This is a genomic window from Bradyrhizobium sp., from assembly GCF_016219575.1.
Classification (GTDB): domain Bacteria; phylum Pseudomonadota; class Alphaproteobacteria; order Rhizobiales; family Xanthobacteraceae; genus Bradyrhizobium.
The window spans coordinates 1-114278 of the sequence record NZ_JACRMG010000034.1 but is presented as its reverse complement, the minus strand read 5'-3'; the positions used below and the strand labels follow the sequence as shown (position 1 = coordinate 114278).

General features: G+C 64.7%; 101 protein-coding genes and 3 pseudogenes (1 of these 104 running past the window's edge). 41 read left to right on the top strand and 63 right to left on the bottom strand.

All coding sequences use genetic code 11. The features are described from left to right. The 4 genes from hpaE to HZB49_RS25965 form a co-directional block, all read left to right on the top strand. A protein-coding gene (gene hpaE / locus HZB49_RS25980) for a 5-carboxymethyl-2-hydroxymuconate semialdehyde dehydrogenase (protein ID WP_291616606.1) crosses the window boundary here: on the top strand, window positions 1-306 show its final stretch. 1236 nt of this gene lie to the left of the window's left edge; the window shows 306 of its 1542 coding nt (coding positions 1237-1542); its start codon lies off the left edge, out of view; its stop codon occupies window positions 304-306. A gap of 124 nt (window positions 307-430) precedes the next feature. Next, window positions 431-1414 (top strand): 3,4-dihydroxyphenylacetate 2,3-dioxygenase, encoded by a 984-nt coding sequence (gene hpaD, locus HZB49_RS25975; RefSeq protein ID WP_291616604.1) that lies wholly within the window; start codon window positions 431-433, stop codon window positions 1412-1414. Between the two features lie 3 nt (window positions 1415-1417). Further along, window positions 1418-2284, top strand: a complete 867-nt coding sequence (locus tag HZB49_RS25970) for a fumarylacetoacetate hydrolase family protein (protein ID WP_291616601.1) — start codon at window positions 1418-1420, stop codon at window positions 2282-2284. Window positions 2285-2300: 16 nt separating this feature from the next. Continuing rightward, on the top strand, window positions 2301-3929 hold the full coding sequence (locus HZB49_RS25965; protein WP_291616599.1) for a thiamine pyrophosphate-dependent enzyme: 1629 nt from the start codon (window positions 2301-2303) through the stop codon (window positions 3927-3929). Here HZB49_RS25965 and HZB49_RS25960 read toward each other — a convergent pair. The 5 genes from HZB49_RS25960 to HZB49_RS25940 are packed head-to-tail and all read right to left on the bottom strand — an operon-like array spanning window position 3926 to window position 8673. Continuing rightward, entirely contained in the window at window positions 3926-5152 is a 1227-nt protein-coding gene (locus tag HZB49_RS25960; protein ID WP_291616598.1) for an MFS transporter, read from the bottom strand. The genes HZB49_RS25965 and HZB49_RS25960 overlap by 4 nt on opposite strands. Window positions 5153-5192: 40 nt before the next feature. After that, window positions 5193-5846 (bottom strand): DNA oxidative demethylase AlkB, encoded by a 654-nt coding sequence (gene alkB, locus HZB49_RS25955; protein WP_291616596.1) that lies wholly within the window; start codon window positions 5844-5846, stop codon window positions 5193-5195. Window positions 5847-5859: 13 nt separating this feature from the next. Further along, entirely contained in the window at window positions 5860-6600 is a 741-nt protein-coding gene (locus HZB49_RS25950; protein WP_291616594.1) for a 2OG-Fe(II) oxygenase, read from the bottom strand. A gap of 47 nt (window positions 6601-6647) precedes the next feature. Next, window positions 6648-7310, bottom strand: a complete 663-nt coding sequence (locus HZB49_RS25945; RefSeq protein ID WP_291616629.1) for a DUF2848 domain-containing protein — start codon at window positions 7308-7310, stop codon at window positions 6648-6650. A 16-nt stretch (window positions 7311-7326) separates the two neighbouring features. Next, complete coding sequence (locus HZB49_RS25940; RefSeq protein ID WP_291616592.1) at window positions 7327-8673, bottom strand: amidase; 1347 nt, start codon at window positions 8671-8673, stop codon at window positions 7327-7329. A 207-nt stretch (window positions 8674-8880) separates the two neighbouring features. On the opposite strand from HZB49_RS25940, the gene HZB49_RS25935 reads away from it, so the two are divergent. From HZB49_RS25935 to HZB49_RS25925, 3 genes are all read left to right on the top strand, one after another. Beyond that, on the top strand, window positions 8881-9294 hold the full coding sequence (locus tag HZB49_RS25935) for a Zn-ribbon domain-containing OB-fold protein (RefSeq protein ID WP_291616590.1): 414 nt from the start codon (window positions 8881-8883) through the stop codon (window positions 9292-9294). A 6-nt stretch (window positions 9295-9300) separates the two neighbouring features. Further along, complete coding sequence (locus tag HZB49_RS25930) at window positions 9301-10440, top strand: thiolase (protein ID WP_291616588.1); 1140 nt, start codon at window positions 9301-9303, stop codon at window positions 10438-10440. 180 nt (window positions 10441-10620) lie between these two features. Then, on the top strand, window positions 10621-11535 hold the full coding sequence (locus HZB49_RS25925) for an SDR family oxidoreductase (RefSeq protein WP_291616586.1): 915 nt from the start codon (window positions 10621-10623) through the stop codon (window positions 11533-11535). 66 nt (window positions 11536-11601) lie between these two features. Here HZB49_RS25925 and ppc read toward each other — a convergent pair whose 3' ends face one another. The 3 genes from ppc to HZB49_RS25910 all read right to left on the bottom strand — a co-directional run bounded on the left by ppc (window position 11602) and on the right by HZB49_RS25910 (window position 17735). After that, a complete protein-coding gene (ppc, locus tag HZB49_RS25920) occupies window positions 11602-14415 on the bottom strand; it encodes a phosphoenolpyruvate carboxylase (protein ID WP_291616584.1) in 2814 nt (937 codons plus the stop codon). 827 nt (window positions 14416-15242) lie between these two features. Continuing rightward, entirely contained in the window at window positions 15243-16781 is a 1539-nt protein-coding gene (locus tag HZB49_RS25915) for an acyl-CoA synthetase (protein WP_291616582.1), read from the bottom strand. A gap of 138 nt (window positions 16782-16919) precedes the next feature. Beyond that, window positions 16920-17735 carry a crotonase/enoyl-CoA hydratase family protein gene (locus HZB49_RS25910; protein ID WP_291616580.1) on the bottom strand — a complete coding sequence of 272 codons (816 nt, stop codon included), beginning with the start codon at window positions 17733-17735 and terminating at the stop codon, window positions 16920-16922. A gap of 118 nt (window positions 17736-17853) precedes the next feature. Between HZB49_RS25910 and HZB49_RS25905 the strand changes: the two genes are divergently transcribed. After that, a complete protein-coding gene (locus HZB49_RS25905) occupies window positions 17854-18726 on the top strand; it encodes an SDR family oxidoreductase (RefSeq protein ID WP_291616578.1) in 873 nt (290 codons plus the stop codon). A gap of 144 nt (window positions 18727-18870) precedes the next feature. Then, window positions 18871-20448 (top strand): fatty acid--CoA ligase, encoded by a 1578-nt coding sequence (locus tag HZB49_RS25900; RefSeq protein ID WP_291616576.1) that lies wholly within the window; start codon window positions 18871-18873, stop codon window positions 20446-20448. Window positions 20449-20596: 148 nt separating this feature from the next. Here HZB49_RS25900 and HZB49_RS25895 read toward each other — a convergent pair whose 3' ends face one another. From HZB49_RS25895 to HZB49_RS25885, 3 genes are read right to left on the bottom strand one after another with little or no spacing between them, the layout of a single operon-like run. Beyond that, a complete protein-coding gene (locus HZB49_RS25895; RefSeq protein WP_291616574.1) occupies window positions 20597-21604 on the bottom strand; it encodes an alpha/beta fold hydrolase in 1008 nt (335 codons plus the stop codon). After that, window positions 21604-22080: a GFA family protein gene (locus HZB49_RS25890; protein WP_291616572.1), complete on the bottom strand. Its 477-nt coding sequence runs from the start codon at window positions 22078-22080 to the stop codon at window positions 21604-21606. Before HZB49_RS25890 ends, HZB49_RS25895 begins: the two co-directional genes overlap by 1 nt. Window positions 22081-22090: 10 nt before the next feature. Further along, window positions 22091-23365: an acyl-CoA dehydrogenase family protein gene (locus tag HZB49_RS25885; protein ID WP_291616570.1), complete on the bottom strand. Its 1275-nt coding sequence runs from the start codon at window positions 23363-23365 to the stop codon at window positions 22091-22093. Between the two features lie 222 nt (window positions 23366-23587). Between HZB49_RS25885 and HZB49_RS25880 the strand changes: the two genes are divergently transcribed. Further along, window positions 23588-24367: an enoyl-CoA hydratase-related protein gene (locus tag HZB49_RS25880; protein ID WP_291616568.1), complete on the top strand. Its 780-nt coding sequence runs from the start codon at window positions 23588-23590 to the stop codon at window positions 24365-24367. 103 nt (window positions 24368-24470) lie between these two features. Here the strand turns inward: HZB49_RS25880 and HZB49_RS25875 are convergent, their stop codons facing one another. The 3 genes from HZB49_RS25875 to HZB49_RS25865 are packed head-to-tail and all read right to left on the bottom strand — an operon-like array spanning window position 24471 to window position 26623. Then, complete coding sequence (locus HZB49_RS25875; RefSeq protein WP_291616566.1) at window positions 24471-24842, bottom strand: DUF6285 domain-containing protein; 372 nt, start codon at window positions 24840-24842, stop codon at window positions 24471-24473. After that, window positions 24843-25835, bottom strand: a complete 993-nt coding sequence (locus tag HZB49_RS25870) for a phosphotransferase family protein (RefSeq protein ID WP_291616564.1) — start codon at window positions 25833-25835, stop codon at window positions 24843-24845. It abuts the gene before it with no gap. Further along, complete coding sequence (locus tag HZB49_RS25865) at window positions 25832-26623, bottom strand: enoyl-CoA hydratase/isomerase (RefSeq protein WP_291616562.1); 792 nt, start codon at window positions 26621-26623, stop codon at window positions 25832-25834. Before HZB49_RS25865 ends, HZB49_RS25870 begins: the two co-directional genes overlap by 4 nt. 167 nt (window positions 26624-26790) lie before the next feature. Here HZB49_RS25865 and HZB49_RS25860 point away from each other — a divergent pair, with 167 nt between their 5' ends. From HZB49_RS25860 to HZB49_RS25850, 3 genes are read left to right on the top strand one after another with little or no spacing between them, the layout of a single operon-like run. Next, window positions 26791-27570: an SDR family oxidoreductase gene (locus HZB49_RS25860; RefSeq protein WP_291616560.1), complete on the top strand. Its 780-nt coding sequence runs from the start codon at window positions 26791-26793 to the stop codon at window positions 27568-27570. 9 nt (window positions 27571-27579) lie between these two features. Further along, window positions 27580-28773 carry an aminotransferase class V-fold PLP-dependent enzyme gene (locus HZB49_RS25855; RefSeq protein ID WP_291616558.1) on the top strand — a complete coding sequence of 398 codons (1194 nt, stop codon included), beginning with the start codon at window positions 27580-27582 and terminating at the stop codon, window positions 28771-28773. 34 nt (window positions 28774-28807) lie between these two features. Continuing rightward, on the top strand, window positions 28808-29419 hold the full coding sequence (locus tag HZB49_RS25850) for a flavin reductase family protein (protein WP_291616556.1): 612 nt from the start codon (window positions 28808-28810) through the stop codon (window positions 29417-29419). Window positions 29420-29500: 81 nt separating this feature from the next. Here HZB49_RS25850 and HZB49_RS25845 read toward each other — a convergent pair whose 3' ends face one another. The 3 genes from HZB49_RS25845 to HZB49_RS25835 form a co-directional block, all read right to left on the bottom strand. Then, window positions 29501-30256, bottom strand: coding sequence for an alpha/beta hydrolase (locus tag HZB49_RS25845; RefSeq protein ID WP_291616554.1), 756 nt, complete (start codon window positions 30254-30256; stop codon window positions 29501-29503). A gap of 179 nt (window positions 30257-30435) precedes the next feature. Beyond that, window positions 30436-31320: a glutathione-dependent disulfide-bond oxidoreductase gene (gene yghU, locus HZB49_RS25840; protein WP_291616552.1), complete on the bottom strand. Its 885-nt coding sequence runs from the start codon at window positions 31318-31320 to the stop codon at window positions 30436-30438. A 113-nt stretch (window positions 31321-31433) separates the two neighbouring features. Continuing rightward, on the bottom strand, window positions 31434-33086 hold the full coding sequence (locus HZB49_RS25835; protein ID WP_291616550.1) for an NAD(P)/FAD-dependent oxidoreductase: 1653 nt from the start codon (window positions 33084-33086) through the stop codon (window positions 31434-31436). A gap of 219 nt (window positions 33087-33305) precedes the next feature. On the opposite strand from HZB49_RS25835, the gene HZB49_RS25830 reads away from it, so the two are divergent. Genes HZB49_RS25830 through HZB49_RS25800 form a run of 7 tightly spaced genes read left to right on the top strand, consistent with a single transcriptional unit; the run spans window position 33306 to window position 42715 of the window. Beyond that, window positions 33306-34397, top strand: coding sequence for a hypothetical protein (locus tag HZB49_RS25830; RefSeq protein WP_291616548.1), 1092 nt, complete (start codon window positions 33306-33308; stop codon window positions 34395-34397). Window positions 34398-34430: 33 nt separating this feature from the next. Beyond that, on the top strand, window positions 34431-36065 hold the full coding sequence (locus HZB49_RS25825; RefSeq protein WP_291616546.1) for a carboxyl transferase domain-containing protein: 1635 nt from the start codon (window positions 34431-34433) through the stop codon (window positions 36063-36065). Beyond that, window positions 36053-38029 carry a biotin carboxylase N-terminal domain-containing protein gene (locus tag HZB49_RS25820; protein WP_291616544.1) on the top strand — a complete coding sequence of 659 codons (1977 nt, stop codon included), beginning with the start codon at window positions 36053-36055 and terminating at the stop codon, window positions 38027-38029. The genes HZB49_RS25825 and HZB49_RS25820 overlap by 13 nt, the downstream gene beginning before the upstream one ends. Before the next feature lie 6 nt (window positions 38030-38035). Further along, window positions 38036-38803 (top strand): enoyl-CoA hydratase-related protein, encoded by a 768-nt coding sequence (locus HZB49_RS25815; protein WP_291616542.1) that lies wholly within the window; start codon window positions 38036-38038, stop codon window positions 38801-38803. 17 nt (window positions 38804-38820) lie between these two features. Beyond that, window positions 38821-40011 (top strand): acyl-CoA dehydrogenase family protein, encoded by a 1191-nt coding sequence (locus HZB49_RS25810; protein ID WP_291616540.1) that lies wholly within the window; start codon window positions 38821-38823, stop codon window positions 40009-40011. 4 nt (window positions 40012-40015) lie between these two features. Next, complete coding sequence (locus HZB49_RS25805) at window positions 40016-41149, top strand: acyl-CoA dehydrogenase family protein (RefSeq protein ID WP_291616538.1); 1134 nt, start codon at window positions 40016-40018, stop codon at window positions 41147-41149. A gap of 45 nt (window positions 41150-41194) precedes the next feature. Further along, a complete protein-coding gene (locus tag HZB49_RS25800) occupies window positions 41195-42715 on the top strand; it encodes an acetyl-CoA acetyltransferase (protein ID WP_291616537.1) in 1521 nt (506 codons plus the stop codon). Between the two features lie 194 nt (window positions 42716-42909). Here HZB49_RS25800 and HZB49_RS25795 read toward each other — a convergent pair whose 3' ends face one another. The 7 genes from HZB49_RS25795 to ltnD all read right to left on the bottom strand — a co-directional run bounded on the left by HZB49_RS25795 (window position 42910) and on the right by ltnD (window position 52606). Further along, window positions 42910-44940 (bottom strand): methyl-accepting chemotaxis protein, encoded by a 2031-nt coding sequence (locus HZB49_RS25795; protein ID WP_291616535.1) that lies wholly within the window; start codon window positions 44938-44940, stop codon window positions 42910-42912. A 157-nt stretch (window positions 44941-45097) separates the two neighbouring features. Then, on the bottom strand, window positions 45098-46126 hold the full coding sequence (locus tag HZB49_RS25790) for a helix-turn-helix domain-containing protein (RefSeq protein ID WP_291616627.1): 1029 nt from the start codon (window positions 46124-46126) through the stop codon (window positions 45098-45100). 107 nt (window positions 46127-46233) lie between these two features. After that, window positions 46234-47985: a HAMP domain-containing methyl-accepting chemotaxis protein gene (locus HZB49_RS25785; protein ID WP_291616533.1), complete on the bottom strand. Its 1752-nt coding sequence runs from the start codon at window positions 47983-47985 to the stop codon at window positions 46234-46236. A 295-nt stretch (window positions 47986-48280) separates the two neighbouring features. Continuing rightward, window positions 48281-49234 (bottom strand): helix-turn-helix domain-containing protein, encoded by a 954-nt coding sequence (locus HZB49_RS25780; RefSeq protein WP_291616531.1) that lies wholly within the window; start codon window positions 49232-49234, stop codon window positions 48281-48283. Between the two features lie 308 nt (window positions 49235-49542). Continuing rightward, window positions 49543-50829, bottom strand: a complete 1287-nt coding sequence (otnK, locus tag HZB49_RS25775) for a 3-oxo-tetronate kinase (protein WP_291616529.1) — start codon at window positions 50827-50829, stop codon at window positions 49543-49545. Then, a complete protein-coding gene (gene otnI, locus HZB49_RS25770; protein WP_291616527.1) occupies window positions 50829-51608 on the bottom strand; it encodes a 2-oxo-tetronate isomerase in 780 nt (259 codons plus the stop codon). Before otnI ends, otnK begins: the two co-directional genes overlap by 1 nt. A gap of 14 nt (window positions 51609-51622) precedes the next feature. Next, entirely contained in the window at window positions 51623-52606 is a 984-nt protein-coding gene (ltnD, locus tag HZB49_RS25765) for an L-threonate dehydrogenase (RefSeq protein WP_291616525.1), read from the bottom strand. Between the two features lie 35 nt (window positions 52607-52641). Between ltnD and HZB49_RS25760 the strand changes: the two genes are divergently transcribed. Next, window positions 52642-53298 (top strand): aldolase, encoded by a 657-nt coding sequence (locus tag HZB49_RS25760; protein ID WP_291616523.1) that lies wholly within the window; start codon window positions 52642-52644, stop codon window positions 53296-53298. A gap of 112 nt (window positions 53299-53410) precedes the next feature. On the opposite strand, the gene HZB49_RS25755 is transcribed toward HZB49_RS25760, so the two are convergent. The 6 genes and pseudogenes from HZB49_RS25755 to HZB49_RS25730 form a co-directional block, all read right to left on the bottom strand. Next, window positions 53411-54115, bottom strand: coding sequence for an ABC transporter ATP-binding protein (locus HZB49_RS25755; protein ID WP_291616521.1), 705 nt, complete (start codon window positions 54113-54115; stop codon window positions 53411-53413). Beyond that, window positions 54099-54836, bottom strand: coding sequence for an ABC transporter ATP-binding protein (locus HZB49_RS25750; RefSeq protein ID WP_291616519.1), 738 nt, complete (start codon window positions 54834-54836; stop codon window positions 54099-54101). The genes HZB49_RS25755 and HZB49_RS25750 overlap by 17 nt, the downstream gene beginning before the upstream one ends. Continuing rightward, window positions 54833-55840 (bottom strand): branched-chain amino acid ABC transporter permease, encoded by a 1008-nt coding sequence (locus HZB49_RS25745; protein ID WP_291616516.1) that lies wholly within the window; start codon window positions 55838-55840, stop codon window positions 54833-54835. Before HZB49_RS25745 ends, HZB49_RS25750 begins: the two co-directional genes overlap by 4 nt. Then, window positions 55840-56718 carry a branched-chain amino acid ABC transporter permease gene (locus HZB49_RS25740; RefSeq protein ID WP_291616514.1) on the bottom strand — a complete coding sequence of 293 codons (879 nt, stop codon included), beginning with the start codon at window positions 56716-56718 and terminating at the stop codon, window positions 55840-55842. The genes HZB49_RS25745 and HZB49_RS25740 overlap by 1 nt, the downstream gene beginning before the upstream one ends. Before the next feature lie 29 nt (window positions 56719-56747). Then, window positions 56748-57992, bottom strand: coding sequence for an ABC transporter substrate-binding protein (locus HZB49_RS25735; RefSeq protein WP_291616512.1), 1245 nt, complete (start codon window positions 57990-57992; stop codon window positions 56748-56750). A gap of 83 nt (window positions 57993-58075) precedes the next feature. Beyond that, window positions 58076-58893, bottom strand: a pseudogene (locus HZB49_RS25730) (putative hydro-lyase). A gap of 103 nt (window positions 58894-58996) precedes the next feature. On the opposite strand from HZB49_RS25730, the gene HZB49_RS25725 reads away from it, so the two are divergent. The 3 genes from HZB49_RS25725 to HZB49_RS25715 are packed head-to-tail and all read left to right on the top strand — an operon-like array spanning window position 58997 to window position 62142. Beyond that, complete coding sequence (locus tag HZB49_RS25725) at window positions 58997-59914, top strand: LysR family transcriptional regulator (protein WP_291616511.1); 918 nt, start codon at window positions 58997-58999, stop codon at window positions 59912-59914. A gap of 31 nt (window positions 59915-59945) precedes the next feature. Next, window positions 59946-61196, top strand: a complete 1251-nt coding sequence (locus HZB49_RS25720) for a Zn-dependent hydrolase (protein ID WP_291616508.1) — start codon at window positions 59946-59948, stop codon at window positions 61194-61196. A gap of 34 nt (window positions 61197-61230) precedes the next feature. Continuing rightward, window positions 61231-62142, top strand: a complete 912-nt coding sequence (locus HZB49_RS25715) for an NAD(P)-dependent oxidoreductase (RefSeq protein WP_291616506.1) — start codon at window positions 61231-61233, stop codon at window positions 62140-62142. Between the two features lie 86 nt (window positions 62143-62228). On the opposite strand, the gene HZB49_RS25710 is transcribed toward HZB49_RS25715, so the two are convergent. Further along, window positions 62229-63305, bottom strand: coding sequence for a tartrate dehydrogenase (locus HZB49_RS25710; RefSeq protein WP_291616504.1), 1077 nt, complete (start codon window positions 63303-63305; stop codon window positions 62229-62231). Between the two features lie 175 nt (window positions 63306-63480). On the opposite strand from HZB49_RS25710, the gene HZB49_RS25705 reads away from it, so the two are divergent. Then, the gene (locus HZB49_RS25705; protein WP_291616502.1) at window positions 63481-64257 is read left to right on the top strand and encodes an SDR family oxidoreductase; all 777 of its coding nucleotides are present in this window, start codon (window positions 63481-63483) and stop codon (window positions 64255-64257) included. A 93-nt stretch (window positions 64258-64350) separates the two neighbouring features. On the opposite strand, the gene HZB49_RS25700 is transcribed toward HZB49_RS25705, so the two are convergent. After that, window positions 64351-65196, bottom strand: a complete 846-nt coding sequence (locus HZB49_RS25700) for an alpha/beta hydrolase (RefSeq protein ID WP_291616500.1) — start codon at window positions 65194-65196, stop codon at window positions 64351-64353. A 107-nt stretch (window positions 65197-65303) separates the two neighbouring features. Between HZB49_RS25700 and HZB49_RS25695 the strand changes: the two genes are divergently transcribed. Further along, window positions 65304-66731, top strand: coding sequence for an amidase family protein (locus HZB49_RS25695; protein WP_291616498.1), 1428 nt, complete (start codon window positions 65304-65306; stop codon window positions 66729-66731). A 2-nt stretch (window positions 66732-66733) separates the two neighbouring features. Here HZB49_RS25695 and HZB49_RS25690 read toward each other — a convergent pair whose 3' ends face one another. Then, window positions 66734-67375, bottom strand: coding sequence for a TetR/AcrR family transcriptional regulator (locus HZB49_RS25690; protein WP_291616496.1), 642 nt, complete (start codon window positions 67373-67375; stop codon window positions 66734-66736). Between the two features lie 126 nt (window positions 67376-67501). Here HZB49_RS25690 and HZB49_RS25685 point away from each other — a divergent pair, with 126 nt between their 5' ends. From HZB49_RS25685 to HZB49_RS25670, 4 genes are all read left to right on the top strand, one after another. After that, window positions 67502-67711, top strand: a complete 210-nt coding sequence (locus HZB49_RS25685; RefSeq protein ID WP_291616494.1) for a ferredoxin — start codon at window positions 67502-67504, stop codon at window positions 67709-67711. 58 nt (window positions 67712-67769) lie between these two features. Next, window positions 67770-68990 (top strand): cytochrome P450, encoded by a 1221-nt coding sequence (locus HZB49_RS25680; RefSeq protein ID WP_291616492.1) that lies wholly within the window; start codon window positions 67770-67772, stop codon window positions 68988-68990. A 79-nt stretch (window positions 68991-69069) separates the two neighbouring features. Next, window positions 69070-69735, top strand: a complete 666-nt coding sequence (locus tag HZB49_RS25675) for a sulfite oxidase-like oxidoreductase (protein ID WP_291616490.1) — start codon at window positions 69070-69072, stop codon at window positions 69733-69735. A gap of 142 nt (window positions 69736-69877) precedes the next feature. Further along, the gene (locus HZB49_RS25670) at window positions 69878-71098 is read left to right on the top strand and encodes a bifunctional alpha/beta hydrolase/OsmC family protein (protein ID WP_291616488.1); all 1221 of its coding nucleotides are present in this window, start codon (window positions 69878-69880) and stop codon (window positions 71096-71098) included. Window positions 71099-71102: 4 nt separating this feature from the next. On the opposite strand, the gene HZB49_RS25665 is transcribed toward HZB49_RS25670, so the two are convergent. The 16 genes from HZB49_RS25665 to HZB49_RS25590 form a co-directional block, all read right to left on the bottom strand. Continuing rightward, on the bottom strand, window positions 71103-72158 hold the full coding sequence (locus HZB49_RS25665) for a YeeE/YedE family protein (RefSeq protein WP_291616486.1): 1056 nt from the start codon (window positions 72156-72158) through the stop codon (window positions 71103-71105). A gap of 232 nt (window positions 72159-72390) precedes the next feature. Continuing rightward, complete coding sequence (locus HZB49_RS25660; protein WP_291616484.1) at window positions 72391-73416, bottom strand: zinc-binding alcohol dehydrogenase family protein; 1026 nt, start codon at window positions 73414-73416, stop codon at window positions 72391-72393. A gap of 171 nt (window positions 73417-73587) precedes the next feature. Beyond that, entirely contained in the window at window positions 73588-74916 is a 1329-nt protein-coding gene (gene paaK / locus HZB49_RS25655; protein ID WP_291616482.1) for a phenylacetate--CoA ligase PaaK, read from the bottom strand. Between the two features lie 25 nt (window positions 74917-74941). After that, window positions 74942-75400 carry a hydroxyphenylacetyl-CoA thioesterase PaaI gene (paaI, locus tag HZB49_RS25650; RefSeq protein ID WP_291616480.1) on the bottom strand — a complete coding sequence of 153 codons (459 nt, stop codon included), beginning with the start codon at window positions 75398-75400 and terminating at the stop codon, window positions 74942-74944. A gap of 105 nt (window positions 75401-75505) precedes the next feature. Next, the gene (paaE, locus tag HZB49_RS25645; RefSeq protein WP_291616478.1) at window positions 75506-76582 is read right to left on the bottom strand and encodes a 1,2-phenylacetyl-CoA epoxidase subunit PaaE; all 1077 of its coding nucleotides are present in this window, start codon (window positions 76580-76582) and stop codon (window positions 75506-75508) included. 115 nt (window positions 76583-76697) lie between these two features. Then, window positions 76698-77201, bottom strand: coding sequence for a 1,2-phenylacetyl-CoA epoxidase subunit PaaD (gene paaD / locus HZB49_RS25640; RefSeq protein WP_291616476.1), 504 nt, complete (start codon window positions 77199-77201; stop codon window positions 76698-76700). Further along, window positions 77195-77971 (bottom strand): 1,2-phenylacetyl-CoA epoxidase subunit PaaC, encoded by a 777-nt coding sequence (paaC, locus tag HZB49_RS25635; RefSeq protein ID WP_291616474.1) that lies wholly within the window; start codon window positions 77969-77971, stop codon window positions 77195-77197. The genes paaD and paaC overlap by 7 nt, the downstream gene beginning before the upstream one ends. A 120-nt stretch (window positions 77972-78091) precedes the next feature. Then, window positions 78092-78379 carry a 1,2-phenylacetyl-CoA epoxidase subunit PaaB gene (paaB, locus tag HZB49_RS25630; protein ID WP_291616471.1) on the bottom strand — a complete coding sequence of 96 codons (288 nt, stop codon included), beginning with the start codon at window positions 78377-78379 and terminating at the stop codon, window positions 78092-78094. 11 nt (window positions 78380-78390) lie between these two features. Continuing rightward, entirely contained in the window at window positions 78391-79383 is a 993-nt protein-coding gene (gene paaA / locus HZB49_RS25625) for a 1,2-phenylacetyl-CoA epoxidase subunit PaaA (protein ID WP_291616470.1), read from the bottom strand. Window positions 79384-79464: 81 nt separating this feature from the next. Continuing rightward, complete coding sequence (gene paaX / locus HZB49_RS25620) at window positions 79465-80328, bottom strand: phenylacetic acid degradation operon negative regulatory protein PaaX (RefSeq protein WP_291616467.1); 864 nt, start codon at window positions 80326-80328, stop codon at window positions 79465-79467. 168 nt (window positions 80329-80496) lie between these two features. Further along, complete coding sequence (locus HZB49_RS25615; RefSeq protein WP_291616465.1) at window positions 80497-81267, bottom strand: alpha/beta hydrolase; 771 nt, start codon at window positions 81265-81267, stop codon at window positions 80497-80499. A 190-nt stretch (window positions 81268-81457) separates the two neighbouring features. Beyond that, a complete protein-coding gene (locus tag HZB49_RS25610; protein ID WP_291616625.1) occupies window positions 81458-82744 on the bottom strand; it encodes a DUF445 domain-containing protein in 1287 nt (428 codons plus the stop codon). 219 nt (window positions 82745-82963) lie between these two features. Next, window positions 82964-83440, bottom strand: coding sequence for a phasin (locus tag HZB49_RS25605; protein WP_291616463.1), 477 nt, complete (start codon window positions 83438-83440; stop codon window positions 82964-82966). A 201-nt stretch (window positions 83441-83641) separates the two neighbouring features. Continuing rightward, complete coding sequence (locus HZB49_RS25600; RefSeq protein WP_291616461.1) at window positions 83642-84235, bottom strand: GNAT family N-acetyltransferase; 594 nt, start codon at window positions 84233-84235, stop codon at window positions 83642-83644. Next, window positions 84232-85314, bottom strand: a complete 1083-nt coding sequence (locus tag HZB49_RS25595; RefSeq protein WP_291616459.1) for an alpha/beta fold hydrolase — start codon at window positions 85312-85314, stop codon at window positions 84232-84234. The genes HZB49_RS25600 and HZB49_RS25595 overlap by 4 nt, the downstream gene beginning before the upstream one ends. Continuing rightward, window positions 85311-85694 carry a hypothetical protein gene (locus HZB49_RS25590; protein ID WP_291616457.1) on the bottom strand — a complete coding sequence of 128 codons (384 nt, stop codon included), beginning with the start codon at window positions 85692-85694 and terminating at the stop codon, window positions 85311-85313. The genes HZB49_RS25595 and HZB49_RS25590 overlap by 4 nt, the downstream gene beginning before the upstream one ends. Window positions 85695-85896: 202 nt before the next feature. On the opposite strand from HZB49_RS25590, the gene HZB49_RS25585 reads away from it, so the two are divergent. From HZB49_RS25585 to HZB49_RS25575, 3 genes are all read left to right on the top strand, one after another. Then, a complete protein-coding gene (locus tag HZB49_RS25585) occupies window positions 85897-86817 on the top strand; it encodes an alpha/beta hydrolase (RefSeq protein ID WP_291616455.1) in 921 nt (306 codons plus the stop codon). Window positions 86818-86831: 14 nt separating this feature from the next. Then, window positions 86832-87275: an Imm63 family immunity protein gene (locus HZB49_RS25580; RefSeq protein ID WP_291616454.1), complete on the top strand. Its 444-nt coding sequence runs from the start codon at window positions 86832-86834 to the stop codon at window positions 87273-87275. A 134-nt stretch (window positions 87276-87409) separates the two neighbouring features. After that, complete coding sequence (locus tag HZB49_RS25575; protein WP_291616452.1) at window positions 87410-87871, top strand: nuclear transport factor 2 family protein; 462 nt, start codon at window positions 87410-87412, stop codon at window positions 87869-87871. A gap of 117 nt (window positions 87872-87988) precedes the next feature. On the opposite strand, the gene HZB49_RS25570 is transcribed toward HZB49_RS25575, so the two are convergent. From HZB49_RS25570 to HZB49_RS25540, 7 genes are all read right to left on the bottom strand, one after another. Continuing rightward, window positions 87989-88666 carry a spermidine synthase gene (locus HZB49_RS25570; protein WP_291616451.1) on the bottom strand — a complete coding sequence of 226 codons (678 nt, stop codon included), beginning with the start codon at window positions 88664-88666 and terminating at the stop codon, window positions 87989-87991. 98 nt (window positions 88667-88764) lie between these two features. Continuing rightward, the gene (locus tag HZB49_RS25565; RefSeq protein ID WP_291616450.1) at window positions 88765-92004 is read right to left on the bottom strand and encodes a cytochrome P450; all 3240 of its coding nucleotides are present in this window, start codon (window positions 92002-92004) and stop codon (window positions 88765-88767) included. A gap of 120 nt (window positions 92005-92124) precedes the next feature. Continuing rightward, window positions 92125-93120: an alpha/beta hydrolase gene (locus HZB49_RS25560; protein ID WP_291616448.1), complete on the bottom strand. Its 996-nt coding sequence runs from the start codon at window positions 93118-93120 to the stop codon at window positions 92125-92127. Window positions 93121-93132: 12 nt separating this feature from the next. Continuing rightward, a complete protein-coding gene (locus tag HZB49_RS25555; protein WP_291616446.1) occupies window positions 93133-94680 on the bottom strand; it encodes a wax ester/triacylglycerol synthase family O-acyltransferase in 1548 nt (515 codons plus the stop codon). Between the two features lie 82 nt (window positions 94681-94762). Beyond that, window positions 94763-95563 (bottom strand): alpha/beta hydrolase, encoded by an 801-nt coding sequence (locus HZB49_RS25550; RefSeq protein ID WP_291616443.1) that lies wholly within the window; start codon window positions 95561-95563, stop codon window positions 94763-94765. Next, entirely contained in the window at window positions 95563-95814 is a 252-nt protein-coding gene (locus tag HZB49_RS25545; RefSeq protein ID WP_291616442.1) for a DUF6489 family protein, read from the bottom strand. The genes HZB49_RS25550 and HZB49_RS25545 overlap by 1 nt, the downstream gene beginning before the upstream one ends. Before the next feature lie 103 nt (window positions 95815-95917). Further along, entirely contained in the window at window positions 95918-97171 is a 1254-nt protein-coding gene (locus tag HZB49_RS25540; RefSeq protein ID WP_291616440.1) for an FAD-dependent oxidoreductase, read from the bottom strand. A gap of 197 nt (window positions 97172-97368) precedes the next feature. Here HZB49_RS25540 and HZB49_RS25535 point away from each other — a divergent pair, with 197 nt between their 5' ends. From HZB49_RS25535 to HZB49_RS25505, 7 genes are all read left to right on the top strand, one after another. Beyond that, entirely contained in the window at window positions 97369-98964 is a 1596-nt protein-coding gene (locus HZB49_RS25535; RefSeq protein WP_291616438.1) for an ABC transporter substrate-binding protein, read from the top strand. Between the two features lie 96 nt (window positions 98965-99060). After that, complete coding sequence (locus HZB49_RS25530; protein ID WP_291616437.1) at window positions 99061-100041, top strand: ABC transporter permease; 981 nt, start codon at window positions 99061-99063, stop codon at window positions 100039-100041. A 13-nt stretch (window positions 100042-100054) separates the two neighbouring features. Beyond that, window positions 100055-101026, top strand: a complete 972-nt coding sequence (locus tag HZB49_RS25525) for an ABC transporter permease (RefSeq protein WP_291616436.1) — start codon at window positions 100055-100057, stop codon at window positions 101024-101026. Next, the gene (locus HZB49_RS25520) at window positions 101023-102009 is read left to right on the top strand and encodes an ABC transporter ATP-binding protein (RefSeq protein ID WP_291616435.1); all 987 of its coding nucleotides are present in this window, start codon (window positions 101023-101025) and stop codon (window positions 102007-102009) included. The genes HZB49_RS25525 and HZB49_RS25520 overlap by 4 nt, the downstream gene beginning before the upstream one ends. After that, window positions 102006-102989 carry an oligopeptide/dipeptide ABC transporter ATP-binding protein gene (locus HZB49_RS25515; protein WP_291616433.1) on the top strand — a complete coding sequence of 328 codons (984 nt, stop codon included), beginning with the start codon at window positions 102006-102008 and terminating at the stop codon, window positions 102987-102989. Before HZB49_RS25520 ends, HZB49_RS25515 begins: the two co-directional genes overlap by 4 nt. A 90-nt stretch (window positions 102990-103079) precedes the next feature. Then, window positions 103080-104885 (top strand): gamma-glutamyltransferase family protein, encoded by a 1806-nt coding sequence (locus tag HZB49_RS25510; protein ID WP_291616431.1) that lies wholly within the window; start codon window positions 103080-103082, stop codon window positions 104883-104885. A 4-nt stretch (window positions 104886-104889) separates the two neighbouring features. Further along, entirely contained in the window at window positions 104890-105600 is a 711-nt protein-coding gene (locus tag HZB49_RS25505) for a DUF1028 domain-containing protein (protein WP_291616430.1), read from the top strand. A gap of 43 nt (window positions 105601-105643) precedes the next feature. Here the strand turns inward: HZB49_RS25505 and HZB49_RS25500 are convergent. From HZB49_RS25500 to HZB49_RS25475, 6 genes and pseudogenes are all read right to left on the bottom strand, one after another. Continuing rightward, window positions 105644-106306: pseudogene (locus HZB49_RS25500) on the bottom strand (hypothetical protein); the annotation flags it as partial. Window positions 106307-106360: 54 nt separating this feature from the next. Next, window positions 106361-109459 (bottom strand): MexW/MexI family multidrug efflux RND transporter permease subunit, encoded by a 3099-nt coding sequence (locus tag HZB49_RS25495; protein WP_291616429.1) that lies wholly within the window; start codon window positions 109457-109459, stop codon window positions 106361-106363. Between the two features lie 18 nt (window positions 109460-109477). Continuing rightward, entirely contained in the window at window positions 109478-110692 is a 1215-nt protein-coding gene (locus tag HZB49_RS25490) for an efflux RND transporter periplasmic adaptor subunit (protein ID WP_291616428.1), read from the bottom strand. 1 nt (window position 110693) lies between these two features. Beyond that, the gene (locus tag HZB49_RS25485) at window positions 110694-111395 is read right to left on the bottom strand and encodes a TetR/AcrR family transcriptional regulator (RefSeq protein ID WP_291616426.1); all 702 of its coding nucleotides are present in this window, start codon (window positions 111393-111395) and stop codon (window positions 110694-110696) included. A gap of 117 nt (window positions 111396-111512) precedes the next feature. Next, entirely contained in the window at window positions 111513-112103 is a 591-nt protein-coding gene (locus tag HZB49_RS25480; protein ID WP_291616425.1) for a thiamine pyrophosphate-dependent enzyme, read from the bottom strand. After that, window positions 112100-112645 carry a phosphonopyruvate decarboxylase gene (locus tag HZB49_RS25475; RefSeq protein WP_291616424.1) on the bottom strand — a complete coding sequence of 182 codons (546 nt, stop codon included), beginning with the start codon at window positions 112643-112645 and terminating at the stop codon, window positions 112100-112102. The genes HZB49_RS25480 and HZB49_RS25475 overlap by 4 nt, the downstream gene beginning before the upstream one ends. A 193-nt stretch (window positions 112646-112838) precedes the next feature. Between HZB49_RS25475 and HZB49_RS25470 the strand changes: the two genes are divergently transcribed. Beyond that, window positions 112839-114059 (top strand): cytochrome P450, encoded by a 1221-nt coding sequence (locus tag HZB49_RS25470; RefSeq protein ID WP_291616423.1) that lies wholly within the window; start codon window positions 112839-112841, stop codon window positions 114057-114059. Window positions 114060-114166: 107 nt separating this feature from the next. Here HZB49_RS25470 and HZB49_RS25465 read toward each other — a convergent pair. Beyond that, a pseudogene (locus HZB49_RS25465) lies at window positions 114167-114278 on the bottom strand (IS30 family transposase); the annotation flags it as partial.

The following is a 114278-nucleotide window of genomic DNA, read 5'->3' as shown; positions in this document are numbered from 1 at the left end:
CTGACCGTGATCCCCTTCCAGGACGAGGCAGATGCCGTCGAGATCGCCAACGGCGTGCAATACGGCCTCACCGGCTATGTCTGGACCGGCGACATGGGCCGCGCGTTGCGGGTGGCCGATGCGCTGGAAGCCGGCATGATCTGGCTGAATTCGGAAAACGTCCGCCACCTGCCGACGCCGTTCGGCGGCATGAAGGCCTCCGGCGTCGGCCGCGACGGCGGCGACTATTCGTTCGACTTCTACATGGAAACCAAGCACGTCTCGCTCGCGCGGGGCACGCACAAGATCCAGAAGCTGGGAATTTGAGATCGTCATTCCGGGGCTCGCGAAGCGAGAACCCGGAATCCATAACCACCATCGTGAGTATGGATTCCGGGCTTGCGCCTAGCGGCGCATCCCGGAATGACAAGAGGAAAGAGCCGAGGAAACCATGCCCGTTCCGAAACACGTCTTCGACCCGCCGTTCAACGTCATCCGCTCCAGCCACGCCGTGCTCGACGTCACCGACCTCGACACCAGCCGCGAGTTTTACGAGACCACCGTGGGCCTGCATGTCGAGGATCGCGACGACAAGGCGGTTTATCTGCGCGGCAGCGAGGAGCACCAGCATCATTCGCTCGTGCTGCGGAAGGCTGCGGCTCCTGCCTGCAACCGGCTCGGCTTCAAGGTTGGCGACGACGGCGATCTCGACAAGGCTGCCGCTTTCCTCTCCGGCAACGGGATTGCCCACACCTTTGTCGATCAGCCGTTCCAGAGCCGGACACTGCACTTCACCGATCCCTTCGGTTTCCAGATCGAGCTCTATGCGAAAATGGACAAGCGCCCTCACCTGTTGCGGCGCTACGACCTCTACAAGGGCTGTCACCCGCAACGGCTCGACCACTTCAACGTCTTCGCCGCAGAGGTCCAGGGCACCGTCGACTTCTACGCCCGGCTCGGCTTCCGGCTCAGCGAATATGCCGAGGAGGACGGACCGAACGGCCGCATCGCCGCCGCCTGGCTGCACCGCAAGGGCAATGTCCACGACTTCGCGATCACCAACGGCAAGGGCCCGCGCCTGCATCACTTCGCCTATTGGGTGCCGACCGCGATGAACATCCTGCATCTCTGCGACGTGATGGCCTCCAGCGGCTACCTGAAGAATATCGAGCGCGGGCCCGGCCGTCACGGCATCTCCAACGCGTTCTTCCTGTACGTGCGCGATCCCGACGGCCACCGCCTCGAGCTCTACACCAGCGACTATTTTACCGGGGATCACGACCACGAACCGCTGCGCTGGTCGCTGCGCGATCCGCGCAGGCAGACGCTATGGGGTGCACCCGCGCCCCGCTCCTGGTTCGAGCAGGGTTCGCCCTTCACCGGGCAGACCGTGCGCGAGCCGCAATTCGTGGCCGACGTGCTGGTAGCGGACTGAGCCATGACCCTCCCTCGCCTTGCCACCTATGCCGTCAGCGGGATCGCCAAATACGGCTTCGTGACCGATACCGGTATCGTCGATCTCTCTGCGCGCTTCGAGTATCCGACGCTGCGCGAGGCGATCGAGGTCGGCGCCCTGATGAGGCTTGCCGAGGAAGGCGCGAAACGCTCGCCCGATCACGGGCTCGCCGATATCCGTTGGCTGACGCCGATCCCTGCCCCGGAGAAGATCATCTGCATCGGCGTCAACTACCCGGACCGCAACGCCGAGTACAAGGACGGCCAGGACGCGCCGAAATTTCCCAGCATGTTCATGCGCACGCCGCGCTCCTTTGTCGGCCACAACACGCCGCTGGTGCGCCCGCGCGCTTCGCAGCAACTCGACTACGAAGGCGAACTCGTGATCGTCATCGGCAAGGCCGGCCGGCACATTGCGGAAGACAGGGCGCTCGACCACATCGCGGCAATCACGCTATGCAACGAAGGCACGCTGCGCGACTGGGTGCGGCACGCCAAGTTCAACGTGACGCAGGGCAAGAATTTCGATTCCTCCGGCAGCCTTGGTCCGTGGCTCGTGCCCTACACCGATCATGCCCAGATCGCCGACATCCGCCTGACCACCCGCGTCAACGGCGAGACGCGGCAGGACGACCGAACCGGACGGCTGATCTTCGGCTTCCGCTACCTCCTCAATTATATTTCCACCTTCACGACGCTGGTGCCCGGTGACATCATCGTCACGGGCACGCCGACCGGCGCGGGCGCGCGGTTCGATCCGCCGCGGTATCTCAAGCCCGGCGACATCATCGAGGTCGAGGCCGAAGGCGTCGGTATCCTGCGCAACGGCGTCGTCGACGAAACTCCCTGAGCGATTGGAAAGTGCAATGAGCGTAGCTTCCGGTGGAGAAGCCATCGTCAACGGCCTGGTGGCGCACGGCGTTGACACCGTGTTCGGCCTGCCCGGCGCGCAGATCTACGGCCTGTTCGACGCCTTCCACCAGGCGCAGCTCAAGGTAATCGGCGCGCGGCATGAACAGGCCTGTGGCTACATGGCGTTCGGCTATGCGCGCGCCAGCGGCAGGCCTGGCGTGTTCAGCGTGGTGCCGGGCCCCGGCGTACTCAATGCCGGCGCGGCGCTGCTCACCGCCTTCGGCTGCAACGAGCCGGTGTTGTGCCTGACCGGCCAGGTGCCGACGCAGTTTCTCGGCAAGGGTCGCGGCCATCTGCACGAGATGCCGGACCAGCTCGCGACGCTCCGCAGTTTCGTGAAATGGGCCGACCGCGCCGAATATCCCGATGTCGCGCCCGCGCTGGTCGGCCGCGCCTTCCAGGAAATGCTGTCGGGCCGCCGCGGGCCGGCTTCGCTGGAAATGCCATGGGACGTGTTCACCCAGCGTGCGGAGGTCGGCAGCGCGCAGGTCTACGATCCCATTCCGGCTCCCCTGCCCGATCCCGATCGCATCAGGGCCGCCGCGGCGCTGATCAAGGCTAGCAAGAACCCGATGATCTTCGTCGGCAGCGGCGCCATCCATGCGCGCGAGGAAATCCTCGAGCTCGCCGAGATGCTCAACGCCCCCGCTGTCGCCTTCCGTAGCGGCCGCGGCATCGTCTCCAACGCGCACGAACTCGGGTTGACCATGGCGGCTGCCTACCGGCTGTGGCCGACCACCGATCTGATGATCGGCATCGGCACCCGGCTGGAATTGCCGACCATGTCGCGCTGGCCCTATCAGCCGGCCGGCCTGAAATCGATCCGCATCGATATCGACCCGGTCGAGATGCGGCGTTATGTGCCGGATGTGTCCGTGGTCTCGGACTCGAAGGCCGGCACGCGCGAGCTCGTCGCCGCCGTAACGAAGGCCGGCTTCAGCAAGACTGCCGGCCGGCGCGCGGCCATCCGCGAGGCGACGTCAGCGGCGCAGCAGGATATCCAGCGCATCCAGCCGCAGATGGCGTACCTCAAGATCTTGCGCGAGGTGCTGCCGGCGAATGCCATCGTCACCGACGAGCTGTCACAGGTCGGCTTCGCCTCCTGGTACGGCTTTCCGATCTACGAGCCGCGTACCTTCATCACCTCGGGCTATCAGGGCACGCTCGGCTCGGGCTTTCCGACCGCGCTCGGCGCCAAGGTCGCCCATCCCGACCGGCCGGTAGTGGCGATCACCGGCGACGGCGGCTTCATGTTCGGCGTGCAGGAGCTGGCCACCGCCGTGCAGTTCCGCATCGGCGTGGTGACGCTGGTCTTCAACAACAACGCCTACGGCAATGTGCGGCGCGACCAGCGCGAGCGCTTCGACGGGCGCGTGGTGGCCTCCGACCTCGTCAATCCCGATTTCGTCAAGCTCGCGGAATCCTTCGGCGCAGGCGCGGCGCGTGTCACCTCGCCCGATCACTTCCGCCCGGCACTGGAGAAAGCGCTGGCCGATGGCGGGCCCTATGTGATTGCGGTGGAAGTGCCGACCGATTCGGAAGTCAGCCCGTGGGCGTTCATCCACCCGGCAAGACCCTCCTAAACGCGACGCGCCTGCAGCCGCGAGGCGGCGATCACCAGAAGCCCGGCGCCGGCAACCGCCCAGCAGGCAACCGGCGCCCATTGCAGCAACGGCGCATATTCCGGCAGCTTCTGCAGGCCGCCGGCGACGGCCGCCATCCGCGCAAAGGTCGCCAGCGCCAGCGCCGAGAACACGAGGCCGGTGACCTTGCCCTCGGCGCCGGTCTCGCCGATCGCGAGCGCCGCGGACACCGCCGCCATCAGCATGCAGCCCCACGCCGCGCCGGCAAAGAACTGCGCGACGATCATGACCTGGAGATTGCCGGCCAGTTCCGCGCCGATCACGGCCAGCGCACCTAACAGGCCGGCCGCGCCCATCACGACCAGCCCGCCGCGGTGCTTCACCACCACGCTCGCCGGAAACATCGCGATATTGAAGCCGATCCAGAACACCGGCATCAGCCATTGCAGATCGGCTGGCTGTGCGAAGCGCAGATAGAACGGGCCGCTGTTGATGGAAAAATGCAGCTGATAGCCGAGCGAGAGGATCACCATCGAGGAAATGAAGAAGATTGGCACGGTACTGAGCGGCTTGGCAGGTTCGGCGGGCTGTCTGGCGGAAGGTTCGTCCGCGATATCGCGCTCGACCTTTGCCAACGCGAGCGTCGTCACCAGCAGCACCACGCCGGATATCACGAAGGGCCACCGGGGATCGTGGTTCTTCAGCACCACGCCGAGATAGGGCGAGACCGCGCCGGCAAGCCCATAGCCGAGCATGGCGAGCGCCGAGAGGAAGGGGATCGCAGGCTGCGCGCGGTGCTTGCCGAGCAGGGTCAATGGCGGGGCGCGCAACGCCGAGGCGGTGATCACCCAGATCACGATCAGCGCGATGAACCAGGCTTGCGCGCCCGGCCCGGTGCCGGCGACGAAGGGCAGTGCGACGAAGGCCGCACAGGAGATCGCGGTGAGCACGCCGACGAACACGCTCAGCCGCCCGATCAGCTTTGACACCTTGTCGGCGGCAACGCCCATAGCGGTGTCGGAGATCGTGAAGATCGCCTGGTCCAGCATCAGGATCAGGATCACCGCCGATGGCGCGATGCCGACCTGGGCGGCGAGCTTCGGCAGATAGATGACGTAGGTGGTCCAGCCCAGCGTGAACACGAGCTGCAGCACGGCGAGATAGATGCCGGTGCGGTTGGCGGTTGCGGTGCCGGTGCCGGCCTTGAGTTCGGTCGTGGTCATGCGGTGAGTGTAGACTACCCTTCTCTCCCGGGGGAGAGGGTCAGCGTGCCTTCCGGAAGGTCAGGTTGATGCGCCGGCGTGCAAGCGCCGGGTGCTCGCCGTCCGCCAGCGGCGCCACGCCATGGAAGGACAGCCGCGAGGGCCCGCCCCAGACCACGACGTCGCCGTGCTCCAGCCGGTAGCGCTGCGGTCTGTCGGTTCGCTTCAGGCCGCCGAACAGGAAGATCGCGGGCAGCCCCAGCGACACCGAGACGATCGGCGCTGCAAAATCCTTTTCGTCCCGGTCCTGGTGCAGCGACATCCTGGCGCCGGGCTCATAGCGGTTGATCAGGCAGGCATCCGGCGCGAAGCCGGCAAAGCCAGCCTCACGCGCCGCGGCTTCCGCCAGATCGCGAAATGCTGCGGGCATCGCCGGCCAAGGGTTTCCGGACTCGGGATCGGCGCCGTCATAGCGATAACCGCTCGCGTCGGTGACCCAGCCGCAACAGCCGCAATTGGTCATCGCCACCGACATCTGGTGGCCGCCCGGCGTGAACATGCGGCGGAACGGCGCCTGCGCTTCGATCTGGCGCAGAGCCGCGAGCAGTCCGGCCTCGGCCGGCCTGGCAAAGCCGCGCAGCAATACGGCGCCTTCCGCCATCGCCTGGCGCGATGGCAGGACTTCGGCAACGCTTTCGAACAAGTCTGCGGTCACGCCGGTTTGCTACCTACTTTGCGTCGTGGAAGATGACGCCAACGGTGTGGCGGTGGCCGGAGCGCAGCCGGCTGACGCCATGGCGGAGATTAACGCGGTAGGTGCCGCGCGTCCCCTGCACGGGGCGGTGATGCACAGCAAATGCCACCGCATCGCCCTGCGCCAGCGGCACCACCTCGGCGCGCGACTGCATGCGCGGGCGCTGCTCGGTCAGCACGAATTCGCCGCCGGAAAAATCGCGCCCGGGCTGCGACAGCAGGATCGCGACCTGCAACGGGAATACGTGCTCGCCATATAGGTCCTGGTGCAGACAGTTGTAGTCGCCGGCCTCGTATTGCAGCAGCAGCGGCGTCGGCCGGGTCTGGCCGGCGTCGTGGCAGCGCTTCAGGAACGCGGCATGCGAGACGGGATAGCGGTTGTCGATTCCCATCGCCTCGTTCCAGCGGTTGGCGATGCCGACGAGCTGTCCATAGAGCGCCGCGCGCAGTTGCGCGATTGGATCGGGCAGCGGATAGCAGAAGTACTTGTATTCGCCGCGGCCGAAGCCGTGCCGGCCCATCACGACGCGGCTGCGGAAATGGCCGTCGTCCGGATACATCGCGGCGAGCGCGCCGCACTCATCCGGCGTCAGCAGCCCCTTCAGAACGGCGCAGCCCTGCGCGTCGAGATCGGCGGTCGCCTGCGCCCAGTCGATGGCATCGAGGCGGGCGGCGACGCCGGAAGCGGATTGAATTTTTCTGGCGGTTGCTTTCATAGCCGCGATTTTCGCAGGCGCTCCTCGTGCTCGCCACCCGATTTCCGCTAACCCCGCACAGGCAGCACGATCACGTCGTAGGCATGGGTCAGCTTGCGGTTCAGCACGGGGTCTTCCAGCTCGTACTCGAAGCGGACCGACGGGCGGATACCGCCCTTGGCCGCAAACGTGCCTCCGAACATGGCGCAGCCGTCAGGCAGGCCCGACTTGCCGAAGCCGCGTTCGATCAGTTCGCTCACCGGCAGCATCGCGTCGAGCGTACCCTCCTGGTAGAGCGTGCGTTGACCGTCGAACCAGGCCCAGGAGCGCAGGATCATCCGGTCCCAGTGACCGATGACGTCATCGAGCTTCCACAGCACCGGCGACATCGGCTTGTCGCACATCTGCTTCGACACCGTGACGCTGTAGCTCTCGACCTTGCGATCGGTGTGATCGGAGCCGAGCCCGACGAGGATGCGGCCCTGACAGCCGATCAACACGAACTCGACCTCTCCGCTCGAATCGCCGCCGCAGACCTCGATGACATCGTCTGTGGTCAGCCGGCGCGCCGAGCAGCGGTAGTAGATCGGCGTGGTCGCCGGCCGGGCGATACCGATCGCCTCCAGCTCGGCGATGTGCTTGTCGCGCGCCACGGGATCGCGCCCGGTCCAGCCGGCGATAACAGCCTGCTCGATCGATATGGTCTGCGGCGTTGCGGCGGCGTCGTCCATCACGGTGAAGGTCAGGTCATGCACGGATCGTGCCCTCCATCGCAGCGGCCAGTTCGAAGATGCGGCGATCGGAGCCGCCGGCGGCGGCCAGCATGAAGCCGACCGGCACCTCGCCCTCGCGATGCGCGGGCAGCGAGATGGCGCAGCCGTCGATCATGTTGATCAGGGTGCAGTTGCGCAACGAACGCAGGTTCGCGGTGGCAAAGGCCTTGTCGTCGGCGAGATCGGCGATGCGCGGCGGCGTGTTCGCCGTGGTCGGCATGACCAGCGCATCGTAGGGCGCGAGCCGCACGGCGATGCGGGCAATCAGCGAACGGCGGGCGTTGAGCATGTCTATGTAATCGGCCGCCGTGATGGCTTCGCCGCGCATGATACGGACATAGACGCGGGGATCGTAGACGTTGCCCTTGCTTGTGATCAGATAGCGATGCCAGGCAAAACTTTCGGCGGCGGCAAAGCCGCCCTTGGCGTTCATCATGCCGACATCGAGAAATTCCGGCACCTCGATGTGCTCGATCAGCGCGCCGGCCTTCGACAGCGTCTGCAGCGCGCGATCGAAGGCCTTCGCCACGGCATCGTCGAGTTCATCCAGCGCAATGGTCGTCGGCACCGCGAGCCGGAGACCCTTGATCGGGCGCGGCTGGATCGGCGTGACCGGCTCGGCCGCGAGAACCGCATCGAGCGCCGCGCAGCATGCGACCGAATTGGCGAGCGGCCCAAAACTGTCGAGCGCGGACGACAGCGGCACGCCGCCGTCGAGCGGCACGCGGCGTTGCGTCGGCTTGTAGCCGACGATGCCGTTATAGGCCGCCGGAATCCGGCAGGAGCCGCCGGTATCGGTGCCGAGCGCGCCATAGGCCATGCCGTCGGAGACCGAGACCGCCGCGCCTGATGACGAGCCGCCGGGCACGTGGCCGGTATTGCGCTGCCATGTGCCCTTCGGCGTGCCGTAATGCGGATTGATCCCGATGCCGGAATAGGCGAATTCGGTCATGTTGGTGCGGCCGATCACGACAAAACCCGCCGCGCGAAGCCGCGCCACGACGGGCGCATCCGCCTCCGCCGGAGGCGAATCTTCCAGCGCGCGCGAGCCGGCGCGCGTCACCTGCCCCCTGATGTCGAAGAGGTCCTTGATCGAGACGGGAATGCCGGCGAAGGGCGACGGCGCCGCGCGCGCTTTACGCAGGCGATCCATCGCCTCGGCGGCTTCCAGCGCCGCGTCCCTGTCGACGTGAATGAAGGCACGCTGCCCCTCGCCCGCGGGATCGGCGATCCGGGCAAGACATTCCTCGACCAGCTTTCGCGAATTCGTGCGTCCGTTCGCGAGATCGTCGGCCAGCGCGGCAAGCGTCTTGTTCGGCATTCTTCTCGTCCCCTCGCGCTCCGGCGATTTTTCGTGCAGCGAAATGGCGCGCACAGTAACGCGGCGGCGCACTGGCATACAAGCGCTTCGGCTGCCGGCATACGGCCATGCGCACGCGCCGGTGGACCGTTGACGCCGAATGGTCAATTGTCGCATCAAGACCGCAACAAACGGGCGTTTGCCCGACCCCAGGGAGGACTTGCCGAAATGGCCGAAGCTGCGCGCGCCAAACCGAAACCGACGCCGGAAACCCAGCATTTCTGGGACGGCACCAAGGCCGGCGAGTTGCGCCTGCAGCGTTGCGATGCCTGTTCCAACGTCTATTTCCCGCCGCGGCCGTTCTGCCCGTCCTGCGCCTCGCGCAAGGTCACCGCGTTCAAGGCGAGCGGCAAGGGCAAGCTCTACAGCTACGTCATCAATCATCGCCCCGCCGCGCCCGGCTTCACCCCGCCCTATGCGATCGCCGTCGTCGAGCTCGACGAGGGGCCGCGCATGATGAGCAACATCGTCGATTGCCCGCAGACGCCGGAGGCGCTGGTTCTCGACATGAAGCTCGAGGTCGCGTTCGAAAAGCTCGACGACAAGATCACCCTTCCCATGTTCCGTCCGGCGAAGGGGTAGAGAGCCATGCGCAGGAACTCTGTTGCCGTCGTCGGCGCGGCCGAGACCACCGAACTCGGCGTCATCCCCAACATGTCGCAGATCCAGCTGCATGCGGACGCGGCGCTCAACGCGATTGCGGACGCCGGGCTGAAGCTCTCCGACATCGACGGCTTTGCCACCGCGGTCGAAAGCCCGCAGCAGGTCTGCCACTATCTCGGCATCAAGCCGACTTGGGTGGACGGCACCTCGGTCGGCGGCTGCTCGTTCATGCTGCATGTCCGCCATGCCGCGGCCGCGATCGAGGCCGGTCTGTGCAAGACCGTGCTGATCACCCATGCCGAGAGCGGCAAGTCGATGATCGGCAAGCTGCCGCGCTCGATCCCCGCCGACAGCCTGCAAGGGCAGTTCGAGGCGCCGTTCGGCGTCTACGGACCGCCCAGCATGTTCCCGATCCCCGTGCTGCGCTTCATGAAGACCTGGGGCATCACCCATGAGCAGATCGCCATGGTCGCCGTGGTGCAGCGCGAATGGGCCGCGAAGAATCCGCGGGCGATGATGAAGGACCCGATCACGGTCGCGGATGTGCTGAACTCGCGGATGATCGCCTATCCCTTCCGCCTGCTGCAATGCTGCCTCGTCACCGACGGCGGCGGCGCGCTGATCCTCACCTCGACTGACCGGGCGAAGGACTTTCCGCGCAAGCCCGTCTACATCCTCGGCACCGGCGAGAGCGTGGAAACGCCGATGGTCAGCCAGATGGAGACCTTCAACTCCTCGCGCGCCTTCAAGGTCGCAGGCCCCCTCGCCTTCAAGGAGGCCGGCATCGCCCACAAGGACGTCGACCACCTCATGATCTACGACGCCTTTGCGCATCTGCCGCTCTACGGCCTCGGCGATCTCGGCTTCATGCCGTATGAAGAGACCGGCAAGTTCATCGCTGACGGCAACACGCGGCCGGGCGGCAAGCTGCCGCTCAACACCAATGGCGGCGGCCTTTCCTACATGCACTCCGGCATGTACGGCATGTACGCGCTGCAGGAGAGCGTGCGCCAGATGCGCGGCATCGCGCCGGCGCAGGTCAAGGATGCGAAAATCTCGGTCTGCCACGGCGTCGGCGGCATGTTCGCCGCGTCGGGCACGATCATCTTCACGAACGAGAAGTAAGGGAGCGGCCCGTCTCTCCTCTCCCCGTTCTTCACGGGGAGAGGGTCGGGGTGAGGGGCTGCTTCCACACATTCGGACTCGCGGAGAGTCCCCCTCACCCGGATTGCATCTTCGATGCAATCCGACCTCTCCCCGCAAGCGGGGCGAGGTAGGCAAGAGATCAATCAGGAGAACAACCAAATGGCAAAATCGCTGCAAGACAAGGTCATCATCGTCACCGGCGCAGGCCGCGGCATCGGACGCGAGATCGCGCTGCTCTGCGCCGCCGAAGGCGCCAAGGTCGTGGTCAACGATCCCGGCGGCGCCGCAGACGGCGCCGGCAACTCGGCCGCGCCGGCCGAGGAAGTGGTCCAGGAGATCAAGAAGCGCGGCGGCATCGCGGTGCCCAACTTCGAGTCGGTGGCCGAAGCGATCCCCGCCAGCAAGATCGTCAAGACCGCGACCGATCATTTCGGCCGGCTCGACGGGGTCGTCAACAATGCCGGCATCCTTCGCGACATGATCTTCCACAAGATGAGCGTGGAAGCCTTCGAGGCCGTCATCAAGGTGCACCTGATGGGCTCGTTCTACGTCAGCCACGCGGCGGCGCGGATCTTCCGCGAGCAGGAGAGCGGTTCCTTCGTGCACTTCACCTCGACCTCCGGCCTGATCGGCAATTTCGGACAAGCCAACTACGCCGCCGCCAAGCTCGGCATCGTCGGCCTGTCGAAGTCGATCGCGCTCGACATGGGCCGCTTCAACGTGCGCTCCAACTGCGTCTCGCCGTTCGCCTGGACCCGCATGATCGGCACCATCCCGACCGAGACGGAAGCCCAGAAGGCGCGGGTCGAGAAGATCAAGCAGATGGGCCCCGAAAAGATCGCGCCGGTCTGCGCCTATCTGATGTCCGACGCGGCCAAGGACGTCACCGGGCAGATCTTCGGCGTGCGTATGAACGAGATATTCCTGTTCAGCCAGAACCGCCCGTTGCGCTCGGTGCATCGCAGCGAAGGTTGGACGCCGCAGACCATCGCCGAACACGGCATGCCCGCGCTCAAGGACTCGTTCTACAAGCTCGACCGCTCGGCGGATATTTTCCCGTGGGATCCGGTCTAGCCACCTGAGTTTCTGTCATTCCGGGGCGCGCCTATTGGCGCGAGCCCGGAATGACGAAGGGTAAAATCACCCGCTGTTGCGCAGCCCCGCGGAAATGCCGTTGATGGTGATCTGGATGCCGCGCAGCACCTGTTCGTCGGGGTTTTGCGCGCGGTGTTCCTTCAAGAGCTCGACCTGCACGTGATTGAGCGGGTCGAGATAGGGGAAGCGGTTGCGGATCGAGCGTTCGAGCAGCGGGTTGCCCTGCAGCAGCCGGTCCTGCCCCATGATCTTCAGCAGCAGGTCGATGCAGTTGTGCCATTCGACCTTGATGCGGCTGAATATCTTCTCGCGCAGCTCAACGTCGGGCACCAGCTCGGCATAGCGCGAAGCGATCGCGATCGAGCTCTTGGCCAGCACCATGTCCATGTTCGACAAGAGCATGCGGAAGAACGGCCATTCGCGGTAGAGCTCCTGCAGGAAGGCCATGCCCTTGTCGGGATTTCTGGCGATCCAGGTCTCGACGGCACTGGCAAAGCCGTACCAGCCCGGCAGCATCAGCCGGCATTGCGCCCAGGAGAACACCCAGGGAATCGCGCGCAGATCCTCAATCTCGCGGGTCTTCTTGCGCGAGGCCGGGCGGCTGCCGATGTTGAGCGTCGCAATCTCGTTGATGACGGTGGACGACCAGAAATAATCAGCAAAGCCCTCGGTCTCGTAGACCAAGCCGCGATAGGCCTTGAAGGCCAGCGTGGATAGTTCATCCATTGCCTTGAGGTATTCGGTGCGCGGCGCGCTTTGCTTCGGCTGCAACAGGCTTGCTTCCAGCGTGGCCGCAGCCAGGATTTCCAGATTGCTGCGGCCAACCTCGGCATTGGAATATTTGCTCGAGATGATCTCGCCCTGCTCGGTGATCCTGATCTGGCCGTTCACCGCCCCGCCCGGCTGGGCGATGATGGCGTCATAGCTCGGACCGCCGCCGCGGCCGACCGAACCGCCGCGGCCGTGGAACAGGCGCAGGCGCACGTGGTGGCGCTCGAACACTTCGACCAGGCCGATCTCGGCCTTGTAGAGCTCCCAGCCCGAGGTGACGAAGCCGCCATCCTTGTTGCTGTCGGAATAGCCGAGCATGACCTCCTGCAACGCGCCGCGGCTGTCCACCAGCTTGCGGTAGTCGTGCAGCGACAGCATGCGGTCCATGATGCCGCTGGAGGCCTGCAGATCCTCGATGGTCTCGAACAGCGGCACGATGTTGACGGCGCTGCGGCCGGAAGGGTGAATAAGGCCCGCTTCCTTCAGCAGCAGCGCCACTTCGAGCATGTCGGACATGCCCTTGCACATCGAGATGATGCATTGCGGGATCGCGGCGGCGCCATACAGCGAATGGGCCTCGGCCGCGGCATGGAAGACCGCCAGTTCACCGGCGGTCTCCTCGCTGTATTTGACGAAGGCCGAGGTCAGCGGACGTGCATTGCTCAGTTCCTTTGACAGCAGCGCCACCCGCGCCTCCTCGCCAAGCGCGAGATAGGACATGCCCGGCATCGCCGCGTCGATCAGCTCGGCAACGGTGCGCTCATGCACGGCGGAGTTCTGGCGGATGTCGAGGCTTGCGAGGTGGAAGCCGAAGCAATCCACCGCCCGGCGCAACTGCCGCAGCCGGCCACGCGCAATCACGCCGGAATTGTTCGACACCAGCGAGCGGTAGAGGATGTCGAGATCGGCCTTGAATTCCGCGACATTGCCATAGGCCTCCGCTTCTCCGACCGCCGCGCGCGTCGTCTCGACACCCAGCCGCGCCGCGGTCGCGGTGAGCCGCGCGAAAATGCCGGAGACGGCCAGACGATACGGCTCGCCGCTGCGATGCGGCGAGCGGTCCGGCGAGCGCTCGGCAAGCAGGCGCAAATCCTTGGAGATGTCGGCCAGATGCGCCGCCAGCGACAGCTCCGAGCCGAGGACATGCAGCTCCTCCAGATAGTAGCGCAGTATCCGGCTTGACTGGAGTTTCAGCGTGCCGCGCATCACTTCAGCGGTCACGAACGGGTTGCCGTCGCGATCGCCGCCGATCCAGCTTCCCATCTTCAGGAACGAAGCCAGTTCGCCCCGCGCCGCGCCATCACCCTCGTTCAGCCGGTCTTCCAGCGCGCAGTGCAGCCGCGGCACCTCGCGCAAAAAAGTGTAGTCGTAGAACGACAGGCCGTTGCCGACCTCGTCCAGCACGGTCAGCTTGGTCCGGCGCAAGAGGTTGGTCTTCCACAACGTCAGCACTTCCCGCCGCAATTGCTCGTCGTCGGCCGCGGCCTCCTCAGGGGTGAGTTGCACCCGCTCACGCCGGTCCAGCAGCGCGGCGATCTCCATCTCGCGGTCCATGGTGCTCTTGCGGCGGACTTCGGTTGGATGCGCCGTCAGCACGGGACTGACCTCGGCGGTTGCGAAAAAGCGGCGCAGATCGGCCGCGCTGATGCCGGCGTCGCGGGCATGCGCCAGCGTCTGGGCCAGCATGCTCGTGCGCGGTGCGCCGCCCCGCCCTGTCCGCGCTCGCATCTGGCGGATGTTGTTCTGGTCCTCGGCAATGTTGGCCAGGTGCGAGAAGTAGCTGAAGGCGCGCACGATCCGCACGGTCTGGCTGATCGACATGCTGTCGAGGATCAGCTCCAGCTCGCGCCGGGCCGGCTTGTCGTCGTCGCGGTGGAAGCGGATCGAGGTCTGGCGGATGCGCTCGACGAGGTCGAAGACATCCGCCCCCTCCTGGTCGCGCACGGTATCGCCGAGGATGCGGCCCAAGAGCCGGATGTCGTCGCGCAGGCGGGCGTCTGCCTCTTGCGCAAATTTTTCAAGAATCTGCGCCTCTTCAGCCCGTTTGGCGCGGGCGTCGGTCTCGGACGGCTTGGTCTGGGGCGACATGGGGCTGGCTACTCCAGAGGCTGCCCGGCTGGTGTGGAGTGTGCAAGTTTTTTGCCGCAGTGCAAGATGAAGATGGGGTTTGTCGCCCCGGCGCAGGCCGGGGCCGATAACCACAAGTCCTCATTGTTAGGGAAAGCCAACCACCCATCGCGCTGAACAATTTCCGCTGCGGCGTATGGGCCCCGGCCTGCGCCGGGGCGACGATGGGGTGAGCGTCCGCATTCCCGCGGCGCGTTTTCGCCCGGGGTTTGCATCTTCGTTGGCCCTCCGTCTTCCAGAGGGCGCAGGGAAAGCCGGGCGCCGACTGCGCCCGCATCACCGTGTGCGATCTGTAGCAAAAGCAAATGCACACGGGTTTGACAGGTACAGCCAGGACATCCCGGCTTTCCCCGCGCAATGGCTTTACGGCTTATACGTAATCTCCCCGGGGAACGGCCTTTCTTGCCCCCGTTGCCAATGGGAAGATTCCCGTCGGCGTAGCGCCAGGGTCGCGGCGCCAGGACCACACGATTTCGCCGTACGCCGCGAACGTTTCGTCTGGCGAGACTGATCCCGCCTGACGCCGCAGCGTCCATCGCAACCCGCGCAAACGTTCGTGACGACCGCGAAGCGTCCCCTCATGGTGGCGCGGGATGGGGCAGATATAGTTCCGATTTACGGAATAGTCAAGGGACAATTCGGAAAAATCGTAGGGTGGGTTAGCCGGGCCACGCTATCCGGCAGCTCAACGAGCGCCGGCGGCAGGCGTAACCCACCGACTGGTGCGCGTGGGTGGTGGATTACGCCTCCGGCTAACCCACCCTACGATCCAGCTTTTCTCGTTGCGGTTAGATCCGCCGCCCTGCCCGCTCCCAATAGGGATCGCGCAGGCGGCGCTTGAAGATTTTTCCGGAATCCTCGCGCGGCAAATTGATCGCGATCTCGATGTGCTTGGGCACCTTGTAATCGGCGAGCGAGGTCTTCAGCCGGGCGCGGATGTCGGCGACATCGAGCGCCGCACCCGGCTGCGGCTCCACCACCGCCATCAGCGCTTCGCCGAACTCGGCGTCGGGGATGCCGAACACGGCGCAATCGTGCACGCCGGGCAAGGCATGCAGCACCGCCTCGATCTCGGCGGGATAGATGTTGACGCCGCCGGAGATCACCATGTCGCGCTTGCGGTCGCAGATGAAGACGTAGCCGTCTTCATCGATGTATCCGACGTCGCCCGAGGTAATGAAGCCGGCGCGGTCGATCTCGGTGCGCTTCTCCGGCTTGTTGTGATAGGTGAAATCCGGATTGCCCGATATGCGCGAATAGATTTCGCCGATCTGGCCGGGCGGCAATTCGCGCCCATCATCGCCGATGAAGCGCAGCTCCGCGCCGGGTGAAATTTTTCCGACCGTGCCCGGCTTCTTCAGCGCGTCTTCCGAGGTCGCAAAGGTCACCGCACCGGACTCGGTCGAACCGTAGAATTCGTAGATCACCGGGCCCCACCAGTCGATCATCGCGCGCTTGACGTCGGCGGGGCAAGGTGCAGCGGCATGGATGATGTGGCGCAGCGAGGACATGTCGTACTTCCGGCGTATCTCTTCCGGGAGCTTCATCAGGCGGATGAACATGGTCGGCACCATGAAGATGGTGTCGATCTTCTCGCTGTCGATCAGGTGCAGGAATTCCTCGGCGTCGAAGCGCGGCATCAACACCAGCACGCCACCGAGCCGGCCGGCGCGCAGGCCAAAGGAATTCGGCGCCGAGTGATAGAGCGGGCCCGGCAGGATAACGCGGGCATCGGGCTTGAGGCCGTAGATCAGCGCGCGCATGGCTTCCGCATTGGCCGTCTGCTCCGGCGTCGGCGCGTTGCGGCGCACGCCCTTGGGATGGCCCGTGGTGCCGGAGGTGTAGATCATGTTGGCGGGCTGCGGCACCGCCGGGCCGTCGTAGCGGGGAAAATCCTTCAGCCAGGATTCGAAGTCGATCGCGAAATCCGGCATCGCCAGATGGTCGGGGTCGATCTTGTAGTTTTGGAGAATTTCCGGCGGCGTCGGAACGGCCAGCACGGTGACGCCGGCTGGAATTGCGTCCCGCAACTGGTGCAGCATGTCGGCATGGGCGATCAGCACGCGCGTGCCGGAATCCATCAGCACGTAATTGATCTCTTCCGGCTTGAAGTGCCAGTTGATCGGCACGCCATAGGCACCCAGCCGCATCGCCGCATAGGCTGCCTCGATGAAGGCGACGTCGTTGCGCATCAGCATACAGACGCTGTCGCCCTGCTTCACGCCGAGCGATTGCAGTCCCGAGGCGATGCGCTCGGCGCGCTCGGCGACCTCGTCATGGCTGCGCCGGCGCTTTCCGCTGATGATGCCGTGGAAGAGAGAGGTCATTGTCGCATTCCGATTCTGTTGTCGGGTTTGGTGGAAGACCCTCATGGTGAGGAGCCTGCGGAGCAGGCGTCTCGAATCATGAGGCCACAGACGGGCCTTCATCCTTCGAGACGCGCTACGCGCTCCTCAGGATGAGGGTTACCCCGCCTCCGCAAACCTTGGCGCGCGTTTTTCCATGTTCGCACGCACGGCTTCGGTCTGGTTGGGGCTGCCGATCAGCTTCTGCTGCTCGACGGACTCCGCCAGCAGCGCAGGACCCGGATCGACCGAGAGATTGTTCATCATGCGCTTCGCGGCGCGGATGGCGTGCGGGTTCTTGCCGGCGATGTCGCGCGCCATCTCCAGCGCTGCCGCGCGCGGGTCGTCGCAGATGCGGGTGGCGAGGCCGTAGCTCAATGCCTCCTGCGCCGAGAAGATGCGGCCGGTGTAGGTCAGCTCGCGCAGGATGTCGTCGCGCACCAGGCTCGCCAGGATCGGCGTGCCCGCCATGTCGGGCACCAGGCCCCATTTGATCTCCATGATCGACATGCGCGCATCCGGCGCCATCAGGCGGATGTCGGCGCCGAGCGCGAGCTGGAAGCCGCCGCCGAAGGCGACGCCCTGGATCGCGGCGATGACGGGGACCGGAAGCTGGCGCCAGCCCCACACCGCCTGCTGCGGGAAATTGGCCTGGCCGTGGGTACGCCTGGAGAGATCGCGGCTTTCGCCGCCCGGCACTCCGTTACCGCCATTGTCCTTCATGGCGGCGAAGCGGCCCATGTCGAGACCGGCGCAGAAGGCGCGGCCCTCGCCGGACAATACTACCACCCGGACGGATTTTTCCTTTGAAAGACGCTCGGTTGCCGCCACCAGCGCCTCGAACATGGCCTGGTCCAGCGCATTCATCTTGTCCGCGCGCACCAGCCGGACGTCGGCGATACCGTCGGCGATCGATATCGAGACGCGATCTTCCATGAGCAAATCTCCTCACCTGTATTCTTTGTTTGCGGCTTTACACAAAGGCCGTCATTCGGGTTTAGTCAATCGACCAATTAACAACAATCCCCTTCAACAATTTCCTCGGGTGGAAACGATGTTCAACGATCAGCTTCTCGCCGGGCGGCGCATTCTCGTCACCGGCGGCGGAACCGGCCTCGGCAAGGGCATGGCCGCCAAATTCCTGCAACTCGGGGCCGAGGTGCACATCTGCGGCCGCCGCAAGATTGTATGCGACGAGACCGCAACCGAACTGATGGGCGAGTACGGCGGACGCGTGGTCAGCCACGGCGTCGACATCAGGAACGCCATGGCGGTCGACGAGATGATCGAACAGATCTGGACCGCCGGCCCCCTGACCGACCTCATCAACAACGCCGCCGGCAATTTCGTCTCGCGCACGCAGGACCTTTCGCCGCGCGGCTTCGATGCGGTGGCCAACATCGTGATGCACGGCACTTTCTACGTGACGCATGCGGTGGGCCGGCGCTGGATCGCGGGCAAGCACCCCGGCAACGTCGTCTCGATCACGGTGACCTGGGTACGCAACGGCAGCCCCTTCGTGGTGCCGTCGGCGATGAGCAAGTCGGCGATCCATGCCATGACGATGTCGCTGGCGGCCGAATGGGGACGCTATGGCATCCGCCTCAATACCATCGCCCCCGGCGAAATCCCCACCGAAGGCATGAGCAAGCGCCTCAACCCCAACGACCAGCCCGGCGCGCGCACCATCGCGCGCAATCCGATGGGACGCGTCGGCAAAATGGAGGAGTTGCAGAACCTCGCCGTGTTCCTGATCTCCGGCGGCTGCGACTGGATCAGCGGCGAGACCATCGCCATGGACGGCGCGCAGGCTCTCGCCACCGGCGGCAATTTCTACGAGATGCGCGAATGGTCCGATGCCGACTGGCAGCGCGCCCGCGACGCGATCTCCGCGCAGAACGAGAAGGACCGCGCGAAGAGGGCGTGACGTCCCTCCCCGTCATTGCGAGCGAAGCGAAGCAATCCAGCTTCCCTTCGCCGCGGCACGAAGGCTGGATTGCTTCGTCGCTTCGCTCCTCGCAATGACGGAAGTAACATCACGACAAGCAACAAAATCATCACGGGAAGAAGCATGTCCACGGCAGTTCCGGCAAACCTTGCCGACATGGTGCGCGCGCAGGCCAAGAACCGCGGCAATGCGATTGCCTACGAGTTCGAGGGACGGCAAACGACCTTCGCCGAGTTCGACGTCAAGACCAACCGCGTTGCGAACGCGCTGATTGCGCTCGGCCTGAAGAAGGGCGACCGCATCGCCTATCTCGGCAAGAACAGCGACCTCTATTTCGAGCTGCTGATGGGCGCCATGAAGGCGGGCGTGGTGATGGCGCCGGTGAACTGGCGCCTCGCCGGGCCGGAAGTCGCCTTCATCGTCGGGGATTGCAGGGCGCCGGCGCTGTTCGTGGGGCCGGAATTCATCGCGCAGGTTCGCAACATCAAGGCCGGACTGCCCGATGTGAAGCACGTCATCACCACCGAAGGCGGCGCGCCGGAATGGCAGGATTTTGCGGCCTGGCGCGATGCGCAGAGCGGCGACGATCCCAAGGTGGGGATCGAGCCGAAGGACGTCGCGATCCAGCTCTACACGTCGGGCACGACCGGCAAGCCCAAGGGCGCGATGCTCTCGCATGCCAATTTTCTCAACCTCGTGCAGACCGGCAGCGAGGCCGAGAAGCCCGAATGGAACAAATGGTCGACCGACGACGTGTCGCTGGTGGCGATGCCGATCTTCCATATCGGCGGCTCCGGCTGGGGCGTGATGGGGCTCTATCACGGCGCCAAGGGCGTCATCGCGCGCGAGTTCGATCCGACCAAGGTGCTGGACTTCTTCGAGCACTCCGGCATCACGAAGCTGTTCATGGTGCCGGCGGCGATGCAGTTCGTGGTGCGGCAGCCCCGCGCGCGCACGATGGATTTCTCGCGGCTGAAATACATGCTCTACGGCGCCTCGCCGATTCCGGCGGCGCTGCTGAAGGAATGCATCGAAGTCTTCAAATGCGGCTTCGTGCAGATGTACGGCATGACCGAGACCACAGGGACGATCGTCGCGCTGCCGCCGGAGGACCACATCGAGGGCCTCGACCGCATGCGCTCGGCCGGCAAGGCCCTACCCGGCATCGAGCTTGCGATCCTCGGTCCCGACGGCAAGCCGTTGCCGACGGGCGAAGTCGGCGAGATCGCCACCCGCTCCGGCTCCAACATGGTCGGCTACTGGAATTTGCCGGAGGCGACCGCGAAGACGCTTCAGTCCGACGGCTGGCTGCGCACGGGCGACGCCGGCTACATGGACAAGGATGGTTATCTCTACATCCATGACCGCATCAAGGACATGATCATCTCCGGCGGCGAGAATATCTATCCGGCCGAAGTGGAGAGCGCGCTGTGCGACCATCCCGACGTGGCGGAAGCCGCCGTGATCGGCATCCCCGACGACAAATGGGGCGAGGCGGTGAAGGCGATCGTGGTGATGAAGCCCGGGAAGCAGGCGACCGCCACCGACATCATCAATTTCGCCCGCACGCGGATCGCCGGCTACAAGACGCCGAAGTCGGTGGAATTCATCGAGGCACTGCCGAGGAATCCGTCGGGGAAGATCTTGCGGCGGAATCTGCGCGATCCCTATTGGGCGGGGAAGGACCGGCAGGTGAATTAGCTCGGCTGTCGTCCCGGCCAAGCGAAGCGCGAGCCGGGACCCATAACCACAGGGAGCAGTTGTCAAGCCCGCTGTGGCTCAGGCGTTCGCAAAACCACGCCCTGTGGTTATGGGTCCCCGCTTTCGCGGGGACGACATGCAGAGAGCATCAAGACCGCTTCGCCTCATCCAGAAACGCCTGCACGGCCTCGAACAGCTTTATCCGGTTCCGTTCCATGATGATGCTGTGGGTGCCTTCCGCTAGCGCGACGTAGCGCTTGCCCGGCGAGTTCACCAGCAGCGGGAACAGCGTCTGGGCCATGTAGGGCGGCGTGTCGTTGTCCCACTCGGCGTGGACCAGCAGCGTCGGCACCGTGATCCTGGAGGGGTCGTAGTAGGGCTTGCCGAAGTACTCCATGCCGTCCTGGAGCACGCCGTTGGGCGCGCGAACCACGGGCGGCGTCATCTGCGCACCGACGGGATCGGTTGCAAAGGTGGCGTCAGCCCAGGCATCGAACCAGCCGGCTGGAATAAGCGAAGCCTTCTTGTCCTCGGGCACGCCAGTGTACCAGCGCTCCCTGGCCTGGTCGCGGTTCACCATCCGGTAGGCGCCGAGCTTGCCGGGGCCGTCCTGCACCAGCGACGCCGTCTGCCTGATCCAGACCGGCGCATACAGCACCAGACGCTCCACCTTGTCGGCGTTCTGCGTTGTGTAGGTCGCCATCAGCGTGGTGCCCCACGACCAGCCCAGCAGATTGAGCCGCGGGATATTGCGCTTCTGCAGGATGAAGTCGACGGCAGTACCGATGTCCTTTACGGCGGTCACGCCCTGCACGATCGGCGCATTGTCCTCCGGTTTCGCGCCCATCTCCGGCGGGCGGGTCGACTTGCCGTAGCCGCGCAGGTCGAGCAGCCAGACGTCATAGCCGCGCGAGGCGATGTATTCCATCCAGGACAGGCCATCGAGCTTGAGGTCGAAGGCGGTTTCCGACGGATAGGTCGCACCGTGCACATAGAGCACGGTCTGGTCGGGCCGGAAGCTCGTCATGTTGGCCGGCCGCTTGTTGCGCACATAGATCTCGATGCCGGGATCGCCGGTCTTGACCATCATCTCCTCGGTCACGAGTTGCGGGGTTTGCGCCAACACCGGAGCTGCCTGCTGCGTCTGTTGTCCCATCACGGCTTCTTCATCTTTTCCCGCACCGCGCGGTGGCGCACCCTCGCTTCGTCCGACCAGACCTCACCGGGATTATCGTAGAATTCGGCGTAGGCCTTGGCGCCCGGCGGCAGCGTCACCCAGGGTAGCTTGGTGGACGTGAAGATGTGAACGTCCGGCGGGCACCTGCTCGGATCATCCATGGTACCGACGCGGACGAACCGCACTGCGGACCCGGAGCCCGGGTAGTTGCTCCAGACCGCGACCTTGCAGATAGGACAGCGCGCGATGCGCTGGCCCTTGCCGCTCGCCGACGGCGTGTCGACGATCTCTGGCTCGGCACCGAGATGCTCGACCCGGTCGAACTCGTACAGCGCGTTGAGTGCATGTACCGTGCCGGTCTCGCGCTGGCACCAGCTGCAGTGGCAGGCATGCACGATCATCGGCTTGCCTTGCAGGCGATAGCGGATGTGCCGGCACGTGCATCCACCCTCCATGGCTACGCTCCTAATACTTCCCCGCCCCCATATAGCCGAACAGGAAGCCTGCGACCTTGCGCTTCTGGATCTCCTCGCTGCCTTCGGTGATGCGGTAGCGGCGGTGGTGGCGGTAGATGTGCTCGAACGGTTTGTGGCGCGAATAGCCCATGCCACCGTGCACCTGCATGGCGCGGTCGGCCGCCTCGCAGCACAGCCGGTTTGCCCAAAAGTTGCACATCGACACGCGGTCGGACAGCGTGTGCTCGACCTGCGCCTGCGTCAGCTGGTCCATCTCCCACGCCGTCTTGCGGATCAACAGCCGCAGCATCTCGGCTTGCGTCGCCAGTTCCACCAGCGGCCACTGGATGGCCTGGTTCTCCGCCAGCGCCTTGCCGAACGGCTTGCGCTGCCGTGCGTATTTCACGCTCTCATTGATGCAGTAGACGGCAGCGCCCAGCGAGCTGGCGGCCTGGCGGATGCGGTTCTCGTGCACGAAGCATTGCGCCAGTGACAGGCCGCGGCCCACCTCGCCGAACTGCGCATCCTCGGGCACGAACACATCCGTGAAGCTGACGCGCGGGTGATCGGTCGGCATGTTGAAGGTCCACATGTATTCCTCGACCTTCACGCCGGGCGATTTCGCCGGCACCAGGAAGCAGCTGATGCCGCGCGCATCGCCGTCATTGCCTGACGTGCGCGCAAACAGCGCGCAATGGGTGGCGACATGCATGCCCGTCGTCCACATCTTCTCGCCGTTGATGATCCAGCCCTTGACGTTGTCGCGGGTGGCGGGCACCGCCTTCGTTTCCATGTGGGTGGCGTCGGAACCGTGGTCGGGTTCGGTCAGGCCGAAGGTGATGCGGTACTTCCCCGTGATGGAGCCGTCGATCATCGCCTTCTGGTCGTCGCGGCCGTAGCGGTCGAGCATGGTGACGATCGGCAGATTGCCGACGATGGAATGCTCGTTCTGCAGGTCGTTGTGCAGGCCGAGGCCCTTTGACGCAAAGTGCTCGCGGATCACGGCCATCCAGAGATTGGAACCGTCCTTGCCGCCATAGCGCTTCGGAATCGCGAAGCGCAGATGGCCGGCGGCGTCGGCGAGATTCTTCACCTTGCGCAGGAGCACTTCCCACTCATGCCGCGGCAGCCCGCCATTCTCGAAATCGGTGCGCGCCCATTCGCGGCGATGGTCGAAGAAGCGGATGTTGTCGTCGGCCTCCTCCAGCGGCTTGATCTCGCGCTCGATGAAGCGGTCGAGTTCGGCGAGGTAGGCCGTGAGGTCGGCAGGCAGGTTGAAATCCAAGGCAGTCTCTCCCGGAATTGTTGCTTGTCGGCGCTTGCGTCTAGACGCTACGCGGCGCGGCTGTTCGGGATCGATTTAGCGGAGAAGGCGCTTGCCAAGTCAAGCAAGGGAAACGCTTGGCACGCGCGGGGGCTTTGCGTAATTGGATGGGATCGCCCGGCGGGCCGGCGCTAGACTTGGCCAAGAATTCTTCGCCACAGAAAATGAACGAGGGAAAAGGAAATGGACCTGAAATTTTCCAAGGTGACGCGCAAGGGGCCGATCACGACAATCACGCTGTCGCGCCCGGAGGTCTACAACGCGCTGCATATCGACGCGCATTTCGAGCTCAACAAGGTGTTCGACGATTTCTCCGCCGATCCCGAGCAGTGGGTGGCGATCGTCACCGGCGCCGGCGACAAGGCGTTCTGCGCCGGCAATGACCTGAAATGGCAGGCGGCGGGGGGAAAGCGCGGCTGGGACAAGGGCGGCTTTGCGGGGCTGACCTCGCGCTTCGACTGCGACAAGCCGATCATCGCCGCCGTCAACGGCGTCGCCATGGGCGGCGGGTTCGAGATTGCGCTGGCCTGCGACCTCATCATCGCCGCGGAGAATGCGACCTTTGCGCTGCCGGAGCCGCGCGTCGGCCTTGCCGCGCTTGCCGGCGGCGTGCACCGCCTGCCGCGCCAGATCGGCCTGAAGCGCGCCATGGGCATGATCCTCACCGCGCGCCATGTCAGCGCCAAGGAAGGGTTCGAGCTCGGCTTCGTCAACGAGGTGGTGCCGGCGGGCCAAGCGCTGGCCGCCGCCGAGCGCTGGGCCGACACCATCGCCAAGAATTCGCCGATGTCGATCCGCGCCTCGAAGCAGGCGATCCAGCGCGGCCTCGAAGTATCGCTGGAGCAGGCGATCGCCGAGCAGCGCGAATATCCCGCGGTGAAGGCGATGGCGGCCTCACAAGACTATGTCGAGGGCCCGAAGGCGTTCGCCGAGAAGCGGCCGCCGAAATGGCTGGGGCGGTGACCGCGCTCTTCGCGGTCATTCCGGGGCGATGCGCAGCATCGAACCCGGAATCTCGAGGTTCCGGGTCTGGTCCTTCGGACCATCCCGGAACGACGCGAGAGATTTAGTTCCCCAATTCCCGCTTGTACGACGCGTAATTCGGCTGATCGACCGCGAGCTTGTCCATCGTGGTCTGCCAGAGGTGCTCCTTAAGCCCGGGCGTGTCGAGATCAACCTCGCCTCTGGCGATCTTCTCGGCCAGCGCGCGGTTCAGCTCCATCACCGAGCCATCGATGCCGAGCAGCGCCTTCAGCCGCGCGGCTTCCGCGGTATCGCCGGGGCCTTCCAGCGCAAGCTGACGCGTCACCAGATCGAGCGCGTTGATGCCGACGCGGAGCTTGAAGGCATTGTGGCCCTTGATGACGGGCGTGATCTCGGCGCGGAGGAAATCCGCAACCGCCTGGATCAGTTCGGTGGGTGTCGGTTCGTCCTGCATCTAATTCTCCCTCGGGGCCAGCAACCGAAGCAGATCGATCTCCGTCTCCGATGCGCGCCGGCCTATCATGGCCTGCTCCATCGGGTGATCGGGGGCGTTGCGGAACCGCTGCATCATGCGGCCGCACATGATGCCCCAGCGCAGCGTGCCCATCACCTCCCAGAACATCACGCGATCGGGATCGACCTTGCGGCCGGTCTCTTCGTAGCCGGCAAACATGTCCTCGCGCATGCCAAGACCGCCGACGGGCTTGTCGATCCCGCCGAACCGCCAGGAGTTGACGCAGATCCAGCCGAGATCCTCCATGGGATCGCCGAAGTGCGCGAGCTCCCAGTCCAGCACCGCGCGAACGCCGTCGGGACCGATGATGAAGTTGCCGTGGCGGAAGTCGCCGTGCACCAGCGTGATCTCGCGCGACGGGCCGGGATCGTGGTCGGCGAGCCAGCGCAGCGCCAGCTCGAACACCGGCCTCGGCCAGTTGGTGCTGCGGTATTCGCGCGCGAGATCGGCGATCTCGGTCGTCGAGGTCATGCTGCGCAGTTTCGGCAACTTCGCCCCGGGCAGCGCATGAATGCCGGCCGCGACCCTACCGAGCTGGCGCGCCAGGATCGGCCGCGCTTTGGCGAACTCGTCGTCGCGCAGGATCTTTCGCGCGATGGTCTCGCCCTCGACGCGGACCATGATGAAACCGCGGCCGAGCCCCTCCTCCGCCTTCAGCACATGCAGGACGCGCGGTGACGGCAGGCCGCTATCATGGGCGAGTTGCATCAGCACCGCTTCGGCATCGAGGCCGGCGGCGCGCGAGGGCGATGGCGAGGCGCCATAGCCCGGCGGCGCGCGGCGCAGGATCGCACCGACATTGCCCGCGGGGTGCACGATGTCGAACGTCCAGGTCTCCTGGCTGGCGCCGCCGGAAAGCCTGGCGACGCCGCTGACGCCCGTTGCCCCCGGACAAAAGGCCGCGACGCAGCGTCCGAGTTCAGTCTCGATCATTTGCCTTTGAATTTCGCCGGCCGCTTCTCGAGGAAGGCGGTGACGCCTTCCTTGAAGTCTTCGGCGCCGCCTGCGATACGCTGGGATTCAAATTCGAGGTTGAGCTGCTCCTCGAAGGAATTTTCCGGGCTGTCCCAGTACAGCTTGCGGATCAGCGACAGCGCAATGGTCGGGCCGTTGGCAAGCTCGTGCGCGAGCTTCATCGCCTCGTCCATCAGCGCGGCATCGTCGTAGACGCGGTTGACGAGACCCCACTCCAGCGCCTTTTCCGCCGGCAGCCGCTCGCCCATCAATGACAATTCGACCGAGCGGGCCTTGCCGATCATCCGCGGCAGCATCCAGGTCGAGCCGCAATCCGGCACCAGGCCGATGCGGCGGAAGGCCTGCAGGAAATAGGCGGAGCGCGCGCACAGGATCATGTCGCCGAGCAGCGCAAAGCTCATTCCTGCGCCGGCGGCAGGCCCGTTCACCGCGGTCACGAGCGGGCAATGCAGCCGGCGGATGCGGCGCAGGAACGGATGGAATCCGACCTCGAGCGCAGCGCCGGCATTGCTCTTGCCCGGCTTCTGCTGGTTGCGGCCCTGCAGATTGGCGCCGGTGCAGAACGCGCGTCCGGCGCCGGTCAGCACCACGCAGCGCACGTCCGCCTTCTTCTCCTCGATCGCATCGAGCGCGTCGGTCAATCCCTCCAGCATGTCCATGGAGACCGCGTTCATGACCTCCTGATGGTCCAGCCTGAGGACCGCAACCGGTCCGTCGAAATCGAGCGTGACGTGCTTGAACTGCATTGTTTCCTCTCGTGTTGATATCGACGCGCTTTCCGCGCGGCGGGTTTTCGCGCCCATATTTGATTTTTGAGGCGGGCTTGTCCATGGTTGGACCAGAACGTCACCCTGCGCCGGACGCACATCTAGACCCCGTCCGGCACATTGAAAACAACTTTGAGGAAACGCGCATGAGCATCTTCGACCTTTCCGGCCGCGTCGCCGTGATCACCGGCGGCAATGGCGGTATCGGGCTCGGCATGGCGCAGGCACTTGCGTCTAGTGGCTGCAACGTCTCGATCTGGGGCCGCAATGCCGAGAAGAACAAGGCGGCGGCGGCCACCATGAAAGCCGGCCCCGGCAAGGTTCACAGCCTTGTCTGCGACGTTACGGATTCCGCGTCGGTCAAGGAGGCGATGAAGGCCACGCTCGACACGTTCGGCCGGGTCGACGGCTGCTTCGCCAATGCCGGCATCGGCGGCGGCGGACGCCGCGCCTTCATCGACCGAACCGAGGAAGAGTGGCGGCGGATGTTCGCCACCAATCTCGACGGCGTGTTCCACGTCTTCCAGGCCGCCGCGCGCCACATGACCGAGCGTGCGGAGGCCGGCGACAAGTTCGGCCGGCTGGTGGCGACATCGAGCCTCGCCTCGCTGTTCGGCACCGCGCGGAACGAGCACTATGCCGGCACCAAGGCGGCGCTGAATGCGCTCTGCCGCGCGTTGGCGGTGGAACTCGCCCGCTACGGCGTCACTGCGAATGCCATCCTGCCCGGCTGGATCAAGAGCGACATGACGGCGGGCATCATGGGCAACGACAAGTTCGTCGCCAACGTGATGCCGCGCATTCCCGTGCGCCGCTTCGGCGAACCTAGCGATTTCGGCGGCATCGCCGTCTACATCATGAGCAAGGCATCGTCCTATCACACCGCGGACACCTTCGTGATCGACGGCGGCTATACGGCGTTCTGACCGATCGTCATGGCCGGGCCTGACAACAAACTCGCGCAGGAGACCAGCCGGATGCTTGCCTCGCAGCGCGCCCTGTTCGATATCCCCCGCCATGTCTGCTACCTCAATGCAGCCTCCTACAGCCCGCTGCCGCTGCGGACGCTGGAAGCCGGCCGGGCCGCAGTCGGGCGTAAAGGCAATCCCTGGACGCTCGCGGCCTCCTTCGCGGGCGAACAGCACGAACGCGCCCGCCTCGCCGCCGCCCGGCTGATCAATGCCGACGCCGCCGATATCGCGCTGATACCCTCGATCAGCTACGGCGTCGCCACGGCGGCGAAGCTTCTGACCATCGACCGCGGCACGCGCGTGATCGTGCTGGACAACGATCACTCCTCCCCGGTCCTCGAATGGCGCACGCGGGCGGAAGCCCAAGGCTTTTCCGTCGACACGGTCGCCAGCCCCGGCGACGGCAACTGGACATCGGCGGTTCTTGCCACCGTCGAACGACCGGGTGCCCCGCCGGTGAGCCTGGCCTCCATCTCCTCGGTGCACTGGTCGGACGGCGGCCTGATCGACGTGGAAAAAGTGGGTGCCGCGCTCCGGCGGCAGGGAGCCAAATTCCTGGTCGACGCGACACAAAGCGCCGGCGTGCTCGCAATGGACGTGCAACGTCTTGATCCGGATTTCGTGATTTTCCCGACCTACAAGTGGCTGCTCGGGCCATATGGCCGCGCCTTCCTCTACGTTGCCAAACGTCATCAAGATGGCATCCCGCTCGAGCAGACCGCGGCAGGCCGCCGCAACGTGCGCGCCGAGAATGCAGTCTACTTTGCCGACCTCGGTTACGTCGGCGATGCCCGGCGCTTCGACATGGGGGAGCGCGATCATTTCATTTCGCTGGAGATGGCCTCGATCGGCATGGAAATGATGGCCGATTGGGGCGCCGCCGCGGTCGCCCAGCGCCTGGGGATGCTGACGGAGCGGATCGCGGGAGGCCTGCGCGGCAATGGCATTGAAGTGCCGCAAACGGGCTTGCGCGCGCCGCACATCCTGAGCCTGGGTTTCGAAAACGGGATGCCGACGGGACTCGTTGAGGGTCTCGCAAGCGAGGGCGTCTACGTAGCGTCGCGTCTTGGCCGCATGCGTATCTCTCCCCACGTCTATAATGACGAGGAGGATGCCGACCGCATGGTTGCAGCCCTGGCGCAGCGCTTCCGGACCTGACATCGAAGCCTTCATTCGCGACAGGGGACCAAGAATGGAATACGCACCCGAAGACCTCAGCCAGCGAGAGCGCTACAAGGTGCTGACGTCCTTTGTCCTGCCGCGGCCGATTGCCTGGGTGACGACGGTGGGGCCGACGGGTGTGGTGAACGCCGCGCCGTTCAGCTTCTTCAACGCGTTCTGCGAAAGCCCGCCGCTTTGCATGTTCGCGGCCAACAACCGGCCGGACGGGCGGGCCAAGGACACGCTGGTCAACATCCGGCGGTCGGGCGAATTCGTGGTCAACATCGCCGACGAGCCGTTGGCGCGGGCGATGCACGAATCGTCAGGCGATTTCCCACCCGAAATCGGCGAGCCCTCTTATCTCGGGCTGAAGCTTGCGCCTTCCTCCAAGGTGTCGGTGCCGCGATTGGCCGACACGCCCTGGGCGATGGAGTGCAAGACGTGGAAGATCATCGACGTCAACGGCGACCGTATCCTCGTCATGGGCGAAGGCATCAACTTCTATATCCGCGACGAGCTGTGGGATCGCGAGGCCATGCGCGTGCACATGGACCGCTATCATCCGATCGGCCGCATGTTTGCAGACCGTTATTGCCGCACCGATGACCGGGTGGTGTTTCCGGCAGCGCAGGGGCCGAAATGAATCGTAGGGCGGATTAGCGAAGCGTAATCCGCCATTCTCCGACCGCTGAAGGCGCGGCGGATTACGCTTCGCTAATCCGCCCTACGCATTCGGCCGGTGCGCGCGCAGGAACGAGCGGATCTGGCGCACGGCGAGCGGGACGCGCTCCGGCGGCTCTTTCCACGGGAACATGCTCACCTCGGCATTCGGCGCCAGCATCGCGCTCTCCATCGCAACCGCATAGGGGTGCGCCGGAATGTCGTCGGGCAGGATCAGCACCGGTGTCTGGCAGCTCTTGACGAAATCGCGCGTCACCGTGAACACGAAATCCGGATTAGTGCGGTACATCCGGGTCAGGAATTTTTCCGCCTGCTCCATCGTGAGGTCGGGCCGGCCCTTCACCAGTTCGGGTGCCCAGCCCTTCATGTTGTTGTCGTAGAAGAGATCGCGCATCTCCGGCCGCGAGCCGCTGGGCATGGCCAGTACGGCGGCAACGACGCGATCTCCGGCGCGCTTGAGGAGATTCCAGATCAGGGGGCCGCCGATGCAGAAGCCGAGCACCATGAATTTCTTGCAGCCGAGATGGTCCATCAGCGCGAGCTGGTCGTCGGTGTGGGAATCCCAGGGGCGATCGATCTCCAGCGGGCCGGAGGATTGTCCGGGGGGAGCGTTACGCAGGTCGTAGGCGACGCAGCGGTACTCGCTGGAAAATTCCTTCATGGCGTTGAAGGGCGGATACGAACCGATGATGCCCTCGATGCAGGAATTCAATCCGCCTCCGGCGATCAGCAGCAGCGGGAAGCCGGAGCCGGATTCCAGATAGTGGATGCGAACGGCGCCCTTTTCGACAAAGCCCATGGTGTCCCCCTCTTCTCTTTTCGTTCTCCCCTTGTGGGAGAAGGTGGCGCGCTTTGGAGCGCACTTGCGCTCCTGAGCGCGACGGATGAGGGGTTTGTCTCCGCGGATAGAGACCCCTCATCCGCCTTCACTTCGCGAAGGCACCTTCTCCCACAAGGGGAGAAGGTAAGATGAAATCATTACGCCTTCGCAGGCTCGCCGATCTTGTCCTGCGTTTTGGTCTGGAAATCGCTGGCGTCGTGGCGCTCATGCAGCTGGTTTGCCGGATCGCCCCAGGTGCGGTTGACCATGCGGCCGCGCTGCACCGCCGGGCGCTTCGCAATGGTATCGGTCCAGCGCTGCACGTTCTTGTAGTCCTGCACGGAGAGAAATTCGCCCGCGCCGTAAAGCACGCCCTTCACCAGCGAGCCGTACCACGGCCACACGGCGATATCGGCGATGGAATAGTCGCCGCCGGAGAGGTATTCGACCTCGCCCAGCCTGCGGTCGAGCACATCGAGCTGGCGCTTCACTTCCATGGCAAAGCGGTCGATCGCGTATTCGATCTTGGTCGGCGCATAGGCATAGAAATGACCGAACCCGCCGCCGAGATAGGGCGCGCTGCCCATCTGCCAGAACAGCCAAGAAAAGCATTCGGCGCGCGTCTTGACGTCGGTCGGCAGCAAGGCGCCGAACTTCTCGGCGAGGTAGACTAGGATGGACGCGGACTCGAACACGCGGATTGGCTCCTTGCCGCTGCGGTCCATCAGCGCCGGAATCTTGGAGTTCGGATTGACGTCGACGAAGCCGCTGCCGAACTGGTTGCCGTCGATCCTGATCAGCCAGGCGTCATATTCGGCACCGTTGTGGCCGAGTTCGAGCAACTCCTCCAGCATGACGGTGGCTTTCACGCCGTTGGGCGTCGCCAGGGAATAGAGTTGCAGCGGATGGCGGCCGATCGGCAGTTCCTTCTCATGCGTGGGGCCGGCGATCGGGCGGTTGATGGCGGCGAAGCGGCCGCCGCTCTCCTTGTTCCAGGTCCAGACTTTCGGCGGCTCGTAGGTCGTTGCGGGGGCGTCGGTCACTCGGTTGCTCCAGAAGGATTTGTAGGGTGGGCAAAGGCGCCCTTCGCCGTGCCCACCTTCGAACGTCGTGCTCAATATGGTGGGCACGCTTCGCTTTGCCCACCCTACGGAAGCTAGGATGCCGCCGCCTGGCGCTGCTCCGCCGCCGTCATCGCAAATCCCTCATATCCCTTCGCTGCCACCTCGTCGCACTTCTGCCGATAGACGGGGACACCCCCGATATAGGGCATGAAGATGCGCGGCTTGCCCGGGATGTTGGCGCCCATGTACCAGGAATTCGCCTGCGGATAGAGCGTGGTGTGAGCGACCTCGTTGACGTGCTCGACCCATTTATCCTCGGCCGGCTTGGTCGCCTCCATGGCTGCGAGGCCTTTGCTGCGCATCCAGGCGAAGCAATCGGCGATCCAGTCGACATGCTGCTCGATGGAGACGATCATATTCGACAGCACCGAGGGGCTGCCGGGTCCGGTGATGATGAAGAGATTGGGAAAGCCCGCGCTCATCAGGCCGAGATAGGTGCGCGGCCCTTCCGCCCATTTCTGGTTCAGCGTCTGGCCGTAGCGGCCGACGATCTCGATCTTCGCCACCGAGCCGGTCATCGCATCGAAACCGGTCGCCAGCACCAGCGCGTCCGCCTCATAGTCCTTGCCGGCGACACGCACGGCATTCTCGGTGATCTCCTCGATCGGATCGGTCCTGACGTCGACAAGCTCGACGTTGGGACGGTTGAAGGTGGCGAAGTAGTCGGTGTCGACGCAGATGCGCTTGGAGCCGATCGGGTGGTTGTCCGGCTGCAGCAGCTTTGCCGTGACAGGATCCCTGACGATCTCGGCGATCTTGCCGCGGACGAAATCGGCGGCGGTATCGTTGGCGGCCTTGTCGAGCAGGACGTTGTTGTAGACGGACATGAAGACCGTGCCGCCGTGCTGCCAGCCGGCTTCGTATCTGGCGCGGCGCTCGTTGTCGCTGTCGTCGAGCGCGCCGCGGTCCGGCTGCTGGGTGTATATGCCGTTGCGAGCCACTTCACGCTCGAAGCGGCGGATCTCCGGATAATTCTTGCGGAACCATTCGCGCTGCTGGCTCGACAGCGGGCCGTTATGCGCCGGGATGGAAAAATTCGCCGTGCGCTGGAACACCGTCAGGTGCCTTGCCTGTTCGGCAATGACCGGCACGGCCTGGATGCTCGACGAGCCGGTGCCGATCACGGCGACGCGCTGGCCGGTGAAATCGACCGCCTCATGCGGCCAGTGGCCGGTGTGATAGACCTTGCCCTTGAAGCGATCGAGACCCCTGATGTCGGGCACGCGGGCATTCGACAGGCAGCCGGTCGCGAGCACGACGAATTTCGCGGTGACCGTCTTGCCATCCGATGTCGTCACGGACCAGATGTTGGCGCGCTCGTCGAACACGGCGCGCTCGACGCGCGTGTCGATCTGGATGTCAGGCCGCAGGTCGAAACGGTCGGCGACATGGTTGGCGTAGGCCAAAATCTCCGGCTGCGGCGCATAGCGCTCGCTCCAATCCCATTCCTGCTGCAACTCTTCCGAGAAGGAATAGGAGTACTGCATGCTCTCGACGTCGCAGCGCGCGCCAGGATAGCGATTCCAGTACCAGGTGCCGCCGACCCCGCTGCCCTGCTCGTATACCCGCGCCGTCATGCCGAGCCCGCGCAGCCGGTGCAGCATGTACATGCCGGCAAAGCCCGCGCCGACCACGACGACGTCGTAGGCCGCGGCTCTCGTGGCGGCGGACGGCTGGGCGGACATTGACGCATTCTCCCGAATTCTTCTCGATTTTGACCGACAGCATTCTTCGCGCAGCGTCAAAGCGCAAGACACAAATCCGGCCTTCCGGGCTACGGAATTGCCGTGGCAGGCCGCTCAGGACCTCTCCAGCCCGGTTGGCGTGCCGACACGGGATGGGCTAGCGTCCGGGCGGGTCAAGCGAAACTAACAACAAGGGACCTCCCGGGGAGCTCGAAGGCCATGAACACCCTGCCCAAATCCGTCATCATCACCGACGATACGATGCGCGAAGGCCTGCAGATCGAGAGTGCGGCCATTTCCGTCGAGGCAAAGCTTCGCCTGCTCGACGCGCTCGGCGAAACCGGCGCAAAGGTGATCTCGATCGGCTCGTTCGCCCATCCCAAGTGGACGCCGCAGATGGCCTGCATCGACGAGATCGCCGAGCGTTTCGTGCCGAAACCCGGCGTGATCTACACCGCCGCGGTCTTCAACAAGCACGGCTTCGACCGGGCCGATCGCTACTATCCGAAGATCGACGTGCGGCGAAACCGCGGCCGGCACTCCAGCCATGTCGAGCTTTGCGATACCTTTGCCCGCCGCAACTACAACCGCAGCCAGGCACAGCAGATCGCCGCGCTGGATGCGACCGTCGCCGCCGCTCGTGCGGCAGGCGCCGAGAAGGCATCGATATCGATCGGCAACCCGTTCGGCTCGAATTTCGAAGGTCCGTTTTCGCATGAGCAGCGCATGGCCCTGCTCGAGCTGATGATCGGCAAATGGGAGGCCGCCGGCATTCCCGTCACGCGCATCTCGCTGGTGGAGGCGATGGGCTGGAACCTGCCCCATCTGGTGCGGCAGACCCTCCTTGCCATCAGGGAGCGCTGGCCTGCGGTCACCGACCTCCATCTCCATCTGCACAACCAGCGCGGTGCGACGATTGCAAGCTACTATGAAGGGCTGATGCTCGGCGTCCGCGAGTTCGACACCAGCCTCGGCGGAATGGGCGGCTGCCCCTATTGCGGCAACGGCCGCGCGGCGGGTCATGTGCCGACGGAAGATCTTGTCGATCTCTGTCACGAGATGGGTATCGAGACCGGCTACGACCTCGGGAAGCTGATCGAAGCCGTGGCGACCGCCGAAGAAGTGGTCGGGCATCCGCTCTGGGGGCACGTCTCCAAGTCCGGGCCGCGCCCGCGCGGAAGCGAACTCTATCCACGGGACATGCCCTTCGTGGAGACGCTGGAGGAAGCGGCGCACTTCCGCAAAGGCCCTGGCGTCTATGCCGGCCAGATCGCGCCCTGGAAGAAGGACGACGCCCTGTTGCGGGCCTAGCACGGCTGTTCAGGCGGCAGCCCGGGGGAAATGATGGGAACTATCGAAACCAAACTCGACCGCAGGTCCGAAACGTTTTCGCGCAATCGCACCGACATGCTCGAATCGCTGCAGACGGTCGAGGACCTGCTTGCCGAGGCGGCGCGCGGCGGCGGCGAGCAGGAGATGGCGCGGCTGCGCGCCCGCGGAAAGATGCCGCTGCGGGAGCGCATCTCCATGGCGCTCGACCGGGATACGCCGTTCCTGGAAATCAGCCCGCTCGCGGCCTGGCGCTCCAACTTCAACGTCGGCTCCGGCTTCGTCGTCGGCATCGGCGTCATCTCCGGCGTCGAATGCGTCATTCTCGGCCACGATCCGTCGGTGCGCGCCGGTGCGTTCAACGCGTTCAACTCCAAGAAATTGATGCGCGGGCTCGAGATCGCCCGCACCAACCGGATGCCCTATGTCCAGTTCGTGGAATCGGCGGGTGCCGACCTGCGCGGCGAATCGGGCAAGGAAGACCCGGAGGCGACCATCCGGCGCGAGGTCGGACACTTCGCGGAATCCGGGCGGCTGTTCTACGAGATCACGGAGCTTTCGAAGCTGCGCATCCCGACCGTTTCGATCGTGTTCGGGGCTTCCACCGCCGGCGGCGCCTACCAGCCGGGCATGAGCGACTACAACATCTTCATCCGCGGCCAGTCCAAGGTGTTCCTGGGAGGGCCGCCGCTGGTGAAGATGGCGACCGGTGAGGATGCCAACGAGGAAAGCCTCGGCGGCGCCGAAATGCACACGACCGTCTCCGGCCTCGGCGACTACCTGGCCGAAGACGAGACCGACGGTATCCGCATCGCGCGCGAGGTGATCGCGCATCTGAACTGGCGCAAGCTCGGCCCGGGACCGACCTTGCCCGCCGACCCGCCCCTGTACGATTCCGACGATCTGCTCGGTATCGTCGGCCGGGATCTGCGCCAGCCATTCGACATCCGCGAGGTGATCGCCCGCATCGTCGACGGCTCGCGCTTCGAGGAGTTCAAGCCGCTCTACGGTCCGACGCTGGTCACGGGGTGGGCGTCGGTACACGGATTCCCGGTGGGAATCCTCGGCAACAACGGCGCGCTGCTGTCGGAATCGTCGGAGAAGGCCGCGCAGTTCATCCAGCTCTGCAACCAGATCGACATTCCCCTGCTGTTTCTTCACAACATCACCGGCTACATCGTCGGCACCGATTTCGAGCAACGCGGCATCACCAAGGACGGCTCCAAGATGATCAACGCGGTCGCCAATTCGACCGTGCCTCATCTGACCGTGATCGTCGGCGCATCCTACGGCGCCGGCAATTACGGGATGAGCGGCCGCGCCTACGGCACCCGCTTCACGTTCCTGTGGCCCACCGCCAAGATTGCCGTCATGGGGCCCAAGCAGATGGCCGGCGTGATGACCATCATCCAGCGCGCCGCCGCGCAACGGCGCGGCGAACAATTCGACGAGGAGGCCAACGCAAAGCGCGTCGCATCGGTCGAACATTGGGCGGAGGAACGCTCGAAGGGGCTGTTCGCGACCTCTCGCGTCTCCGACGACGGGATGATCGATCCGCGCGACACCCGCACCGTGCTCGGCATCGCATTGTCCGCCTGCCACAGCAACCGCGTCGCAGGGACCAAGGAATTCGGCACATGGCGAATGTAGTTCCCATCCGGCGCCTTCTGATCGCCAACCGCGGCGAGATCGCCCGGCGGATCATCCGCACCGCGCACGCCATGGGCATCGGCACGGTTGCGGTCTATTCCGACAACGACGCGACCGCGCCGTTCGTCGCGGAAGCCGATACGGCGATCTCGATTGGAGGCCAAACCGCCGCCGAGAGCTATCTCGACGTGGGCAAGTTGATCGAAGCGTGCAAGCGAAGCGGCGCCGACGCGGTCCATCCCGGCTACGGATTTCTCTCGGAGAGCGCGGCTTTCGCCGAGGCGGTGACCGCCGCCGGCCTGATCTGGGTGGGCCCCTCGCCCAAGGCCATCCGCGCCATCGGCGACAAGCTTGCCGCCAAACGCCTGCTGAAACCGCTCGGCGTACCCCTGCTCGAGGCGTTCGAGGTGCCGGAAAACGCAGATGCCCCGGCCCTGGCGGAAAAGATCGGCTACCCCGTCCTGATCAAGGCCGCCGCCGGCGGCGGCGGCCGCGGCATGCGCATCGTCGAGAAGCCGGCCGACCTGCCCCAGGCGATCGAAAGCGCAAGGCGCGAGGCGGCCGCCGCCTTCGGCGACGGGACGGTGTTTCTCGAGCGCTGGCTCAGCAGCGCCAGGCACGTCGAGATCCAGATTCTCGGCGACAAGCACGGCAATCTCGTCCACCTGTTCGAGCGCGAATGTTCGATCCAGCGCCGGCACCAGAAGATCGTCGAGGAGGCGCCCTCGCCTGCGGTCGATGCCGCGTTGCGCGAGCGGATGGGAAAGGCCGCCCTCGCCGCCGGCCGCGCCATCGGCTACGACTCCACCGGCACGGTGGAATTCCTGGTCAGCGGACGCGAGTTCTTTTTCCTGGAGGTCAACACCCGTCTGCAGGTCGAGCATCCCGTCACGGAGGCGGTGACCGGGCTCGACCTGGTGCGGGAGCAATTGCGCGTCGCCGAAGGCGAAGCTCTCGGATTCGCCCAGCAGGACCTGCGAATTAACGGCCATGCCATCGAGGTCCGGCTGTGCGCGGAGGACCCGGAGAAGAACTTCCTGCCGACGCCGGGCACCGTGCAGGTATGGGAGCCGCCGGCCGGCGACGGCATCCGCACCGATTCCGGAATCGAAAGCGGCAGCGAGATCGGTATCGCCTTCGATCCGATGATGGCCAAGATCATCGCCTGGGCGCCGACGCGACGCGAGGCTGCGACGAAGCTCGCGCGCGCGCTGGAGGCGACGCGCGTGCAGGGCATCGTTCACAATCGCGACTTTCTGGTCTCATGCCTGCGTAGCCCTGAGTTCCTGCGAGGCGAGACCGACACCGACTTCATTGCAAACGTGAAGCCCAACCCGACGCGCGCCATCGACGAAAGCGAACTACACGCGGCTGCGATCGCGGCCGCCCTGCACGACCGCGGCAGCCGCCTGCGTCAAATGCGGATCCTGAAGACGATACCGGGCGGCTTCCGCAATTCGGTGATGCCGCCGGAACAGGTGAGCTACGCATTCAGGGACGCAAGACTGAACCTCGCCTATCGTCCCGCGCGCGACGGCAGCATCGCGGTGACGGTCAACGAGCGTCCCTGCCGGGTCGTCGAATTCGCCATCGACGAGCGCGGCATCGATCTGGCGATCGACGGCCGCCGCTGCCGGCACAGCGTGCTGGCGGCTGCCGACAAGCGTTTCATCCACGGCGCCGCAGGGGATGTCGAGCTTGCCGAGTTGCCGCGGTTCCCGGCGCCCGAGAGGGCCGAGCAGCGCGGCGGACTCAAGGCGCCAATGCCCGGAAAGGTCATGTCGGTCATGGTCGCGGAAGGCGACCTGGTCGAGCGCGGGCAAGCGTTGCTGGTGCTGGAAGCGATGAAGATGGAACATCGCATCGACGCGCCCTGGGACGGCACCGTCAAGACACTCAACGTCACCGCCGGCGATCAGGTCGCCAACGGCGCCATCCTGGTGATCATGGAACAGGCGGAGTAGCTGGACATGCCGACGACCGAAGCGACACTTTATGACGTCGAGGGCGAGAGCGCGTGGATCACGCTCAACCGCCCGGAGAATCGCAACGCGCTGTCCCAGATTCTCGTGACGGAACTCCACGGTCACCTCGGCGCCGCCATCGCGGATCCGAATGTCCGCTGCATCGTCATCACCGGCAACGGCCCCGCCTTCTGTGCAGGCGCCGATCTGAAGAACAGGAACCCGGGCGAGAACTCCGGACCTACCTTTCCCGACGTGCTCAGGCTCATCGTCGAAAGCCCCAAACCGGTAATTGCCGCCATCAATGGCGCGGCATTTGCCGGCGGGCTGGGGATCGTCGGCGCCTGCGACATTGCTATTGCGGTCGCCGACGCCAAATTCAGCTTCTCGGAAGTGCGCATCGGCGTCATTCCGGCCATCATCGCCGTGGTCTGCGTGCCAAAGCTCGGAGCCCACAACGCGATGAAGCTGTTCGTCTCGGGCGAGCAGTTCACGGGCGCGCAGGCCGTCGGGCTTGGCCTCGTTCACCGCGCCGTTGCGAAGGAGCAACTGCGCGGCGCCGTCCAGGAAGAGATCGACATGATCCGCCTGGGCGCGCCAAAGGCGGTGGCCGAATGCAAGAAACTGGTGCGGCGCGCAGCCGAGCCAAGGCCGCTCGACGAGGCATTCCGGGAAATGGCGGAATGGAGCCGTCAGATGTTCGCGTCGGCCGACGGTCAGGAAGGCATGGCGGCCTTCCGGGAAAAGCGAAAGCCTCACTGGGTGAAGAATTGAACAACGACGGGGGAAACATGGGCGAGCTTGACGAGTTCCGCCGCGAGGTGGAAGCTTGGCTGAGGCAGAACCGTCCGCCGGAGCCGGACTTCCTGCTGCCGGAATCCTTTATGGAAGTCGGCTCGGATGAGCAGTTCGAATATCTGCGCAACTGGCAGCGCAAGGTCTACGAAGCCGGCTATCTCGGCATGGCCTGGCCCCGGGAATATGGCGGTGGCGGCAAGCCGCAGGTCTATCAGAACATCGTCAATGCGGAGATGGCGCGGCAGAAGGTGCCGTTCGTCCCGAACACCATCGGTCTCAACTGGGCGGGTCCGCTCATTCTCGCGGTCGGCAGCGAGGAAGCAAAGAAGCGCTACATCAAGGGAATTCTCAACGCCGACGACATCTGGTGCCAGGGATTTTCCGAGCCGGACCAGGGATCGGACCTCGCCAACTGCCAGTTGTCGGCGCGGCGCGACGGCAACGAGTATGTGCTGAACGGCTCGAAGATCTGGACCAGCCTCGGCAGCTACGCCAGCTACATGATCCTGCTGGCGCGAACCAACCCGCAAAAGCCGCGCTACGAAGGCCTTTCGTTCTTCCTGGTCCCGATGAAGACGCCGGGCATCGAGCCGCGGCCGATCAAGAAGCTGACCGGCGAGTATGGCTTCACCCAGACATTCTTCACGGATGCGCGCATCCCGGCGGAGTGCCTGATGGGGAAGGAAGGCGACGGCTGGAAAATGGCCATGCTGACGCTGACGTTCGAGCGTGGCGTGACCGGCGGGCAGGCCGGCGGCCTCAGCCGCGTCTCGCCGGGAGTCGACGACGTGATTGCGCTCGCGCGCCGGTCGCGTCGCGACGGCCGCCCTGCGCTGGACGACCCGCTGATACGCGACCAGCTCGTCCGCTTCATCATCGAGGACCAAGGCGACCGGCTTACCGCAAAGCGAGGTGAAATCGCCGCATTGTGCAACGAGCGGCCAAATGCGATCGGGCTGTCCGCAAAGCTGCGGGTCACCGAGCATCGCCGGCGGCTGATGCAATTCGCTATCTCATTGCAGGGCGCCAACGCCGTCCGCTTCGTCGGAGATGCCGACGCGGTCGAGGGCGGCAAGTGGCAGCGCGCCTATTTCAATTCATTCTCGTCCACGATCGGCGGCGGAACCAGCCAGATCCAGGCCAACATCGTCGGCGAGCGCGTGCTGGGATTGCCGAAGGACTGACGCCATGACCCCGTTGAGCAACAAGCTGACTTTCAGCGACGAGCAGGTATCGCTGCTCGACGTCGCCACGACCTTCTGCCGCGAGAAGATCTCAATCGCCACCGTCCGCCGGCAGATTGCTTCGGAATCCGGATTCGACCGCGAACTCTGGAACGAGATCGCCGGGCTTGGCTGGACCGGCGTCATGATACCGGAAGACTTTGGCGGCAGCGGCCTGTCGCTTGCCGAGGTCGTGGCCCTCGTCGAACCGATGGGCCGGCACCTCGCCGCCGTGCCGTTGGTATCGACCCAGCTGTTCGCCCGGGCCCTGCTGGCCGGCGGCAGCGAGCCGATCAAGCGCGCGTTCCTGCCGCAGCTTTGCAGCGGCTCGATCGGCACTGTCGCGCTGTTCGAAAGCGAGGGCGATTGGGACCTCGGTCATATCGAAGCCTCGGCCGTTCAGGAAGGTGACACGGTGCGGCTGAGCGGCAGGAAGACCCTGGTCTGCGATGCGGCAGTCGCCGATTTCGTCCTTGTCTCCGTCAATTTTTCCGGTGCACCCGCGCTTGCCGTCGTCAAGGCCGCCGACCTTCCGAAGGAACGGCGCGAGCGCGAGCTCGTGATCGACGAGACCCGCCGCTGCTTCAGCCTGCGGCTTGACGGAATCGGCGTTCCGCTGTCGTCGCTGATCACCGGAGAGCGCGCGCAGGCCGCGCTGAAGGCCGTGCGCGATGCAGCCCTCCTGCTTGCCGCCGCCGAGGCGGCCGGCGGAATCGCCGGTGTACTCGAGCTCACGGTCGAGTATCTCAACACCCGCGTGGCGTTCGGACGCAAGATCGGCAGCTACCAGTCGCTCAAGCACGGCTGCTCGGAGATCCTGATCGGGCTCGAGCGAGCCCGCTCGCACGTCTATCACGCAGCAACTCTGATCGCAGCCGGCGAGGATGCCGAGGTTGCGCTGCGGATGGCAAAGGTCGAGGCGGGAGACAGCATGGTGTTCGCCGGCGACAGAGCGGTCCAGTTTCACGGCGGCTTCGGCTTCACCTGGGATTGCGACGCCCAGCTTTACCTGCGCAGGGCGCTCTGGCTGCAAAACGCTTTCGGCGATGCGACGCACCACCGGCGCAGGCTGGCCGACCTGCTGTTGACCGCAGCATGAGAGCGCGAGCACCCCTTATCCCCACCAGGCGAGGCGATCGACTCAATGGCCACTAATGGCTCCGGAACCAGGGAAGACCGCATCCCCGTCATCGTCGGCGTGGGCGAAATCGTCGACCGGCCGAACGAGATTGCCGCTGGCCTGGAACCCCTCGCGCTCCTCGAAGAGGCGCTGCGGCGCGCGGAAGCCGACTCCGGCGCAAAACTGCTCGGCGACATCCAGTCGCTCGACGTGGTCAGTTTTGTCAGCTGGCGTTACCGCGATCCGGAGAAGCTGCTGGCGGCGCGGATCGGCGCCAAGCCCGCGCATTGCTATTACGGCCCGGTCGGCGGCGAGAGCCCGATCCGCTATCTGCACGAGGCGGCGCAGCGAATCGCGCGCGGCGAGTGCAGCGTGGCCGCGGTGTGCGGCGCCGAGGCGCAATCGACCGCAACGCGGGCTGAGCGCGCCGGCATCGCACTGCCCTGGACGCCGTTTGCCCATGACGTGGAAGCCCCGAAGCGAACTGCCTCGTTCCAGAGGGCGATGGCCGTGCAGCTCGGCGTGTTCCAGCCCATCACGGTCTATCCCCTCTATGAGAGCGCGACATCGGCGCATTGGGGCCAGACGCCGCGTGAGGCGCTCGCCGAATCCGGCCAACTCTGGTCGACCTTTGCCGGCGTCGCGGCGCAAAATCCCAATTCCTGGCTGAAGAAGAATTTCACGCCGGACCAGATCACAACGCCCTCGCCCGACAACCGGCTGATCGCCTGGCCCTACACCAAGCTGATGGTGGCCAATCCCAGCGTCAACATGGGCGGCGCGCTGATCCTGACCAGCCTTGCCAAGGCGCGCGCGGCCGGCGTGCCGGAGGACCGCATCGTCTATGCGCTCGGCGGCGCGTCGGCGGAGGAGCCGCGCGACTATCTGAACCGCGACCAGTTCTTCGAGAGCCATTCGCAGAACGCGGTGCTGAAGGCGGCCATGGATCTGGTAAAGGGCGACGGCAAGAAATTCGACGCCATCGAGCTATACAGCTGCTTCCCAGTGGTGCCCAAGATGGCGCGGCGGACGCTGGGGCTGGGGCCCGATGTGCAGCCGACGGTGACCGGCGGCCTCACCTTCTTCGGCGCCCCGCTCAACACCTACATGACGCACGCGGCCTGCGCGATGGTGCGCAAGCTGCGCAAGGACGACAAGCTCGGCCTGCTCTACGGCCAGGGCGGCTTTGTCACCAAGCACCACGCGCTGGTGCTGTCGCGCGAGGCGCCGAAGCAGGCGATGGCGCAGGACACCAGCGTCCAGGCCGAGGCTGACCGAAACCGCCGCAAGGTACCGGATTTCGTCACCGAAGCCGGCGGCAAGGGCAAGGTCGAGGCCTTTACCGTGATCTACCGCGGCAATGGCGAGATCGGGCATGGCGCCGCCATGCTGCGCACGGAGGACGACCGCCGCACGCTCGGCCGCATTCCTGCGACCGACCAGAAGACGCTGGCGCATCTGCTGAACATGGACCGCACGCCGGTCGGCTCGCTCGGCGACATCGTCACCGCCGAGGACGGCCTGCCGGAATGGCGGGTGGCCTAGCGACTCTCTGCTCCCTCGCCCCGCTCTTGCGGGGAGAGGGTTGGGGTGAGGGGCTGCATCCGCAATCAAGGTGAAGGATGGACTCACGGAGAGTCCCCCTCACCCGGATCGCATCTACGATGCGATCCGACCTCTCCCCGCAAGCGGGCGAGGTAAGAAAGACTGCCCTTCACATCCTGCTTCCCGGACCGACCTTACGCCGCCCGCACCGTATCGAGGAATTTGCCGACCTCGCTCTTGAGGCGGTTGCTGTCGCCGGACAGCGACTGCGCCGCAGCCAACAGCTGCGAGGAAGCAGAGCCGGTCTCGCTTGCGCCGCGCTGCACGTCGGTGATGTTGGACGAGACCTGGTGCGTGCCCTGGGCCGCCTGCTGCACGTTGCGGGAAATCTCCTGCGTCGCCGCGCCCTGCTCTTCCACGGCGGCGGCAATGGTAGAGGAAATCTCCGACAGCCGCTCGATGGTGGCACTGATCTCCTTGATGGCTTCGACCGACTCGCCGGTAGCGCCCTGGATGCCGGTGATCTGCTGGCCGATCTCGCCGGTGGCCTTGGAGGTCTGCTCAGCGAGCGCCTTCACCTCGGAAGCGACCACTGCAAAGCCGCGGCCGGCCTCGCCCGCGCGGGCCGCCTCGATGGTGGCGTTGAGGGCCAGCAGGTTGGTTTGCGCAGCAATGGTGTTGATCAGCTCGACCACGTCGCCGATGCGGGCGGCCGCCTTGGACAATGCGCTGACGCGGTCATTGGTCTTGCGCGCCTGATCGACCGCCTCATTGGCCATGCGCGCCGATTCCTGCACCTGCCGGCTGATCTCGTTGACCGACGACGACAGTTCCTCGGTCGCCGAGGCCACCGACTGCACGTTGGCGGAAGCTTCTTCCGAGGCCGCCGCCACCATGGTGGTGAGCTCCTGGGAGCGCTCGGCGGTCGCGGTCAGCGTCGTGGCGGAAGCCTCGAGCTCGGTCGAGGCCGAGGACACGGTCTCGACGATCTCGCCGACGGCGCTCTCGAACTGGTCGGCCAGCTTGACCATGTCCGCCTTGCGCTGCTGCGCGGCGATCTGGTCCTGCCTGGTCTTGGCCTCCGCTTCGTCCCGCGCCTTCTGCTCGGCGTTCTGCCGGATCACCGTCACGGTCTTGGCGAGGTCGCCGATCTCGTCGCCGCGGTCGGCGCCGGGGATTACGACATCGAGATTGCCGCCGGCCATTTCGCCGAGTGCGCCGTTCAGCCGCGTCATCGGACGGGAGATGCCGAAGAAGGAGAATATCACGGAAGCAATCAGCGAGATCACCACCACGACCGCCATGATCAGATTGATCCGGTTGGCCGAGGCGAGTTCGGCGGCGGCCTCCTCCCGCGAGGTCTTGGCGTTGCCCTGGGATATCCCGACTTGCGTCTGCAACAGCGAGCCTGCCTCCGCCACGGCTTTCACCGTGCGGTTGGCAATGATGTCGGTCCGCGCGGCCTCGGTCTTGACGGACTGGTCGGTGACGTCGAGGAACCGGGTGATGATGGCGCTCAGGCCATCGATCAGTTCATGCAGCTTCTTCTCCTCGCTCTTGTCGCGCGTCTGCTTGAGCAAGGATGCAAGCTGGGTCTTGGCGTGTCCGATGGTCTGGACCAGCTTGGCATCTCCCGTCAGGCCGAAGCGGAAGACGAGCGCCCGCAGCGCATTGACCTTGGCGTCGGCCTGATAAAACAGGCTTTCAACTTCGTCGCGGTTGTCGATGCGCGCGAATACCGACGAATTGAGCGCGGTCTGGAACGCCCTGTACCACTCGCCGGAAATCGAGTCGCGTCGCTCCGCCTGCGCCAGCGATTCCTTCTGTACCTTGCCGAGGTCTTCGACGCCGGCGGCAAATCCATCCAGCAGCGACTTAACCTTCGCGAGCCGCTCCCGGGTCTCCTGCAACTGCGCCGCAGCAAGCGCAGCGTCGACTTCCTTGGCCTGGGCTACCTTGAGCTGCTGCAGATCGGCAATCCCCTTGTCGACTTCCTCGGGCGTCTTGGAGAGCCGAACATCGCGCGCGGCAACCTGCATCTGCCGCAATTCGATCTGCGCCACGAAAACGGCATCGATCACCCGCTGGGACCGCGCGACGCGGCCGTTGGCAGCCTCGACGGCCGCCTCCGACATCATCTGGTTGGCCACCATGCCGCCGGCCAGCAAGACGCCGATGGCGCCGGCAAGGCCGAGCTTGTTGCCGATACGATTGAGTTTGATCATTTTCGCCACCCCGATGCCCAAAGCAAATCGGTGGCTCGGTGTTCTCTGCGCGACGCAACCCAAGGCTTTTTTTTGGGAAACTAGCCGACCGAGGCGTTACGTTTGGTTAACGTCAGATTCCGTGGAAATACGGAAGGCTGCGACAAGTCACCACGCCTCAATGCTGGCGCGCCCCGTCCAGTGTCTGCTGCGGGGTCTCGCCGAACAGGTCCCGGTAAAGCGTCCGGAACTCGCCCATGTGCCAGAAGCCGTTGGCCAGTGCGATCGCCTTCAGGCCCTCCGCCGCAGCGCCCTGCACCAGAAGCTGACGCACGTTCCATAGCCGCCGCAGCCGCATATAGCGGTGCATGCTCAGGCCCCGAATCGCGACCACCGCATTGTTCAGCGTGCGCACCGAGACGCCCAATTCCCTGGCGAGATCGGCGCTGTGAACCACCTGCGCGGCGTTGTGATGCAGGAATTCATCGAGCTTGCGCACAAGTCGGAGGTAGTTATCGAGATCCACGCGCCCGGCATCGCCCGGCTGCGAAGGCGTCTGCAAGACATGATCCGTCGCCTGCAGTAGCGATTCCTCGAGTTGACCGATCACCTGCGGCTGCGCCAGCAGGTCGGCCGAGTTCGATGCGAGCAGGAGAATATCGCGCGTCACCGACCGAAGCGCCGCCAGCGCGGCCGGTTGCGTTGCGATCAAGCGGGCCGCGCCGGCCTCGCCCGGCCAGCCGCGGTCCTCGATCGCGTCGAACTTGATGAATCCGTTCAGATTGGCCTGCGGCTCGACGATCTCGCAGGCAGCCTCGCCCTTGACCAGCAGCACCGACGGCGAGCGGATCTCCACCCCGTCGATGATGACTGACACGGCATCATCCATCGCGAATGCGACAATGGCGCCTGTGGAGCTGTATTGGGCCTGGAGAATGCGCGGGAAGCTGCGCTGCAGGTAGATCGAGCAGGACTTGAGTGTCACCGCCGCAAAGCAGGCGGCAAAGTTCCGCCAATGCAGAGGAATACTCCTGTGGTCACCCAGGCTTTCGATGCTCCGGAAATGATCGAAATCCGGAGAGCGATGGATGGTCAGGAGGCGTGAACTCAGCAGCTGGTCAAGCACTGGATTGCGCCATCTTGGGATCGTGCCGTGGCGGTCGAATCGGACCTTCGCTTGCACCGCGAGCGTATCGGTCGTGAACACCGGCAGCAACGCGACACCGTATCCTTGCGCAGCGATTGCGCCGCGAAAAGTCCGCCTCGCGGAATTAGCCCGGCCTTGCCGGCCAGGCTTCCGCCGTTGCACCGGGATCAGGCGGCCCTGACCGTGTCGAGGAATTTCGCCACCTCGGTCTTGAGGCGCGTGCTGTCGCCCGACAGCATCCTCGCCGCCGAAAGCACCTGCGAGGATGCGGAACCCGTCTCGCTCGCACCGCGCTGCACGTCGGTGATGTTGGACGACACCTGCATGGTGCCCTGCGCCGCCTGCTGCACGTTGCGGGAGATTTCCTGGGTCGCCGCGCCCTGTTCCTCCACGGCGGCGGCAATGGTCGACGAAATCTCCGACAGCCGCTCAATGGTGCCGCTGATTTCCTTGATCGCGTTGACCGACTCGTTGGTCGCCCCCTGGATGCCTGCGATCTGCTGGCTGATCTCGCCGGTGGCCTTGGCGGTCTGCTCGGCCAAAGCCTTCACTTCGGAGGCGACCACCGCGAAACCGCGGCCGGCCTCGCCTGCGCGCGCCGCCTCGATGGTGGCATTGAGCGCCAGCAAATTGGTCTGGCCGGCAATGGTGTTGATCAGTTCGACGACGTCGCCGATGCGGCTTGCCGCCTTCGACAATTCGCTGACGCGGTCGTTGGTGGTGCGGGCCTGGCCGACGGCTTCGGTAGCCATCCGCGCCGATTCCTGCACCTGACGGCTGATCTCGTTGACCGAGGACGACAGCTCTTCGGTGGCGGACGCGACCGACTGCACATTGGTGGAGGCTTCCTCCGACGCCGCCGCGACCACCGTCGTCAACTCCTGCGCCCGCTCGGCCGTGGCCGTCAGCGTAGAGGCCGAGGCCTCCAGTTCGGTGGACGCCGAGGATACGGTCTCGACGATCTCGCCGACCGCACCTTCGAACTGATCGGCCAGCTTGACCATCTCCGCCTTGCGCTGCTGCGCGGCGATCTCGTCCTGCCGGCGCTTGGCTTCGGCTTCGTCGCGCGCCTTCTGCTCGGAGACAACCTTGAACTTCTCGACCGCGCCGGCGACCTGACCGAGTTCGTCCTTGCGGCCGAGGCCGGGCAACACGACGGAGAAATTCCCGCCGGCCAGCTCTTCCATGGACACGCTCAGCGCGCGCATCGGCCGGCCGATCGTGAAGAAGGAGAACGCCCAGGTACCGACCAGAAGCAGCATGGTGCAGGCCGCAACGATCAGCGACATGCGCTCGGCAGACGCCATCTCGGTTGCGGCTTCGACATTGGTTTCATCAGCCCTGCGCCTGGCGAACTCGACGACCTGGTTGGCCAGCGCCTCGAGCTCGGCTGCAATCGGCAGCGTCACCTCGCGGGCGATGCGCACCGCCTCTTCGTTGAGCTTTGCGATCTTCGCCGCGGCATCCGGCCCCGCACCCGCCGCCGCGATCGCCTCGCCACGGACGGCCGCGATCTGCTGGGCGGCCTTTGCATACTCTGCTGCCTTCGCATTCATCTTCTCGATGCGCGCGCGATTTTCCGCAGAGCGCGACAATTTCAGCATCTCGCCGATGAACCGCTGCGCCGATTTCAGGCGTGCCGCCAGATAGTCATTCGCCCTCTGTATGTCAGCTGCCGTATTGGCCAGGCGGATGTCGCGAACACCCATTTGCATGCCGCGGATCGACGCCTTGGCATCGATGGCGTCTCGCGTGATCGTCTGTTGGTCGGCCTTCTGGGCGTCGAGGTTGCGGGCCGTCGCGTTTCCATGGAGCTGGCTCCATACCATGGCCGACACCAGTGCGACGGCAAGAGCCGAGGTGATGCCGAGCTTCACACCAATGGAAAGATTGAGCACAACAGCGAAAATGCGCGACATGGGCAAATGTCCTCGAAGCCGGTCTGAAAGAAAACGGGAGTCGCTACGATCTGAGCGTCCCCGTATTTCCACGGGGGTGGCGCTGCTGGTGTAGTGCCGGGCCAGAAATCTGGACGAACCGGTTCGCTGCGAACGAACGGCACCTGCGGCAGGGACCACAGAGCGGCGCTAACGATTCCCAGACTTCCATGCCAGAGTTAATTTGCACCTAACCGGTGAAATGCCCAATTGCGCGGTTTTTTCCCGCTGAAATTTTTGCGGCTGCCTTCGTCTACTTCAGATCACCATCGGCGGTTCATCGATGCCGGCCGCGCCCGGCCGCGAGCGTTTGCTGCGGCGTCTCGCCGAATGTGGTGCGATAGAGCGAGCTGAACTCGCCCATGTGCCAGAATCCGTTGGCGAGCGCGATGGCCCTGATCACCGCTGTCGACGATCCCTGCACGAGTTGCTGGCGCACGTTCCACAGGCGTCGCAGCCGCACGTAGCGATGCATGCTCATGCCGCGAATGGCCACCACCGCATTGTGCAGCGTACGCACGGAGACCCCGAGCTCTCTCGCGACGTCGGCGCTGTAGAGCGTCCGGCTCGCGTCGAGCGACAGAAATTCGTCGAGCCTGCGGACGAGCGCGAGGTACTGCGTCAGGCTGGAACGCGGGCGGTCGATCGCAGGGGCTGCACGCATGACGCGATCGACCGCCTGGAGCACGGATTCCTCCAGGTTCTCGATCATGTGCGGCAGGAGCAACGCTTGGGAATGCGATGCAAGCGCGAGGACGTCGCGCGTGACGGCGCGGAGCCCCTCGAACTCGGCGCACCCCGTCGGGACCAGCTGTGCGCTGTCGGCTTGACCGGGCCAGCCGCGGTCATGGATGGCGTCGAAATTGATGAAAGCGATTAGGTTGGCCCGCGGCTCGACGATCTCGCATGGCGCGCTTCCCCGCGCGAGCAGAATCGTCGGCGGGCTCGCCGCGATACCGTTGACGACCACGGAGACGGCGTCGTCCATTCCGAATCCGACCATGGCACCGTCGGTGCGATACGTCGCCTGCAGGATGCGCGGAAAGGTCAGCTGCAGATAGATCGTGCAGGACTTCAGCGCGACGGTCGCGAAGGACGCGACGAAGCCTTTCAGGCCGAGCGGGATGCTGCGGGCATCGGCCAAGCGTTCGATGCTGCGGAACTGATCGAAATCCGCAGACCGGTTGACCTTCAGCGTGGCCGAATCGGCCAATTGGTCGAGCAGCGACACCCCTTCCTCTTCTCGCTCAAGCGGCGGTGCGAAGAACGGGAGTTGTCGACAACGTTGTTTCGTTCATGAACCCACCCCGGACAAGAGGATCGTCCTGCGTCTTCAACGCAGCCAAGCCTGCGTTTGCCCCATTGGATCAACTAGTCCGCGAGAGCCGGCCTGCATTGATGTGCATCAAGAATCCGGACGAGAATGCCCGTTTGGGGAAAGTCCGATTGCCTGCGGCACGGCGAAGCTTTTCAATTCCGGCGGGGCAACATCGGTCGATGCATCTCAAGCACGAATCCGGATCTGCAAACGGCAAGGACTCAGCGCATCAGCGCGAGCGCATCGGAGAAAAACTCCGGCCCGCCGAAATTGCCGGATTTCAGGGCAAGCAGCATGTCACCGTTCCCGGCGCCGACGGCGCGCAAGACCGGCACTCCTGCAGCGATTTCCTCGCCAACGAGGAATCCGGGAATACGCACGCGATCGACCACGGCCCCTGACGTTTCACCACCGGCTACCACGAGGCGCCGCACGCCCGCGCCGACCAGGCTTTCCGCGATATCGGCCATCGCCTGCTCGATGGCATGCCCTGCGCGACCGCGGCCATGACGCGATTGCAGAGCTGCGACTTCCTCCGGCGTTGCGCTGGAGGCGATCAGCACCGGACCGGAGTGGACCCGCTCCATCGCCCAGGCCACCGCACGGCGGGCTTCCTCCGGACCGACGACGACGCGTTCGGGATCGAGATGCAGCACCGGCATGACCCGCTCGGCATTGGCGATCTGCTGCAGCGTCGCCTGCGAGCAACTGCCGGCCAGGCACGCCGCCGGCCCGCCGACCGCTGCACCTGCTGCGGCACCCGACGCCGCCTTGACCTTGCCGGACTTGACCAGCGCGCGCGCCAGCCCGAGCCCGATGCCGGAAGCACCGACCGAGAGCCGGTGACCGGCGGCGACCGCGCCGATGGTTTCGAGGTCACTGTCGAAAACGGCATCGACGATAACTGCGCCGACGCCCTGCCCGGCCAGTTCTGCCAGCCGCGCACGAACAGCATCCGCGCCGCGCGTCAACGTCGCGAGATTGACCAGTCCGACTTTTGTCTTGCACTGCCGCGCCAGCACCCGCACCAGATTTGAGTCATGCATCGGGTTGAGCGGATGATCCTTCAGCGGACTCTCGTTCAGCGGCACGAGGCCGACGAACAGATTGCCCTGGTAGACGGTGCGGCCCGTTTCCGGGAATGCCGGCGTCACCAGCACGATCCTCTCGCCGCAATCGGCGCGTAGCGCGTCCATCACCGGGCCGATATTGCCGGCATCGGTGGAGTCGAAGGTCGAGCAGATCTTGAACAGCACGTGGCCGGCGCCGCGGCCGCGCAGCCATTTCTCTGCGTCGCGCGAGCGCGCCACCGCCTCGCCCGCTTCGATGGAGCGGCTCTTCAGGGAGACGACGACGGCGTCGACCTCGGGCAGCTTGAGGTCATCGGGCGGCACGCCGATGGTCTGCACCGTGCGCAGGCCCTGGCGCGTCAGCGTGTTGGCGAGATCGGAGGCGCCGGTATAGTCGTCGGCGATGCAGCCAAGAGAAATATTCCTGGCCAGCGTCATTACCTTGCTCCCGCGTAAGCCTTGAACCAGCCGAGCCCGTCGACGGTCTTGCCGCGCGGATTGTATTCGCAGCCGACAAAGCCGCCATAACCGAGCCGGTCGAGCTCGGCGAACAGGAACGGATAGTTCAGCTCTTCGCCATCAGGCTCGTTGCGCGAGGGAATGCTGGCGATCTGGATATGGCCGATCATGGGCATCATCTGGCGCAGCCGCATGGTGACGTCGCCATGGATGATCTGGCAGTGATAGATGTCGAACTGCAGCTTCAGGTTGGCGATCTTCAGCTCATTGATGAGATCGTAGGCGAAGGTGAAGTCGTTGAGGAAGTAACCGGGCACGTTGCGCGCATTGATCGGCTCGATCACGACGTCGAGGCCGTGCGGCTCGAAGAATTCGGCGGCCGTGGCGACGGACTTGTAAAACGCCTCCACCGCCTTGCTGTCGGAGCGATTGGCAATGCCGGCCATCAGATGCACACGCTTGACGCCGGTGGCCTGCGCATAGGGCAGCGCGGTGTTCAGGCTCTTCTTGAGATCGTCGAAGCGTTCGGGTAGCGCCGCGAATCCCTTTTCGCCGGCGTCCCAATTGCCCGGCGGCAGGTTGAACAGCGCCTGTGTCAGGCCGTTGTTCTTCAGTCGCTTGCCGACTTCTTCCGCCGGGTGATCGTAGGGAAACAGGAATTCGACCGCGGTGAAGCCCGCCTTCGCCGCCGCCTCGAAACGATCGAGGAACGGCACATCGGTGAACATCATGGAGAGATTGGCGGCAAAGCGGGGCATCGGCTGACCTCTTGTTACTTGTCGCCCGGCAGCTTGGTGCCGGTGACTCTTGCATACATCCGCGCCACCGACGCATCATCGTCGCGACCCATGCCGGCGGCCGATGTCATCAAGAACATCTGCAGCGCGGCAGCGGAAACCGGCACGGGAAAGCGCGCATTGCGCGCCATGTCCTGGATGATGCCGAGATCCTTGACGAAGATCTCCACCGCGCTGCGCGGGGTGTAGTCGCCGTCGAGCACGTGCGGCATGCGGTTCTCGAACATCCAGGAATTGCCGGCAGAGGCCGTGATCACCTCGTAGACCTTGCGGATGTCGAGGCCCTGCTTCGCCGCAAACGCCATCGCTTCCGAAGCAGCGGCGATGTGAACGCCGGCGAGCAGCTGGTTGATCATCTTGAACGCCGCGCCTTGGCCCGCGGCATCGCCGAGTTCGTAGAGTTTCGCCGCCATCACGTCGAGCGCCGGCCGCGCCTTGGCAAACGCCGCTGGGCTGCCGGAGGCGAGGATGGTGAGTTCGCCCTGCGCGGCGCGCTGCGCACCGCCGGAGATCGGCGCATCCAGGTAATGTCGCCCGCTTGCTTCCAGCTGTTTCGCCAGCCGGCGCGCGACGTCCGGATCCATGGTGGCAGAAGAAATGAAGACCGCGCCCTTGGGCAGCGTCTCGGCAACTCCGTTTGAGCCGAACAGGATGGCTTCGGTCTGCGCCGCGTTGACGACGACGCTCACCACAATGTCGGCGTGCTTTGCGGCCTCGGCCGGCGACTTGGCCCCTTTTCCGCCGTCGGCGACAAAGCGGGCGACACTGTCGGCGGAGACGTCGCAGCCCGTCACCTCGAAACCCGCGCGGCGCAGCGAGGTCGCCATGCCAAACCCCATCGAGCCGAGCCCGATCACGGCCATGCGGGGTTTTGCGGATTCTGACATGCGGCGTTTCCTTCCCTGCCGCTTTCGCGTCGCGGCCCGGCCCTGCCTAACACGGCTTGGCCGCGCTGCCAAAGCATGAGAGAAGGCCCTGTTCAAGGAAACGCACGATGAGCGACGCAAAAATCCGCGAGGACATCTGCCGGTTCGGCCGCTCGTTGTTCGAGCGCGGGCTGACGCCGGGTTCTTCCGGCAATATCAGCGTGAAACTCGGCGATGGCGGCTGGCTCGTGACCCCGACCAACGCCTCGCTCGGCTTCCTCGATCCGGCGCGGATGTCGCGGCTCGGGCCGGACGGGCGGCTGCTCTCGGGCGATGCCCCGACCAAGGAAGTGCCGCTGCATACCGCGCTGTACCAGACGCGCGGGTCTGCGGGAGCGATTGTGCACCTGCACTCGACCCATTCGGTGGCGCTGTCGATGCTGCCCGAGATCGACCCTCGCGCCGCGCTGCCGCCGATGACACCTTATTATCTCATGAAATGCGGGCAGACTGCGCTCCTGCCCTATTACCGGCCGGGCGATCCCGCGGTCGCCGACGCCATCAAGGGGCTGGCCGGAAAATATTCGTCGGTGCTGCTCGCCAATCACGGCCCGGTGGTATCGGGCGACACGCTGGAGGCCGCGGTGTTCGCGATGGAGGAGCTGGAGGAGACGGCCAAGCTGTATTTGCTGCTGCGCGGGTTGAACCCGCGGTATTTGTCGCCGGAACAGGTGGCGGATTTAACCAAGGTGTTCGGGTTGACGCTGCCGGAGCACGAGCACTAACTCTCCGCGTCATGGCCGGGCTTGTCCGGGCCATCCGCGATCTTTGCATCAAAGAGGAAGTAAGACGTGGATGCCCGGGTCAAGCCCGGGCATGACGGAGAATTTGTTACACTCACAATCCCAAATACGCCTTGCGCACGTCCGGATTGCCGCTGATCTCCGCCGCCGGGCCCTGCATCAGCACACGGCCGGTCTGCAGGATGTAGGCGCGGTCGGCGATCTCCAGGCACTCGGCCATGCGTTGCTCGACGATCAGCACGGTGAGGCCGGTGTCGCGGATGCGCTTCACGGCCTGGAAGATCTCGTCGACCAGTTTCGGCATGATGCCCTGCGACGGCTCGTCCAGCATCAAAAGCCGCGGCCGCGTCATCAGCGCGCGTCCGATCGCCAGCATCTGCTGCTCGCCCCCTGAAAGCGTCTCGGCGCGCTGGTCGAGCCGCTCGGACAGCCGCGGAAACAAGTTGAAGACGAGATCGAGCGGCGCGTCGCGGTCGGACTTGCCGCGGAAGAGATAGCTGCCGAGGCGAAGGTTGTCGCGCACCGACAGGCGCGGAAACAGCCGGCGGTTTTCCGGCACATAGGCGATGCCGTGCGAGGTAATGATGTGCTGCGCCATGCCGTCGATGCGTGTGCCGTCGAAGCTGACGCTGCCGGAACGCGGCCGCTCGGCGCCGGCAATGGATTTCAGCAGCGTCGACTTGCCCGCGCCGTTGGCGCCGGCGACGCAGACGATCTCGCCGCTGGCGACCTCGATCGAGACCGCGGAGATCGCCACCAGCCCCTGATAGGCGGTCGTGACTTCATGCACCCTGAGCATGACGATCTCCAAGATAGGCCGTGATCACCTTCGGGTCGCGCACCACCTCGGTGGGCTTGCCCTCCACCAGCACCTTCCCGAGGTCGAGCACGATGGCGCGGTCGACCAGCGGCATCACGATCTCCATGACATGCTCGACCATCAGCACGGTAACGCCGGTCGCGCGCACCTTGCGCACCAGTTCGACGCCGGTCTGCGCCTCGATCGGCGTCAAGCCGGTGAGCACCTCGTCGAGCAGCAACAGCTTCGGTTCGGTCGCGAGCGCGCGCGCCACTTCCAGCCGGCGCTTTTCGGAGGGAATGAGGTCGCTGGCAAGCACGTTTGCTCGCGCGGAGAGGCCGCAGAACTCCAGCACCTCATGCGCCCTGCGGCGGGCGTCGCGCATGACGGTGCTGCGAACCAGCGCACCGACGATGACATTGTCGATCACGGTCATGGTCTCGAAACTCTTGACGACCTGGAAGGTGCGGCCGATGCCGCGCTGGCACCGCTCGGCCGCCGGCAGTTTCGTGACGTCTTCGCCGTCAAAGATGATCGAGCCCTGGGTCGCGGCATACACGCCGGCGATCAGATTGAATAGCGTCGACTTGCCGGCGCCGTTGGGACCGATCAGGCCGACGATTTCGCCGCGGCCGACCGAGATGGACACGTCGCTGTTGGCGACGAGGCCGCCGAAGCGCTGCCAGACGCCGCGGGTTTCCAGCAGAAGAGGAGCCGTCATTGGACGGCCTCCTTGCGCTCGAGCGCAGGCGATCGGACGGGGCGCTTGAACGCGAACAGGCCGATCAGCCCCTGTGGCCGCGCCAGCGAGATCGCGATGATCAGGCCGCCATAGACAATCAGGTCGACACCGCGGCCGGAGCCGCCGACGTAGGACCGCGTCAATTCGGTGAGCGGGATCAGGATCACCGCGCCGAGCAGAGGACCCCACAGCGTACCAATACCGCCGAGCACCGCGGGCAGCGCCATCAAGAGCGAGAACTGGAAGCCCATCACGCTTTCGGGATCGATATAGGACACGAACTGGGCGTAGAAGCTGCCGCCGACCGCGACCAGGAAGGCCGACACCGCCGCCGCACCCATCTTGGAATTGAACACGACGACACCAAGGCTTTCGGCGGCATCCGGATTGTCCTTTACCGCGCGCCACCAAAAGCCCCATTTGGAATTTTCCAGCCACCAGGTGACGAACCAGGCGACGCAGGCCAGCGCCAGCGCGAAGTAGAAATACGGCAGCTTGCTGCGCGGGAACTGGAACTTCAGCCAGCTGTCGCCGCGCACGGGAACCTCGATACCCATTGCCGCGCCGGCCCAATCCCAGTTGTGAAACAGAAGCAACCCGATCTCGGCGATGACGATGGTGGCGATGACGAAGTAATGTCCGCGCAGCCGGAAGCAGGGATAGCCCAGCGCCATCGCAATAGCTGCGGAGATCACGCCGCCACCGAGCATGCCAAACCACGGCAGGACGCCAAACTTGGTGAAGAGCAGCACGGTGGTGTAGGCGCCGATCCCGAAATAGAGCGCGTGGCCCAGGGAGATCTGCCCGCAATAGCCGGACAGGATATTCCAGCTCTGCGACAGCGCACCCCACATCAGCGTCAGCACCATGACGTTCTGGACGTAGACGTTCTTGACGAATAGCGGCACCACGGCCGCGATCGCGGCAAGTGCTATTGCCACGATGAGATCGCGCCGGCGGCGTTCTGTGAAAGCGCTATCCATCACATCGATCCAAAGAGGCCGCGCGGGCGGACAAAGACGACCAGAAGATAGACGGCGTAGATGCCGACCGATTTCAGCGAAGGCGGCAGCAGCATGGCGGTCGATGCCTCGACCAGGCCGACGATGATGCCGCCGGCAAAAGCGCCGAACACACTACCGAAGCCACCGAGCGCCACCGTCACATAAGCGATCAATGCGAAGGAAGCGCCGACATCGGGATAGGTGTAGAAGAAGATCGCCATGATCGCGCCGGCAAGACCAACCAGCGCCGCGCCGAGGCCCCAACCCAGCGCGAATACCTTGTTCTGGTCGATGCCGACCAGCGCCACCGCGCCTGCATCCTCCCGCGTCGCCTCCAGCGCCCGGCCGAAATCAGTGCGGTTGATGAACAGATAGAGCCCACCGAATGCCGCGATGGCCACCAACGCGCCGACGAGTTGCGGCACCGGCAGGAAGATGCCGGCCACCGAGACGGTCTTGCCGCCGAGCCAGGAGTTGGTGACGCTGCGATAGTCCGGCGTGAAGAAATACTGCGCCAGCCCGCGCATCACGATGGCAAGGCCGAAGGTGGAAAAAATCTGCACCATGCCGGCGTTAGCCTTGGCGCGCATCGCAAAGCGCACGATCAACAGATAAATGACTGCGCCGAACACGAACAGCGCAGCCGCGACCAGCGGCATTGACAGCAGGGGATCGATTGCGAAGAACGCAAACAGGAAGAATGTCGCGTACATCGCGATCATCAGGAATTCGCCGTGGGCGAAATTGACGACGTCCATCAGGCCGAAGATGAGCGCGAGCCCCACGGCGATCAGCCCGTAGAGCAGCCCCATCAGGAGGCCGCTCGCCAGGCTCTGGATAATGGCTTCCGCTGTCACAGCGCTGTCCCTCGCCCCTCGCCTGCCTGCTACATCATCGGCCAGACGGCATCGGCAACCGCCACCTCGGTCGGGAAGATCGTCACGAACTTTCCGCCGACATATTGCAGCAGCACTGGATCGGCGTCGTTGTTCTGGCCCATCTCGTCGAACTTCACCCGCTTCCAGGGCATGATGGTGATGTCGCCGGGGATATCGGTCGCCGCCAGCGCCTCGCGGATCTTTTCGCCGTCGGTCGACTTGGCGCGGTTGATGGCCTCGGCCAGCACGATCAGGCCCATGAACTGCCGCGACGTCAGGTCGTTGAAGTCCTTGCCGGAGCGTGCAAAGAACTGCTCGTTGATCAATCCGACCATCGGCCGCTTCTTGGCGAGGTCGAGCGAGAAGCTGCCGCGCGAGATCACGCCGGAGAGCTTGTCGCCGACGGCATCGTAGGTCGCCTTCTCCGAGAAACCGGCATTCTGCGCCACGATGTTTTTCGGCTTGTAGCCGAGTTCGGCCATGGTCTTCACCAGCAGGATGGCGTCGGTGGTGTAGCTCGAGGGCATCAGCACGTCGGCATTGGCCGCCTTGAGCTGCTGCACTTCGGCGGTGAGCGACGGCGAGTTAGCGCGATACTTGATGTCGGCGACCACCTTGTAGCCGCGGTCATTGGCGAGTTTGAGCTGGGTGTTGCCGGAGTCGGTGCCGAAGATCGTGTCCTCGTGGAACAGCGCCAGGCTCTCGATCTTCTGACCCCGTTTCTTCAATTCGTCGAAGAAATCGAACATCGCCTTGGAAAACATCTCATCATGCGGCGCCGGGCGGAAATAGAACTTCAGGCCGCGGCGATGCAGGCTGGGCGAGGAATTGTCGGCGGAAACGAAGGGAACGCCGTAGCGCTCGCAGATCTGGCTGACAGTGACGGCGACCGCGCTCTGATAGGTGCCAATGACGGCGCAGACCTTCTCCTGCGTGATCAGGCGCTCGGCTTCGGCGCGTCCCTTCTGCGGATCGGCCTGGTGATCGGCAAAGACGAGGCGGATTTTTGCGCCGCCGAGACCGGGAAGTCCCTCGCCCCTTGCGAGCGGCAATTTGTATTCGTGGTTCTTGTTGATGATATCGGCCGCGGTCTCGTAGGCCTTCTGCGCGTCGACACCCATCTGCGCGGCGGCACCGGAGAAGGGATAGATCACGCCGATCACGACTTCCGAGGTCTGCGCGCGGCTTGCTAGCGGCGCAAGCGCGGCGGTGGCGGCGGCACCAAGCAACACGTTACGGCGAGTCATCTTCATGGCAACTTCCCCTGTTGATCGAATGCTTCGATGAAGAGATTGAATGGTGCGGCAAGGCCTCAATGACCGGCACCAACTGTCGGTCAAATCACCGCGAACTGCCTGTTCCTGAGATCGGTGACCAGCATCAGTCCCGGTGAATGCGTGATTGCAAACGGCACCTTCGCGTTGGCGATGACCGCCTGCGGAGTGACGCCGCAGGCCCAGAACACCGGAAGCTCGTCGGCTTTGATCGGCACGGGATCGCCATAGTCGGGCTCGTTAATGTCCTTGATGCCGATCGAATACGGATGGCCGAGATGCACGGGCGCACCGTGCACGGCGGGATAGCGCGAGGTGATCTGCACGGCGCGGATCGCGTCGGCCGGCTTGAACGGCCGCATCGACACCACCAGCGGACCGACGAACGGTCCGGAGGGGCTGCATGCGATGTTGGTCCGGTACATCGGCACGCGCACCTTGTGCTCGATGTGACGCAGCGAGAGACCTTCGTCCATCAACGCTTCCTCGAACGAGAAGGAGCAGCCGATCACGAAAGCGACGAGGTCGTCGCGCCAGTGCGACATGACGTCGGTCGGCTCGTCGACGATCTTGCCGTCGTTCCAGACCCGGTAGCGCGGCAGGTCGGTGCGGATATCGAGGTCGAGCCCGAGCGCGGGAATGCGGGGGTCGCCGACATCGGACATGCCGATGATGGGGCACGGTTTCGGGTTGAGCTGGCAGAAGCGGTGGAAGGCGGCGGCGAGTTTCTCCGGCAGGATGACGAGATTGCCCTGAACGAAACCGTTGGCGATGTTGGAGGTGGGGACCGATTTTCCGGCCCGGAAATCACGTCGCGCCTGTTCGCTCGCAAGCATCGGCCTCTCCCGTCGGTTTGCTGCGCTGCCACAAAAACAGTCACGCGATCGACTTGCCTAAAGTTGCTCCGCTCCTGCTATAATGTCTAATCTTCATTTTTGATCGATATCGATAAATCTAGCTTATCGATAAGGAAGGGGCACCTCATGCTGGATTTCAAATCGATCGAGACGTTCCTCTGGGTGGTGAAGCTCGGCAGCTTCCGCAGCGCCGCGCAGCGCATGAACACCACGCAGCCTGCGATCTCGCAGCGCATCGCCCAGCTCGAGCGCGAGATGGGCGTGAAGCTCCTGAACCGCGACCACCGCGTGGCGTCGCCGACGCCAAGCGGACGGCAGATGCTCGTCTATGCCGAGAAGCTGATCGGGCTGCGCGCGGAGATGATGACGGAGATCTGCGACAGCTCCGCGGTGCGCGGCGTGTTGCGGCTCGGCGTCGCCGAGACCATCGTGCATACTTGGCTGCCGCAGCTGGTGAAGCGCGTGAACGAGGTCTATCCGAACCTGTCGCTGGAGATCGAGGTCGACATCACGTCTAACCTTGCCGCACGGCTGCTCGCACAGGAGATCGAACTCGGCTTCGTGGTCGGACCATTGTCTGCACCCGACGTGCAGAGCCGGGTGCTGTGCCATTACGACATCAACTTCCTGGCAAGTCCCGCGCTCGGCCTCGGCCAAGGAAAGGTGTCCCGGCGCGACCTCGCGCGCTTTCCGATCATCACCTTTCCGCGCAAGACCCGTCCCTACGAGGCGGTGCGCGGCGTGTTCGACCGGCCAGACCTGCCGCCGATCCGCCTGCACGCCAGCGCTTCGCTTGCAACCGTCATCCACATGGCGATCGAAGGGCTCGGCATCGCCGTCATTCCGGCTGCGATCGTCGAGCGCGAACTCGCCGACGGCCGGCTGCAATTGCTCGATACCGACGTCAAGGTGTCCCCCCTCACCTTTACCGCAAGCTGGCTCGGCTCACCCGATACGGTGGCGATCGAACGCGTTGCCGATCTCGCGCAACAGATTGCGCAGGCCAGCGGCGCGGTTGACGCGGCGGCAGCGGCGCGCCATTGAACAGGGATATCAAGAAGCCGGAACGCCCCGCATGAGCCGAGCCGCCTCCAACCTGCAGATCGATCCCGTCCGCCTCTGGGACACCATCCACGAGACCGCGAAGTTCGGAGCCACCCCGAAGGGCGGCGTGCGGCGGCTGACGTTGAGCCAGGAGGACAAGCAGGTGCGCGACTGGTTCCGCAGGGCTTGCGAGGAAGCAGGGCTGGAGGTGCATGTCGATACGCTCGGCTCGATGTTCGGCCTGCGCAGGGGCCGCGACATGTCGAAGGCGCCGATCGGGCTCGGTTCGCATCTCGATACGCAGCCGACCGGCGGCAAATACGACGGCGTGCTCGGCACGCTAGCGGCGCTGGAGGTGGTGCGCACGCTGAACGATGCCGGGATCGAGACGGAAACCCCGATCTGCATCTGCAACTGGACCAACGAGGAAGGCTCGCGTTTCGCGCCGGCGATGATGGCGTCTGCCGCCTATGTCGGCGATTTCACCACCGAGGACATTTTGTCGCGCAAGGATGCCGAGGGCGTCACCGTGGCACAGGCGCTAGACTCGATCGGCTATCGCGGCGCGACGCCGGTCGGCACGCAGAAATTCTCGGGCTTCGTCGAGCTGCATATTGAACAGGGCCCGATCCTGGAAGCCGAGAACAAGACCATCGGCGTCGTCGATTCCGGCCAGGGTGTGCTGTGGTACGATGGCAAGATTGTCGGCTTCGAGAGCCATGCCGGCTCGACGCCGATGCCGCTGCGCCGCGACGCGTTGGCCACCCTGTCGGAAATCGTGCTGGCGATGGAGAGCATCGCGAAGAAACACGGGTCGAAAGCCGTCGGCACCATCGGTGAAGCCGTGATCGCAAAGCCCTCACGCAACGTCATTCCCGGCGAGATCGCCTTTACCGTCGACTGCCGCAGCGCGGATGCGGCGATCATGGACGCACTGGACCGGGATTTGCGCGCGGCGGCGGCCGAGATCGCCGCGCGGCGCAAGGTCGACGTGCGGCTCGATCTGGTCTGGCGCAAGCCACCGACGCATTTCAATCCAAAATTCGTCGATGCGGTCGAGAACGCCGCAAGACAGCTCGGCTATTCGCACCGCCGCATCACCTCCGGCGCCGGCCACGACGCCTGCAATCTCAACACGGTGATGCCGGCGGCGATGGTGTTCGTGCCTTGCAAGGATGGCATCAGCCACAACGAGCTGGAGGATGCCACGCAAGCCGATTGCGCGGCGGGCGCCAACGTGCTGATGCATACGGTGCTGGCTCTCGCCGGCGTCGCATCCTGATCGCTGTATCAAGAAAAACCAGAGGGGGAATGCCGTGCGGGGTGTTTTTGTCGATGCCAATGAATCGCTGGCGGTGATCTTCGACCGGCTGCGCAAGTCCGATGATCCTGACGTGCGCGTGCACCGCGATCCCGACATCTCACCGGAGGATTATCCCGCCGTGCTCGACGGCGCCGAAATTGCGGTGGTCGACCACACGGCGCTGCCGACCGATATCGCCAAGCAATGCAGGGGACTGAAGGACGTCGTCTTCCTCGGCACGGGCGCACGCAGCTACATGAACCCGGAAGAGCTCGCCGAGCTCGGCATATCCGTGCATCTGATCAAGGGCTACGGCGATACGGCGGTCGCGGAATCCGCCATAGCGCTGATGTGGGCCTCGGCGCGGGTGATCGCGATGATGGACCGCGAGATGCGCGCCGGCAACTGGCTGCGCGAGGACGGCATGCAGCTGACGGGCAAGACGCTCGGCCTGATCGGCTTTGGCGGCATTGCTGCGGAGGTGGCGCGCATTGCGCTCGGCAGCGGCATGCGGGTGATCGCCTGGAACCGCTCGCCAAAGAAATATTCCGGCGTCGAATTCGTCGAGTTCGACGAACTGATCGACGAGAGCGACGTGGTTTCGATCCATCTGCTGCTGAACGACGAGACCCGCGGCATGATCTCGCGCGCCTGCATCGAAGGCATGAAGCCCGGCGTGATCCTGATCAACACTGCGCGCGCCGCCATCGTCGACGAGGAGGCGATGATCGACGCGCTGAAGTCCGGCCAGATCCGTCATGCCGGTCTCGACGTCTTCAACATCGAGCCGCTGCCCAAGGATCACCCACTGACGAAACTGCCTAACGTCACGCTGTCGGCGCACTCCGCCTTCCGCACGCCGGAAGCGAGCGAGAATTTGCTTCAGGCGGCGTGGGAGCATTGCCGCAGGATTGCGGGATCGTAGGGTGGGTTAGCCGAAGGCGTAACCCACCATGCTGCAGCGAAAAAGATGGTGGGTTACGCTGCGCTAACCCACCCTACGCATTTCCGCTAATCCACCATCTCCGCTACCGCCTTGCCGCAGGCCGTTGTGTCGGCATTGCCGCCGAGATCGCGCGTGCGCAGCGTGCGTTCGCCGAGCGTGCGCTCGATGGCGCCGACGATGGCGTCTGCCGCCTGCTTCTCGCCGAGATGCTCCAGCATCATCGCTCCCGACCAGATCATGCCGATCGGGTTGGCGATGCCCTGCCCTGCAATATCGGGCGCCGAGCCGTGCACGGGCTCGAACACGGACGGGAAATCGCCCTCCGGATTGATGTTGCCCGACGGCGCAATGCCGATGGTGCCGGTGCAGGCCGGGCCGAGATCGCTGAGGATGTCTCCGAACAGATTGGAGCCGACCACGACGTCGAACCAGTCCGGATGTAGCACGAAGTTCGCGGTGAGGATGTCGATGTGGTACTTGTCCCACTTCACCTTGGGATATTTCTTCGCCATCGCCTCCACGCGCTCGTCCCAATAAGGCATCGTGATCGAGATGCCGTTGGACTTGGTCGCCGAGGTCAGGTGCTTCTTCGGCCGCGACTGCGCCAGATCGAACGCGAACTTCAGGATGCGGTCCACGCCGACGCGGGTCATTACCGTCTGCTGCGTGACGAACTCGCGGTCGGTGTCCGGGAACATCCGCCCGCCGACGGAGGAGTATTCGCCTTCGGTGTTCTCGCGCACCACCCAGAAATCGATATCGCCGGGCTTGCGGCCCGCAAGCGGCGACGGCACGCCCGGCATCAGCCGCACCGGCCGCAGATTGACGTACTGATCGAACTCGCGGCGGAATTTGATCAGCGAACCCCACAGTGAGATGTGGTCCGGAATCTTCGCGGGCCAGCCAACGGCACCAAAATAGATCGCATCGTGCTCGCCGATCTTGTCCTTCCAGTCGGCCGGCATCATCTCCCCGTGCTTTTCGTAATAGTCATACGAAGCGAAGTCGAAATGATCGAACTTGACGGAGACGCCGTGCTTCTTCGCCGCCGCCTCGATGACCCGCAGGCCCTCCGGCATCACTTCCTTGCCGATGCCGTCGCCGGGAATGACTGCGATGCGATATTGCTTCTTGCTGCTCATCGAGAACGTCCTTGTGACTTGCCGGGCCGCACGCGCCGCCTATTCTGATGCCCCTGCAATGAACCAAACTTTGCCGCGGCGCAACGCTGCAGTGCAATGTTGACCGCCGCGCATTCCCGCTATCCATTTCCGCCATCCCTCCTCCGATACCCCGTTCAGCAAGAGAGAAAAATCCATGGATCTGCACCTGCGCGGCAAGCGCGTCCTGATCACCGGCGCCTCCAAGGGCATTGGCGCGGCCGCGGCCGAAGCCTTTGCCGAGGAAGGCTGCCATCTGCGGCTCGCCGCGCGCAGCGGCGATACATTGAAAGCGCTGGCCGACCGCCTGCGCTCGCAACACCAGATCGACGCCGCCACCCATGTGACCGACCTGCGCAAGCCGGAAGACATCGCGCGGCTGGTAAAGGACGCCTCCGACATCGACATCCTCGTCAACAATGCCGGCGACATTCCCGGCGGCTCGATCGACAAGATCGACGAGGCGACCTGGCGCCATGCCTGGGAGCTGAAGGTGTTCGGCTATGTCAACCTCACCCGCGCCATCTATGCGCAGATGAAGGCACGCGGCGGCGGCGTGATCGTCAACGACATCGGCGCTGCCGGCGAGAAATTCGACGCCAACTACATCTGCGGCAGCGCCGGCAATGCCGCGCTGATGGCCTTCACCCGCGCGCTCGGGGGAACGAGCATGGCCGACAACGTCCGCGTGGTCGGCATCAATCCGGGCCCTGTCGGCACGGACCGCCACGTCACGCTCTTGAAGACGCGGGCGAAGAACCAGCTCGGCGACGAGAACCGCTACAAGGAATTCCAGAAGGGCATGCCGCTCGGCCGCCCCGCACACGCGCGCGAGATCGGAGACCTCATGGCGTTTCTGGCGTCGGACCGTTCGGGCTATACGTCGGGAGTGATCTTCACCGTCGATGGCGGCTATACGTCGGGGTGGAGTTGACACACTGTCGTTCCGGGATGGTCCGAAGGACCAGACCCGGAACCTCGAGATTCCGGGTTCGATGCTGCGCATCGCCCCGGAATGACAGCGAGTTCAAGTCCGCTCGAACGCCTGGCGGATCAGCGCTGTGATCCGTCCGCCCGGCGCGATCATTTCGTTCATGATCGTGAAGTGATCGGCGCCGGGGATTTCCTCATAGGTCACCGGCAAGCCGTATCTCGCGCGGTGCCCGGCAAAATCCGCGGTCTGCTTGCGCAGCAGAGGAAGCTCGGCGCTGCCGGCCACCAGAGACAGCGGCTTTGCCGGTCCGCCCGCCTGTATCATCGGCGAGTTGCGGCGAGACATCGCCTCGTCCAGCCGCAGCTTTTCGTTGAGGTAGGAGTGTCGGATCGGCTCGAGATCGTAGATGCCGCTGATCGCCACGCCCGCCTGCACATGCTTGCTCGATAGCGCCATCGACGTCAGATGTCCGCCTGCCGACCAGCCGGAGACGACGATGCCGCCGGACGTCGCGCCGAGAGCCGGCAACTGCCCTGCGAGGAAATCGATCCCGGCATGGATTTCAGCGACGATCTCGTCCAGCGTCACATCGGGCGCCAGCGTGTAGCCGGTCAGTGCGACATTGATGCCGTGCGCCATCGGCCCTTCCGCAACCACCGTGAAGAGCTCTTTCGCGCGGTGCTGCCAGTAACCGCCGTGGATGAACAGCAGCGTCGGCGCCTTGTCGGCCGCCTTCAGAAAATCGATGCGGTTGCGCTCGCGCGGGCCGTAGCGGAGATCGAGATGCTGCGGATGACGCTGTCGCAACTCCCTGGAACGCTTCTCCCAGCCGGCGACGATGTCGGCGCTGGCAACAACCGCTGCGCCATTGTTAAGGCCGCGATCAAGCTCTTCGCGGCTCATCTTCCGCCAGTCCGGCGTCGCAAGATCCGTCGTCATGCAAATTCTCCGGTCCGCCCGGCAACTTCCGCGCGTTTCACTTTTCCGGGAAATGTTCTACAGGATGATCAATCCGCCTGCGATAGCGTGGAGAGAATTGGGAGAAAATGCCGGTGGCCGACCAAAGCCTGATCCGCGAAACCGCGTGCACCATCGTCGAAAAGCTGGGCAAGGGCGAGGTCACGCCGCTCGATCTGCTGGACGTGCTGGAGAAGCGCATCGCCGAGGTCGACAGCAAGGTCAACGCCCTGCCCACCCTTTGCTTCGATCGCGCCCGCAAGCACGCCACCGAGCTGATGAAGAAGCCGAAAGGAGAGCGGGGCCTGCTGGCGGGCATGCCGATCCCGATCAAGGATCTGACCAATGTCGCGGGTGTGCTGACCACGCAGGGCTCGCCGATCTACAGGGATACGGTGCCGGCCAAATCCGACATCCTGGTAGAGCATCTCGAAGCGGAAGGCGGTGTGATCTACGCCAAGTCGAACACGCCGGAATTCGGCGCCGGCGCCAACACTTTCAACGAGGTGTTCGGACCCACGCGCAATCCCTGGGACACGTCGCGCTCTGCTGCCGGCTCCTCGGGCGGCGCGGCCGTGGCCCTTGCAACCGGCACGGCCTGGCTCGCGCATGGCTCCGACATGGGCGGCTCGCTGCGCAACCCCGCAAGCTTCTGCGGCATTGTGGGCCTGCGGCCCAGCATCGGCCGCGTCGCGCACACGCCGGCAGCCGCGATCGACCGCAATCTCGGCGTCCAAGGTCCGATGGCGCGCAATGTCGAGGATCTCGCACTATTGCTCGACGCCATGAGCGGTGAGCATCCCGCCGATCCGCTGTCGCTGCCAAGACTGCCGTCCTCGTTCCTGTCGGCCGTGCGCGGCGGAAGCAAGCCGAAGCGCGTCGCCTGGTCGCGCGATCTCGGCATCACGCCGGTCGATCCGGAAGTCGCCGCCATCACAAAAAAGGCCGCGCAGCGCTTTGCGGATGCCGGCGTCATCGTCGAGGAGGCGCATCCGGATCTGCGCGAAGCCCATGAATGCTTCCATGTGCTGCGCGCCTTCGACTTTGCGCTCAGCAAGGCCGCATTGCTCCGCACCAAGCGCGACCAGCTCAAGCCCGAGGTGATCTGGAACATCGAGGAAGGCCTCAAGCTCACCGTCGAGAAGATCGAACGCGCCGAGGCACAGCGCGTGGCGATGACGGCGCGGACGCTGGAATTCTTCGAGAAGTACGACTTGCTGCTGGCGCCCGCGACCATCGTCGCGCCCTTCCCGGTCGAGAACCGCTATGTCGCCGAGTGCGACGGCAAGAAGTTCGACAATTATGTCGAATGGCTCGGCATCGTTTATGCCATCACGCTGGTGTGCTGTCCCGCGCTTTCGCTGCCCTGCGGGTTCACCGCGTCGGGCCTGCCCGTCGGCTTGCAGATGGTCGCAGCCCCGCGTGGCGAAGCGCAGTTGCTGGCCGGCGCAAGAGTGCTGGAGGATATCCTGGGCGTGCGCAGTTCCACGCCGATCGATCCGCGGCCGCCGAAATAGGATCAGCGCGTCTCGCGTTCGGCTGCCGCCTTCATCGCCACGGAAAGCGCGAGCTTCGCTTCCTGCACGATATCCTCGACCAGTTCCTCGCGGCTGGCGCCGGCGACCTGGCCGGTGAGCAGTCCCTGCTCCGCCAGCATCACCACGCCGTGCAGCGACGCCCATATCTTCAGGGCCTGCCGCTCGCGCAACAGGCCGACCGCGGGAGCTTCCAGCGACTCGATCAACAGCGCCAGCGTCTCCATCGCCGCATTGTGCAATTCGCTGCCCTTCGGCGCACAGGCCATGGTGCGCGAGGCGAACATCAGCCGGTAGATGCCGTTGCGCTGCAGGCCGAAGGCAAGCGTGGCCTGTGCAAAGCGCGACAGCTTCGATTGCTTCGACGGCTTGTCGACGAGATCCCTGAGGATGACGTTGAACTGGCGGAACGCCTCGGCCGTCACCGCTTGCAGCAGCGCCTCGCGGTCGGCAAAGTGCCGGTAAGGCGCGGGCTGGGAGACGCCGAGCTTCTTGGCAAGCGCGCTGATATTGATGGCTTCCGGCCCACCGCGCTCGGCTTCCTGGAACGCAGCCTGCACCAGGGCATCCCGGAGATCCCCGTGGTGGTAGGTATTGAGGGCTTTGCGGACCAATCGCGGCGGCATTGATGTTATTGTCTATGACTTTTCACTTGACAGCACAACTGCACTGCGAATGTAATATGCTATAATTTTTCCAAGAAGACAAAATGCGCAGGCCAAATCTGCGCCGTTCGAGGGGAAGCGCTTGCGATGTCAGGAAAGCTGAAAATCCACGTCGACCAGGACAAGTGCCAGGGACATGCGCGCTGCAAGTCGCTGGCGCCCGAACTTTTCAAACTCGACGAATTCGGCAATGCGCATGAGATCGGCGACGGCACCGTGCCGGCCGGCCTCGAGGACAAGGCGTACCTCGCCAGATCGAACTGTCCGGAAATCGCGATCGAAGTGACCGAGGAATAGGTTTCCTCCGTCGCAAGCTCATCCCTGTATTCACTGAAAAAGGTAGAGGGTTCGCCCGATGTCCGATTCTGCCAGCTTCCTGCCCGAACATCCGCCAGTCACCGACTGGGTCAATGATTTCGACCACACCGATCCGCGCTGGACGGAAAACCCGTACCCGATCTGGGACGAGATGCGCTCGGCCAGCCCGGTGGTGCACACCAACCGCTTCCTCGGGTGCTACATGCCTACCACCTACGAAGCGGTACGCGAGATCGCCCACGACACCGAGCACTTTTCCTCCCGCCGCGTCATCGTGCGCGACGTGCGGCCGGAGATCACGGCCAAGGCGCCGCCGATCACCTCCGACCCGCCGGAGCACAAGCCGGCCAAGCAATTGCTGCTGCCGCCCTTCACGCCGGACGCGATGAAGAAGCTGGAGCCGCGGGTTCGCGCCATCTGCAACGAGCTGATCGACGAATTCATCGCCGACGGCAAATGCGATGCGGCTGCGCGCTACACCAAGCACATCCCGGTCCGCGCCATCGCCCACATGCTCGGCATCCCCGAAAAGGACAGCGATCTCTTCATCAAGTGGATCCACGAAATCCTCGAGCTCGGCATCAAGGACGACGGCGCCCTGATGCGCGCAGTTCACGAGATGACCGCCTATTTCGCCGGCCACATCGAGGCGCGGAAGAATAACCCGACCGACGACCTGATCACGACGCTGATGAACGCCAGGGGTCCGGACGGAAAGCCGCTCGATGACGGCCATGTGCTGGGCTCGCTGCGCCTGCTCCTGATCGCCGGCATCGACACCACCTGGAGCGCGATCGGCGCCTCGCTCTGGCATCTTGCCAGGACGCCATCCGATCGCGAGCGCCTCATCAAGGAGCCGGAACTGATGCCGACGGCGATCGAGGAGTTCCTGCGCGCCTATTCGCCGGTGACGATGGCGCGCGAGGTGATGAAGGAAACCACGATCAGCGGGTGCCCGGTCAAACCCGGGAACATGGTGCTGCTGTCTTTCCCTGCCGCGAACCGCGATCCCGCCATGTTCCCCGACGCCGGCAAGGTGGTGATCGACCGCAAGGAAAACCGTCACTCCGCATTCGGCCTCGGTATCCATCGCTGCGTCGGCTCAAACCTCGCCCGCATGGAGATGACGGTGGCTATCGAGGAATGGCTGAAGCGCATTCCGGACTTCCGTCTCGACCCGGCCGGCACGGTGAGGTGGTCGGAAGGTACGGTGCGCGGCCCTCGCCAAATGCCGGTTCTCTTCGGCAAGGCGAACTGAGGCGGTTCGCCTCTCCCGCTTCTCCTGCTATGATGCGTGACGCCGGCGCTTGCCGGCGTCAGTGCATTTGGCATGGGCGATGACTGAAGAAAACGAAGCACCGCCGGACAGCAAGCTGACGCGAACGAAGCAGCGCTGGGCGCGCGAGGGCAAATTCCTCACCGGCAAGATCGTGCGGCCCTCCGAGCATCGGTTGCCGCCGGGCCAGCATCTGACCAGGGACTGGCCGGTGCTCGATCTCGGCCTGGCGCCGGAAATTTCGCGCGAGCGCTGGCGGCTCGACGTCTATGGCGCCGTCGACAATCCCGTGTTCTGGACCTTTGCGGAATTCACGGCGCAGCCGCAGTCGCACTTCGTCTCCGACATCCATTGCGTCACCACCTGGTCGCGTTACGACAATCAATGGGAAGGTCTTGCGACGCGCGAGCTCTTGACGGCCTGCCAGCCGAAGGAGGACGCCCGCTTCGTGGTGTTGCATTCCTACGACGGCTACACCACCAATCTGTCGCTCGAGGATTTTGCTGCAGAGGGCGCCCTGCTCGCGCACGGCTGGTCGGGCCAACCGCTCGATGTGGAGCATGGCGGCCCGGTACGGCTGGTCGTGCCGTACCTCTATTTCTGGAAGAGCGCAAAGTGGCTGCAGGCGATCGAGTTCCTGACCGAGGACAAACGCGGCTATTGGGAAGTCCGCGGCTATCACAACCGCGGCGATCCCTGGGCAGAGCAGCGTTATTCAGACGACTAGGACCTATCCCCTCATGGTGAGGAGCCTGCGGAGCAGGCGTCTCGAACCATGAGGCCCGGATGGTGGCCTGCATCCTTCGAGACGGCGCTGACGCGCCTCCTCAGGATGAGGGTCGTATAGCGCACCAATGTGGAGGACAACGATGCCGACCGAACGATTTCAGTTTGCGGGCAGCGGCGGACATCAGCTTGCCGCTGCGCTGGACCTGCCTGACGGCGCGATCACGGCCTATGCGCTGTTTGCGCATTGCTTCACCTGCAGCAAGGACGTGCTGGCTGCAAGGCGCATCGCGGCCGCCCTGGCCGCCCGGGGCATCGCGGTACTGCGGTTCGATTTCACCGGGCTCGGTTCCAGCGAGGGCGATTTCGCCAATTCGACCTTCTCGTCGAATGTGACTGATCTCGTTCTCGCCGCCGATCATCTGCGGCAAACGCGAAAGGCACCCGCGATCCTGATCGGCCATAGCCTCGGTGGCGCCGCGATCCTCGCGGCGGCCGGACAAATCCCCGAAGCAAAGGCTGTCGTCACCATTGCCGCTCCCTCCGATCCCTCGCATGTCACCGGCCTGTTCAAGGAACGGATCGAGGACATCCGCAAGCATGGCGAAGTCGAGGTGGCGCTCGCCGGCCGGCCGTTCCGCATCAAGCGCGAATTCCTCGACGACGTCGCCGGGCAAAGCCTCACGGCGCAGATCGCAAGGCTGCACAAGGCACTGCTGGTGATGCACTCGCCGACCGACGACACCGTCGGCATCGACAACGCGACGCATATTTTCGTGGCGGCAAAGCATCCCAAGAGCTTCGTGTCGTTGGCGGGCGCCGATCATCTGCTCAGCCAGCGCCGTGACTCCGTCTACGTCGCAGATGTCATCGCCGCCTGGGCCGAGCGCTATGTCGAACCGGCCGCCGTCGAGCCCACCGCCGATTCCGGCGAGACGCCGCGCCGCGTCGTCGTGCGGGAGACCCGCGCCGGCAAGTTCCAGCAGGGTGTCAGCGTCGGGCCGCACAGGATGCTCGCCGACGAGCCGGCTTCAGCCGGCGGACAGGACACCGGCCCCGGTCCCTACGATTTCCTGCTGGCGGGCCTCGGCGCCTGCACTTCCATGACCATGCGCATGTATGCCGACCGCAAGTCGCTGCCGCTCGACCGCGTCACGGTGACGCTGAAGCACGGCAAGATTCATGCGAAGGACTGCGAAGAGTGCGAGACGCGCGAGGGCATGCTCGACCAGATCGAACGGGAAATTTCGATCGAGGGCGCGCTCGACGCCGAGCAGCGCAAGAAGCTGATGGAGATCGCCGACAAATGCCCGGTGCACCGCACGCTGCATTCGGAGATACGGATCGTCACCCGCGCGGTGTGACCGGTCAGGCCGCGAGCGATGGAACCCGCAACGCGCCGCGCAAGCCGGCGGCGGATCCGATCAGGATTCCGGCGACGGCGATGAACGAGGCGAGCGACAGGGTCGACAGGCCGGTGAGCCCCTGCCCGACCGAGCAGCCATAGGCCATCGCCCCGCCCGCTCCCATCAAGGCCGCCCCGCCGATCGAACGCAGCATGTGCCGAGGTGACTTGTAGCCCTCGAACTCAAAACGGCCCGTCGCAAGCGCCGTCGCCAGGCTTCCCGCGAACACGCCGACCACCAGGATGATGCCGAAACTGGGCGAAAGGCCCGTCGAAAACATCACGTACTGGACCGTGTCCGCTACCGGTGCCACGAATGTCAGCGAGGTCACCGGCGCCGGGTTGAAGTCATCGGCACCGAAATAACCGGTGGCGGACCAACCGGCGACGACGAGCAGGCCGACTGCAAGGCCCGCGGCGATCTGCCCGGCAGACCGCCGAAACGGCGCGTGAGCAAAGGCGAAGACAAGCAGGGCAACGCTGACCGCGATGGCCGCGAGCGCACGCGCGAAGACCTCGCCAATGCCGGAGGCGGACAGCAGCGCCGGCAGCAGAGCCGCTGGCGGCGTTGTCTGGGTAGCTTGCGTCAGGGCAATTCGCGGCGGCGCGATCAGGCCCTTGAGCGTCATCTGTGCGACGATACCGAGCACGATGAGCACGACGAGAGAGCGTAGATTGCCGCGGCCGAGCAGCACCAAGGCGCGGGAGCCGCATCCGTTCGCAAGAACCATTCCGTAGCCGAACAGCGCTCCACCGAGAAAGATCATCGGCGCGGCGAACGAGGGCTGCAGATAGATCGTCTTGCCAAGGTCGACAACGCCGTGCGCAGCAAGCAGCTGCGTTCCGGCGACCGCCACGCCCAGCGCCAGCGCATAGGTCCGGATCAGGCGGCCGTCGCCGTCACCGCCCCAGCCGCGCAGACCGCTGAGGAGGCAAAAACCGCTGAGAAGGCCGACGGCGCCATAGACCAAACCGATCAGCAATCCGCCTGCGAGAACAATGTTGCCGCTTTCAAGCACGGGCTTTCCTCTTGATGTTCCGGATCGGCCGCCAAACCCTGGCCGGTAGAAGGAAATTCTCCTGTTGGTATAATGCCTTGAATCCGGGCCTGCCATCGCCTCGCAAAACAAAGAAGAAAGCTGTCGCGTGTCGACGATGCAGGAGAAGAAATGCTTCGTCTCCGATCGTCTGACGAGGAAAATCGCCTTGCGCGCCAAAGGCTGCAAAGGCGCTAAACGGATCGATTCAGGCTTAACGCGGCAGCAGGACCACGCGATCGCGCGAGGAACCTGCAACGGTAACGAAGGCGTCCTTGGCCTGTTCCAGCGGATACACGGCGTTTGCCTTGATCGGGAACGGCTTCAGGTGCCCGCCGGCAAAGCCGGGCGCGAGCTCGCGGAGCACCGCGCCAGTCGCGACCGACGACAGGCCGAGCGTGTCGATGCCGACATAGGTGTGCTGCCCGCGGTAGAATTCGAGAATGTTGAACTGCACGATGCGGTCGACCGCGGCGATCAGGATCTGCCGCCCGCGCAGCGCCAGCGACTTGTGCGCGGCCTGGAAATAGGGATCGCCGACGGTGTTGTAGACGATGTCCGCGCCCTTGCCGGATGTCAACTCGCGCACGCGTGCAACGACATCCGTGGCGGACGCGTCGATCACCTCGACCGGGGAATTGCTGTGCCCCTCATAGGCCTCGCTCCTGCGCACGACGCCGATTGCCCGCGCGCCGTGCCATGTCGCGATCTGTACCGCGGCCTGCCCGACCTTGCCATTGACGCCCATGACCAGCACGGTCTCGCCCGGCTTCGGCAATCCGGCGCGGCGCAGGCCTTCCATCGCGGTGACGAAGGGCACGCCGATGCCGGCAACCTCTTCCCAGGAGATCGAGCGCGGCTTGTCGACAACTGCCTCGGTCTCGACCACGAGGTGCGTCGCATGGGTGCCATCGCGGCGGATGCCGAGATCGCCGGAGGAACCGAACACCTCGCGGCCGATCCAGCCGGGGGGGCCGTCGATGACGATGCCGGCGTAGTCGCGGCCCGGCGTGCGCGGGAACACCGCATAGGGCATCAGCCCGGTCGCGGCCTTCACATCCGACGGGTTGACCGCCGCGGCCTTGACCTCGATCAGCAGTTCGGTGGGCGCCCGCGTCAGCGTGCGCAGTTCGACCACCGGCGCGATGCTGCCCACGTTCTCGGCCTTCGCCAGCAGGCGCACGCAACGCGCCTCGACCGGAACGGGCGGGCCATCGGGGATTTTGGGAGCGGGTTGCATGCAGTCTCCGGGAGCGTCCACCTGACGGCTTAGATCAAGACGTCCCTCCCCGACAAGCCCCCGCTCCTTCCCCTCATCCTGAGGAGCACGCATCGCGTGCGTCTCGAAGGATGAAGGCCCAGTCGGGCCTCATGGTTCGAGACGCCGCTGCGCGGCTCCTCACCATGAGGGTCACTTCGGCCGCTTGTCGTAAACACGCTTGGCCTTTCCGAGTGAGCGCTCCAGGGTTTCCGGCGCCACGATCCTGATATGCGTGCTGATGCCGATCGTGCTCTTGATGTGGTGGGCGAGCGCGCCGGCTTGCTCGACAAGCCCGCTGCCGTCCCAACGCTCGGGCCGGGCCTCGGCCAGCACAGTCATCTCGTCCATGCGGCCCTCGCGCGTCAGTTCGATGATGAAATGGCCGCCGCACCAGTCGGTCGCCAGCAAGGCCTCCTCGATCTGGGTCGGGAAGACATTGACGCCGCGCAGGATGATCATGTCGTCGGAGCGGCCGGTGACCTTCTCCATCCGCCGCATGCCGGGCCGCGCCGTGCCGGGCAACAGGCGCGTCAGGTCGCGCGTGCGATAGCGGATCACCGGAAAAGCTTCCTTGGTCAGCGAAGTGAAGACGAGCTCTCCTTTTTCGCCTTCCGGCAGCACCTTGCCGGTCTCGGGATCGATGATCTCGGGATAGAAATGATCCTCCCAGATGTGCAGGCCATCCTTGGTTTCGATGCATTCCTGCGCCACGCCCGGGCCCATCACCTCGGACAGCCCGTAGATGTCGGTCGCATCCATGTCGAACGCCTGCTCGATCTCGGCACGCATGGCATTGGTCCACGGCTCGGCGCCGAAGATCCCGACCTTGAGCGAGCATTTGCGGGGATCGAGTCCCTGCCGCTTGAACTCGTCGAGGATTGCCAGCATGTAGCTCGGCGTCACCGTGATGATATCGGGCCTGAAATCGTTGATGAGCTGCACTTGCCGCTCGGTCATGCCGCCGGAGATCGGCACGACGGTGCACCCGAGCTGCTCGGCGCCGTAGTGCACCCCGAGTCCGCCGGTGAACAGGCCGTAGCCATAGGCGTTGTGGATGATCATGCCGGTGCGCCCGCCCGCCGCGCGGAGCGAGCGCGCCATCACGCCGGACCACACGTCGATGTCGGCCTTGGTGTAGCCGACGACGATCGGCTTTCCCGTCGTACCCGAGGATGCGTGCACGCGAACCAGCTTTTCGCGGGGCACAGCGAACATGTTGAAGGGATAATTGTCGCGCAGGTCCGTCTTCACGGTGAACGGGAATTTCGAAAGGTCGGAAAGCTGCCGGAAGTCGGACGGATGCACGCCGGCCTTGTCGAAGGCGCGCTTGTAATGGCCGACATTGTCGTAAGCGTGCTTGAGCGCCCATGCGAGGCGCCGGGTTTGCAGCGCCATGATCTCGTCGCGCGAGGCGCGTTCGGCGTCGTCGAGTTCGGGGCGATAGAGGTCACCTTTCGATTTCAGGCTTGTCGAAGCCATGGCGCGTTTCCTCAAGACTGTTGTGTTACTTCTTGCCGCTATCGGTCGCCGGCAGCCACGTTCCTCCGATGGTGCGGGAGTGGCCGCGGAATTCCGCGATCACCGCATCATTGACAGTGACACGAACGTCGTAAATGCCGGAGCGCCCGCTGCGCGAGACCTCCCGCGCCGTCGCAACCAGCCTGTCGCCGAGATTGCCCGGCCGGATGAAGGTGATGTCGCCTTGCGCTGCGACCGTCCGAACATTGTGCGAATTGCAGGCATAGGCGAAGGCGGAGTCCGCGAGCGTGAAGATGAAGCCACCATGCGCGATGCGCTGGCCATTCACCATGTCCGGCCGCACGGTCAAAGCGAGCGTCGCGCGGCCGGGACCGATCTCGACGATCTCCATGCCGAGTCCCTTGGAGGCGTCGTCCTCTTTCCACATCGCGTCTGCGCAGGCGCGCGCGAGGTCGTCGGGCGAAAGCGTGGCCTTGACGTTCACCTGTCCACTCCCAGAGCTTTGTCGGGCCCGCTTTGGTGCGGGCCTCCTCGTTCAGTCAGTCTGGGCGCGAACCACGGGAAGTGTCAACGCACCCCAAAATCTCACTCAGACATGGTCGTAGTCCACCACAACCCTGTCGGAGCACGGCCGCGCCTGGCATGTCAGGATGAATCCGGCCTTCAGCTCCCACGGCTCCAGCGAATAATTCACTTCCATCTCCGCGTTGCCCTCGACGAGCTTGGCGCGGCAGGTCGAGCACATGCCGCCCTTGCAGGCGAATGGCAGGTCGACGCCGGCACGCAGCGCCGCATCGAGAATAGCCTCGCCCTCGGCGACGGGAACCTCGCGCCGCTTGCCGTCGATGATCAGCGAAGCCACCGCTTTCGGCGGCACGCCGGGGTCGACGGCCTTCTTCGGACGCGGCTTGCCGCCGAATTCGGAGACGAAGCGCTCGACATGAATTTTATCATCGGCGATACCGATGGCGCGGCAAGTCGTCTCGATGTCCTCACTCATTCCGGTCGGGCCGCAGATGAAGACATGGTCGACACTGGCCGCCGGTACCAGCGAGCGCAACAGCACCCTCACCTTGTCGCCGTCGAGCCGGCCGTGCAGGATCGGGATATCCTGCTCCTCACCCGAGATGACGTGGAACAGCGACAGCCGCTGCAGGAAGCGGTCCTTCAGCTCCTCCAGCTCCTCGCGGAACAGCATGCCCTCGGCGGTGCGGTTGCCATAGAACAGGAAGAAGCGGCTCTGCGGCTCGCGCGCCAGCACGCCCTTGACGATGGAGAGAATCGGCGTGATGCCGGAGCCGGCAGCGAAGCCGACACAGAGCCTGGCCTGTCCCGGCGCATGCGCGATCCCGAAGCGGCCGGTCGGCGTCATCACGTCGAGTTCGTCACCGCTTTTCAATTCGTCGGCGGCCCAGCTCGAGAATGCGCCGCCATCGACCTTCTTCACGGCGATGCGCAGCTCTCCGTCGTCGGGACCGGAACAGATCGAATAGGAACGGCGCACTTCCCCGCCGTCCATGGTCGTGCGCAGCGTCAGATACTGGCCCGGCAGGAAGCTGTAGTCGCTGGCGAGCTCGCTCGGGATGGCGAAGGTCATCGAGATCGCATCCGCCGTCTCGCGGCGTAGATCGTTGACGGCAAGGCGGTGAAAGCGCGGTGTGGTCATCTCGATCTCTCCCCGTCATTGCGAGCGAAGCGAAGCAATCCATGTCGCCGCGTGACAAAAGCTGGATTGCTTCGTCGCTTCGCTCCTCGCAATGACGGAATTCTGTTCATCATGATCAGTGACACTTGAAGTAATCGAAGGGTTCACGGCAACTCTTGCAGCGCCACAAGGCCTTGCAGGACGTAGAGCCGAATTCGGAGAGCAGTTCAGTGTCGACAGAGCCGCATTGCGGGCATTCTATCCTCTGCTCACCGAACAGCGCACGGCGGCCGGAACCAGCGACCGGCGGCGCAATGCCGTATTCTCTGAGCTTGCGCCGGCCATCGTCGCTCATCCAGTCCGTGGTCCAGGCCGGCGACAGCACAGTGCGCACGGTTGGCTTCGCGATACCCTCGCGTGCCAACGCCAGCTCGATCTCCAGCGCGATCATGTTCATCGCCGGACAGCCGGAATAAGTCGGCGTGATCGCGACTTCCACGCGGCCGTCGTTGACGGCAACGTCGCGCAGCACGCCGAGATCGGCGATGGTGAGCACCGGGATTTCGGGATCGACGACTTGCGCGGCCGCATCCCAGGCGCGCCGGCGCAGATCGGCATCGCTGATGGTGGCGGTCACCATGTCGCCCCCGGGAAACTGCGCTGCAGCGACTGCAACTCGCTGAGGAGATGACCGAGATGCTCGCTGTGGCGCCCGATGCGCCCGCCCTGCTGCATCCAGTCGTTGGACGGCAGCTCTAACGTCGCCTCTGCGATGACGCCGCCCACGATTTTCAGCCACTGCGCCTTCAGGCCGGCCGGATCGACGGCGATGCCGGCATCGATCAGCCCGCGCTCTGTGTCGTCGACTTCGAACATCTCGCCGGTATAGGCCCAGAGATGCTCGATCGCCTCCTGGGCGCGCCCATGACTTTCCTCGGTGCCGTCGCCGAGGCGGACGAGCCATTCGCAGGAATGGCGGAGGTGATAGGCGCTCTCCTTCTCGGATTTTGCGGCGATCGCCGCCAGCGTCGCGTCCTTCGACTTCATCATCGCTCGCCAATAGAGGTCCGCGAAAGCCGCATAAAAGAACTGCCGCACCATGGTGCGGGCGAAGTCGCCGTTCGGTTGCTCGACCAGCAGCAGATTGCGGTACTGCCTGACGTCGCGCAGGTAAGCGAGCTTGTCTTCGTCATTATCTCTGCCCTCGACCTTCGCGGCATGGCTGTACAGCTCGCGCGCCTGGCCGAGCAGATCGAGCGCCATGTTGGCGAGCGCCATGTCCTCTTCCAGCATCGGCGCATGACCGCACCATTCCGACAGCCGGTGGCCGAGGATCAGCGCGTCGTCGGCGCGGCGCAGCGTGTAGAGCACCAGCGGCGTTTCGGAGACTGTTATTGAGGGCGCAGCCATTTCTCATCCACTTGTTCAGTCCTCATCCTGAGGAGCGCGCATCGCGCGCGTCTCGAAGGATGGGCCGCGGGCCTCATGGTTCGAGACGCGCTGCGCGCTCCTCACCATGAGGGGTGAAAGTCACATATGCCCGACTTCTTCCGGCACGTCGTAGAACGTCGGGTGCCGATATATCTTCGACTCCGCCGGCTCGAACATCATGCCCTTTTCCGACGGGTCGGATGCCGTGATGGCGTTCGACGGAACCACCCAGATCGACAGGCCTTCGCCGCGCCGGGTGTAGATGTCGCGCGCGGCCTGCAACGCCATGGTGGCATCGGCCGCATGCAGCGAGCCGCAATGCCTGTGTGCGAGCCCGTTGCGGCTGCGAATGAAGACTTCCCAGAGCGTGGTGTTCGGCGTCGCCATCGCGGCCTCCTCTATTCTGCAGCCTGCGCGAGCTGTCGCGCCTTGCGCTTCCCGGCATAGGCGGCCGCCGCCTCGCGCACCCAGGCGCCCTCTTCGTGCGCCTTGCGCCGCGCCGCCATGCGGTCGCGGTTGCACGGCCCGTTGCCGGCCAGCACCTGCTTGAATTCGGTCCAGTCGATCTCGCTGTAGCGCCAATGCCCGTCGGCATCCTGCGTCATGCCGGGATCGGGAATCGTCAGCCCCAGGAATTGCGCCTGCGGCACGGTGGCATCGACGAATTTCTGACGCAGCTCGTCATTGGAGAAGCGCTTGATCTTCCATTTGGTCGAGGTGTCGCTGTGCTGGCTCGCCTGGTCGGGCGGTCCGAACATCATCAGCACCGGCCACCACCAGCGATCCAGCGACTCCTGCGCCATCGCCTTCTGTTCCGCGCTGCCGCGGCAGAGGGTCAGCATGATCTCGTAGCCCTGGCGCTGGTGGAAGGACTCCTCCTTGCAGACGCGGATCATCGCGCGCGCATAGGGACCGTAAGAGCAGCGGCACAGCGGAATCTGGTTCATGATCGCCGCACCATCGACCAGCCAGCCGATGGTGCCGATGTCGGCCCAGGTCAGCGTCGGATAGTTGAAGATCGAGGAGTACTTGGCCTTGCCCGCGAGCATCGCGTCGACGAGTTCTTCGCGCGAAGAGCCGAGCGTCTCGGCGGCGGCATAGAGATAGAGCCCGTGGCCGCACTCGTCCTGCACTTTTGCCAGCAGCGCCACCTTGCGGCGCAGCGTCGGCGCGCGCGTGATCCAGTTGCCCTCGGGCAGCATGCCGACGACTTCGGAATGGGCGTGCTGGGAAATCTGCCGCGTCAGCGTCTTGCGATAGGCCGCGGGCATCCAGTCGTTCGGCTCGATGCGCTCCTCGGCATCGATGCGCGCCTGGAAACGCGCCGCAAGTTCGGCGTCCTCGATATGACGGTCTTCGCCGTCCGAACTGTTGAGCGCCTGGGTGTACAAGGCCGCCCTCCCCTGAGCTGTGATTGGGAAGCAATATATTACAAAAATTACCAATCGCAATATATTTCTGTAACACATTAATCAATCGGCGAAACGACGGGAAAGCTCCTTTCCGGCGGCCGGGAGCGGTCCGCTCTCATTGCTGGCATGGCGGTCAAGCCATTGTTCCGACGCGGGAAGCAGGCCGCGATAGATTTCGCCGCAGAGTTCCCGTGCCGCCCCGCCCGGCCAGTCCCTCGGCAACAGCGCGGTCGGCAGCAGGGGATCGCGCAGCACGACACGGCGATACTGGTGAATCAGCAGTATGCGCGCGGTAAAGGCGTCGATGCCGGAGAGCTTGTCTCGCGCGACCCAGGTGCGCAACGGCTCAAAGCTCCTCATGAAGCGGCGATAGGCCTCCGCCGTGCGCTCCAGCGGCCAGCTCGCGCTGAGCAGCCGCCGGCCGCTGTCATCCTCGGCCGAGACTTCGAGACGGATCGCGCCCCTGGCTTCCTGCGGAATCGGCACGCCGGATGGCGCGACCCATACGCCCGGCAACGGCGTGCCGAAGCCGGCGTTCTTCAGCGCATCCCGTGCGGCATCGCGGTCTCCGCCGTCGGCGATCAGCAGGAGCTCGAACCGCCCAGTCCAGTCGGAGGCAGGCCGGCCGTAGATGTGTTTGGTTGCGATATCGAAGGTCGGGCGCTCGCGCTGCACCAGGCGATAAAAACTGTTGCGGCCTACCTTCTCGCGCTCGAACCAACCGTCCGCGGTGAGCCGCGACATCGCGGTGCGCACCACGGAACTGTCGACGTCGATGGCGGCAAAGAATTCCAGCAGCGTTGAGAGCGCGACCGAGCCGCCGCGCGGCACGATGGCGTCGCCGAACACGGTGATGATGATCGAGCCCGTGCGCGACGGTTCACGCTTCAGCTGTTCGACAATGCGTGCAAGCGGCTGCGGCATGCTTGAGGCATACCGCGTTTTGTCGATTCACGACAATGCAGGTTCGGGAAGCATCCGGGCTTCATCCTTCGAGACGCGGCCAAGAGGCCGCTCCTCAGGATGAGGTCTTAGACCCTCATGGTGAGGAGCGCGGCGAAGCCGCGCGTCTCGAACCATGTGGCCCGGAAATTACCGATGCGGATCAGGATAGACCAGGCTGCGCCAGCCGCTGCGATCGAAGGGAGCCCACTCGCCTTCCTTCTGAGCCAGGCGCTCGGCGACGGCGTAGACCGCGGCCGGGTGATGGCCCATGCCGCAATGGCTGCTCTCCACCTCGATGCTCTCGGCCATGTGGGACGACTGCTCGCGGCAGCCCTGCCAGGCGCAGACGCCGTCGGTGCGGCTGAAGATCGCCGTGGTGGGCACCGGCGGCGCACCCGACAGCGTACCACCGAAGCGCGTGTCTTCTTCATCCGCACGGCGGCCACTCGCCATCTCGTAGACGCGCCAGGCGTTGGTCGCCTTGGGGTTCGAAGCAAACGGGCTGCCAAGCGTGATCACCTGGCGCACGCGCTCCGGCATCATCTTGGCGAGCTGGCGCGCGTAGAGGCCCCCGAGGCTCCAGCCGACCAGCGAGATCTTGCGGCCATGGGTGTCGCTCAGTTCGTGGACGAGATCGACCATGGCATGCTGCACGCCCGGACGGAGGCCGAGGTTGCGACCCTGGCGCCAGCCGCTGACGGCGTAGCCGCGCGTCCTCAGGAAGGCGCGCAGCGGGCGCGTGGAAACATCCGACGCGACAAGCCCGGGCAGTACCAGTACCGGATGGCCATCGCCGTGCGGCGCAAGGCCGAGCAGCGGCAGCGCGCCGAGGAAGGCGCCGAGTTCAGGGAGGGCTCGCCCTTCCAGAAACATCAGGGTTCGGGACGGCGGGCGAAGCGGCTGTGCAGCAACGGACATCGTATCTCCTGTTCGGGGCTCGCCCCTGTACGTCTCGGCAGCGGGCCACTGGGCTCATGAATGACGCAAACGCAGCAGAATCGTTCCGCAACGCAACATTGTTGGTTAAAAAGCTATGGAACAGTTTTTGGCTATTCAAGCCGGCGTGGAACCGGGGGTGCGAGTTAAAGTGCTTGCCGTGATGAAATAGTCACACAAGCCGGAGCAGATATTCCAGCGTATAGAGCGCCAATCCAGCAAGCCCGCCGATCAGCGAGCCGTTGAAGCGGATGTATTGCAAATCCTTGCCGACGTTGATCTCGATGAGCGAGATCAGCTGCGCCATATCCCAGGACTTGACCTGATCGGCGATGAATGTGGAGACGCCGCTCTTCTGGTCGGCAATGAAGCTGCGCAGCACCGCCACGAGACCTTGGTTGATCTCGGCGCGCATCTCCGCATCGGCCGCCAGCGCCTCGCCGGCCTCGACGAACATTCTTGTCAAATGCTGCTGCAGCACCTGTGTCTCGCCGGAGGCGCTGCGCTCGATGAAGGAACGCGCGTTGGACCAGACATTGCGCGCGAGATCGCCGAGCTCCGGACGCGCCAGGAGATCGCGCTTCAGCCCGTCGATACGGCTGGCGAAGGCGGGATCGCTGCCGAGCTTGTCCACCAGCGCCAGCAGCATGCGGTTGAACTCGCCGCGGAAGGGATGATCGGGATCGTTGCGCACTTCGTCGAAGAAGGCGGTGGCTGAAGAGACGATACGGTTCACCAGGAAGCGGTCGGCGCGATAGAGCCGCAGCAGTGTCGGCAATTCCGCGCGTATCCGGTCGCGGATCATGGCCATGGTTTCCGCCGTCGTCAGCGTCTGGTGCACCGCGCGCAGGATATCGTCGAGCAGGACCCGATGCCGGCCCTCCTGCACGAAGGAGCGCAGCGTGCCGGCGGCGAGCGGCGCCAGATCGATCGCCATCAGTTGCGAGGTGACGCGGCGGGTGATGAAGGTCATCAGCCCCGAGCTTTCCGTGGCTGTCAGCGCTTCGGGCAGGAGCCGCAGCACGAAGCGCGCGAGATCATCGCTCTTCTTGCGGTCGCGAAGCCAGTCGGCGACGAAGGATGCAAAGTCGACCTGTCGCAGCTTGGCCTCGACCGGCGCCGCCTCGAGGAAATGCACCTCGATGAATTCGCCGAGCTTGTCGGCGATGCGGTGCTGGTTGCTCTGGATGATCGCGGTATGCGGGATCGGCAGGCCCAGCGGCCGCTTGAACAGCGCAACCACCGCATACCAGTCCGCTAGCCCGCCGATGGTAGCCGCCTCCGCAAAGGCCGCGACGAAACCGAAGGCGGGATGCACCGGCAACAACCACTTCGCGCCGATGAAGACGGCAAACGTCGCCACCAGCACCAGTGTCGCCAGCAGCTTCACGCGGCGCAGTTCCGCGGCGCGCGCGGCGTCACCGGCAGAATCGACCGCGAAGGAACTGGGGAGAGTCAAAGTCATAAGGGCCTGCACACCAACCGAGACCCTCATCCTGAGAAGCCGCGTGAGCGGCGTCTCGAAGGATGCAGGCCCGTCTGTGGCCTCATGGTTCGAGACGGCGCAGGGGCGCCTCCTCACCATGAGGGTTCAAGAGTTGATCTATGCCTAGGGAACCTAAAAAGAAGGCCCGCCGAAGCGGGCCTTCCATTGGATACTCACGCAACTAACGCGAAATCAGGCGGTCTTGCTGTAGACCTTGGCGAAGTTGTCCTGCGCGGTCTTCGCACCGTCCGTCACGAGCTTGCCGACATACTCGGCAGTGGCCTTGGCGCGGGAGACGAGGACTTCACCGCGGGCACGGGCGAGATCCGACTGGATCTGGTAGGCTTCGCTCAGCGACTTGGCCGAAGCGAGCTTGTCGATGCCGGCGAAAAACGCTTCCGCGTCCTGATACATCGCCTGCTGGATGTTGCGGCTGATCTTGGCGGCCTCGGTGACCGAACCGGCAACGGCGGTCTCGATCGCGTCGGTCACCTTCTCGGAGCCGGCATAGACGTCGGCGGCGCGCACCTTGGCAGCGTCGGCCTGCTTCTTCACGAACTCACGGGCGGCTTCCGGAACTTCCATGTTCTGGAGCTTGGTGAACGCCTCGGTGACGGGCGCGAAGGCTTCCTTGACGGTGTTCAGCACGGAATTGGTCTCGGTGGTCATTGGGTGTCTCTCCATCCTCAGGTTTGAGCAACGGGGCTCACCCCGTCCGGATTGGCCCGGGGCATGGGCTTTGTGACACAGTTAATGGTGCGACGCAACAATGATGTTGCACCGCGATATCACGAATTTGTGAACGGTGGGATTTTGGGCGAATTGCCTGCCCGGCCGGCGGTCCGGTTCCCTTGAGGGAACCCCGACCGGCTAGTGCTGAACCGCCCCCGGCAGGCCGTAGGCCTCCATCTGGGCCGCCACCTGCGCCACATTGTGCCCGAGCACGACGATGTCATGCTTCTTGCCGGCGACGTCCCGGACGTGGTCCCGCAGCAGGGCCTCCGCCTTGAAGCCGAGGCTCTCGAACAGGGCGATGGCGGCCTGCTGGTCCACGGTCATCTGCACGGAGAGCTTTTCCAGCCCGGCGCACAGCGCGAGCGCAAAGGTCTCCTGCGACAGGGCCTTGCCGACCCCCTGCCCGCGCACGTCCTGCGACACCACCATCCGGATCTCGCCGACATGGGTCGACCATGAATGCGGGTCGCGCACCAGGGTGCCGCAACCGACCACCTTGCCGTCCTTCACCGCGAGCAGGCTGACGATATCGCCGCGCTCGATCTCCTTGACCCAGGCCGACAGCACCTTGGGCTGGCTGATATTGCGCGGCAGGAACAGCAGGTCATGGGTTGGCAGCGCCTTGGCGAAGTCGAGCACCGCAGCCTCGTCGGCGCGCGACATCAGGCGGAATTCGAGATCGCCGGCATCGGTATTGATGTGGCGGGGGTAGGAACGTGTCTCGGTCATATCGATCTTCCACCTAGCCAGGAATCGAGTTTGGGCCACAGCCGCCGGATCGCATTGGGCCCGGCGACGAGGCTGACGTGACCGCCCTTGAGGATCACTTCTTCCTTGTCCGTCGAGCCGATCTTCTTGATCAGGTGTTTGGCCGCGTCATAAGGCACGATGTGGTCGTGTTCGGCAACTGCGTGCAGCATCGGCACCTTGATCTTGTCGAGCTGGGCCGGACGCCCGCCCACCGTCATGGTGTCGTTGAAGAGCTTGTTGTCCCACATCAGGTCCTTGGTGATGGTGCGGAAATATTCGCCCGCCAGCGGCAGCGTATCGGTCGCCCAGCGGTCGAACATCCGATACGACTTCACGAACTCGTCGTTCCAGATGTTTTCCCACAGCTGCACCTGGCTCGCCGCGCGCGAGGCCGGCCGCAGCATTTCGAAGGACTGCAGGATCAGTTCCGGCGGCACGTTGCCCACGCTGTCGACCAGGCGATCGACGTCGAAATAGCGGCGGTCGGAGAAATTGTTGAACAGCTTCATCTCGCGGAAATCGATCGGCGTGGTGAAGCAGATCAAATTCTTCATCGGTCCGTCGTGGTAGATCGACCCGTAGAGCAGCGACAGTACGCCGCCGAAGCAATAGCCGATCACCGTGACGTCCTCGACGCCGGAATCCTCCTGCACGCGGCGGATGGATTCCGGGATGAAGTTGAGGACGTAGTCCTCCATGCCCAGCGACTTCTCTTCCGGCTTGGGCGCGGTCCAGTCCAGCATGTAGACGTCGTAGCCGCGCCTGAGCAGGAATTCGATGAAGCTCTGGCCGGGCACCATGTCGAGGATGTAGCCGCGATTGGTGGTCGCCATCACGATCAGGATCGGCACACGGTAGATTTCGTCCGCCAGCGGCCGGTAGTGGTAGAGGTTCATGGTGCCGCGGCTGATCAGCACATCCTTCGGCGTCGAGCCGAGCGCGGGACCGGAGGTCGAGAGATATTCGACGCCCTTGATGCTGCGCTGGATTGCGCGCTGCACCTCGGACTGGACCCGGTCCGAGATCGAAGCGAGATCGAGACCCGCGGGCGCGTTCATTTCGGCTCTCCCTCGGCCGAGGGCGGACGTTTGGTGCGCGGCGGCATTTGCGAGGAGGCGCCGCCGACTGGTGTGCCGGCAGCCTTGCCCATCTGGGTGAGCATGGCCCTGATCTCGTTGAGCTGACCCTCGATCGACTGCAGGCGCTCGGCCATACCGACCATCTGCGCCCGGCTCGGCAGGTTCATGCTGACGAGATACTTCTCCATCATCTCGCCGAGCTGCTTCTGCGCGCCCGCGGTGACGCCGCCGACCTGGTTCATGACCTTGGAGAATTCGGGCGACGACATGGCCTGGTTGGCGAAGGAATTGAATCCCTTCTCCATCTCGCCGATCATGTTCTGCCACATGGCAACAGGATCGTTGCTCTTGTCGGCCATTTCCTCTCCCTTTCGAATTGGTCCGCGAGTTCCGGCTTGTGTCTTGCCCGCCTCGCTGTTCTTGTTTCTTGCCATACCACACCGTTGCGGCGTGCCGGTCAACAAGGCGATGGCTACTGCGGCATCGGAGAACCTTCTGCGCCGCCGCAAACCGTGGCATAGAGTTCCGCCATCAAGATACCACCTGAAGGGATCATCCGACGTGTCGTCAGCGAACCACCAGCCGCCACAGACCGCCCGCGTCAACGGCATCGACATTTGCTACGAAATCTTTGGCGAGGCCGGGGCGGAGCCGATGGTGCTGATCATGGGGCTCGGCGCCCAGATGATTCATTGGGACGACGATTTCTGCCGCCAGCTCGCCGCGCGCGGCCTCCGGGTGATCCGCTTCGACAACCGCGACATCGGCAAGTCCAGCAAGATGAGCGGCGGCAAGCGGCTGAGCGTGGTCGAACTGCTGAAGCTGCGCTTCCTGAAAATTCCGGTCGCTGCACCCTACAAGCTGCGCGACATGGCGGAAGACACGGTTGCGCTGATGGATCATCTGCGCATCCGCTCGGCCCACATCGTCGGCGCCTCCATGGGCGGCATGATCGCACAGGAGATCGCGATCACCTTCCCGGAGCGGGCGCGCTCGCTGACCTCGATCATGTCGACGACCGGAAATCCCAAAATCCCGCCGCCGACCCGCGAGGCAGCCGCCGTGCTGATGGCGCCGCCGCCGGCGAGCAAGGAGGAGTATTTCGCCCGCTTCGCCCAGACCTGGAAAATCCTGCGCGCCGGCTCGTTTCCCGAGGAAGAGGCGCTCGACCCCGCGCGCGCCGCCCGCACCTGGGAGCGCGGTCTCAATCCGCCCGGCGTCGGCCGGCAGTTGCGCGCCATCCTCGCCTCCGGCAGCCGCAAGGAGCGGCTGCGCGCGGTGAAAGCCCCGACCCTGGTCATTCACGGCACGGTCGATCCGCTGGTGCGCCCCGAAGGCGGCAGGGACACCGCGGCCTCGATCCCCGGCGCCAAACTCGTGATGATCGACGGCATGGGCCATGCGCTGCCGATGCGAATGTGGCCGCAGATCATCGGCGCGATCGACGAGCACGCCAAGGGCGCCGCGGCGAAGGCGGCATAAAGCAGCGCACATAGATGAAGTCCTTGCGAGACATCGAAACAGACGTTGCGGCGCTCGCACGTCGCATCGATGCCTCGGACCGGGACCTGCCGACCTATGGCACTTCGGAAGACTTCGCCCGACCGCATATCGAGGTCGCGCACGGATCCTATCACTACGTGATTGTAGAGCGTGGCATTGAGAGAGACCGCCGTTCCAGCGACAACTATCACGATTTGCTTTTCTGGATATTCAGGGACGTCACCCACGGGCTCGCGTTCGGTTACGAGCTGCAGAATCGTGTCGAAGACCAGGACTGCCGACGCATCGCCTTTCCAAAGCAGTTAGAGCTGATGCGAAAGATTGATCCTGCCTTGGGCGAGCGCCTCGAACGGGATATCGCCGAGATTTTGCGTCGCGCTCCCTACGATGACGAGCCGACCAAGGCCGTCAATCGCATGCGGGGAAAGAGCGGTTAGCCGAAAGCGCTGCCGGCGAATGCGGCTCGGTCCCGGTTTCCTGCGGGTAACTCTCTTCCGGCCGGCAGACGCCCTGACTATACAGGCTGCATGGCAACGCCATGAGAAGTTGCCGGTCACCGGGGAGCGCCAGCATGAACTTCATCACGCGAACGACGATCGCCGCCGCTGTGCTTCTGGCGCTGGCCCCGGGCATGGGCAGCGCTCTCGCTGCCGATGCGCAAGCAGAAGCCAACCGCAAGGTCGTGCTCGACTTCTACGAGAAGGGTCTCAATCAGAAGGACGCCGATGCCGCGATCGCCCTGATGGGCAACCGCTATGTCCAGCACAATCCGAACGCGGCGGACGGCCCTGAGGGCTTCCGCAAGTTCATCGGCTTCCTGAAGGAAAAATTCCCGAACTCGCGCAGCGAGATCAAGCGTTCATTCGTCGACGGCGATTATGTGATCCTGCACGTCCACGCGGTTCGCGAGCCGGGTACGCGGGGCAGCGCCATCATCGACGTCTTCAAGCTTGAGAACGGCAAGATCGTCGAGCACTGGGACGTGGTTCAGCCGATCCCGGAGAATCCGGCAAACAATAACGGGATGTTCTGAAGTTGCAGGCCAAGCGAGCGACAGCGAGCGCGAGCCGGGCCCATAACCACAGAAGCGGTTATGCGAAGCCGGGCGCCGGCACGTCGCATCGCGTAACCAACCACTTCGCCCAGAAATCTACGAAGGCTTTGTCGCGATCCAGATCACGTGGCGTGCACCGGCGCCCCGCGCGGTCGCGCGGACGTTGACCTCGTTGACATCAAAGCCGGCTTGTCGCAGGCGCTTTGCAAACGCCGCATTGGGCGCGGACGACCATACCGCGAGCACACCGCGCGGACGCAGAGCCGTGTACGCGGCTTGCAGTCCCGCTGCATCGTAAAGCGCGTCGTTGGCCTTACGGGTCAAGCCCTCCGGCCCGTTGTCCACGTCCAGCAAGATCGCATCGAACGTTCGTGGATGGGAGCGGATCACACCGAGCACATCGGCTTCAACTATGCTTGCGCGCGGATCATCCAGACTGCCACGGAAAATTTCCGCCATCGGGCCCCGTGCCCAAGCAACCACCGCCGGCACCAGTTCGGCCACCACAATCCGTGCGCCGGTACCCAATACGGTGAGCGCGGCACGGAGCGTAAAGCCCATGCCCAGTCCGCCGATCAGTACATGTGGCTTCTGGACCGCCTCGATCTTCTTCGCCGCGAGTGTCGCAAGCGCGGCCTCAGAGCCGCTGAGCCGGCTGTTCATGAGTTCGTTGGTTCCGAGCATGATTGAGAACTCGGAGCCACGCTGCATCAGCCGCAATTCACCCGTGCCGCCGGGCACGCGTGCCACATCGATCTTGACCCACGGAATCATGCGCGAGTTCTAGCACGACCAGGTTCGTAGGCGGTTAGGTGAGGCATAAGTCACCGTTCACCAGCATGATGATTTGCGCAGGGCTAACCGACCACGACCTACCCGCCCGCCCAGACGTCGAGCACGTAGCGGTTCCTGGTGCCCATCTCCTCGATCCATTTCGCGGCGGCGTCCGCGTTGCCGCCGGTCTTTTCCTGGTGGATCGACATCAGCGTCGCCTTGACGTCGGGCTCCATCCTGCTGCCGTCGCCGCAGACGAAGATGACGGCGCCCTTCTCGATCAGGCTCCAGACCTTGTCCTTCTGCTGGGCTAGCAGGTTCTGCACATAGGTCTTCGGCCCGTCGCCGCGCGAGAAGGCGGTGTGAAGCTCGCTGACGCCGTCAGCCGCAAAGCCCTTCAGCTCGTCGGCGTAGAGGAAGTCCTGATCGGGATGGCGGCAGCCAAACAACAGCATGGCAGGTCCGAGCGTCGCGCCCTTGGCCTTGCGAGCCGCACGCTCCTGCAGGAATCCGCGGAATGGCGCCAGGCCCGTGCCCGGACCGATCATGATGATCGGCACGGAGGCATCGTCCGGCAGGCGGAAGCCCGCCTTGGTCTCGCGTACGGTGGCTTGAATGGTGTCGCCAACGCGGCGGCCAGAGAGATAGTTCGAGCACACGCCCTTGTAGATGCCGCGGCCGGAGCTGGCGGGCGCCTGCACCACGCCGACGGTGACGCTGCAACGCTGCGGATCGCCCGAGGGCGAGGACGAGATCGAGTAATAGCGCGGCGCCAGCAGCGACAGCATTTCGAGATAAGCATGGAACGGCAGTTCGCAGGCCGGAAACTCCTCCAGCAAGTCGAACACCGATTTGCGTTTCGCCAGCACGTCGCTGCGATAGCGCTCGGCCGAAACATCGTCGTCGCCGGTATAGGCAAGCAGCTTGGGCTTGGTCACCGGACAGCGCGTGTGCTCCGACATGATCTGGATCTGCTTGCGGGTGGCGATCTGCTGCAGCTCGACGAATTCGGTGAGCAGCCGGCCGACCGAGACCACCTCGCCGACCGGCAATTGCGCGCGGCGGCCTTCCGGCGCCTGCAGCCGGATCTGGTCCGCCGGCAGGAAGCCGAAGCGGCGGGCCACGGAATCGACCAACGCCGGGTCGTTGCGCGGCACCACGCTGAGGTGGTCGCCGACGCGGTAGGTCAGGTTCGCCGGCAGCTGCACCTCGATATGCCGGGTCGAACGCTCCGAGGGATTGGCGCCGGACTTGTTCTGCAGCTCGTTGTTGGCCAGCACCTTCATCGGCGAGACGCCGCCGAGCGCGACGACGGCGTTGACCGCGGTCGGCGCCACCGGCTCGATGGAATAAAGCGGCTCGTCATCGGCGCTGCGCGTGAAGTTCGACTCGAGGCCGAACGCCTTGGTTGCGGCCGGCGCCAGTTTGGCGAACCATTTCTCGAACTGGCCGTCGAGATCGCTGCGCGCATCGCCCTCGCCGCGATCATAGACGCCGTGTGCGCCATGCGCCCTCAGCTGCTCGTCGATCAGGCGCGGCACCGATTGATAAGTCGCGGCCCAGTCGCTGTTGCCGCAGCCGAACACGGCGTAGCGGACCTTCGCGAACGCATCCTTGGCCAAATCGCTGCTGCCGAGCCATTTGACGAACTGCGTGGCGTTGTCGGGTGCCGCACCGTTGTAGGAGGCGCAGAAGATCAGCACGCCGCCTTCGCTCGGCAGCTTGCCGACATGATCGTCGAGGGCTCCGAGCTTCGTCGCAAAGCCGTTGACCTCGGCGAGGTCGGCGACGCGGGTGGCGAGTTCCTCCGCCGTGCCGAGGTTGGAGCCGTAGAGCACCAGCAGCGGCGTGTTGTGGCCGGGCCTGGTCCGCGCCCGCGGCGCAGCCGCGCCGGAGGATGCAGCAGCCGCCGGCTTCGCACCGGCAAAGGCGCCGCGATCCCTGTCGGTGCGCGGGCGCACCTTGATTCTGAAGCCGTCCGGCTTGATCGTCAGCGTTTCCTTCAGATGCATCTGGTAGCGATGGGCGTCGATCAGCTTGAAGCGCTGCAGGATCATGCCGATCGCGAGCGCAGCCTCGTGCATGGCGAAGCCGCGGCCAATGCAGGCGCGCTGGCCGTTGCCGAACGGCTTCCAGGCATTGACCGGGCGCTTCGCTTCGGCCTCGGGGGAAAAATTCTCGGGATCGAACACGTCGGGATTCGGACCCCAGACGCTGGGGTCGCGGTGCAGCGCCATCACCAGCACGGTGACGAAGGTGCCTTTCTTGAGCTTGTACTTGCCGCCGATAGTCTCGTCCTTCAGCGGCGCGATGCCGTAGGCCGGCGCCGGCGGCCACATCCGCAGCGCCTCCTTCAGGATCTGCGTGATGTAGGTGAGCTGCGTCACCTGCTGATAGGTGGGCCTGGCATTGATGTCGGGGCCGAGCACGCGGTCGACTTCCTCATAGGCCTTCTTCAGGATCTCGGGATGCTTCAAGAGCGCGTAGATCGTGCAGGACAGCAGGCCACTGGTGGTCTCGTGGCCCGCGATCAGGAACGTGTTGATCTGGTAGCGGATGTTGATGTCGTCGAGCTGGGTGCCGGTGGCGCGATCGACGCCGGTCATCATGGCGCCGAGCATGTCCTTCTTGGCTTCGGTGGCGTCGGTACTCTTGCGGCGCTCGGCGATGATCTCGTCGACCATCTTGTTCATGAAGGCGACGTCGGCGACGAGGTCGCGGCGCCGCTTCTGCATCCACAGATTCTCCAGCGGCAGGCCGCGGGTCATCATGATGGTTTCGAGCGAGCGCACCAGCGATTCCACGAAGGGGTGGTAATCCCTGCGGTAGAACGAATTGAAGCGGTAGTCGAAGCCGCACAGCCCGATGGTGTCGAGCGTCAGCGCGGTCATGTCGTGCACGACCTCGATCTCGTCGTCGGCGTTGAGCCGCTCCCACTTCTTCACCAGCTGCTCGGCGATGTCGACCATGCTCGGGTGATAGGACTGCATGGCGCGGTTGCCGAACGGCTGCAACAGGATGTTGTGAGCCTTGCTCCAGTTCGGCTCCGACGTGTCGGCCGTGAACAGGCCGTCGCCGCCGACCGCGCGCACCCGGCGCAGCGCGCCGCGCACCGCCTTGTCGAACCGCTTCTCGTCGGAGAGCTCGTCGATCAGGTCATGGCCGGAGACGATGACGAGCGGCGCGCCCATCATGTCGAGCCAGAAGATCGGGCCAAGCTCCTTCGTCAGCCGCACCAGATGCTGGACCGGCGCGCTGGAATCCAGCGACAGCATGTTGCCGACCACCGGCTTGGTCGGCGGACGCGGGATCGGGCTCAACTTGTTGGGGGACGCCATCGCGAAACTGTCTCCTGCCGTGTATGTCTCTCAGCCGTCATTGCGAGCGAAGCGAAGCAATCCAGCTCTTGTATTGCGGCTGTGGATTGCTTCGTCGCTCCTTGCAATGACGACGACCAATTATCCAAACCTTTTCCTACGCCACTCGATCAGCTTGGCGCTGACTTCTTCCGGCTTCTCCTGCTGTGTCCAATGGCCGCTGCCCCTGACGAGGTACTTCTCCAGATCGGGGACCAGCTTCTCCATCCCGTCGGCGGCGGACGGCGGCAGCACTGCATCGTTCTCCGCCATGATCATCAGCGCCGGCACCCGCACATTATGATCCAGTCCCTTGGAGCGCTGCCAGTTGCGGGAAAAATTGCGATACCAGTTGATGCCGCCCGTGAAACCGGTCTTCGTGAAGGTGTCGACGAACACTTTCTTCTCTTCCGGCGACAGGATCGGCGTGCGCGGGTCGAACTTTGCGTCATAGGCCGCGATCATCTGCGGAAACGCGAGGTTCGTCTTGGCGGAAGCGCCGACGCCGGCAATCGGCGGCTCCGCGGCCTTCTCCGGCGGACGCGGCAGCGGCTTGCGCATAAAGGCGTCAAAGGTCTGCTCGACCCGGCTGCCGAAGATTTTGTCCGGCTCGCGCGCCGGATCCTGGAACTGGACAATGTACATCTGGTCGCCGAAACGCTGGCGGAACAGCTGGATCGGGTCCATCGGCGCCCGGTCCCAGTGCGGCGTGTTAACCCCGACCACGCCGGCGACGCGGTCGGGATGGCGCAGCGGCATCTGCCAGACGACGAAGCCGCCCCAGTCGTGGCCGACGAAGATCGCCTTGTCGATCTTCAGATGATCGAGCAGGCCGACGAGATCGCCGGTCAAATGCTCCATGTCGTAATCCTCGACCGGCTCGGGCCGGTCGCTCGAACCATAGCCGCGCTGGTCCGGCGCGATCACGCGGATGCCGGCCTCGCTGAGCGCCTTGATCTGGTGACGCCAGGAGAAGGCGAGTTCCGGCCAGCCATGGCACAGCACCACAGGCGGCTTGTCGGTCTTGGGTCCGGCTTCGTAGAAACCCATGCGAATCCCGTTCACCTGGGCGAACTGAAGCGGCGGCATTTCAATCATCTGCAAACAATCCTACTCGGCGGCGCCCCTGATCGCGGAAGTCGGCGGCGCATATGCCGCCTCGAGCGCATTGAACTCTTCCGGCAGCATGTCGCAGAGCACCTGGACATGCGGAATGATGTTGGCACCGGCGATGAAGCCGAAGTCGAGCTGGTCGCGATAGCTCTGCACGGTGATGTTGAGCGCGAGGCCATGGGCCGATATCGACACCGGGAAGATGTGCAACAGCTCGGCACCGGCGGCGTAGAGCGTCTGTCGCGGCCCCGGCACGTTGGACACGGTAACGTTGGCCGCCGGCGGCAGCACGTCGGAGAGGTTGGAGCGGCTGTAGAGCAGCGACAGGATCTGCACCACGATCGGCGCGCCGAGCATCGACAGGTTGGATATCTGCGGCATCAGCGCCCGCAGAGGGTGCGACATTTCCTTGGACTTGCTGGACTGCGCGATGATCGCCTCCAGCCGCGCCTTCGGATCCTCGATATTGGTGGCGATCGAGCAGATCATGCCGAACACCTGGTTGTTGGCTTCGGCATTGCCCTCCTCGCGCAGCGAGATCGGCACCGCCGCGGTCAGCGACTTGTTCGGCAACGCGCCCTGGCTGAGCAGATAGCGGCGCAGGACGCCGGAGGCGAGCGCCAGCACGACGTCGTTGAGCTTGCCGCCGGAGGCCTTCGCCACCGCCTTCGCCCGCGACAGCGAGATCGAGGTGCCGGCAAAGCTGCGCTCGGACGAGATCGCCTTGTTGAGGATGGTCGGCGGCGACGTCATGCTGGCAAGACTGTCGCGCGACTTGGGATCGGAGATCTTGCCGACCACGTCGGACAGGCTCTTGAGCATGGTCGGCACGGAGCTTGCGAACTTCACCGCGGTCTCGATCTGGAACATCGCATTGTCGAACAGGACCGAGCCGAGGTCGCTCTTGCCGGTGCGCGGCAGTTCCAGGCTCTTCGGCGCGGTCGAGGCATCGAAGGGCTGGGTCCAGAGTTGCCGGTAGGAATCGATCAGGCTGGCGGCGATGTCGCGCGGCTCCTGCACCACCTTGCGCGCGGTCGGCGGCTCGACCTCGCGCGGCACCGGCGTGACGTCGTAGATCATGCTGGTGAGGGCTGCGCCCGCTCCGCCGTCAATGGCGGCATGGTGCATCTTGGAGTAAAGCCCGATCTCGTTGTCCTTCATGCCTTCGAAGACATAGAACTCCCAGAGCGGGCGGGCACGGTTGAGCAATTTTGCATGCATCCAGCCGACGATGCGCTCCAGCGTGGCGCGGTCGCGCGGTTCCGGCAGGCTGGCGCGGAAGATGTGACGGTCTATGTCGAACTGGTCGTCTTCGACCCAGGACGGATGATCGATGTCGAGCGGAGCCTTCTCCAGCCGCGCTTTGAGGATCGGCGCGATGTGCAGCCGCGAGGCGATCATCGCCTTGAACTCTTCGAAGAAGTCCCCCTTGTATCCGTCAGGCAGGCGGAAGATCGCCATGCTGCCGACATGCATCGGCATCTCCGGCGTCTCCAGATACAGAAACGACGCGTCCAGCGAAGACAGTTTCTTGGCGTCAGCCATGGGTTCCTCCCGAAGATAAAGACGCGGCGCCTTTGACGGCGCTTCTTGCGGTCAGACAGTCCCGGCGAGCCGGGTCAATTTGTCAAGATTGTGCATTTTCCGGGGGCGCATAGGCAATGGCAAAGGGCCCCGACCGGTCAAAATGGCGGAATTCCCCTTCGCCCTGGGCCAGCCGGTCCGCGACGGCCCAGAGGGCTGCAGGGTTAACGCCGATGCCGAGATGGCTCGCCAGATGCACCTCGATATTCTCGGCGGTAGCGGAGGGCCGCAGCAGGCTGGTACGCCAGTTAACGATGCCGTCGGTGCGCGAGTAGATCGAGGTGGCGGGCACCGGCAGGTCGCCGGCGATCGCCTCGCGAAGGCCGGGCACGTCGTCCACGCCCTCGCCCGAGACCAGTTCGTAGAGCCGCGTCGCGTTGGTGGCGCGGATGTCGTTGGCAAAGGGGCTGCCGAGCGTGATGACGGAACGAACCATGTCGGGCGCCTGCAGGGCGAGATCGCGGGCATAGACGCCGCCGAGACTCCAGCCGACGACGCTGACCTTGCGTCCGGCGGACTCGTAGATACTCGTGAGCAGTTCGCGCAACGCCCGCCGCTTGCTGTACACGCCGCCGAGATTGCGGCCCATGTTCCAGGCGTGAGCCTCGTAACCAAGCTCCTTCAGGTAACGCCGCATCGGCGCCATCGAGAGGTCGCTGGCCAGAAATCCCGGCAACGCCAGCACCGGATGGCCGTCGCCGCGCGGCGCCTGCATCAACAGCGGCGACAGCAACAGGCTCGAATTGAATTCGAACAACGCGCGCGGCTCGGCCAGCATCAAGAGCCAGCTCGGTGGTTGAAGCCTCTGCTCTTCTTCCGGCACGCGCGCCTCCACCACAGCCATTACTTCTTGTCCTTCTTCGGGGCGCCGAGACCGGCCATCGTCACGAATATGTCCTGAAAGCGCTCGACGAGTTTCGGATCGAAACTGAACCAGGTCTGGATCAGGGATTCCGGCGAGACCTTCTCGATGTTGGACATCAGCTGCTGCTGCATCTTGTCCATGACGGCCGTCTGCATCGGCACGACGTCGGGCAAGCCGAAGAACTGGCGCGCCTCGAGCGGCGTGCAATCGATCTCGATGTTAACCTTCATGTCCGCTCCTAGCCGAGTCTGCCTTGGCCCGCAGTATCGCCGCGATGGGCATTGCGACGCAAGCGGCCCCGGAACCGCAGGCAGCGGCCGTCGCCGGACATGGTCAACCGAACCGTTCCACGGCAAAGGGCGTCGGATCGGCGAAGGGCGTCTCCCCGGTCATCATTTCCGCCAGCACGCGCCCGGTTGCGGGTCCCAGCGTAAAACCATGGTGCTGGTGGCCGAAATTGAACCACAACCCGGGATGGCGGGGCGCCCGGCCGATCACGGGCAACATGTCCGGCAGGCATGGCCGCGCCCCTTTCCAGGGCCTGGCTTCGACCTGCTCGCCGAGCGGGAACAGCTTGTGGGCCTTGGGCAGCGCCCGCTCGACCTGACCGAAATTCGGCGGCGCATCGCGATTGGCGAACTCGACCGGAGTAGTGAGGCGGATGCCGCGATTCATCGGCGCCAGCACAAAGCCCTGGTCGGCATCCAGCACACAGCGATTGAGCACGGCATTGCCACGCGGCTTCAGATGCAGGTGATAGCCACGCTTGACGTTGAGCGGGATGGAATAGCCGAGCGGCTTGAATACCTGATCCGACCAAGGCCCCATCGCCACCACGACCTCGCGCGCCGTCACCGAGCCCTCTTGCGTCGACAGCTGCCAGCGCGCTCCCGATTGTTCGAGCGTGCGCGCATCGCCGACGACGAAGCGTCCGCCCTTGCGTCCGAACAACGCAGCATAGGCCTTGGCCAGTCCCCCGGGATCGGGGACGAAGCCCGGTGTCGGCAGAAAGACGGCGCCGGCAAAATCGCCGCTCAGATTGGGTTCGAGCGCGGCAATGCCCCTGGCGTCGAGGATATCGCCGGCGACGCCATATTGCCTGGCGCGCTCGAATTCGCGCGCGGCGTGGCCAAGCGAGGCCTCGGAGCGAAACAGCTTCAGCCAGCCGTTCCGCTTCAGGAGTTCCGGGACACCTGCCTCCGCAATCAACGCTTCGTGCTCGATCAGGCTGCGGCGGATCAGCGGCAGCTCGGCCATCGCGCTCTTCATCGCGCGCTCCGGCGAAGACGCAAGATAATAGCGCAGCAGCCACGGCAGGAACTCCGGCAGATCGACAAGCCGGTAGTGCACGTGCGGCGTCCGGTTCAGCGCATATTTCAGCAGCTGCCCGAAATCACGCGGGAACATATAGGGAAAGACGGAGGCGCACTCGATCAGCCCGGCATTGCCGTAGCTGGTCTCCTCGCCGGCGGCGCTGTGCCGGTCCACCAGCATGACGTCGCGCCCGCGTTGCTGCAGGTGCAGGGCGGCACCGACGCCGACCATCCCCGCCCCCAACACAACAACGTCGGCCTTCAGTTCCGGCATCCACCACTCCGAAAGTTCAATGTCACGCGCAGGCGTTTTCTGCCTGAAGTTAGACATTGCGGCAGTGCCGCGCAAACCAGGCTGCTTTCGCTCGCGAAACCGGCTTGCGCAGCGCCCAAACTCTGGCAACATGGATCGGTAACGGGTTGCCGATCCGACGCCAGATCGGCCGCAGTCCTCAGGGAGAGCAATAAAAAATGTCGGTACGTCATGCGCTGCGTGCAGCGGCCATCCTTTCCACCGTCGCCTTCGCGACCATGCCGGCGTCGGGCCAGACATTGCGCTACGCCAATCAGGGCGACCTCAAGTCGCTCGATCCCTATACGCTCAATGAATCCACCACGCATGCGCATCTCGGCCACGTCTATGAGGGCCTGATCGCGCGCGACAAGGATCTCAAGATCATTCCCGGACTTGCCGAACGTTGGGAAACGCCGGAACCAACCCGCTGGCGCTTTTATCTGCGCAAGGGCGTCAAATTCCACAACGGCAATCCCTTCACCGCCGACGACGTGGTGTTCTCCGCCGACCGCGTTCGCGCCACCGGCTCCAACCTGACGACCCGCATCGCCAAGGATGCCAAGGTCGTCAAGATCGACGACCACACCGTCGATTTCATCCTGACCTCGCCCAATCCCATTCTGAATTCGCAATGGGATACCTGGTACATCATGGACAAGGAGTGGGCCGAGGCAAACAACGCGGCGGCCCCGACGCCGCAGGCGGCGACCACGCCGAGCTTCGCTTCCCTCAACGCGAACGGCACTGGTCCCTTCACCATCGAGAGCCACCAGCCCGGCGTGAAGACCGTGTTCAAGGCGAACGCGAACTGGTGGCGCAAGCCCGAGCACAATCTGAAGGAAATCGTGTTCACGCCGATCAGTTCGGACGCCACGCGCGTGGCGGCCCTGCTGTCCGGTGAGGTCGACGTCATCGAGCCGGTCCCGCTGCAGGACATTGCGCGCGTCGATTCGAGCCCGAACGCCCAGGTGCTGAAAGGCCCGGAGATCCGCACCATCTTCCTGAGCATGGACCAGGTGCGCGACGAACTGCTCTATTCCAGCGTCAAGGGCAAGAATCCTTTCAAGGACGTCCGGGTCCGCGAGGCCTTCTTCAAGGCTGTCGACGTCGAGCTGATCAAGACCCGCGTGATGCGCGGCCTTTCGACGCCGTCGGCACTGATGATCGCCCCGCAGCTCTTCGCCCTCTCCAAGGATTTCGCGCGGCCGAAATTCGATCCCGACGGCGCCAAGAAACTGCTGACCGAGGCGGGTTATCCCGATGGCTTCGAAGTCACCATGGATTGCCCGAACGACCGCTACGTCAACGACGCCGCGATCTGCCAGGCCGTCGTCGGCATGCTCGCCCGCATCGGCATCAAGGCAAACCTGCTGGCGCAGCCGAAGCAGCAGTATTTCGCCAAGGTCCTGAAGGCCGGCGGCTACCAGACCTCGTTCTACCTGCTCGGCTGGACGCCGGGCACCTCGGACGCCCATAACGTGCTCTATGACATCATGGGCTGCCGCGACGATCCCAAGGTTGCGCGCGGCGAAGCCAATCTCGGCGGCTACTGCAACAAGAAGCTCGACGAGCTCACGGACAAGATCCTCGTTGAAGCCGATACCGCCAAGCGCGATCAGATGATCAAGCAGGCGTTCGAAATCCAGCAGAAGGATTACGGCTATATCCCGCTGCACCAGCAGGCGCTTGCGTGGGGCGTCTCGAAGAAAGTGAAACTGGTGCAGCGCGCCGACAACCAGGTCCTGCTCTACTGGGCAAGGATGGGGGAATAGGATAGCTCAACAGGGTCCCGGAGCCTCTCGCTTCCGGGACCCTTCGTTTTCCGGCCGACTGCGATGCCGACCGCACCAAGAAGGTGAAAGAATAACATGCTCGCTTTCACGCTTCGCCGCGCCCTGCAGGCCATCGGCGTCATGCTGGCTGTAGGGGTCATCGCGTTCTCGATGTTCCGCTTTGCGGGCGATCCGGTAAACCAGATGGTCTCGCTCGACACGCCGGCCGCCGAGCGCGAACAGGTTCGCAAGTCGCTCGGCCTCGACGACCCCGTGATGGTGCAGTTCGCCCGCTATTTCGCCAATGCGGCGCAGTTCAAGTTCGGCATCTCCTACCAGTTCCGCCAGCCGGTCTCGACCCTGCTGATGGAGCGCATGCCCGCGACACTGGAGCTCGCCACCTGCGCCACCATCTTCGCCATGGTGTTCGGCATCCTGATGGGCGTCTACACCGCGCTCAGGCGCGACACCTGGCTTGCGAAAGTCTTCCAGGCGGTGTCGCTGATCGGGATATCGCTGCCGACCTTCCTGATCGGCATCCTGCTGATCTACCTGTTTGCGGTGACGCTGGGATGGCTGCCCTCGTTCGGCCGCGGCGAGGTCGTGAAGTTCGGCTGGTGGAGCACGGGGCTCCTCACCGTCTCCGGGCTGAAAGCGATCATCATGCCGTCGATCACGCTCGGCCTGTTCCAGATGACGCTGATCATGCGGCTGGTGCGGGCGGAAATGCTGGAGGTGCTGCGCACCGACTACATCCGCTTCGCCCGCGCCCGCGGCTTGACCACGCGCGCCATCCATTTCGGCCACGCGCTGAAGAACACGCTGGTGCCCGTCATCACCGTTGTCGGCCTGCAGTTTGGCTCGGTTATTGCATTTGCGATCATCACCGAGACCGTGTTCCAGTGGCCCGGCATGGGGCTGATGTTCGTGCAGGCAGTGCAGAATGTGGATATCCCGATCATGGCAGCGTACCTGCTGATGGTGTCGCTGATCTTCGTCACCATCAACCTGGTAGTCGACATCCTCTACACCGTCGTCGATCCGCGCCTGCGCTCGACCGTCGGCCGTGCACACTGAGCGGGGCCGCTGCATGACCGACGCCGCCGTCCCCCGCCCAACTGAGGCCGCTGCGCCCCGCAAGGCCCAGGGCATCGGCTGGTTCCACCGTGCACTCGACAGCGACATCTTCTATTCCTTCCGCCGCTCGCGGATGACGATGGTCGCGGCCGTCATCACCCTCCTGTTCTTCCTGCTCGCGATCTTCGCTTCGGTGCTTGCGGTGCAGAATCCGTTCGATCCGGCGCAGCTGCAGCTGATGAATTCGCGCATCTCGCCGCTATGGACCGCCGACGGGCAGAGCCCGTTCCTGCTCGGCACCGACGAGCAGGGCCGCGACGTGCTTTCCGCCATCCTCTATGGCCTGCGCATTTCGCTCACGGTCGGCGTGCTCGGCATGCTGCTCGCGGCCACGCTCGGCATCACGCTCGGGCTGATCGCAGGTTATGTCGGCGGCGCCGTCGACAGCGTGATCATGCGGATCGCCGACGTGCAGCTCACCTTCCCGGCCATCCTGATCGCGCTCATGGTCAACGGCATCGCCAAGTCCATGTTCGGCAACAGGCTCGATGCCATGAGCATGCTTGCCGTGCTGGTGCTGGCGATCGGACTGAGTTTCTGGGTGCAATATGCCCGCACCGTACGCGGCTCGGTGATGGTCGAGAAGGGCAAGGACTATGTCGCCGCTGCGCAATTGATCGGATTGCCGGCGCCCGCGATCATGCTGCGCCATGTGCTGCCCAATGCGATGGGGCCGGTGCTCGTCATCGCGACCATCAATCTCGCGCTCGCCATCCTGACCGAGGCGACGCTGTCGTTCCTCGGCGCCGGCATGCCCGAGACCATGCCCTCGCTCGGCACGCTGATCCGCATCGGCAACAACTATCTGTTCGCCGGCGAGTGGTGGATCGTCGCCTTCCCCGGCATTGCGCTCGCCGGGCTCATTCTCTCCATCAACCTGCTCGGCGACTGGCTGCGCGACGCCCTCAATCCGAAACTGCGATGACCGTTCCCGTCCTTTCCGTGCGCAGCCTGCAGGTGGAGTTCGTCACCCGCCGCGGCGCGCTGCGCGCCATCGACGACGTCTCCTTCGACATCGCCAAGGGCGAGGTGCTGGGCGTGGTCGGCGAATCCGGCGCCGGCAAGTCCGTCACCGGTCTGGCCGCGATCGGGCTGATCGATCCGCCCGGCCGCATCGCGGGCGGCGAAATCCTGCTATCGGGCTCGCGGATCGACAATCTGCCGCCGGAAGAGATGCGCCGCATCCGCGGAAAGCGCATCGGCATGATCTTCCAGGATCCGCTGACCAGCCTCAATCCGCTGTACCGGGTCGGCGAGCAGATCATCGAGACCATCCGTACCCATCTGAACCTGTCGGAACAGGCCGCCCGCAAGCGCGCCATCGATCTGCTGGCCGAGGTCGGCATCCCCGCTCCCGAGAAGCGCATCGACGCCTATCCGCACGAATTTTCCGGCGGCATGCGCCAGCGCGTCGTCATTGCGCTGGCAATCTGCGCCGAGCCGGAGCTGATCATCGCCGACGAGCCGACCACCGCCCTCGACGTGTCGGTGCAGGCGCAGATCATCTCGCTGATCAAGCGGCTCGGCCGCGATCACGGCACGGCCGTGATGCTGGTGACCCACGACATGGGCGTAATCGCGGAGACCTCCGATCGCGTCGCGGTGATGTATTCCGGCCGCATCGCCGAGATCGGTCCGGTGCAGGACGTCGTGCGCAATCCCCTGCATCCCTACGCCAAGGGCCTGATGGGCGCGATCCCGACGCTTGCGGGCGAGGACAAGCGGCTGGTGCAGATCCCCGGCTCGATGCCGCGGCTGTCGGCAATTCCGCCCGGCTGCTCCTTCAACCCGCGCTGCGGCCTCGCCTTCGACCGCTGCCGCGTCGAACGGCCCGAACCGATCCGGCACGGCTCGCAATCGGTCGCCTGCCATCTCTTCGACGCCTCGACCAGGGACAGCGCTGCATGAGCTACGTCGATGTGACAAACCTGCGCCGCGTCTTCGACGTCTCCAAGCCGTGGCTCAACCGCGTGCTGGAAGGCGGCCATCTCGAATTCCTCAAGGCCGTCGATGGCGTCACTTTCGACATCAAGCGCGGCGAGACCTTCGCCCTGGTCGGCGAGTCCGGCTCGGGCAAGACCACGGTGGCCCGCATGGTCGTGGGCCTTCTGCCGCCGAGCTCTGGCCAAGTCATGATCGACGGCGTGTCGATGACCGATCCGAAGCAGACACAGGTGCGGCAGAAGCTGCGCCGCCGCATCCAGATGATCTTTCAGGATCCCTATGCGAGCCTCAATCCGCGCTTTCGGGTCGACGCCATCGTCTCCGAGCCGATCCGCGCCTTCGACCTGATCCAGGGCGAGCGTGACATCAGGGCGCGCGTCGGTGAGTTGCTCGGACTGGTTGGCCTGCACCCCGACGACGGCCTGAAATATCCGCACGAATTTTCCGGCGGCCAACGCCAACGCATCGCAATCGCGCGCGCGCTTGCCTCCAACGCCGAGTTCATCGTCTGCGACGAGCCGACCTCGGCGCTGGATGTGTCGGTGCAGGCGCAGATCCTCAATCTGATGCGCGACCTGCAGGACAAGTTCGGCCTCACCTATCTCTTCATCAGCCACAACCTCGCCGTGGTCCGCCACATGGCGACCCGGATCGGCGTGATGTATCTCGGCCGCATTGTCGAGATCGCCGAGGGGCGCCAACTGTTCGCGAACCCGTGCATGCCCTACACCAAGATGCTGCTCGGCGCGGTTCCGGACCTCGCCATGTCCGGCCGCCAGCGCATCCCGGTGAAGGGCGAGATTCCCAACCCGATCGATCCGCCGCCCGGCTGCGCCTTCAACCCGCGCTGTCCCATCGCCTTCGACCTCTGCCGGCGGGAGGCGCCCTTGTTGATCGATGGCGTGGCCTGCCACGCCGTCAACACCGCCCCCGCGCCGGCCTGATATCTGGAGTGGCCTGCCCGTTGGCAGCCCGCCCCGCCTGTGCTCAATTGCGCATCGCCTGCCGCGGCCAATAACAAGGGGTCCATTCCCATGGGCAATATCAATCCCGATCCGTTCACGACCCGGCCCGAGATCGAGGGCATGTTCGGTGTCGTCACCTCGACGCACTGGATCGCGACGGCGGTCGGGATGGCCGCCCTCGAGAAGGGCGGCAACGCCTTCGATGCCGGCGTAGCCACTGCCTTCACGCTTCAGGTGGTCGAGCCGCATCTCAACGGCCCCGGCGGCGACGTGCCGATCATAGTGCACGACGTGAAGCGCGGCAGGACCGAGGTGATCTGCGGCCAGGGCCCGGCGCCGGCCAGGGCGACGATTGCGCATTATCGCAGCGAGGGCCTCGACATGGTGCCCGGCACCGGGTTGCTGGCGGCATGCGTCCCCGGCACGTTCGAGTCCTGGATGTTGCTGCTGCGCGACTATGGCACGCTGAAGCTGCGCGACGTGCTGGAACCCGCGATCAGCTATGCCGCCAACGGCTATCCGCTGGTCGAGCGCGCGTCGGCGACGATCCAGACGGTCGAGCAGCTCTTCCGCAAGTATTGGCCGACATCCGCGGCCGTCTATTTGCCGAACGGTGAAGTGCCCCGCCCGGGCACCATCTTCACCAACAAGCGCCTTTCCGAGACTTACGCCCGCATCCTTCGCGAAGCCGAGAGCGCGGGGGGCGATCGCGTCGCCCAGATCGAGCGCGCGCGAAAAGCGTGGTCGCAGGGCTTTGTGGCCGAAGCGGTCGACAGATTCTGCCACACCCAGGACGTGATGGACGTCTCCGGCTCGCCGCATCGCGGCGTGCTCTCGGCCGACGACATGGCGCGGTGGGAGCCGACCGTCGAGGCGCCGCTGACCTACGACTACGACCGCTACACCGTGTGCAAGGCCGGCGTCTGGAGCCAGGGTCCGGTGATGCTGCAGCAGCTGGCGCTGCTCAAAGGCTTCGACCTCGACGGGCTCGATCCGACCGGTCCTGACTTCATCCACCTCCAGGTCGAATGCGCCAAGCTCGCTTACGCCGATCGCGAAAAATTCTACGGCGACCCCAAGTTCAACGACATCCCGATCGCGACGCTGCTGTCGGATGCCTACAACGACGAACGGCGCAAGCTGATCTCGAGGGACAAGGCTTCGCTCGATTTCGTCCCCGGCTCGGTCGAAGGCTTTGGTGCGGTCGTGAAACTGCGCCGTGCCGAGGGCCATCGCGAGGCGGTCGGCGCCATGGGCGCGGGCGAACCCACGGTCGGCCGATTCGGCGAGGTGCGCGGCGACACCGTGCATTTCGACATCATCGACCAGGCCGGCAACATGGTTTCGGCCACGCCCTCGGGCGGCTGGCTACAATCCTCGCCGGTCATTCCCGAAATCGGCTTCTGCCTCGGCAGCCGGGCGCAGATGTTCTGGCTGGAGGAAAATCATCCCGCCTCGCTCGCGCCGGGCAAGCGCCCGCGCACCACGCTTTCGCCGACCATGGCGCTGCGAGATGGCGAGCCATATCTGGCCTGGGGCTCGCCCGGCGGCGACCAGCAGGACCAGTGGATCACGCAGTTCTTCCTGCGCCACGTCCACGCCAAGCTGAATCTGCAGGAGGCGATCGATGCGCCGGCATGGCACTCCGAGCATTTCCCGATCTCGTTCTGGCCGCGTACAGCGCGGCCGGGCGTGCTGGTGGTCGAGAACCGCGTGCCCAGGGCAACCGTCGACGAGCTGACACGGCGCGGCCACATCGTCGAGACCGGCCCGGACTGGTCGGAAGGCCGCCTCACCGCCGCCTCCAGGGTCGGTCCCCGCCGCCGCGCCGCCGCCAATCCGCGGGGCATGCAGGGCTACGCCGCCGGACGCTAGTGAGATGACCTGGTCGATCATCGCCCGCGATCCCATGACCGGCCAGATCGGCATCGCGGTCGCGACCAGGTTCTTTGCCGTCGGCGCGCTGGTGCCGCATATCGCGCCCATGGTCGGTGGCATCGCCACGCAGGCACTGGTCAATCCCTATTACGGCATCGACGGCGTCAAGCTGCTGCGCGAGGGCAAGGCGCCGAGCGACGTCATCGCGACACTGGTTGCCGCGGACGACGGCCGCGAGAGCCGGCAACTGCACATCATGGATGCGACCGGCCGCATTGCCGCGCATACGGGACGCGAATGCGTCGACTGGTGCGGGCATCTCGCAGGCGCAGGCTTCTCCCTCGCCGGCAACATGCTGGCCGGCCCACGAGTGCTGGACGACACCGCGCAGGCCTATGTCGCGAATGACAAGCTGCCGTTCGCGCAACGGCTGATCGCGGCCATGAAGGCCGGCGAGGCCGCCGGCGGCGACAAGCGCGGCAGGCAGTCGGCGGCACTGTTGATCCATGGTGGGGAAGAATGGTCCAATCTCGATTTGCGCGTTGACGATCACATCGACCCGCTCGCCGAGCTCGAACGGCTGGAACAGGTCAGCCGCGAGCGTTGGGTGCACTTCCGCCAGTTCCTGCCGACGCGGACAAATCCGGCAGGAGTCACCGACCGCGCCACCATCGATGCTTCCGTTCAGGCGGCTATCGCTAGCCAGGCGTGACGATCGCGCGCCGATCGTGCGCGCAGTGCGACGATCGTCCCGATCAGATCACGATTTCCCGCGTCACCCGGCGGCAGTCCATCTCGTATTCGAGATCGACCACAGGCGGCCGGGCATAGTGCCAGGTCAGCCCCGAACGCGCGGCGCCGCGCTTCACCAGTTCGTCGGCGACGACGTGATGGTAGTCGCGGATCGTATAGACCTGCGCCGCCGTCGCATCCTTCCAGCCGAAGCCGAGGGCGCCCATGCGGCTCTCCATGGCGCCGACGACATGACGGACCTTGTCCCTGATGCCGTCGGGACTGAGGTCGCGATAGCGCACCGTGCGCTCCGAATAGGGCCCTGCCCCCTCCATCGCCTCGCCGCTACCGGCGATGACGAAGCTTGGCGTTGTAGTCGTGCTCGGCCTTACGAACGAGAATGCGTAAAATGACGGCTCGCCCGGCGGATCGATCTCGGGGCAGACGTTGCTGCGCGCCACCGGATTGGTCTTGCCGTCATAGATGCCCCATTCGGCGAGCGTCTTCACATAGTGCTGGTTGAACTCGAAAAATCCCTGATCGGTGAAGGCGGCAGGCGAGCGCAGCTCGCAAGCGCAAAACGAGGTCAACGGCCGGCCGGCGGCCTTGATGTATTCGGCGATCTTCGCAAAGCCGTCCGCCAGCTTCGGCATGCTGTCGAAGCGCACGCGCTCGATTTCGCCCCCCCCCCCCCCCCCCGGGCTTTTCTTGTTACGGCCGCATGCAGCGGCCGGTATGGCTCACGTCGCCTTCAGCGCCTTCTCGCCGCTGAGGTCGTAGTCGGCGATCTCGCGCATCCGCTCGGAGTCCGCCTTGGCGCGGTGATCGGTGGCGAGCACCACATAGACCGCCGGCAGCACGAACAGCGTGAACAGCGTGCCGATCGACATGCCCGCGACCACCACGAGGCCGATGGAGAAGCGGCTCGCCGCACCTGCCCCGGTCGCTGTCAACAGCGGGATCAGGCCGGTGACCATCGCCGCCGTTGTCATCAGGATCGGACGGAGCCGGATGCGCGCGGCCATCTCGATCGCGGAGCGGCGGTCGAGCCCCTCATTGACCTGCAGCTCGTTGGCGAACTCCACCATCAGGATGCCGTGCTTGGTGATCAGTCCGACCAGCGTGAGCAGACCCACCTGGGTGTAGATGTTCATGGTGGCGACGCCGAAGAACAGCGGAATCAGCGCGCCGACGATCGCCATCGGCACCGAGATCATGATCACCAGGGGATCGCGCAGGCTCTCGAACTGCGCCGCCAGCACCAGGAAGATGATGATCAGCGCAAAGGCGAAGGTGATCGCGAGCTGGTTGCCCTCCTGCACATACTGCCTGCTGTCGGCGAGATAGTCGTGGCTGAAGCCGGCCGGCATCTTCTTGGCCTCGCTCTCCAGGAAGTCCACCGCCTGCCCCACCGTCACGCCCGGCATGGGCACGGCCTGGAAGGTCGCCGAGTTGAGCTGGTTGTAATGGGTCAGCGCGTTCGGATCCGTACCGGTCTCGATCGACACCAGGGTGGAGAGCGGCACCTGCTGGCCGCTCGACGTCCCCACATAGTAGCCGCCGAGCGCCTCGGGTGACAGGCGCTGGCTGCGCGGCACCTGCGGGATCACCTGATAGGAGCGGCCTTCGAGGTTAAAGCGGTTGATGTAATTGCCGCCGAGCAGCGTCGCCAGCGTGCCGCCGAGCTGCTGCATGTTGACGCCGAGGTCGCTCGCCTTGGAGCGGTCGATCTTCACCCGCACGGTCGGCTGGTTGAAGTTGAGATCGCTGTCGGAGACGATGAACAGGCCGCTCTTGCGCGCGGCATCCTTCAGCTTCTCCATCTGCTCATAGACCGCGCGGAAGTCGGCGGTCGAGTTGATCACCATCTGCACCGGCAGGCCGCCCGGCCCGCCCGGCAGCGGCGGCAGGTTGAAGGCAAACGCGTTGACGCCCTCGATCTTGGAAAGCTCGGCCTGCACCAGCGGCTTCAGCTTGATCGAGGAGCGCTTGCGCTCGTCCCAGGCGTGCAGCAGCATGCCGGCGATGCCGTTCTGCGCGCCGTTGATGCCGTTGAGCACAAAGCGCAAATCGGTCTCGGGGAATTTCTGGAAGGCGTTGTCGAGCTTCTCGCCGTAGAAGTTGAGATAGTCGATGTTGGCGTATTTCGGCGCCTTGGTCACCGCGAAGACGATGCCCTGGTCTTCCTCGGGCGCGAGCTCCTTGGAAGTGTGCATGTAGAGGAAGCCGACGAGGAACAGGATCGTCGCCGCAAACAGCAGCGTGATCGGCTTGTAGTCGAGCGAGCGGTCGAGCTTGCGGCCATACCAGCGCGTCATCGCGCCGAACACGCGGTTGACGAGTTTTGCGAAACGCCCCTCGTCCGCGCTCTTGAGGAACACCGAGCACATCATCGGCGACAGCGTCAGCGCGATCACGCCGGACACGATCACGGAGCCCGCCAGCGTGAAAGCGAATTCGCGGAACAGCGAGCCGGTGAGGCCGCCGAGGAAGCCGATCGGCGCGTACACGGCGGCGAGCGTGATCGTCATCGAGATGACGGGACCGACGATCTCGCGCGCGCCCTGCAGCGAAGCCTGCACCGGCGACTTGCCTTCCTCGAGATGGCGATGGATGTTCTCCACCACCACGATGGCGTCGTCGACCACGAGGCCGATGGCGAGCACCATCGCCAGCAGCGTCAGCAGGTTGAAGCTGAAGCCGGCCATCAGCATCAGCGTGCAGACGCCTATCAACGACAGCGGAATCGTGACGACGGGAATGATGACCGAGCGGAACGAGGCCAGGAACAGGAAGATCACGGCCACGACGATCAGCACGGCCTCGATCAGCGTCGCCTTCACCTCGTCGATCGACGACTGAATGAACTTGGTGGAATCGTAGGCCACCTTCATCTTCAGAGAGGGCGGCAGGTTACGTTCCAGCTCCGGCATCAGCGCACGCACGCCCCTGACGATGGTCAGGGGATTGCCCTGCGGGGTCGCCTGCACGCCGATGAAGATCGCGTGTTCGCCGTTGAAGGCCACGCTTGCGTCGGTGCTCTGCGCGGCGAGCTCGACGGTCGCGATGTCCTCCATGCGCACGAAGCCGCCGTCCTTGGCCTTCACGATCATGCGCCTGAACTGCTCGACATTGCGCAGGTCGGTATTGGTCTGGACGTTGGAGACGATCAGATAGCCCTTCGACTGGCCGGCGGCGGCCTGGAAGTTGTTGGCCGCGATCGCGGCTGCGACTTCGTTCGACGTGATGTTGCGTCCGGCCATCTTCACCGGATCGAGCCAGATCCGCATCGCAAAGGTCTGGCCGCCGAGGATGTCGGCCGACGCCACGCCATCGACGGTCGACAGCACGGGCTGCACGACGCGCGTCAGATAGTCGGAGATCGCCGATCCCGTCAGCTCTTCGCTGGAGAAGCCGAGATACATCACGGCCGTCGTCTGGCCGGTGGTCTTGGTGACGATCGGGTCGTTGGATTCCTTCGGGATCAGGTACTTGACCGAATTGACCTTGGCGAGCACCTCGGTGAGCGCCTGGTTCGGGTCGAAATTCAGCTTGATGTAGACCTGGATCGTGCTGGTGCCCTGCACCGAGGTCGAGGTGATGTAGTCGACGCCCTCGGCGGATGCGACCGCCTGCTCGATCGGCGTGGTGATGAAGCCCGAGATCAGCGCCGCGGACGCGCCGGGATAGACGGTGGTGACATTCACCACCGTGTTCGAGAGCTTCGGATATTGCCGGATCGGCAGCGTCATCGCCGCGCGGAAGCCGATCAAGAGGATCAGCAGGCTGACGACGACCGACAGCACCGGCCGCTTGATGAAGATATCGGTAAGTACCATGGCGCGCGCCCGTCCTGATCAGTAACGCGGCGGCTGCGCCGGAATCGGCGGCGTCGGGTCGGTCGAGATCGTCACCGCGGAGCCCGATTGCAGCTTGAGCTGGCCGAGGGCGACCACGCGGTCGCCGGCCTTCAGACCCTTGAGGATCTCGGCGCGGCCATCGATGCGGTTGCCGGTCTGCACGAAGGTGCGCGTCGCAACCAGGCTCGTCTTGCCGTCCTCAGCCTTCTTCTCCCCGATCAGGAAAACGGAATCGCCATAGAGCGTGTAGTCCACCGCCGTCTCGGGAACGGTGATGACTGCCGGTTTTTCCGGCAGCACCACGGTGGTGCTCGCGAACATGCCGGGCTTGAGGATCTTGTCGGGGTTGGCGATCGTCGCCTGGACGCGGATGTTGCGCGTGTCGGTCGAAATCTGCGGCTCGATGGTGGTAATCTTGCCGTCAAAGGTCTTGCCGGGCCAGGCGTCGACCTTGATGCGAACGATCTGCCCGACCTGCAGCGCGCCGGAATCCTTTTCCGTCACCGTGAAGTTCAGGAACAGCATCGACAGATCGGTCAGCGACACGATCTGCGTGCCCGCGGTGAGATACTGGCCGACCTCGACCTTGCGCACGCCGAGTTCGCCGTCGAACGGCGCACGCACCAGCTTTTGCGAAATGATGGCTTCGGTCTTGGAAATGCCGGCATTGGCCTGGTCGAACGCCGACTGGGCCTGGTCCACCGTGACCTGTGCCCCGAACTGGCGCGCGGCAAGCTGCTTGGCGCGCTCCAGCGACAATTGCGCCATGGTCGCCTGCGCCTTGAAGCTGGCGAGATCGCCCTGCTCCGCCCCGTCGAACAGCTGCACCAGCGGCGTGCCGGCCTTCACGCTGGCGCCGGCGGTGAACAGGATCCCCGTGATGCGGCCGTTGACGTCGGAGGTGACGTTGACCTGATGCACGGCGGCGAGGTCGCCGACGGCGGTGAGCAGGTTCGGAATCACTTCGGACTTCGCCTCGGCAATGTTGACCGCCACCGGCGGCGGCTTGTTGCCGGCGAAGAAGCCCTTGATCATGTTCGCGCGGAATTTCTCGAAACCCACGAAGGCGCCGACGATCAGCACCAGTCCAAGGCCGACGATAATGGTCCAGCGCAGCATCTTGACCGGACGCTTCTTCGGCGGCTCGTTGATCGGCTTGCCCGAGAGATCGGCCGGCTTGCCGGAGATGTGGGCTTCGGTGGCAACATTCATGTTATGCACTTTCCCTGGCTACCGATTGTCCCGGTGTCGAAGACAAGGCACGGTCGAGATGGGAGGCAATGGCGGCTTCGTTCAGTCCGATGCCGCGAAGGATGAACTGGCAAAGCTGCCGTTCGAGAACGGTGGCATCGCCATACTCCAGACAAGGCGTACCCGGCAGCCGGGTCAGGGCGGCGGTCAGCACGGCGTGGTGGGCGAACCAGAACAGGTTGAGCGGCTCGCCAGGAATTTCGCTGGCATCGCCCGCCTCGACGGCGCGCTCCAGCGAGGTGACGAAGGTCGGCCCGATCAGGTCGGCGATCTTGCCGTAGAGCAGGCGGGCAAACTCGCCGTCCTCGAGATGGCTCGCCGCCATGAAGCGCAGGCGCTGCGCCTCTTCCTGGTCGGAGCCGTTCGAGATGTTGACGAAGTGCCCGACCATGCCGCGCACCAGCTCGACCAGCGTCGCCGTCGACGGCTCCTGCCCCAAGAGATGCGCGAGCTCTGGATCGGCCTCGCATTCCTCGGCGAGGATCTCGGCATAGAGCGCGGCCTTGGAGGGGAAATGCTTAAACAAGAGCCCTTCGGAAATGGCAGCGGCGGCCGCCACGCTCTTGGTCGTGGTGCCGGCAAAGCCGTTGCGGGCGAAGCAGCGCTTGGCGGCGCCCAGGATGAGCTGGCGCCGCAGGTCGGAGGTCATTCGGAGGTTGGACATGGGGCGTGTGAGTAATCACTCACCGTGGCAAAGTCAAGGCAATATATTGCGCTGCACCAAGGAGTTGAGGGCGACCGCGCCTCCCGGAATCGGCAGGCGCCCCAAGGGGATGGTTGGCTAGAGCGGTGGAAATCCCAGCGAGCCTCGGATCCGGTTGACGATGAAGGTACCGTCCCGCATCGGCAGAATCCGCTCCACATTGGCGCCGTCGATCTTCACGTTGGCGAATCTGGGACCGCTCTTGAGATCGTGCAGCTTCGGCACCAGCGCCTCGACCTCCGCCATGGTTGATATCGCCCGGCTGTCGGCGATGCCGCAGGCTCTTGCCACGCCGACGAGATCGGCAGCCACCGAGGTGTGGCTGGTCTGGCCGCCGGTCTCGCCATAGCGCTCATTGTCGAGCACGACGATGGAGAGATTGCCGGGCTTCTGCATGCCGACGGTGGCGAGCGAGCCAATGCCCATCAGCATCTCGCCATCGCCGGTGATGACGACCACGGGCACGTCCGGCTGCGCCAGCGCCAGGCCGAGGCCCATCATGACCGCGCCGCCCATGCCGCCCCAGAGATAAAAGTTGCGGTCGTGATCGCCGGCGGCCGCCATGTCGTTGGTGGAGGCGCCGAGACCGCCGACCGCGACCATGCCCTTGCGGTCTTTCAACAGGCTCGCGACGACGGCGCGACGATCGAGAAGATTGGTCTTGCTCATTTCACGAATACCTTTGCCCCGATCAGGCGCTGCGACAACAGCACGGCGGTCGGCGTGCAAGCGTTGTAGGCTTGCGCAGCACCAGCCTCGACGACTTCGCGGACCTCGGCAGCGTTATGGGCACGCATCACCCGGATGCCCGACAATTCGAACACGGCCTGCGTGGTCGATCCCATCGGCACCTGCCAGTGATTGAACTCGCCCCATTCGCCGCGCATGGTCACGATGGTGAAGAACGGCAGGCGGAACAGCGGTATCAGCGAGAACATGTTGATGCAGTTGCCGACGCCGCTCGACTGCATCAGGAGCGCACAGCGCTGCCCGCCGGCCCAGGCCCCCGCCACCAGCGCCACGCCCTCTTCTTCCGTCGTCAAGGGAATACCGCGCATGGTATCGGAAGCGAGCACGCGCTCGATCAGCTTCGAATGCCCGGCATCCGGCACATAGGGTACCTGCCGCACGTCGTAGCGCTGCAGCACAGCATAAATCTCGTCCGGCCAGGCGGCCGTTTGTTGTTCCGACGTGTCAGTGCGGGCGTGCATGGGCGTTTCCGTTATTGTTCTTGCCGGGACTGTAGTGGCAGCCGCGCGTTTCATCAAAGCGCAAAACCGCATGTGGCTCTGCGAATTCCTGCCACCGGCGCCCTCCCGGGGAATGCGCCGAATTGGGTTGCGCCATGCAGGCGCGGCGCCTAGGATAGTTGCAAATGAGACTAATGGGATCGGGGTGGAAGGGATGAATGCGCACGCGCGGGATCTGGCCGACGGGTTCGACCTCGAACATCTGACGCCGGAATTTTACGCCGACCCCTACCCGACCTATCGGGCGCTGCGCGAGACCGAGCCGGTCAAGCGCATGCGCAACGGCTCGTATTTCCTGACCCGCTATGACGACCTCGTCACCGCCTACAAGAACACGAAGGCGTACAGCTCGGACAAGAAGAAGGAGTTCTTCCCGAAATACGGCGACACGCCGCTCTACGAGCACCACACCACCAGCCTCGTCTTCAACGATCCTCCATCGCATACGCGGGTGCGGCGGCTGATCATGGGCGCGCTGTCGCCGCGGGCGATTGCGGAGATGGAGGGCGACCTGATCCGGCTGGTGGACACATTGCTCGATCGCATCGCGGCCAAGCAGGAATTCGAGCTGATCGAGGATTTTGCTTCCGCGATTCCGGTGGAGGTGATCGGCAATCTGCTCGACGTGCCCCATGAGGAGCGTGGGCCGCTGCGCGACTGGTCGCTGGCGATCCTCGGCGCGCTCGAGCCGGTGGTCAGCCCCGAGGCCGCCGCGCGCGGCAACAAGGCGGTGACGGATTTTCTGGTCTACCTCGACACGCTGGTGGCGCGGCGACGCGCCAAACCCGGCGATCCCGCCCGCGACGTGCTGACGCGACTGATCCAGGGCGAGGAAAATGGCGAGCGGCTGACCGAAAAGGAGCTGCTGCACAATTGCGTCTTCCTGCTCAACGCCGGACATGAGACCACCACCAATCTGATCGGCAATGGCCTGGTGGCGCTGCTGCATCATCCCGAGCAGAAGCAGCGGCTGATCGATCATCCCGACCTGATCAAGACCGCGGTGGAGGAAATGCTGCGCTATGAAAGCTCCAACCAGCTCGGCAACCGCATGATAACGGAGCCGGTCGAGCTCGGCGGCATCGCCATGCCGGCCGGCACGCCGGTGACGCTGTGCATCGGGGCTGCCAACCGCGATCCCGCGCAGTTTCCCGACCCCGAGACGTTCGACATCTCGCGCACGCCGAACCGGCACCTTGCGTTCGCCACCGGCGCGCATCAATGCGCCGGGATGGCGCTGGCGCGGCTGGAAGGCGCGATCGCGGTGTCCCGGTTCCTGGCGCGGTTTCCGCGATATGCGCTGGATAGCGAGCCCGTGCGCGGCGGACGGGTGAGGTTTCGCGGATTCCTGAGTGTGCCGTGCAGGGTTGGCTGAGCCTGTCGTCACCCGCGAAAGCGGGTGACCCAGTACGCCGCGGCCTTTCGATTCAATCACTGCCGTCTCTGGAATACTGGGCGGATTCAACCGGTCGTCGCAACACTTCAGGTATGGCTCACTCGGAGAAATTCGTCGAGAGTTTCCGCTGGTGTTTTCCAGCCGAGGGTTTTCCGGGGTCTGGTGTTGAGTGCCAGAGCCACGGCCTCAAGGTCATCG

Bases quoted from the DNA above. Each gene is read 5' to 3' on its own strand.
- hpaD (WP_291616604.1), top strand. From the start codon at position 431: ATGCCCGTTCCGAAACACGTCTTCGACCCGCCGTTCAACGTCATCCGC.
- HZB49_RS25970 (WP_291616601.1), top strand. From the start codon at position 1,418: ATGACCCTCCCTCGCCTTGCCACCTATGCCGTCAGCGGGATCGCCAAA.
- HZB49_RS25965 (WP_291616599.1), top strand. From the start codon at position 2,301: ATGAGCGTAGCTTCCGGTGGAGAAGCCATCGTCAACGGCCTGGTGGCG.
- HZB49_RS25960 (WP_291616598.1), bottom strand. From the start codon at position 5,152: ATGACCACGACCGAACTCAAGGCCGGCACCGGCACCGCAACCGCCAAC.
- HZB49_RS25950 (WP_291616594.1), bottom strand. From the start codon at position 6,600: ATGAAAGCAACCGCCAGAAAAATTCAATCCGCTTCCGGCGTCGCCGCC.
- HZB49_RS25945 (WP_291616629.1), bottom strand. From the start codon at position 7,310: ATGGACGACGCCGCCGCAACGCCGCAGACCATATCGATCGAGCAGGCT.
- HZB49_RS25940 (WP_291616592.1), bottom strand. From the start codon at position 8,673: ATGCCGAACAAGACGCTTGCCGCGCTGGCCGACGATCTCGCGAACGGA.
- HZB49_RS25935 (WP_291616590.1), top strand. From the start codon at position 8,881: ATGGCCGAAGCTGCGCGCGCCAAACCGAAACCGACGCCGGAAACCCAG.
- HZB49_RS25930 (WP_291616588.1), top strand. From the start codon at position 9,301: ATGCGCAGGAACTCTGTTGCCGTCGTCGGCGCGGCCGAGACCACCGAA.
- HZB49_RS25925 (WP_291616586.1), top strand. From the start codon at position 10,621: ATGGCAAAATCGCTGCAAGACAAGGTCATCATCGTCACCGGCGCAGGC.
- ppc (WP_291616584.1), bottom strand. From the start codon at position 14,415: ATGTCGCCCCAGACCAAGCCGTCCGAGACCGACGCCCGCGCCAAACGG.
- HZB49_RS25915 (WP_291616582.1), bottom strand. From the start codon at position 16,781: ATGACCTCTCTCTTCCACGGCATCATCAGCGGAAAGCGCCGGCGCAGC.
- HZB49_RS25910 (WP_291616580.1), bottom strand. From the start codon at position 17,735: ATGGAAGATCGCGTCTCGATATCGATCGCCGACGGTATCGCCGACGTC.
- HZB49_RS25905 (WP_291616578.1), top strand. From the start codon at position 17,854: ATGTTCAACGATCAGCTTCTCGCCGGGCGGCGCATTCTCGTCACCGGC.
- HZB49_RS25900 (WP_291616576.1), top strand. From the start codon at position 18,871: ATGTCCACGGCAGTTCCGGCAAACCTTGCCGACATGGTGCGCGCGCAG.
- HZB49_RS25895 (WP_291616574.1), bottom strand. From the start codon at position 21,604: ATGGGACAACAGACGCAGCAGGCAGCTCCGGTGTTGGCGCAAACCCCG.
- HZB49_RS25890 (WP_291616572.1), bottom strand. From the start codon at position 22,080: ATGGAGGGTGGATGCACGTGCCGGCACATCCGCTATCGCCTGCAAGGC.
- HZB49_RS25880 (WP_291616568.1), top strand. From the start codon at position 23,588: ATGGACCTGAAATTTTCCAAGGTGACGCGCAAGGGGCCGATCACGACA.
- HZB49_RS25875 (WP_291616566.1), bottom strand. From the start codon at position 24,842: ATGCAGGACGAACCGACACCCACCGAACTGATCCAGGCGGTTGCGGAT.
- HZB49_RS25870 (WP_291616564.1), bottom strand. From the start codon at position 25,835: ATGATCGAGACTGAACTCGGACGCTGCGTCGCGGCCTTTTGTCCGGGG.
- HZB49_RS25865 (WP_291616562.1), bottom strand. From the start codon at position 26,623: ATGCAGTTCAAGCACGTCACGCTCGATTTCGACGGACCGGTTGCGGTC.
- HZB49_RS25860 (WP_291616560.1), top strand. From the start codon at position 26,791: ATGAGCATCTTCGACCTTTCCGGCCGCGTCGCCGTGATCACCGGCGGC.
- HZB49_RS25855 (WP_291616558.1), top strand. From the start codon at position 27,580: ATGGCCGGGCCTGACAACAAACTCGCGCAGGAGACCAGCCGGATGCTT.
- HZB49_RS25850 (WP_291616556.1), top strand. From the start codon at position 28,808: ATGGAATACGCACCCGAAGACCTCAGCCAGCGAGAGCGCTACAAGGTG.
- HZB49_RS25845 (WP_291616554.1), bottom strand. From the start codon at position 30,256: ATGGGCTTTGTCGAAAAGGGCGCCGTTCGCATCCACTATCTGGAATCC.
- HZB49_RS25835 (WP_291616550.1), bottom strand. From the start codon at position 33,086: ATGTCCGCCCAGCCGTCCGCCGCCACGAGAGCCGCGGCCTACGACGTC.
- HZB49_RS25830 (WP_291616548.1), top strand. From the start codon at position 33,306: ATGAACACCCTGCCCAAATCCGTCATCATCACCGACGATACGATGCGC.
- HZB49_RS25825 (WP_291616546.1), top strand. From the start codon at position 34,431: ATGGGAACTATCGAAACCAAACTCGACCGCAGGTCCGAAACGTTTTCG.
- HZB49_RS25820 (WP_291616544.1), top strand. From the start codon at position 36,053: ATGGCGAATGTAGTTCCCATCCGGCGCCTTCTGATCGCCAACCGCGGC.
- HZB49_RS25815 (WP_291616542.1), top strand. From the start codon at position 38,036: ATGCCGACGACCGAAGCGACACTTTATGACGTCGAGGGCGAGAGCGCG.
- HZB49_RS25810 (WP_291616540.1), top strand. From the start codon at position 38,821: ATGGGCGAGCTTGACGAGTTCCGCCGCGAGGTGGAAGCTTGGCTGAGG.
- HZB49_RS25805 (WP_291616538.1), top strand. From the start codon at position 40,016: ATGACCCCGTTGAGCAACAAGCTGACTTTCAGCGACGAGCAGGTATCG.
- HZB49_RS25800 (WP_291616537.1), top strand. From the start codon at position 41,195: ATGGCCACTAATGGCTCCGGAACCAGGGAAGACCGCATCCCCGTCATC.
- HZB49_RS25795 (WP_291616535.1), bottom strand. From the start codon at position 44,940: ATGATCAAACTCAATCGTATCGGCAACAAGCTCGGCCTTGCCGGCGCC.
- HZB49_RS25785 (WP_291616533.1), bottom strand. From the start codon at position 47,985: ATGTCGCGCATTTTCGCTGTTGTGCTCAATCTTTCCATTGGTGTGAAG.
- otnK (WP_291616529.1), bottom strand. From the start codon at position 50,829: ATGACGCTGGCCAGGAATATTTCTCTTGGCTGCATCGCCGACGACTAT.
- otnI (WP_291616527.1), bottom strand. From the start codon at position 51,608: ATGCCCCGCTTTGCCGCCAATCTCTCCATGATGTTCACCGATGTGCCG.
- HZB49_RS25760 (WP_291616523.1), top strand. From the start codon at position 52,642: ATGAGCGACGCAAAAATCCGCGAGGACATCTGCCGGTTCGGCCGCTCG.
- HZB49_RS25755 (WP_291616521.1), bottom strand. From the start codon at position 54,115: ATGCTCAGGGTGCATGAAGTCACGACCGCCTATCAGGGGCTGGTGGCG.
- HZB49_RS25750 (WP_291616519.1), bottom strand. From the start codon at position 54,836: ATGACGGCTCCTCTTCTGCTGGAAACCCGCGGCGTCTGGCAGCGCTTC.
- HZB49_RS25745 (WP_291616516.1), bottom strand. From the start codon at position 55,840: ATGGATAGCGCTTTCACAGAACGCCGCCGGCGCGATCTCATCGTGGCA.
- HZB49_RS25735 (WP_291616512.1), bottom strand. From the start codon at position 57,992: ATGAAGATGACTCGCCGTAACGTGTTGCTTGGTGCCGCCGCCACCGCC.
- HZB49_RS25725 (WP_291616511.1), top strand. From the start codon at position 58,997: ATGCTGGATTTCAAATCGATCGAGACGTTCCTCTGGGTGGTGAAGCTC.
- HZB49_RS25720 (WP_291616508.1), top strand. From the start codon at position 59,946: ATGAGCCGAGCCGCCTCCAACCTGCAGATCGATCCCGTCCGCCTCTGG.
- HZB49_RS25710 (WP_291616504.1), bottom strand. From the start codon at position 63,305: ATGAGCAGCAAGAAGCAATATCGCATCGCAGTCATTCCCGGCGACGGC.
- HZB49_RS25705 (WP_291616502.1), top strand. From the start codon at position 63,481: ATGGATCTGCACCTGCGCGGCAAGCGCGTCCTGATCACCGGCGCCTCC.
- HZB49_RS25700 (WP_291616500.1), bottom strand. From the start codon at position 65,196: ATGACGACGGATCTTGCGACGCCGGACTGGCGGAAGATGAGCCGCGAA.
- HZB49_RS25695 (WP_291616498.1), top strand. From the start codon at position 65,304: ATGCCGGTGGCCGACCAAAGCCTGATCCGCGAAACCGCGTGCACCATC.
- HZB49_RS25690 (WP_291616496.1), bottom strand. From the start codon at position 67,375: ATGCCGCCGCGATTGGTCCGCAAAGCCCTCAATACCTACCACCACGGG.
- HZB49_RS25685 (WP_291616494.1), top strand. From the start codon at position 67,502: ATGTCAGGAAAGCTGAAAATCCACGTCGACCAGGACAAGTGCCAGGGA.
- HZB49_RS25680 (WP_291616492.1), top strand. From the start codon at position 67,770: ATGTCCGATTCTGCCAGCTTCCTGCCCGAACATCCGCCAGTCACCGAC.
- HZB49_RS25675 (WP_291616490.1), top strand. From the start codon at position 69,070: ATGACTGAAGAAAACGAAGCACCGCCGGACAGCAAGCTGACGCGAACG.
- HZB49_RS25670 (WP_291616488.1), top strand. From the start codon at position 69,878: ATGCCGACCGAACGATTTCAGTTTGCGGGCAGCGGCGGACATCAGCTT.
- HZB49_RS25660 (WP_291616484.1), bottom strand. From the start codon at position 73,416: ATGCAACCCGCTCCCAAAATCCCCGATGGCCCGCCCGTTCCGGTCGAG.
- paaK (WP_291616482.1), bottom strand. From the start codon at position 74,916: ATGGCTTCGACAAGCCTGAAATCGAAAGGTGACCTCTATCGCCCCGAA.
- paaE (WP_291616478.1), bottom strand. From the start codon at position 76,582: ATGACCACACCGCGCTTTCACCGCCTTGCCGTCAACGATCTACGCCGC.
- paaD (WP_291616476.1), bottom strand. From the start codon at position 77,201: ATGGTGACCGCCACCATCAGCGATGCCGATCTGCGCCGGCGCGCCTGG.
- paaC (WP_291616474.1), bottom strand. From the start codon at position 77,971: ATGGCTGCGCCCTCAATAACAGTCTCCGAAACGCCGCTGGTGCTCTAC.
- paaB (WP_291616471.1), bottom strand. From the start codon at position 78,379: ATGGCGACGCCGAACACCACGCTCTGGGAAGTCTTCATTCGCAGCCGC.
- paaX (WP_291616467.1), bottom strand. From the start codon at position 80,328: ATGCCGCAGCCGCTTGCACGCATTGTCGAACAGCTGAAGCGTGAACCG.
- HZB49_RS25615 (WP_291616465.1), bottom strand. From the start codon at position 81,267: ATGTCCGTTGCTGCACAGCCGCTTCGCCCGCCGTCCCGAACCCTGATG.
- HZB49_RS25605 (WP_291616463.1), bottom strand. From the start codon at position 83,440: ATGACCACCGAGACCAATTCCGTGCTGAACACCGTCAAGGAAGCCTTC.
- HZB49_RS25600 (WP_291616461.1), bottom strand. From the start codon at position 84,235: ATGACCGAGACACGTTCCTACCCCCGCCACATCAATACCGATGCCGGC.
- HZB49_RS25595 (WP_291616459.1), bottom strand. From the start codon at position 85,314: ATGAACGCGCCCGCGGGTCTCGATCTCGCTTCGATCTCGGACCGGGTC.
- HZB49_RS25590 (WP_291616457.1), bottom strand. From the start codon at position 85,694: ATGGCCGACAAGAGCAACGATCCTGTTGCCATGTGGCAGAACATGATC.
- HZB49_RS25580 (WP_291616454.1), top strand. From the start codon at position 86,832: ATGAAGTCCTTGCGAGACATCGAAACAGACGTTGCGGCGCTCGCACGT.
- HZB49_RS25575 (WP_291616452.1), top strand. From the start codon at position 87,410: ATGAACTTCATCACGCGAACGACGATCGCCGCCGCTGTGCTTCTGGCG.
- HZB49_RS25570 (WP_291616451.1), bottom strand. From the start codon at position 88,666: ATGATTCCGTGGGTCAAGATCGATGTGGCACGCGTGCCCGGCGGCACG.
- HZB49_RS25565 (WP_291616450.1), bottom strand. From the start codon at position 92,004: ATGGCGTCCCCCAACAAGTTGAGCCCGATCCCGCGTCCGCCGACCAAG.
- HZB49_RS25560 (WP_291616448.1), bottom strand. From the start codon at position 93,120: ATGATTGAAATGCCGCCGCTTCAGTTCGCCCAGGTGAACGGGATTCGC.
- HZB49_RS25555 (WP_291616446.1), bottom strand. From the start codon at position 94,680: ATGGCTGACGCCAAGAAACTGTCTTCGCTGGACGCGTCGTTTCTGTAT.
- HZB49_RS25550 (WP_291616443.1), bottom strand. From the start codon at position 95,563: ATGGCTGTGGTGGAGGCGCGCGTGCCGGAAGAAGAGCAGAGGCTTCAA.
- HZB49_RS25545 (WP_291616442.1), bottom strand. From the start codon at position 95,814: ATGAAGGTTAACATCGAGATCGATTGCACGCCGCTCGAGGCGCGCCAG.
- HZB49_RS25540 (WP_291616440.1), bottom strand. From the start codon at position 97,171: ATGCCGGAACTGAAGGCCGACGTTGTTGTGTTGGGGGCGGGGATGGTC.
- HZB49_RS25535 (WP_291616438.1), top strand. From the start codon at position 97,369: ATGTCGGTACGTCATGCGCTGCGTGCAGCGGCCATCCTTTCCACCGTC.
- HZB49_RS25530 (WP_291616437.1), top strand. From the start codon at position 99,061: ATGCTCGCTTTCACGCTTCGCCGCGCCCTGCAGGCCATCGGCGTCATG.
- HZB49_RS25525 (WP_291616436.1), top strand. From the start codon at position 100,055: ATGACCGACGCCGCCGTCCCCCGCCCAACTGAGGCCGCTGCGCCCCGC.
- HZB49_RS25520 (WP_291616435.1), top strand. From the start codon at position 101,023: ATGACCGTTCCCGTCCTTTCCGTGCGCAGCCTGCAGGTGGAGTTCGTC.
- HZB49_RS25515 (WP_291616433.1), top strand. From the start codon at position 102,006: ATGAGCTACGTCGATGTGACAAACCTGCGCCGCGTCTTCGACGTCTCC.
- HZB49_RS25510 (WP_291616431.1), top strand. From the start codon at position 103,080: ATGGGCAATATCAATCCCGATCCGTTCACGACCCGGCCCGAGATCGAG.
- HZB49_RS25505 (WP_291616430.1), top strand. From the start codon at position 104,890: ATGACCTGGTCGATCATCGCCCGCGATCCCATGACCGGCCAGATCGGC.
- HZB49_RS25495 (WP_291616429.1), bottom strand. From the start codon at position 109,459: ATGGTACTTACCGATATCTTCATCAAGCGGCCGGTGCTGTCGGTCGTC.
- HZB49_RS25490 (WP_291616428.1), bottom strand. From the start codon at position 110,692: ATGAATGTTGCCACCGAAGCCCACATCTCCGGCAAGCCGGCCGATCTC.
- HZB49_RS25485 (WP_291616426.1), bottom strand. From the start codon at position 111,395: ATGTCCAACCTCCGAATGACCTCCGACCTGCGGCGCCAGCTCATCCTG.
- HZB49_RS25480 (WP_291616425.1), bottom strand. From the start codon at position 112,103: ATGAGCAAGACCAATCTTCTCGATCGTCGCGCCGTCGTCGCGAGCCTG.
- HZB49_RS25475 (WP_291616424.1), bottom strand. From the start codon at position 112,645: ATGCACGCCCGCACTGACACGTCGGAACAACAAACGGCCGCCTGGCCG.
- HZB49_RS25470 (WP_291616423.1), top strand. From the start codon at position 112,839: ATGAATGCGCACGCGCGGGATCTGGCCGACGGGTTCGACCTCGAACAT.